A 115,343-nucleotide genomic window follows, 5' to 3' on the forward strand; every position below is an offset into this window, starting at 1 on the left:
GAAGTGTTACCTATCTGGTCGGGCTAATCTGTAACCTATGTGCTCGGTTTGTACCGCTCACTCTGGATCCCCGATCGGGGTCGGGGATGACGTAGTAGTGAGAGGTCGGGGATGACGTAGTGTGGCGCCGCTATCGTCAACCTGCCAACCCTCATCCTAAGACTCACCACCACCACCATTCTAAACGACCCACTACCGCCATTCTAAACGACCCACTACCGCCATACTCAACGACCCACCGTCGTCATCCTCAACTCGATTGAGGATCCAGTCGCCTCGGGCTAGATCTATACATCGAGAGCTTTGCCTTGATGAGAGATCAAACAGAATATGAGTCAGGAATGGCGTAAAGGCTTGTCTCTGAACATCGAATCTCGCGTACCCACAGGGCATGAAGGGCAGGCTCTACGCAATCGGTCATTTATGGGAATAAACTCACTCATTTACCGTTCCCTGTTGGCCACTCGCACAAGTGCGTGATCTACGCTACGCTACGGTTCGTGCGATTTTTCCTTGCCAGAGAACAATATTCCGGCTCGTGAAAAGGCCTTAAATAACATAATAATTAGAACAGGCAGTGAATTCATATGAACCCAAGACAAATCCGTCGCTTCCTTACACCCTTAATTTTGGCGATAGGCCTTGTGTGCATAGCCAGTTGTGGCGGCAGCAGCAGTGGGCCTCGGTCTGGTTCTGGTTCAAACTCCGGTGGCGGTTCAGAAATTGAAAATGACGATCTGCTCGAAACCGGTTTACAGGGTCAGGTGCCGATTGCCGACCAATTAAGTGGCCGTGCGGCGCAGGGCTATCGCAAAGGTTTACGCTTGGTCGGCGAGAATACGATTCTAGATCGCGGCGCCAACTTCTCTATGGCCTGGCTAGATGACTGCGCCTACATCACCACCACCTCGCCGGGGCAAATATTTGGGCCGGCGTCGTCTCCCTATATCGATCCACAGTTCAGTGCCCTAAACGGCATGGCGGTCATCGACGCCTCAGACCCAGAAAATCCAGAGCTAGTCGATATCTTGCAAAGCCCCGCCATGATTGCCCCGCACGAATCTATTCAGGCAAATCAGGCGCGGCGTATTATCGTTGCCACACGGGGTGGCGGCACGGCATTTGATGTCTACGAGGCGATTGATTGCCGCAAGCCTGTACTAAAAGCCTCGGTCAATATCGGCTTGGGTATCACCCTGCCGCCACTGCCAGATTTACCCGGTGGTATTGGCAGTATCGACCAAGGTCTGGCATTTATGGGTCACGCCATGTGTATCACCGACGATGGCTTTACGGCCTATGCCACCAGTTCGGCACAGAGTAATGCGGTTATCGATTTGACCGATCTAGAAGAGCCGAAGTTGATTCAGCTCTATTCTCCCGCCTCGCACGACTGCGGTTTAAATCCAGAGGGCACCCGTCTTTATCAGGCCAATTTTGGTTTTGTGTCTTTGGGTTTGGGTTTGCCTAACGGGCCAGCGGTGGGGCAAAACGGTCTTCTAATTTTAGATGTGAGTGGCTTCCAGGATCGTACCACGCCAGCATCACCGTTCCTGTTTGGCACACAACCGCCAGAGATTGGCTTTGTGGGCTGGAGTAATTTACTGGATGGCGAAGCGCCAACGGCCGGTTCGCACACCGCGCGTTGGTTCAAAAATGGCGGACGCACCTACGTTTACTCCAGCGATGAATGGCCAACCGCCGGAGTTTGTCCCTGGGCCCACAGCCGTATTATTGATATCACCGACGAAGCTAATCCGGTCAGAGTGTCGGATATTATTCTCGACGTGAATAAATTAGAGAACTGCCCACAGACTGAAATAGACGTCGCCAACTACTCTGCCCACTACGTTGGCTTTGACGATGTAAACAACGCCACCACCTTGTTTATGAGTTACTACACCGGTGGTCTGCGGGTGTGGGACATTCACGATCCCGCCAATCCCTTTGAAATTGCTTACTGGCATCCGGCACCAAACCCAAATACCCCCACGGTATTACTGTCGGAAGGCTTCGGCAGTTCAGCCGATCGCTGGGACGCCGTCGCCACCTATATTCGCTACCGACCTGAAACCGGCCATATTTGGATAGCAGGCTACAGTGCGGGTTTTCAAATCTTGGAATTCACCCCCAGTGCTGGGCCCACTGCACCTAAACCCACAGGGCTTTAAGTCGGGTAGTTGCCGCTATGTTGTGTAAGCGCAGCGGCCAAAAGACCGCCAGTACGCGGCGTCTGTATTGGCTGCTAGTAATTAGCCTAGCGGCGTTTGCAGCGCCAGCGTGGTCGCATTCCTTTGGTACGCTTTACACCTTACCTGTGCCGTTTTGGTTATACGCCTGGGGCAGTGCGGCGGCCTTGCTGCTGTCGTTTTTACTGGTGGCGTGGTTCGCCAGCGATCAACGCGCCGCGCAAGACTCGCTCCAGCCTGTGCGCGAAAAAAACCTGTTTGTCATATCTCCCATCGCGATTCTTGTTTTACGAGTAGTGAGTTTATTCGCCTTGCTGCTGTGTATCGCCACCGGTTTGTGGGGCACGGCGAATGCCTTTTTAAATTTTAATATGACCTTTTTCTGGATCATATTTGTTTTAGGCTTCGCCTACTTTAGTGCCTTGGTGGGTGATCTTTACCCGCTAGTAAACCCCTGGCAAACCATGGTGCTTTGTTTGGCGGCGGTGTTTAAAATTGATTTTTCTGGCCGCTTTCGCTGGGGTGAAAAACTAGAATATTGGCCGGCCTTGTTGCTCTATATCGGATTTATTTGGTTTGAATTATTTGGCGAAAGCGGCCCGCGAGGGCTTGCGAGTGTCTTGCTGGCTTATAGCTTGTTGAACGTCGTAGCCGCATGGTTAATCGGCAGCGAGCGCTGGTTTAAACAGGGCGAATTTTTCGCGGTTCTGTTTGCGCTGATCTCCAAAATGGCGCCAATCTCTATTCAAGCAAGGGATGAATCCCAGTCACGCCCAGCGGTGATTTTACGCATGCCGTTCTCGGGTCTTCAAATTGGCAAAGCATCCTCAATGAGTGAGCTGCTGTTTGTTTTGTTTCTATTATCGTCAACCGCATTCGACGGTTTGCACAGCACCAATATCTGGGCAACGTTCTTTTGGCAAGACATCGCCGGAATATACCGGGAATACAACGGCCAAAATATTGTGCAGGCCTATCCGGTATTAAAAGCGGCGCATGGCGTGTTCGAAACCACCGTGCTGGTGTTGTCGCCGCTGTTTTACCTTGGCGTACTGTATTTCTTTCTGGCAATCGTACGTCGGCTAACAAAGTATCACGCATCGCTATCCTCACTCGCCTTACATTTCACCTACTCACTTTTACCCATCGCCTTGGTCTACCACATCACCCATTACTACACTTTGATCAGCACCCAAGGCGTAATGATTTGGCGACTGATATCAGATCCCTTCGGCTGGTCTTGGAACTTATTCGGCAGCGCCCATTGGCGACCCGAATCAGTTATCCCCAATATGGATTGGGTGTGGCATACGCAGGTGGGTTTAATCCTTTTTGGCCACGTGCTCAGCGTGTACTTAGCCCATAAAGAAGCGCTGCCGCTATTTCCGCAGCGTCGGCAGGCAACGCTGAGTCAATTGCCCATGCTGGTGTTGATGATTATTTTTACGTGTTTTGGGCTGTGGATATTGGCGCAGCCGGTGACTGCTACTCGGTTATAGTGGGTTTGTGTCTTTGTTGAGATTAGCGGTTCCCGAGGATTAAACCCTTGTGAACAGTAGAGCCATTCTCATTAACACATTTTAGAATGACTTAACTTATTGAAAAACATAAAAAACAGGATATGATCAGGGGAAAGGAATGTTTGGTAGAAATAAAGGGAACTAGTCTTCGTTTGTCGGGCGCTCGCTAATAGCGAGGTCGATATTTCATTGAATTCCCAACGATTTTCCAATCAACGTAAAAGCCACTTCCGTGATAAGGGGGCCAAAATGATATATGGCCTGAGTCGTTATAACAAAACTGTTATACAAAACATAGAGAATCGTGAAAATGGAATTCCCCACAGAAATAACACTAAACCTCAATCAATCAAATATTCAAAATATTGGTCAGAAGTCCATAACCATTCATGGAGGTGTTACAACTCTATTGGGGCCAAACGGGTCAGGTAAGACACAGATTTTTAGAGGCTTGAAGGCATCGATAAATCAATATGCTTCTAACAAAAAAATTCGATACGTATCGGCTGGACGGCTTGGCCCTATGGAGAACTTTCGGTCCGACTATGACGGCAGACGCGGAAACCCACGATACGAACAGGCTACTTACGGCGCTAAAGATTCAATGCAGTATAGGCATGCCAATGAAACTGTAACTGGCGATTTTGCAACTTTATCAGAGCGCCCAGATATACTAATTAAAGTCCAAGAGAGATTGAGAAAATTATTTAATAGAGATGTTCGTATAGATTGGGACGGTGGAAATCTAAAAGTCTATTTTTCTAGAGTCGATGTTGAAGGAAGTGAGTATTCTTCGGCACGTGAGGCAAGTGGCCTTCTACACTTGGTGTCAATTCTAGCCGGTCTTTATGATGATGAAGTTGGCGTTGTACTAATTGATGAGCCCGAGGTGTCACTACATCCACAATTGCAGTCGTTTTTATATCAAGAAATTTCAAAAGTGGCAGGTGATCCAAGCACATCAGGAAAGAAGCTGGTGTTTTTATCAACTCACTCAACTGAGTTTATTCACCTTCAATCGGTAGACGATTTGGCATCAATTGTTTTTTGTACAGATATATATACTGATGCAGTCCAAATTGACCCAACTATTGAGGAGTTTAGAAATAGAAAGATCAAAGCGCTTTTAGCCCGAATGGGGCAAGAGCATAAGCTTGCACTCTTTTGTAATAGGCCTTTGCTCGTAGAAGGACCAAGCGATCAAATTATCTGCTCAGGGATTAGCCGAGTATTAGATTTAAATACCGAGGCCGCAGGGTCGCAAATACTTCCTGTAACAGGTAAAGGGCAAATGCCAGTTGTTACTAAGTTAATGCGATTAATTGGTAAAACACCATCGATTTTAGCTGATGCAGATGCCTTAACAGACGGTTTAGACTCAATTTCTCCGTTTATCAATCAGCCTCAAGCTGATGATATTGCCATAGCACTTGGCCATAGAAGTGCCGTTCAATTTGCGAGGGATACCTATAGAGATTTTACGCAATGTGTTGATGCAAATTGGAGCGATATTAGTGGGGAAGCGGTGAATCACCCTTATTGGGTAAACCGCGATTTGCAGAGGGACGACTCGATAGCAAAAAGGCGATCAGCTTTTTGTACTTTTATGAATGCGGATGATATATCACAAGTTGTTGTTAGTAATGAAGGCCTATGGAGCGGCTTAAAGATTAGGCTTACTTCGTTACTAGAATTACTCGGGTCATTGGGATGTTTTATATTAAAGAAAGGAACAGTTGAATCCTACTATCAACATGCCGATCAACTAACAAGTGACGAGAAACCAAATGCTGCGGCTCATGAAGTGGCGCATATGAGTGAGATGAACGAGCAGGAGTTACATGATTCATTTGGAGATATTGTAGAGGCTATAAAGTTCGCTTCTCAAGCAAAAAGCATTGATGAAGGAGCTGCTATTAGAGATATGGTTCTAGCTATTGTGGCTCCAGCTTTAGCTTCAATTACCGAAACAACCACAGAAATTGAGCTAAATACAAACTGTAGAAACCTTTTTGATAAGAAGGCGTGCTTGTTTAGGCTTTCAATAGAAAATGATAATGGTCTATTTTTAATCGTTAACTTGGCTACAAATATTTTAGATGTACGAGGGTTTCCATTACGAATAGCTGTGGGCTCAAACCCGATTTCTACTGTAAATGCACAAATGGAGCTTCAGTAAATGTATAACAAACGCATCAAAGGCGACGCTCGTACCTCGCGCGCTTTATGCGGGCGTTATGCCTTTTGGGGGTGCCCATGGATAAGCTGACTATTTCCAATCCGAGAACAGAATGGGTTCGTTCAGAGTTGCTATTGTTTATTAGTGAATGGGAAGAATGGCAGAAGCAGGTAGCGGCAATAAAAGATCATCCCTATGACAGAAATACGCACACAGATGTTTTCGCGGATGGTGAAGAAAATATGGAAAAACACGCCATACTGCAGAGGAAGACGTCTACGTTTCTAGAGAACAACTTGGTCGGGCACTGGTTCGTTGGTGGCGATTCGAGCAAAAGCTGTGATAGAACTGATCTCCGTCTAAATATCCGCGTTAAACACAGACTACGAGAACTAAGAGAAATAGAAGCGTCCCTGCCTTACGCCAAGTTAACGGATTCCTACTGGAAACAGAAAGGTAAAGAGGTCATTGATAAAATAGCCGATAAGTCTCCAGAAGTCGCTTTAGAGATCATGGCAGGCTATCTGCGAAACCCTATAGATGGCGAGTAAATGGCATAACAAGAAAATGCAGGCCGACGCGATAAAGCTGCGCGGCTGCTTTTGGCGTTCAATGATGGAGATAGTATGAAGGATTTGTTTCCTGGGCACTTTAAAGAAAGTGAGAGACGTCTCAGAGAAGTATGGGATACGTCACTGTTCGTATTTGATGCCAATATATTGCTTAATTTGTATCGATACTCAGATACGACTCGTAGTGAGTTTCTACGGATATTAGAAAAAATTAAGAGCAGAGTTTGGCTTCCACATAGAGCAGCAGATGAATATTTCAACAATCGTTTATCTGTAATCGACCAGCAAGAAAAATCATATGATGATACCACCAAATTAATTGCTTCATTAAAAAGCGATTTGGAAAATGCTCGTCAACACCCTTTTGTTAGTTCAGACACAATGAATAAAGTAGGACTAGTTTTTGATGAACTTTGTGAAGAGCTAAAAAATAATAAATCTGTACACACAGAAAGAATATCAAACGATGAAATAAAAGAAGCAATTGCATCGATTTTTGAAGGCAGAGTGGGCGCGCCTTATGAGAAAGAAAAGCTTTTAGAACTGATAACAGACGGCGAAGAAAGGTATAAACAAAAAATACCACCTGGTTTTAAAGATGGATCAAAATCTAGCGATAGTGAGGTGTTTGTTGAAAAATGCAGGAGGTATGGAGACCTTATTGTCTGGTTTCAAGTGATTGATAAAGCGATTGAGTCTGGCAAGGGCATAGTATTAGTAACTGATGACAAAAAAGAAGATTGGTGGGAAAGGTTCAAGGGCAAAACCGTTGGCCCCCGCCCAGAATTGGTTAAAGAGTTTAAAGATAAAGCAAAAAATACATTTCATATGTATCAAGCAGATCGTTTTCTCGAATTGGCTAGAGAAAACCTTGATGAAAAAGTAAGCGATGAGGTAGTTGAAGAGATTAGAGAAGTTAAGCGCCGGGATAAACTCGCTTATAGACGCATGAAAGAAATGGAATATTTAAAAAGGCGAAAACTTGAAATGAGCCATCTGTTTCAAGAATTGGAACACGGTAAGCATAGAATGATGGCTTATGAAGAAGAGCGTCATAAGCTAAATCAGCGCATGCAGGAGTTGGAATCAATGCGCAGTGATATGCGGCAGCATAGGGAACTACTGCTGGGTGGTGATATAGAAAATCCAGAGATTGAGCCGATAATGCATCATTATGCTGCGTTTTCTGAAGAATATGCGCAAGTTAGACATAACCTAGAAAACTCCTCAATGAAACAGAAAGAAATGAAAATGCATATGATGGAGTTAGAGAAGGAAGTCGCTCATCGTATGAAAATCATTGAACAAGAAAATTCAGCGGACTCGTAAACTCGCCGCTGATTTTGGCGTTGAGGCTGTAGAATTACTAGCGGGAATTTTCAAGGCCCGGCTCTGGTCGATTTTTGATTTATAAATAGGCCGATTTCTTGAAATCGGAGGAGATTAAGTTGCGTTATTTTCGGGAATTTCACGTAGGAGCGCGTAAATTTCAAAGAAATGGATTGGCTGGAGTTTTTCTACAGCCTCGTTAGATGCCCTACAGATCAGGAACGACTCATGCACTACTGCGAGTATGAAGAGCAAATTCCTTGCTTAACTAACGATTACGATAAATTTGACAGTATATGCAAGACTGAGCTAGCTACCCCAGTTTCTGCTGATGAAATAATAAACCTAAGCGGTTTTTGCATTTCACTGCATCTCGACTTGATCGAAGAGTTCCAGGACGATTTTCTTTCAATTAATGAACTTCTCATCGGATTGAAGGGTAAGTCAGGCATCTATCACTTATGGGTTGAGAAGGGCCATTGCGAAGATCATAACATCCGCTCAATGATCTGCGTCTATGTAGGAAAAGGTCTTGCCCTTAACAGGGTCAAGAAGCATATAAAAGAGAAATGGCCGGCCGAAGAGACTTTGCATCTTTCGTTCTATGAATGTGAAAACAGGATTTCCAAATACTTGGAGCAGTTATTCCTCGACACATATAACTACCATTTGAACACCTCAGAGAACCTTGGAGAAGGTACTCTATACGGCAGATGGAGTGAAGAGAGATATGATATTGGGACTGAGCTACAAAACAACGCAGATGTATACGCCCAGAAGAATCCAGAACTGGGCATTTGAATATGCAGCTAACAATCACATCAAATGCGACGCTCGTACCTCGCGCGCTTTATGTGGGCGTTATACAACATAAATAAGGATTCAGAATGGCAGGAAATGACGGAGATCAAATGAGCAACCCTGCGATACAGGTAGAAAAACTAATAAGGCAATTTGATAAAATCTTAGGTGATGCAGGAGTGGTGCCAGTTAATCAGTCGATTGCTGCATCGAAGAAAGGAAACCACGAATCAGTGTTAGATTATCTCGCGAAGACACTGGAATCAATGTCATTTGTGAAACTTCAGACAAAGTATCCTCAGGTTTTAGAGCTAATTGCTGAAATAATTGCGAATGTTGAAGAAGAGCCGTACTTTAATCATATCAACTTCCCTCCTTTGCCAAGTGTAGGGCACAGTAATACAGATGATCTCAAGGAGTTTATCAAATATGTGGCTTTTATTAGGGAGGCCATTCAGCCACTAATAGACGATGAGGTTGGTTCAAACAGAAGAAACCAATTCTTGTCTGCTATCGATAATAAGAAAAAAATACTTGATAAAGGTTTTTTCTATGAATTCACTGATGGTGATTTAAAAAGAATTCAAATAATCATTAATGAGTTAAGAGAGCAGATAGGTGAATCAGAACTATTTGAAGAAGATCATCGAAGACGTTTGCTAAGGCGCTTAGAGGCGTTGCAATCGGAAATGCATAAAAAAATGAGTGATGTAGATAGAGTTTGGGGGCTAGTAGGCGATGCAGGTATCGTGATTGGGAAATTTGGAAAAGACGCCAAGCCTTTTGTTGATAGAATCAAAGAACTATCGCAAATAGCCTGGAAGACCCAAGCAAGAGCAGAAGAGCTACCATCAAGCAGCCAGAATCCATTGCTAGAGTCAGATTCGGACTAATGTATACAAGGCGCTGCACTCGGAAAAATTACTCGCTGCGCTCCTAATTTTCCGGTGAGCGCGGCGCCATGAATTTACTAGGAATTAAAATGGGTCGATATTCACTGACAATAATATTTTTTGCGTTGATTGGTTGCGCGTCGCCAGCGATCTATGTTGACGGAACTTTAAATGAGACCAATAGCGGGGCAATATATATTTACAAGCCAAAGTACGAATTTATTGGCTTCGCAGCTGACTTACGGATTCATGTAGACGAAAACTATGTGGGGTCACTCAGAGGTGGGCGCTCTATTAGCACCAGGGTTCCGCCAGGAGAGCATCATATTGATGTTGGCGTATATACATTTGGCTCGCCGGGAGGTAGCACTGCGGAATTGTTGGTCAATATCGCTGCAGGCGAGACTGTCTATGTACGCACTTCTTCAGAGATACCGCCAGGAGGGCTTACAGAAGCAGCAGTAGGCTGGGATAAGAAGCACTTGGATGTTGTGGAGAAGAAATATTGGGAAAGCCGAGAATGATTCATATTCTGGAAAGCAATGGGGTCTTTGATTTATGATTTAAGCCTTGTTCGCTGAGGAGGAAATTCATTCGACTGTTTGTTCAAATTATCAAGGATGAGAAGAGATTGTGATGGTTAGGTCATTGAGACTTGAGCTTGCAGGCTGATACCACGTAACGATAGCTCATAAGCCTACCAAAGAACCATAAATCAAAGACCTGACCCCTTGTATTTCTTGGTTTTCTTTCAACACCAGAGTCGCCTTTGACTGGCGAAAATGCCGATTATCGCCCTAGCCACCGAGCGTGCCCGGATTCAGTGGCAGGGACAAAATCCACAAGCCCAGTGTGGTGAGTACCACCATCAATACCAGTATTGGCAGCTGACTAATAATGGCGGCGCGGCGATCCTGAAACAGTGCCATGGCCTGAACATGCGCAAGATACACACTGGCAATATGTCCCGCTACGATCACCAAAACCTGGCTGTGCCAGACGACCCCCATATCTGGCACGATATTGATGGCCATCTTCGCGGTACCGAACAGGTCCCAGCCAAAGCCAAATGGGTCTGAGGCCAGTCGTAACGTCTGTGGCCCTTGTATCTGCAGTAGGGTGTAGTAATGGGTGAAGTGGTAGGCAATCACAATGGGAAGCAGGCTATAGGCAAACCAGGTGAGCAGAGCCTTTAGCGACAGCGACGGCCGGATCAAGACCTTGGCAATAAACAGAAACAGGGCATAGATGACCAGATAAACCAACGGCGAGAGCAGCAGGGCGCCGCTTTGGTAAATCAAAAATAGTTTTCGTATCGTCGGTAGGGTGACTGGCGGGGCACTGCCATAGATGGGGAACAGTAGCATCTGGTAGAGGTTCTTCCAGAACGCACCGACCCAAAGCGCTGTTTCATGCAAGCCATCAAAGGCCGTGGAAGATAGCATAAACAGCACAAACACCAGCAGGCTCAGCGGAATCGCCTTTTGCTGAAGCAGCCCCGCAAGGGGCATTCGCAGATACGCTTTCTGGAACTTGCCGTCTGGGGCGTCAATCGCCAGCGGCGCCATTTTCGCCACCAGCCGAAGAAATACACTGAAAAATTCGCAGTATTTGAACCAGGGTTCTTTGCCGAGTAAATAAGATCCGAGCAGGCTGATCAAGGTATAGCCCAGCAATACAACGGACAATGACATGGGCGTGGAGCGGCCAAATAACTCCAGCCAGATAAAGCCCATATACAGGATCAGTGCCGGCCAATAGGCCAGTTTCTGCGGATAAGGCCAGCGCCCCTGTAGTTTTCGGCCAGCGAGTTTTTCAATCCATTCCGCTATTACCCGCAGAGGATTCAGCACCGCAAACCAGTTTCCGAACAGGGCGGTGAGGTAGGTAAAGCCCAGTACAAATACCACCCAAAACAGGGTCATGTTCAGGTTTCGGTAGGCGTTTTGCGTGCCGATAAAACCGGCAATGATGGCGAGGGCGAGCAAGAAAACAAACAGGCCGCGAAGACTACTCAGTAAGAATCCGGCTATCGCCGGGCGGGGCGTCCACCGGCGTGAAAGATAGTACTGGCGCCGGTTAATTTCAATTGACTGGGTCGAGACAAAATAGCCCACTAACACAAAGGAAATTACCAGCGCGGCGGCGGCTCCGTAAAGATAGAGCCACACCGGCACCGGCATGGTGTAGGTCTGGCCAAACGAATGGGCATAGGCGCTGTTTGCGCTGGCTAGCCACACAACGCCAAGTAGACCGACTAGATACTTGCCTGAGAACAAGTGCCAGCTTGAAAACAAGCGCTCAGTAAACGCCAGCATAGCGGCAGCGTTACTCAGCTGGTGTCGCCGCACGCCCGTTTGGATAACGAGGGTATTTGGGGTCGCTCGGCTGCGGCAGGCCCATATAGCTGACGATCTGCGGTTGCAGCTCTAGTACCCTTACGCCAGAGGCATCCGGCATATAGAGTAGGCCAGCATCGTGGTCGTAATAGGACGCGCCGGCGTGCTCCAGGCTGCCGCGATTAAAGTAGGCGACCTCTTCCGGCTCCGACGGGTTGCGAATATCGAACACACGTAAACCCGCACCACTGAGCGGATTTGGCGAAGGCAAGATGCCGTCGCCAAAGTTAATCATCGCCAGCTTGGCATTAAAGTGATCGTCAACGCTGTGGTAGGCGATGGAGGTGCCCTGGCCGGAAGCGAGTTTTTCCTGACAGAACTCCGGTTTGTTGATATCCAACTCCAGCATGGAACGGCGGATTAAGGTGTCGTCGGTCACCTCGGTGATAAAAGCCTCGAAGGCCCAGCCCAGTGAGTTGGGGCGAGGGTGCGGGGCGCAGCTTGCCTGCTGAACAAACACAAACTCATTGGAGTGCAGAATATACTCCCGGCCGTCGGCAGAACGGAACCAGTCAACGGCGTGGCCGGGACCGTCTGCCTGATCCAGTACCGTGGGTGGCTCAGTCGTCAGATCCAGAATGCGGATGGTGGTATCGCCGACATCTTCGAAGCTGCCGCCGGCATCCAGAAACCCACTCGCATCGCCGACATCTGCAGGAATCCCTTGATTTCCCGCATAGAGTCGCGTGCCATTGCCATTGTGATCAGGCCCATGAGCGAGCTGTGGAGCAGTATCCTCCGGAAGACCCAGCCCCAGGCTTGACACAATTTCGCAAAGCCCAAGCGGGCCTGCTTCCAGAATCGCGTGTATCGTGGCGAATTGTCCGGCTACCGCGCAAGACCAGTTTTTTGGCGCCCAGCTTTCCGGGTTATCAAGATCGGTAATATCGGCGGTGACGATACCAAGCGAGGCCGACACCCTGTTACCTGCATGACTGATACGAATATCGTGGGAGAGGCCCACCGGCCAGGGAAGCGAAGCCGGCCAGGCAATATCGCCCTTGTGTAACGGGTTGGCGCAGTCGCTTATATCGTAAAGACTGCTGCCCGACGCAAGTAGCGGCGGCACATCAGGGTTGTTGGTGGTAGGCGCGACCCGCAGGGTTTCCGAGGTTCCCCCCAGGCCAGAGGCAGCTGCGGTAAGCAAGGTTTTGATAAAAATCGGCGCAGTCGGATTGCTGACATCGTAGACATCAATCGGCGTGGTTTCGTTTTGCTGCAGCGGGTTGAACCCTGTGGCGGGGCGAATATACACGCAGTGGTCATAGCCCTGCACCGCGCCCGCAACCTCAAATTGATACACTGGCGACAGGCCGCAGTTATACCCTAACAGCGACCGGCCAGAGTCTTGATCCTCACGCGGAATATCCCCCTGCACGCCGGTTTCCGGCGTATCGTTGGCGCCGCAACTCGCCTGAGTCACCGGCGGCGTTTCACCACCGTTATTGCCGCCGGAGCTGCTATTGCTCTTGCAGCTATAAAGCGAGGTGGCGATGACCACCGAAATGACAATTCGGACGGAATGTTGCAACAGGTAGTGAGACAGGTGTCGAAGCGAGCGCACGGTAGCACCTCAGGATGATCAATTTTTATTATTAGTCCCGCCACTCTATGCAGACCGGCACACCGCGTCAATCAATGAGTCGCAGCTCATAGGGAAAGTTGCGAGTACAGATAATACGGAATTCCTTTGCTGAGGGGTGCCGTGTGCAGCCGAAGCAAAACACCATTCCGGCCAGCCATTCATAGCCAATGGCGCGTGTGTAATCTCCGCAAGGGGCGTCTATATGTGTTCTTATGACATTGAGTGTCAGAGCGAATGTCTTTTGGGTGGGGGCGGGCTAATTGCCGACTTACGCTAAAACACCATCCAAGCCGGATTCCGCTCATTGCCCTGTTCGCCTAAATACTGCCGTTCAACAAACTTCCCCTGAGCATCTTTTAGTGGATCGGTCTCAACTTCGGCATATACCGTGAAGGGCACATTGCTGTGCAGACCGGCTTCGCCTAAATGTATGGCCGCCTCGTATTGGCGATGGCCGCTGCTCATCGACGAGCTGCCGTAGGCGTAGTTGTAGAGTCCCCAGTCATTGATGGCGTACTTTTTCCAGCGTTCGTTGTCGTTCTTTGGTGGGTCACCCTGCCAGCGAAAAGTGGTTTGTCGAATGCTGGTGATCCCCGCACCTTTGCCGATGTGGATGCGCTCGTTGACCAGGTTTGGGCTGAGTCCGGCGTGGAAGTACACCCGCAGTTGATCGTAGCCGCCTTGGCTTTTTTCGCTCGGTGCGTCGCAGGCGATGTACAGCCATTCGCCATCGGTTTTGAAATACAGGGTAGTTTGGTTTTCTGCATCAAGGACAATCGCGGTGGCGTCCTGCCATTCTTCGCTATTGATAATGCCGTCCAAACTTATTGGTGCAGCGCTTGTTTCGATCAATGTCAGCGAGCTATTTGTCGGCGGGACGCGTTGCAGAGCGAGCAGGCTGCGGGCGGATTTGATTTTGCGTTCGATGATACTGCTGTCAAAGCGTCTGTTATTGCCTGAGCTTTTTCTATTGATGTAGCTGCTGCTGTTTAGCTTGGCTTGGTAAAGCGAATCGAAGCTATCGTCTGCACTCAGTGATTCGGTATAGCTTGCGGTATCGACATTGCCAGGCAGGGAAATTGATTTGGGGCGGCCTTGGGTTTGGGTTTCAGTCTGCTTATTTTTTTGTTGAGTGATTTGTGCTGCTTGATTGGCGACGTTTGCCGCAGTGTTATTGCCATCGTCACGAAATACAAAATAGTAAACAAGGCCAGCGAATATCAGGGTATCCACCAAGAAGAAGGTCATCAGAAAGGCTTTCTTCTTGCTCGTGGGTTTTACTGGGTCTGGCTCCGCCTGTACGCCGACGTCTTTGAAGTATCGCGGCTTCAGCGATTTTAAGCTGGAGAGCATATTTTCGATTTCGTCCTTAGCCTCAACTAAGGAGCAGCCCGTTGCTTCGCGATACATTTTAATGGCATCAAGTTTTCTGCCAGCCACCAAGGCCTTTTCGATGTCGTAGGTTTGCAAGGAGCTGAGTGGCATTGTTGGGCATCCCTAAAATTTGCACTGTTAGTGTTTTTTACTTAGCGTGCGTCAATCTAAGGCAACTCTGATTAATCAGCGCTGCCATAATGAATACAGTGTATTGTCGACCTTAAGGGCACCTCTATAAATTGATTGTAGCCTCTGCGCAACCTGAGCGGTGTCACGGCAAGGCGCCTTGCGCAGGTTAAGGCTGGTTGTCCTTTACAAGCAAGGCAACGCCGCCGTGGCACCGCTCAGGCCGCGCCCTTCGGGGCTTACGGGCATTTCCCCCAGCGGCGTTGCGCTGCTTCGACGGGCAACCAGCCCGCCTGCATCGCGCGCCTTACTGGAGAAAATGCCCGTAAGCCAGAGGCCGCAAGCAATTTATAGAGATGCCCTTAATACAAAACCAGTTTGGAGTGACTATGGAAAACACCCCGCAAGCGTCGGAACAGCAACTTGAGTATGCCGGATTTTGGGTGCGCGTGTTGGCATCGGTGATCGATACCTTTCTTTTCGGCTTGCTTATATTGCCGATTATTGCCCTTAGCTTTGGCGACGCGCAGTGGTCCAGTGTGAAAGGTGAGGGCATGCATATGTCTACCATGTCTTTCGAGACCCTGCAGGTGCCTGGCAATGTGAATGTAGTGGTGAACTATATTTTGCCCGCCATCGTGGTGCTGGTGTTCTGGATTTATAAATCCGCCACGCCGGGTAAGATGGTTTTGAGGTTGGCCATTGTTGATGCCAAAACAGGTGAAAAGCCCACGCTGAAACAGTGGCTGGTGCGCTATGTGTGCTACTACCTGTCGGCCATGGTGCTGATGCTCGGCTTTATCTGGGTTGGGCTAGATAGGCGCAAGCAGGGCTGGCACGACAAAATTGCGCGTACGGTGGTGATTAGTAATAAAAACAAAGAGCCGGTGCAGTTTGATCATTGAGGTGTGGGGCGGCGGGGCTTCTCGTTTTTGCTTTTTAAAGTCGCTTAAGTGTCATCTGTTTTTCTAGCCGTCATCCTCGACACCGATCGAGGATCCATAGGTCTCGGGCTTTGAGCGTTGGCGTATAGGTTTGGTTTTGTCGGACGTCGGGGGCGGATGCCTGACGTTAAAGGCATTCGCTGTCGCTCACTCTGGATCCCCGATCGGGGTCGGGGATGACGAGGTGTTGTGGGGTGCGTCGGTTTTAGCTGAGTATGACGGAGTGTGGTGGGCGCTTTGTCGATGTGGGCTGATGTTTTAACTTCCGACTTCCGACTCCCAGTTCCCGATCTCTCCCTCCCAACCCTTGCCATTTGGACGACGTGAAAGCCAAAAATCATTGGCTATACTGTTTGCCTACCCCAAATGGCTTAAGACATTAGTAAAATTAAGCACAAATGATGTTTTGCATAATAATTTGGTGTTATATTTACGTATACCGTAATTCCCGTGTGCTGATTACCGCTTTTTAGGGTGATTACACATAAGGCTGTTTTGAAAACCCAAGGAGCGCTCGTGAACAAGCAAATGAGTTTGCAGGAGATTGTTGGTCAGTTACGTGACGGCATGACCATTGGTATAGGTGGATGGGGGCCGCGTCGCAAGCCCATGGCTTTGATCCGCGCGATTCTGAATTCTGACCTAAAGGATTTAACCATCGTCGCCTACGGCGGTGCTGACGTTGGCATGCTGTGCGCAGCCGGCAAGGTACGCAAATTGGTGTTTGCCTTCGTGTCCTTGGATTTTATTCCCCTGGAGCCCTATTTCCGTGCGGCGCGCCAGAGCGGCAACTTAGAAGTAATGGAAATTGATGAGGGCATGATGTTGCTGGGCTTGCGCGCAGCGGCCTGGGGTTGTCCCTTCATTCCGACCAAGGTGGGTTTGGGTACTGACGTAATCAAGTTCAACCCCGATATTAAAGTGATCGACAGCCCCTACGATGACAAAGAGTGGGTCGCGATGCCGGCGCTGAAATTAGACGTGGCCTTGGTGCATGTAAATCGCGCCGATGTGCGCGGTGTGTGTCAAATCACGGCGCCAGATCACCACATGGATGATTGGTTTGTGCGCGCAGCTGACAAGACCTTCGTGACCAGCGAAGAAATTGTTGAAGCTGAGGCCTTTGCCGATCCGGCGCAGGCGCGCTTGGTGTTCTGGGAACGCAACTACACCACAGGTGTTGCACTTGTGCCGGGTGGCGCGCATCCCTCGTCATGCAGCCCAGATTACGGTTTTGATATACCGCATTTTCAGGAATACAACGCCTCTGCCAAAGAGGGTGGTTTTGCCGCTTACTTTGATAAGTACATCAAAGACAGCAGCGAGGATGAGTATCAGGCCAAAGTTGGCGGCCTAGATGCCATTCGTAAATTGCCACAACCCGTTTATTAATCGGCTAACAGGGAAAGGAGAATTGATGATGAGCACACCTGCAAGCGATTACAGTTTGGCAGAGCTAATGATTTGCGCTAACGCGGCGGCTTACGAGCACGACGGCGAAGTGCTGGTGACCGGTATTGGCGTATTGCAGCGTATTGCTGCCAGCCTTGCCATGTTGACCACCAACCCCGGCATTATGATGACCGATTCTGAGGCGTGGATATTGTCGGCGCCAAATCCGGTTGGCAAGCGTCCGGCTGACTTTGTGCAAATGAATGAAAACTGGATGGGTTTTAGTCGGATTTTCGACAACGTCTGGAGTGGCCGTCGTCACCTTACTGGCGGCCCAACTCAAATTGACCGTTTTGGTCAGGCCAATATTTCTGCCATGGGCGGCGATTACCAAAAGCCTAAAGTGCAAATGTTAGGCGTGCGTGGTTTTCCCGGTAACTCTATTTGCCACGCCAATAGTTACATGGTGCCCGCTCACGGTCCCCGCGTATTTATTGAAGGCGAGTGCGATGTTGTCTGCACCATCGGTTTTAATCCAGAGCGTCTGCCAAAAGGCTATAGCTTTGACGAAGTCGATTTGCGCTGCGTGTACACCAACTTAGGTGTGTTCGATTTCAACGGCCCTAATCACCAAATGCAGATTGTGAGCTTGCACCCCGGTGTCACAGTGGACGAGGTGGTTGCCAATACGGGTTTCGAGGTGCATGTGCCAGACACGATAGCGACGACAGCGGCGCCCACTGAAGAGCAATTAGCGGTTATTCGCCAAATCGATCCGCACAATCTGCGCAGCAAGCAGTTGAAGGATAATCCAGCGGGAGTGCGGCTGTGAGTCAGGCGTCGGAAGTCGGGTGTCTGACGATGGTGCTTCGTCCGACGTCTGACGTCAGTCCTCAAACCATGAAGCCATAGGCTGAATATCATGTCGAAGCTACTTAATACTCGAATTACCGAACTTCTCGGCTGCCGCTATCCGGTAATCCAGACCGCGATGGGCTGGGTTGCCGATCCGCAGTTGGTGGCGGGCACAGGCAATGCCGGTGGCTTTGGCTTTTTAGCCGGGGCGACGATTCCGCCTGCGCAAATGGAAGCCGATATTCTCAAAGTGAAGTCATTGACCGAGGCAAATTTTGGCGTCAATTTTCATATGTATCAGCCCAATGCTGCCGAGATTGTCGATCTGGTCATTAAGCACAAGGTGAAGGCGGTTAGTTATTCCCGTTCACCAGGCAAGGACATGGTCGCCAAGCTTAAAGATGCCGGCGTGGTCTGCATGCCGACGATTGGTTTGCCCAAGCACGCTGTTAAAGCGGTGGAAATGGGTGCCGATGCGGTTACGGTTCAGGGCGGCGAGGGTGGTGGACACACCGGCTCGGTGCCAACCACTTTGCTATTACCGCAGGTAGTTGACGCGGTTGGCGCACAGGTTCCCGTGTTGGGCGCCGGTGGTTTTAAAGATGGTCGCGGTCTGATTGCGGCCATGGCCTTTGGTGCCGATGGCATCGCGATGGGAACGCGCTTTTTATTGACCAAGGAAAGTCCCGTTCCGGAGGCGACTAAGCAGCGCTACTTAGATTGTAAAAACCCCGCCGATATTATTGTCTCGCAAGCCCTCGATGGTATTCAGCAGCGCATGATTCTAAATCGCTTTTTAGCGGAGTTAGAGCGCGCGGGAAATCTTAAAAAATTAGTGATTGCACTGCGCAATGGTTTGGCCTTCCGCAAGTTTACCGGTGCCAGTATTTTCGGTTTGCTGAAGTCGGCTATCGCCATGAGCAAAGACGGTGACCTGACGCCAGCGCAAGCCATTATGTCGGCCAACGCGCCTATGATTATTCAGAAAGCCATGGTTGATGGCCGTCCCGACGACGGCGTATTGCCATCTGGTCAAGTCGCTGGCGTGATCGATAAATTATTAAGTTGTGAAGAATTAATTAGCGGTCTGGTTGCCGAGGCCGAAGCCCAATTACAGCGTTTACAGGCGCAGGGGAAATAACCATGTCTCAGCCATTTTCTACTCGTATCGACAGCGGTATTGCCGAAGTAATTTTTAATCACCCGCCGGTGAATGCCTTTAATAGCGCTGGCTGGTTGGCGATTGCTGCCGAGTTAAATGCACTGGGTGAAAACCCCGATGTGCGCGCCATTATTATCGCCGCCGAAGGTCGTGGTTTTTGTGCCGGTGTCGACATCAAAGAACTTGCTGCCAATAGCGCAATGATCACCAAAGTAAACAAAGGCAATTACGACACCTTTAAAGCAATTCACCGCAATCCCAAGCCGGTGATTGTTGCCGTACACGGTTTTGTATTGGGCGGCGGGATTGGCATCAGCGGCGCAGCCGATGTGTTAGTCGCTTCCGAGTGCGCCACTTTTGCCGTGCCAGAAGTAGACCGCGGTGCCATGGGCGGCGGCGCGCATTTACAACGTATGTTCCCAGTCCAAAAAGTGCGTTACATGTATTTTACCGGCGAGCCAATCGATGCGCAGGAAGCCTATCGCCTGGGTGCGGTAGAGAAAGTGGTACCCCGCGAGCAGTTACTCGATACCGCCCGCGATATCGCCCGCAAAATGGCTGCGAAATCGCCACGTATGGTGCAACTGGCTAAAGAGGCATTAAACGGTATTGAAGACGGCAATTTAGAAGATAAATACCGTTGGGAGCAGGGCTTCACCCAAGAGGCCTATGCCGACCCAGATTCGCAGGAAGCCAAAGACGCGTTTGTTGAAAAGCGCGATGCGAAATTTTAAAGGGCAAGTCAGACGTCTGGCGTCAGACGCGCGCCGTAACAAAGTATAAACGCGGTAACTGGATATCAACATGCAACTTGAATATACACCCGAACAAACCGCATTCCGCGCCGAAGTTTGCGCTTGGCTTGCGGCTAACGTGCCTGCTGAACCGCTGAAGTCCTTCGATACCGAAGAAGGTTTTCAACAGCACCGCGAGTGGGAAGCGAAACTCTACGAAGGCCGTTGGGGCATGATCACCTGGCCAGAAGAAATGGGCGGTCGTGGCGCCGATCTGCTGCAGTGGCTTATTTTTGAAGAAGAGTACTACGCTGCGCGCGCTCCACTGCGGGTAAACCAAAACGGGATTTTTCTGCTCGGGCCGACCCTTATGGAATACGGCACCGACGATCAGAAGAAGCGCTTTTTAAACGGCATGGCAACAGGTAAAGATATCTGGTGTCAGGGCTGGTCTGAGCCAAATGCCGGTTCAGATATGGCGGCGATTCGCTCCACCGCAACGCTGAGTGAAGACGGTAGTCACTACGTCATTAACGGCCAAAAAACATGGTCTACCCGCGCCGTCTGGGCGGACTGGTGTTTTGGTATGTTCAGAACCGATCCAGCCTCCGAGCGCCACAAAGGTCTTACCTTTATTTTGGTGCCGCTGGAATCCGAGGGCATTACCGTTCGTCCGATTCCCCAGCTCGATGGCTTGCCCGGTTTTGCAGAAATATTTTTCGACAACGTCAAAGTACCTGTCGATTGCCGCTTAGGTGGTGAAGGCGAAGGTTGGAGTGTGGCCATGGCCACCGCCGGATTTGAGCGCGGCCTCATGCTGCGTTCACCAGCGCGTTTTCAAGAAACCGCCAAACGTCTCGTTAATTTATACAAAGCCAATCAAGAAAGTGCAGATCAAGACCCCGCCGTTCGTGATGCGGTCCTGCGTGCCTACATGGATGCAGAAGCCTATGCACTAACCACCTATCAAACCGCCTGCCGTTTAATGCAGGGCGGCAAGATTGGCGCAGAAGCCTCAACCAATAAAATATTTTGGTCAGAGCTTGATCAGCAAATGCACGGCCTGGGATTGAAAATTTTAGGCGCGCGGGCAGAGCTAGTGCCGCACGCACCCGACGCCGGTGAAGTTGGTAGCTGGTTAGATGGCTGGTTGTTCTCGCAGTCGGGGCCGATTTATGCGGGAACGAATGAGATACAAAGAAACATAATCGCCGAACGTCTATTAGGCATGCCAAGGAAATGATCTTTGAACGCAGCGATCTTTTTGCACGCTGGCTGCGTTAAAAATGTGCTCGGTTGGTCACGTATTAAATATACGCTCCCGCCCTGCGCGCATTTTTGCCTTGCCAGCGCACAAAAATCTGCGCTGCTTGGTTGGGTGGGATTTTTAGGAAATTAAAAATTATTTTAGAGATTTCGTTAGCGAGATGACGAGAGCTTGGAGAAGAACTGATGGATTTTACATTTAGCGAAGACCAGTTGTTGTTTCAGGAATCGGTAAGGGATTTTCTGGTTAATGAGATCACGCCGGAATCAATTCGTGCGGCATGGCAAACCGAGTCTGGTCGCAGTGATGCTTTGTGGCAGCAGTTTGTTGAGATGGGCCTTACTGGCATTACTGTTCCCGAGGCTCATGGTGGCTTGGGTATGAACGAGTTGGATTTTGTTCTGCTAGCGCAGGAGGCGGGCTATGTTGCTTTGGCTGAGCCGCTGGTTCATAGCGCGCTGGTTGCGGTGCCAACCATTATGGAAGTTGGCGATTCTGCCTTTGCTGAGCAGTGGCTTCCTAAAATCGCCAGCGGCGAAGCCAAGGTCGTGGTTGGTTTGGAAGTAAATAATTTAGTTGAAGATGCGCATATCGCTGATCTGTTGATTCTCGAAAAAGCCGGTGCGGTGTATGCGGTGGAAGCGGGTGCAGTTGAGCTTCGCTACAACGAGTCCATTGATTTGGGGCGCAAATTATTTGCCGTCGAATTTGATGCCGCTACTGCGCATAAATTAGCAGACGGCCAAAAGGCAAAAGACTTGCTTGTGTTTGCTCTTAATCGTGGTGCTTTAGCCGCGGCAGCACAGGCGCTTGGTGTTGCTCAGCGCATGATTGATATCTCTGTGCAATACACCACGGATCGTAAACAGTTTGGTGTTGCCATCGGCAGCTTCCAAGCGGTTAAGCATCATATGTCCAATATCGCTTACAAATTGGAATACGCCAAAACTCCGGTTTATCGCGCCGCTTATGCGCTGGCAAATAATTTATCCAGTGCCTCGCACAATGTTAGCCACGCCAAGGTAGTCGCCTGTGAAGTGGCCGATTTAGCCGCTAAAAATAGTATTCAAGTACACGGCGCCATGGGTTACACCTGGGAAGTGGATTTACATATTTTCATGAAACGCGCATGGGCGCTAAACAGCAGTTATGGCACGGCGGGTTTTCATAAGCAGCGCATTGCGGAGTTTGTGTTTAGTGATGAAGCGAAGTTAGGCGCTGGGAACACGTTTGCGGCATAGCTTATTAGTCTGATGTCAGGTGTCTGATGTCGGACGACCAACACAGCCTGAACATTTTTGAAAAAAGCACCAGACATCAGAGCTCCGAGGTCTGACCAAATTACAGAGGATTTAACATGGCAGAAGCATACATCGTAGACGCAGTTCGCAGCCCCACTGGGCGACGCAAAGGCGGTCTTGCTCATGTGCACGGCGCAGACTTGGGCGCACACGTATTGAAGGCCATCGTTGAGCGCAACGGCATTCCCGACAATGAATACGACGATGTTATTTTTGGCTGTGTAGATACGGTTGGTCCGCTAGCGGGCGACATCGCACGCAGTGCGTGGTTGGCGGCGGGGCTGTCTCAGGAAGTGCCTGGCACGACGATTGATCGTCAGTGCGGCTCATCGCAGCAGTCGGTGCATTTTGCGGCGCAGGCGATTATGTCTGGCTGTATGGATGTGGTCGTGGCGGGCGGTGTGCAGACCATGACGCAAATACCCATTTCATCGGCGATGACTCTGGCTGCGCCATTGGGATTTAGTGACCCGTTCTCTGGTTCGACGGGCTGGGTTGAGCGTTACGGTGCCGAGCCACCAACGCAGTTTAAATCTGCTCAGATGATCGCTGAGAAATGGAATTTATCGCGTAAAGACTTAGAACTGTTTTCCTATGAGTCGCATCAACGCGCATTAAAGGCAATTGCCGCGGGCCATTTCGATAAGGAAATTATTCCCTTTGGCGACGTGAAAATGGATGAAACGCCGCGTAATTCCAGCTTGGAAAAAATGGCGGAATTAGATTTTTTGTTTGGCTGCGACAAAGTAACCGCTGCTGTCTCTAGTCAAACCTGCGACGCCTCAAGTGCGGTACTGGTGGTAAGCGAGGATGCGCTCAAACGTTATAACTTAACGCCACGCGCCCGTATTCATCATATGAGTGTGCGCGCAGACGATCCAATTTGGATGCTGACCGCGCCGATTTCAGCCACCGAATATGCGCTGAAAAAAGCGGGCATGTCGCTGCAGGATATTGACCTAGTCGAAATTAACGAGGCCTTTGCCTCGGTGGTATTGGCGTGGCTAAAAGAAACCGGTTACGACCATGCCAAGACCAACGTCAACGGCGGTGCCATCGCACTCGGTCATCCGCTCGGCGCAACCGGCACTAAGTTAATGACAACACTGCTACACGAACTTGAGCGCACCGGCGGTCGCTATGGTTTGCAAACCATGTGCGAAGGCGGTGGTCAGGCGAATGTAACGATAATTGAAAGACTTTAGTCGGACGACGGACGTCTGACATCCGACCAAATCTTTTGACCGTCTGACCAATCAGTTAAACGAGGAATAACAGTAATGGCAATTTGTAATGACAGAGTGGTGATTATCACCGGTGCAGGTGGCGGCCTTGGTGCGGCACATGCAAAAGTATTTGCTGCTGAGGGCGCCTCAGTTGTGGTCAACGATATTAACGAAGCGGCTGCACAAAAAGTGGTAGATGACATTATCGCTGCTGGTGGTAAGGCTGTAGTTAACACCTCAGATATTACCAATTACGACGACAGCTTGAATGCGGTTAAGCAGGCTATCGACACCTTTGGCGATCTCCATATTGTTTTGAATAACGCCGGTGTTAACCGCGACCGTATGTTCGCGTCGATGACTGAAGCCGAGTGGGACACCATTATGGCCGTCCATTTAAAAGGCCATTTTTGCATCACCTCACACGCCGTTCATTACTGGCGTGGCAAGTCCAAAGAGGGCAAGCCGGTTGATGCGCGCATTATCAATACCACCTCGGGTGCTGGTTTGCAGGGCTCAATTGGTCAATCAAATTATGCCGCTGCTAAAGCGGGGATTGCCGCGCTTACCTTGAACCAAGGCGCTGAGCTTGCCCGCTACGGTATTACCGCGAATGCGGTCGCACCGGCAGCCCGCACCAATATGACCACGGCGGTTGAAGCCATGGCCACCCGCATGGCGAAGCCAGACGATGGCAGCTTTGATTTTTGGGCACCGGAAAATGTGTCTTCACTACTGGTGTGGTTAGGCAGCAGTGAATCAGCGCATGTAAACGGTTGCGTGTTTGAGGCAGAGGGCGGAAAAATTTCCCTCGCTGACGGTTGGCGCAAAGGTCCAGAGGTAGATAAGGGCGCGCGCTGGGAGCCTGCCGAGGTTGGTGAAGCGGTAAAAACGCTGTTTGCGGAGGCAGTACCGGCTCAAAAAGTGTATGGTAGCTGATTTTATCCTTTGATATTTAGATCAGGAGAATCACGACCATGAAAGCCCCTTTAATTGCTGCCACCGTGTTAGCCATTGCAAGCAGTTCGGCATTTGCCGGCGGTGTCGCCTTTCGTTTTGGCGATGACAGTTTCGGTATTTCTGTTGCCGGTGATATGAGCCCCGAAAGCAGTGCTCAGCTCGATGTGCTGCACCATGAAGACGGTGCAAATTTAGTGGCTTTGGGACTGTATGCAAATGGTCAGCGCGGCGCATTAAGCGGACGCGTTGGTGCAAAAGCCATTGGCTTAGACGGTGATGACACAACTGATTTGGATGGCGGTGCGGTCGCCTTTGGTGGCGATTTGCGTTTGCCGTTAAATGAAATCGTCAGTCTGCGCGGCGGTTTGTACTACGCCCCGGATGCAACTGGCTTTGGTGATATTGACGGCTATAAAGAGTGGTCGGTGAGTGCGGAGTTCACGATTTTCCAAAACTCCGCCATTCAAGTTGGTTACGGCGATATGGAATTTGACGCTGACACCGGCGGCAAGTTTGAATTTGAAGACGGTGCCTTCATACGTTTACAACTGCGTCTATAAGCGGTTGTTACGCTGCGACGTTGTAGACGTCGCAGCGCGCGTAAGTGTGAAGGTCGCTGTCTGGTTTCGGAGACAGTATGGAATTCGCATTTACGCAAGAACAAGAAATGATCCGCGACACGGCGGCGTCTTTTCTTAAAGACGCTTCCACTAGCGCCGCTATTCGCAGCGCTAGTGGAAGCGATCTCGGTTACTCCCCCGATCTTTGGCAGCGCATCTGCACTGATATGTATTGGCAAGCCCTGCATATTCCAGAAGAATACGGCGGCATGGGCTTAGGCTATGTCGAGCTGGTCGCAGTGCTGGAGCAAATGGGCCGCTATCTGCTGTGCTCTCCCTACCTTGCCACTGTGGCAATGGCTACCAACGCCTTATTGATCGCCGGTACTGACGATCAAAAAACCGAGATTCTTCCGCAGCTTATTGAAGGTAAAACCGCCACCCTCGCTTTTAACGGCGGCAGCAATCTGTGGTGCGCAGATGCGGTGACCGCAAGCTATAAACGTGACGGCGACACCGCCATTCTCAACGGCCAGTATCGCTATGTGCTGGATGGTCACAGTGCTGATTATTTAATTATTGCAGCCCGTGAAGAGGGCAGCGTCGGCGCGGAAGGTATTAGCCTATTTGTCTGTGCGGCAGATACCGATGGCATTAAGCGCAGTTTATTGCCGACCATGGATCAAAGCCGGCGCCAAGCGGCGATTGAATTAACTGATCTACGCTTGCCCGCTGAAAGTGTCATGGGTGACTTCGGTACAGCCGCAAAAGCTTTATCGAAAATACTAGACCTCGCCACTATCGCCTTAGCTGCCGAGCAAGCTGGTGGTATGCAGCAAATTTTAGATATCACGGTGGATTACACCAAGAGCCGCAATCAATTTGGTCGCTCAATCGCTGGTTTCCAAGCCATAAAACACAAGGCTGCAGATATGATGCTGCGCAATGAAGTCGCGCGCTCAGCGGTCTACTACGCCGCCTGCATTGCGGATGATGCACTTAGCGCAGGGCCCTTAGCCGATGAACTGGCCGAGGCTGCGAGCATCGCGAAATCCTATTGTTCAGAAGCCTATTTTAAAAACGCAGGCGAAGCCTTGCAGATGCATGGCGGTGTCGGTTTTACCTGGGAATACGATGTGCATTTATATTTTAAACGCGCAAAAGCGAGTGAACATTTTTTGGGTAATAGCGTTTATCACCGCGAGCGAGTAGCGGGGGTTTTACTTGATTAGTCGGACGGCTGAGTCGGACGTCGGAAGCCGGAAGTCGGGTACGACTGCGAGCAAGGTTTTAACGTCAGACATCAGACTTCCGTCTCGTGATTCAAATTTATTTGAGAACAAACCATGAAACTACAATTTAGCCCTGCAGATGAACAATTCCGCGCCGAAATTGCCGCGTGGCTCGCCGACAATTTGGTGGGTGAATTCGCGCAGTTAAAATTTCGCGGTGGTCCCGGCGATGAGCATATGTTTCCGGAAGAGCGCAAGAAGTGGGAGCGCAAATTAGCGGAAGGCGGCTGGACTTGTGTGGGTTGGCCGAAGGAGCACGGCGGTCGTGGTCTGTCGATTGAACAGCAAGTTATTTTCTTTGAAGAATATGCGCGGGCCGGCGCACCTGGGCGTATGGGGCATATTGGCGACGGCTTGGCGGGGCCAACCTTAATCGCCTTTGGTAGTGAGGAGCAAAAGAAAAAATATTTGCCGGGTATTTTGTCGGGTACTGAGTTTTGGTGCCAAGGCTATTCAGAGCCGGGTGCCGGTTCGGATTTGGCAAATGTAAAGACTAAGGCGCGCCTTGATGAGGCCAGTGGCAAGTGGATTATCAATGGTCAAAAAGTATGGACCTCATTAGCTCACGAATCTGAATACTGCTTTGTGATTGCCCGCACCGACCCTGAGTCGAAGGCGCATAAAGGTTTAGGTTTTTTCCTGATAAAAATGGATCAGCCCGGCGTCACCGTTCGTCCCATCGAACAAATCACCGGCACCTCAGAATTTAACGAAGTCTTTTTTGACGATGCGGAGTGCGATGCTGGCGACATTGTTGGTGAGCCCGGAGAAGGCTGGAAAGTGGCCATGGGTTTACTGGGCTATGAGCGCGGCGTATCCACACTTGGTCAGCAAATGGCCTTTCAAAATGAATTGAATGAAGTGGTGGCATTGGCAAAGAGAAATGGCGCCGCCAAAGATCCTGTCATTCGTCAGCGTATTGCCGACGCCCATATTGGTTTGAAAATTATGCGCTACAACAGCATGCGTATGCTGTCGGGTAATAGCGGTGATGGCAGTCTGCAAAAAGAAGCGCTGATTTATAAATTGTACTGGGCCACATGGCACCGTGATCTTGGCGAGTTGGCCATGGATATCCTGGGCGCTGAGGCAGATATTTTGCTAGACGCACCGTATGAATTAAATCGCCTGCAGTCACTGTTCTTGTTTACCCGTTCAGACACGATTTACGGTGGTACCAATCAGATACAGCGCAATATTATTGCCGAGCGCGGTTTGGGAATGCCGAAGGAATTGAGGCCTTAAAAAGTCAGACGTCGGGTGTCTGACGTCTGGCGAATGGACATCGAAGCAGATTTTGTAATTAAGCGTCCGACGTCAGACATCTGACCTCCGACTCAGAATGGAGAAAACAATGAACATCAAAGTCCCGGAATACGTTCAAGGCCACGGCCTTTTAAAAGGTAAATCAGTTCTAATCACCGCTGCGGCGGGAGCCGGTATTGGATTTTCGGCGGCGCAGCGTGCCATTGAAGAAGGTTGTCGCGGTATTGTGATTAGTGATATTCACGAAGGACGATTGGCCGCGTCGGTAGAGAAGCTAAAGTCAGAAACCGGCTGCGAACAGGTTTATGGTAAGGTCGGCAATGTGGCCGTAGAGGAAGATGTGCAGGCCTTGATTAATACTGCTGAAGAGCTGCTTGGCGGTGTTGATGTGTTAATTAATAACGCGGGCTTGGGTACCACCAAATTGCTTATTGAGATGGAAGATCCCGAGTGGAATAAGGTTATCGATGTGACCTTAAACGGCACCATGCGTATGACCCGTTACATGATGAAAGTGATGAAGCAGCGCGGCCACGGTGTGATTGTGAATAACGCCTCGGTACTGGGTTGGCGCGCGCAAAAAGAGCAGTCGCATTACGCCGCAGCGAAGGCCGGTGTTATGGCGCTGACCCGCTGCGCAGCGATGGAAGCTGCCGATTTTGGTGTGCGTATTAACGCGGTAGCACCGTCTTTGGCAGTACACGCTATGTTGAAAAAATCTGCGCCAGAAGCATTGCTCGCTGAACTCGAAAGCCGCGAGGCCTATGGTCGCGGTGCTGAAGTCTGGGAAGTAGCGAATATCATGATGTTCCTCGCCTCGGATTATTCCAGCTATATGACGGGTGAAATCGTCAGCTGTTCATCGCAGAGGGCGTAAAAAACGTCGGTCGTCGGACGTCTGGCGGTCTCGGTTTGTTCTCATATTTCAGTAGCTAAAATTTACGCACCAATTTTAAAGGATCAACAAAATGAAAGAAGCCGTTATCGTTTCAACCGCACGTACCGGAATGGGTAAATCTTTTCGCGGTGCCTTAAACAATACCGAAGCACCGGCGATGGGCGGTCATGTTGTGCGCGCTGCGGTTGAGCGCGCGGGCATTGATCCTGCTTCAGTCGATGATGTCATTTTTGGCGCCGCAGCGCAGCAGGGAACACAGGCCTACAATCTTGGCCGTTTGTGCGCCGTCGCGGGTGGTTTGCCTGATAGCGTGCCGGGTATGGCGATTGAGCGTCAGTGTTCTTCAGGTTTGATGTCAATTGCCTGGGCGGCAAAATCGATTATGTGTAACGAAATTGATATCGCCGTTGCCGGTGGTTTAGAGTCTATTTCGCTGGTACAGACCAAGCACAAAAATAGCTACCGCAATGTGTCGCAAACCGTTCTGGATATTGATCCCACGGCTTATATTCCGATGATTGAGACTGCCGAAATAGTGTCTGATCGCTACGGTGTTAGCCGCGAAGCGCAGGACATCTATTCATTGCAAAGTCAGCAGCGGGTTGCGGCGGCGCAGCAGGCCGGTTTGTTTAAGGCTGAGATTTCTCCCTTTGCTACCAGCATGTCGGTGTTCAATAAAGAGACTAAAGAAACCACGTTTAAAGATATTATTTTAGAAACCGATGAGTGCAATCGTCCGTCAACCACACTGGAAAGCCTGTCCTCGCTGGAGCCGGTATTCAAAGACGGTCAGTGGGTGAAACAGGGCCGCTTTATTACCGCCGGTAATGCCTCGCAGCTGTCAGATGGTGCGTCGGCTTGTGTGGTTATGGACAGAAAATTGGCCGAGCAAAAAGGTTTGGCGCCACTGGGCATTTATCGCGGCATGGCCGTCGCTGGCTGCAAAGCTGACGAGATGGGTATTGGCCCGGTGTTTGCGATTCCTAAATTGCTAAAACGCGCTGGTTTAAAAGTGGATGACATCGGCTTGTGGGAATTGAACGAAGCCTTTGCCTGTCAGGTTATTTACTGCCGCGATCAACTCGGTATCGACAACGACAAACTGAACGTGAATGGCGGTGCCATCGCGATTGGTCATCCCTTTGGTATGAGCGGTGCGCGTATGGTCGGTCACGCTCTAATCGAAGGTAAACGCCGTGGTGTTAAATACGCGGTAGTTACTATGTGTATTGGCGGTGGTATGGGTGCTGCGGCGTTATTTGAAATCGCATAATTGGTCTAGGTAGGGCGGGGTTATATCTGCCCTACCTCTTTTGCGGTTAAATACACCCGCATATCAAATTCCCGCTGATGGTAGTTCGGTAGCATATAGGTACACAGTTTATAAAACGCCTTGTTGTGATCGTGCTCTTTTAAGTGCGCGAGTTCATGTACCACAATCATTTCTAAAAATTCTGGCGCCGCGTCTTTAAATAGGGAGGCGATGCGAATTTCTTTTTTCGCTTTTAGCTTGCCACCTTGCACCCGCGACACCGCCGTGTGCAAACCCAGTGCGCGGTGGGTGAGATCGAGCCGATTATCAAAAAGCACTTTATCTATTTGCGGCGCACTGCGCAGGTTTTCTTGCTTCAAGCTATTTACGTAGCTGTACAGTGCCTTGTCACTTTGAATACTGTGCTGACCGCCATAGCGATTTGCCAAATACTCCGCCAAGCGATGCTCGTCGATAAGGGTGCGAACCTGGCTTTGTAAGTGCTCAGGATAGCCCTGCAAATATTTCAAAATGCGGTTGCTAGATGAGGGTTTCACTCCTTCACCTCCTGCGCGGAGGCCGGTAGGCCAAAGACTTTGTCGAAGGCCCAGGTAAAGACAATGGCGTAGAGGAAGAAGGTGATTAGCAAGCCGATCTCGGCCAGCAAAGCCTGCCACAAACTGATATCTAGCCAGTATGCGGTAAGTGGCACCAGTACAATAACCAAGCCGCCCTCAAAACCAGCACCGTGAACTAAGCGGCGTTGCAGTGAGCGTCCCTTGGTGACTTGCTTTCTTTCCCAGCGCTCGAATAGGGCGTTAAATGTGTAGTTCCAAATGAGCGCGATGGTTGCCATAAGCACCGATAGGGGCAAGGTCGACGATACCTCGGCATCAAAGGCAAATGTGAGAATAGGCGTAACCATGGCAACAGCACCTATCTCATAGAGAAGGGCTTGGCAGACGCGGCGGTTGGTAGGGCTCATGAAGCTACTTCAGATAAATGGGCAGAGACGTGAATATGCGTTTTCTTGGGTGCTATGGTAAGCGATTTGGGGTGTTCAGTGGAAATCATCGCCAGCGAATGATCAGCGGGCGGTCTTGGTATGCTCTAGGTATAAACATACCATTGCGTATATCCAATAGATATACTAAAGTGTGTAGCTATTGAGTATACGGAGACCCTGCCATGTCTAAAACTGCACCTATCAATATGCGGGTTGAACCGAGTCAGCACGCCTTGTTAACGAAAGCCGCTGCGTTATTACATAAGGACAGAAGTGCCTTTATTTTAGATGTGGCCTGCCGCGAGGCGCAGAATGTGTTGCTGGATCAGCGCTTGTTTCAGCTGAACCAAGAAGAGTTTGCCGCATTTGAGCAGGCGTTGACGGCACCGATTACAGAAAATGCTACATTGAAAGCCTTGCTAAATGAGCTGTCGCCTTGGGAAAAATAGCGGCGCCGACATTGTTAAGTGCAGAACATCTCACCAGTGGCTTTTGCTGTGGCGATGCCTCCTTGGATGATTGGTTAATTAAACGAGCGCTCAAAAATCAATATAGTGGCGCCAGTAAGACCTTTGTAATCTGTGAAGCTAAATCTAGGGTCATAGGATTTTATGCACTGGCTACCGGCAGCGTTGAACGAAATCTAGCGACAAGTAATTTATCTCGTGGAATGCCTGACCCGATACCGGTGATTATTCTTGGGCGTCTGGCAGTCGATGAAAATTTTAAAGGTCGAAAATTGGGAGCGTCATTGCTCAAAGACGCGATACTGCGAACTCTCGCTATTGCAAATAGTGTTGGGGTGCGGGCCTTGTTAGTTCATGCCCTATCTGAAGAGGCGAAGCGCTTCTATTTAAAATACGGGTTTAAAGAATCACCGATAGAGCCCATGACTTTGATGATTTCAATAACATCTTTAAAACAACATTTATCGAGCAATTAAAAACGATATCGTTTTATTGTTGAGTGATTGCATTTTACTATGCGCGCGGCAAGTTATTGCTTTTCTAACTCTTCTCTCAGTTTTTTGCGAACACCCATCAACATCTTGCCAAAGTGGTTGTCACCACGCATATCGCGGCCACTGCCCCAAAAATAGTCATACTGACTAACGTTTCGAATTTCCGCCTCGTCAGAATCTAAAAGGAGCTGAGCTACATCGCTGTGGGTGCGACATTTAATGTAAGTAGCGCGGGTCATAAAGGTTACGCTAGCCTTTTTCCAATCCTTGCGCCGTGAATGCTTCTTGCTCTTGCCGAGTTTAGCTGCATCGGCCGGGTGAGCGGCAGTGCGGATCTGCTCGCGGTATTCGGCGTCGTCAAATTTCATCGCCTGATAATAGTGTTCGACTGACGGCCACTCGAAACCATCCAAGTCGAAGGCATGTTTTGAGTAAGACGCCAGTGGGTGTTTGGCATCTTCCCGCGATAGGGTGAGGAGATCTAGCTCTTTTTTGTCGAAAAACATAGGGCGTTTCCAAATACACCGAGGGTAGATTAGATATTATATAGACTTCTTTAAAGAAATATTTTCTCGATTGCCAGTCATTAATATGTAAGGCTTGGTTCATTCTATGAGATCAGGGGGCAGATTCCTTGAATTTCGTTAATCTTAGTCGTCAGGGAGCGTTCCCCTGATTAAATATGTAACAGCTTGGACAGATTGCCCGTCGCTCAGGCCTTAAAAGAGATATAAAAATGGCTGAATCAATTATTCTTCATCACTACGACAATTCACCCTACGCCGAAAAGATTCGGCTGATGTTTGGCTTGACCAATACACCGTGGTCTTCGCTACTTTCACCGGCATGGCCGCCTCGGCCCAATCTTGACCCCTTGACCGGAGGCTACCGCCGAATTCCGGTCGCACAGATTGGTGCAGATATTTTCTGTGACTCGGCATTAATTGCGCAGGAGGTCGCGAGACTGAGCGGTAGTGCTGCTCTTGATCCTACTGCGGTCGATGGCGATGCGCTTGAGTTGATGAAGCAAGCGGAAGGTCAGGCCTTTTTTGCGGCTATCGGTACTGTGCCGCCGCTCCGCTTGATCACCACTATGCTGAAAGGATTTGGGCCGATAGGCACGTATCGCTTTGTAAAAGACAGAGTTTCTCTATTGAAGGGCGGAACGAGCCGGCCGCCTAAGGGTGACAAGGCAAAGCTGGTGATGGAGTCGCTATTTTACGCCCTAGATGCACGCTTGGATGGGTGCGCGTGGGTAGGGGGGGATAATCCATCAGTGGCGGATTTGGCGGTGTTTCATCCGCTTTGGCTGCATGTGAATTGCAATCGCAAGCCACTTGCCGCCAGCCAACGAATTCAGCAATGGTATCAGCGCGTAGAAAATATTGGTCATGGGTCGCGCACCGAGATCACGCAAGCGGATGCCTTTAAGGCAGCGCGTGAATCGCAGCCGCGGCAGGTGCCGGCTAGTGTGGCCGATTCACCGGTGGCTATTGGCAGCGCAGTAGAGGTTGCTCCTATTGACTATGGCGTGGTGCCGGTAGCAGGTAAGCTAGCCGCAGTCACTGAGACGCGTATTATCGTTGCGCGGGAAACTGCCGATTTCGGAACGCTGCATGTTCATTTCCCACGCGCGGGTTATTCTATTGTCGCTAAATGAGCGAGGCGGGTCTAAACTCCGGCCCGCGTTTTCACCATTTGAGTAGCAAGTATGAACCGTCGTAAAAAAGGCAATGCGGCATCAAAGGCGCGGATTAAAAAGGCCAACGCAAAGTTGGCTAGCAATACCAAGCCTAAATATATTAGCAAGGCCGAGCGGGCGAAATTAGAGCTTGAGTCCGCTGAGCCTGCCGTTTCTGATAACGGTATTCCTGTATCGTAGTGATTTACATCGACTGATTTTTATTCCTAAGACCTGAGCGCTTTGCTCCTTCCAATCACGTTATCGAATACGGACTTCTGTTTATAGCGGGTATTCATTTTGTCGTGTAGCGCAGCGTCGTTACGTCCGCTTCTTCGAATGGTTTGAGCGCCTTCCAGTGCCGGGCTTTGCGAAAGGTTTACACTGTAAACCGTGTCGTGCTAGCATCGATGCTTCAATAATGATGAGCATATCAAAATGCCGAATTTTCTCTTTCACGGTCGCCGGCTTTTGCTGTCTTTTAGTGTTGAAGGACTGCTGCGGTTTGTGCACTGGCGTAAGAAACGAGCCAGCGCCGCTGCGACGAATGTCACCGAATCTGTGGCGGATAGGCCTATTCCTGAACATCCAAAAACGCCGGAGGACTTCAGGCCGCTGGAGAATGCCTGCTTTCAAAATCCCTATCGCTTCTACGCGATGTTGCGTGAACAGTATCCGGTGTACCGGTTGCAGAATGGCATTTACTGTTTGTCGCGCTATGAAGATATTACGGCGGTGTGTCGTGATACCGAGCTGTTTTCCTCAACTCACCAAGGTGCCATCGTCGGTCTAAAGCCCCATCAAGGTATTGTTGAGGAGGGGCGGAAGCAGGATAAGTTGGCGGAAATGGGCCTTACGCCATGCGATGTTTTAGCCGTGGCAGATCAACCCCAGCACAGCAATGATCGCAAGGTCGGTCACAAGGGCTTGAATTCGCGCTTTGTGAAAAGTTTGGAAGGTGAGATAGGCGATTTATGTCGCGCAATGATGGATGAGTTCATCGACAGCGGTGAAGTCGAGTTTATGCAGCAAGTAGGCTGGCGCCTGCCGATGAAAGTAATTATTAAATTGCTGGGTTTTCCCGCCGAGGATTATCAGAAAATAAAGTACTGGTGTATGCACACCATCTCTACCCAAAGTGGCGTCTCAAGCTCTTTAGAGTTGGCAAAAAGTCGCGCCGAAATATTGGTGTTTATCCGCTACTGCTGGCAGCAATTGGCGATAGCTAAAAAGCATCCGCGTGATGATCTCTGTGGTGTTTTTGTGAATGCGGTATTGGACCCAGACAACCCGATGACTGATCAGCAGGCGGTGAGCAGCTTGTTTCAGTTATTGGTGGCGGGCAGCGATTCGTCGGCGACGAGCATGGGTAATGCGCTGAAGCTGTTAATTGAAAACCCGGATATTCAAGCCGAAATCAGGGCGGATATGACGAAGCTCGATAATTTTATTGAGGAGGTTTTTCGACTTGAGGCCGCATTTCAGGGGCATTTTCGCTGGACCAAGACAGATACTGAATTACACGGCGTATCGCTGCCAGCGGGTAGCCGAATATTTTTGATGTGGGCGGCGGCGAACCGCGATGCGACGATGTTTGAAAATCCCGACGCGATCGATTTGAATCGCCCCAATGGTAAAAAGCACCTTACCTTTGGCCACGGCATTCACGCCTGTATCGGGCGGGAGCTGGCGCGGAGTGAAATTAGGATTGTGCTGCGCGAATTTATACTGCGTACAGAAAATCTTAAAATAGTGGGCGATGCGCCGTTTATTGCGTCGATGTTTGCCCATACCTTACAAAAATTACCGGTCCGCTTTGATGTCATCAGCAGCGCCTCTCAGGATTGCGCGGCGTAAATTAGTTAAATCGGGAATAAATACTAGCAATGGCTAAAACTGCCCTTAATAAACAATCCTATATTGATGCCGCGCTAGCGCTAATAAGCGAAGAGGGCTTCGATAAGGTATCGATGCGCAACGTTGCCGCTAAGTTGGGTGTCAGCGCGATGGCGATGTATAAACATTTCCCCAATAAAGAGGCGTTGCTGAGTAGTGCGCTGGATGATTTTATTGGCCGAGCAAATGTACTGCCTGATGCAGATATGGACTGGGATCAGTGGCTTGTTGAGTGTGCTACACGCATGTTTATGGCATTAAGTGATGAAATAGATTGGGTACCTTTGCTGGGCGCTCTGCGGCCCGGAGAGCAAGCGGCGATGGTAAGCGATCAATTTATAGCGAAATTAAGGCGTGCCGGGTTTAGTGCTGGTCAGGCAACGGATGCCTATTTTGCGGTCATTCAATCGGTGATCGGTGCGGCGTGTTTGCAGGTTTCTTTGCGGATTGAAAAGCATGCGACTAAAAATGTCGATGGGGTAAAAGTGCAAAATTCCAGGCTGCAAATAGAGTGCAGCCTGGAATTACTAATTGCTGCGCTGCGGCTGCAGCTTAATGAGTCTAAGAACGAAAAAACCGCTTAAGTGATGTCCTGGTGTGCCACGTAAGCCGTAATAAATGCTGCTTCTTGGAAGCCTTTTAGCTCCGTGTCTGCAAAGGGAATCTGTAGCGGATTGTCTGCGAGCGCGGCCTTAGCTTGCGATGACGTCAGCACCACAACGTCGATGTCAGCGATGAGCTGAATCGCCGCCTCTAGTTTAAAACTGACAGCACCACCGGCAAACTTGCCCTTGGGTAAGCGCCCTTTGATAGCAATTTTATCGACTTTGTAGTCGCGCATTAACTGTGTAAAGGCAGCTTGGAATTGTTTTAAATCTTCTCTGCTGTGCTCTTTGGGTAAGCTGATTTTTCGCGCCCGGCAGTCTGGAATATTAAATTGCTGATTTTCTAAATTAAGCAAGCAGACGACGGCATCGTTGCCGGTGAGTTCCACGCCGCAAATTCTCATTGTGATTCCTTGAATTTAATTGTCGATCTTGGCTGTTGATTTGGTGGTTTGATTGCGTCGCATTTTTAGGTGCCACAAAAAGTTTGTAAAACCCGCTCGTTTGGCTTTGGCGGCAGCGCATAGCGCTGTTTTGCTGGGTCGAAAGTATGAGGGGTTTTCAAAACGTCTACCAGCTGATTAAACACGCTAAGGTCATTATTGCGTTCTGCGGCGGTGATCGCTTCTTGGACAAGGTGATTGCGCGGGATGAAAACCGGGTTGGCCTTAAACATGTGCGCTTGGCGCTCGGCTGCTGTCTGGGTGTCTTCAGTTAAGCGCTGACGCCATTGCTGCAGCCACGGGGTAAAGCTGTCGTTAAACTCAAAGAGTTCGCGAACACTGCTATTGATACAAGCGCCTTCGTCGGCCAGCTCTGCTAAGCGGCGAAAACACAGAGTGAAGTCTGCTTTCTCGGCTTCCATGAGCTTGAGTAGATCTTGGTATAGGGTGTCGTCTTGTTCGGTAAAGCGACTAAGACCGAGCTTATCTTTAATAATATCTTGATAGGCTTTGAGGAATAACTCTGGAAAGGCGTCGAGCGCTTGTTGGGCCAGTGCGACGGCGCTGTCTTCGTTGGCGTCTGGGCTGTTATCTAAGATCGCTAGTAGCGCTTGGGCGAGTTGAGCCAAATTCCAGTGGGCAATGCTGGGTTGATTGCCGTAGGCATAGCGGCCGTTGTGATCGATGGAGCTGAACACGGTTGCGGGATCGTAGCTGTCCATAAAGGCACAGGGACCGTAGTCAATGGTCTCGCCGCAGAGCAGCATATTGTCGGTGTTCATCACGCCGTGAATAAAGCCGATGGACTGCCATTTAGCAATGAGCGTGGCTTGGCGTGCAATGATCTCGTCGAGCATGGCCAAAACGGGATTGCTCGCTTGGGCAGCGTCTGGGAAGTGGCGCTGTATTAAATAATCGCTTAATTCTTGCAGCGCCTCGGTGTCGCGTCGCGATGCAAAAAACTGCATGGTGCCGACGCGAATATGGCTTTGGGCGACGCGACTGAACACCGCGCCGGGCAATGCTTGATCGCGAAAGACCAGCTCGCCGCTGCTGACGGCGCCAAGGGCGCGGGTGGTCGGTACCTTCAATGCCGCCATTGCTTCACAGAGAATATACTCTCGCAGTACAGGTCCTATTGGTGATTTACCATCGCCACCGCGGGAGTAGGGTGTGCGTCCAGAGCCTTTTAACTGCCAGTCGTAGCGGGTGCCGTTTTTGCTGATTAACTCGCCGAGTAATACCGCCCGACCATCTCCTAGCTGTGGATTCCAGCCACCAAATTGATGGCCGGCATACACGGTGGCGATCGGCTCAGCGCCGTCTGGAATGTGGTTGCCGGCCATTGTGGCAATGCCCTCTGGTGAGGCCAGCCATTGTGGGTCGATACCTAACTCAGCAGCCAGAGTGGTGTTAATGCGGATTAGCGCTGGCGCGGGCACGGTGGTGGGTGCTTGCGGACTGAAGAAGCGCTCTGCTTGTTTTGCGTAGCTATTGTCGAAAATTGGGCTTTGGGCGGAAGTCATGACTGAGCCTGCATTAAACGGTAAGACAGTTTGGGTAGTGTTGCGGTATCTGCTGTTTGACAGATTGTACATCAATCGCTGGCGGCTTGTGTTTGCGGGACATCACATGGCGCCAAGCATAGAAATTATTGGGATTTCGATATTTCAGCGAAGGGATCTGCGCTGAAAACCGCGACGTGATGCCACAGACCAAGTAAAATCGCGGCCAGTCGTTCATTTTTATAATCAAAATTCTCACCGGATGATGAATCTGGATAAGCGGCGCCGTTTAATAGGAATATGTGCATTATGCCCTGGTTTACACGTCTCTTTTTTGTCTTGTGTCGGATGCTGTCTGCGCCATTTCTTGCGGGTATTAAGCCGAAGCTGGTGCAATTCGACGAGACCTTGCACACCGAGTTAGACGGCAAGCCAGTTTGCTATGTGTTGCATCAACATAGCTGGACGGATCGGTTTTTATTGGAGCGGGTTTTCAAGGCGAACAAGCTGCCTCTATTGCGAGCCAGTCCGGGTAAGTTGCCTGATAGTGAGCACGCGGCGTGTTTGTATTTGCCGGTGCTGAGCGGTCAGCGCGGTGGCGCTCGTGGCGGCGATACCATGGCTGCCTTGATTGAGCAGGCGGCGGATGGCGATTACCCTCTGCAAATTGTGCCGGTATCGGTGTTTTGGGGCCGAGATCCCGGCAGTGAAACTTCGTTTTTTAAATTGCTTTTGGGTGACGGTGAGCGCGCGGGTGCCTTTCGCAAGCTCATGGTTATTTTGGTTCAACGCCGAAATGTGCTTATCCATATTGCGCAACCTGTGCGATTCAGCACCTTTGTTTCTCGCAAACCGGATCCCGTAGAGGCCGCCGCGGTCATGGCGCGGCTATTGTCGTTTTACTATTCCCGTCGCAAAACAGCGAGCCTTGGCCCCAGCTTGTCGTCACGTCAGCAGATTATTGATGTGGTCTTGCGTCGGCAGGCTGTGCGCGATGCGATTTTAGAAGAACAAAAAGCGTCGATAGGCAAGCCTGAGTTGGTGAAAAAGCAGGCTCGAAAAATGGCGGAAGAGGTCGCCGCTAATTTTGATGGTCGAATGATTCGCGCCCTAGAGCTAATCTTAACGTGGGCGTTTCGAAAGATATTTTCTGGCTTAAAAATTCACCATATTGATCGCCTGCGTGAGGCTGCAAATAGCCGTCAGTTAATATACATGCCTTCGCATCGCAGTCATTTTGATTATTTGCTAATTTCGTACACCCTTTATGTTCAAGGTCTTGTGCCGCCGCATATTGCCGCGGGGGTGAATCTCAATTTCTGGCCAGTGGGCGGCTTATTGCGCCGTGGCGGCGCGTTTTATATACGCCGCAGTTTTGGCGGGCAAAAATTATATACAGCAATTTTTAAATCCTATCTAGATGTGTTGCTGGGCCGCGGCTATCCCGTTGAGTTTTTCCCCGAGGGCGGTCGAAGCCGCACCGGTCGTTTGCTGCCACCGAAAAAAGGCATGCTGAAGATGACGGTTGAGAGCTTTGTTCATCAGCCTGGGCGCAACGTGGCCTTGGTGCCGATATACGTTTGCTACGACAAATTGGTAGAGAGTGCATCCTACGTAAAAGAGTTGCGCGGCGCCGCCAAAAAAGGTGAATCAGCGGGTGGGCTGTTAAAGGCGCGCAAGATTTTTAAATCGTCTTACGGCAGTCCCCATGTCGCATTCGGTCAGCCTCTGAGTTTGGATGAATGCTTTAGCCATATTGAGCCCAACTGGCGTAAACGCAGCCAAGCTGGCGATCTGTCTTTTGTGCCGGCGGTGATAGATTACATCGCCCAAGAAAATATGGAGCGCATCAACGCGGCGGCGGTGGTGAACCCCATCGGTTTGGTCGCAATGATTTTGCTGTCTAGTCCTCAGCGCGCCATGGCAGAAGATGAACTGCTGCTACAGATAGATCACTTTATTGCGATTTTACGGCGCCTTCCTTACAGCCCTGACGTCAGTTTGCCAGAGGGGACGGCACAGGAAATTTTAGAGCAGGCGGCGCGCACAGCGGGTCTTTCAAGAATTGATCATCCCTGGGGTCCGATTATTACCGCCACGGGCAAAGAGGCGGTGATGCTGACGTATTACCGGAATTCGGTCATGCATGTCTTGGCGCTGCCAAGCTTAATCGCGCGGTTCTTTCGCCACAGTCAAACCGTTAACGAAGTGGAGTTGATAGAGGGCTGCGTACTGTTGTACCCCTTTGTAAAAAATGAGTTGTTTTTACGTACTAAAATTGCGGATTGCGCAGAGGCGGTCAAAGAGCAAATTAACAACTTGGTCGCGCTTAATTTGCTGTCGCGACACGGTGACTCCGGCGAGCTCAGTCGCGCTAGCGTTGGCACTGAAGGATATGCGGTGTTAACTGGTTTGGGCCGGATTTTACGCGAGACTTTTGAGCGCTACACCATTACCAGTTTGTTGCTGGTACAAGATATTTCTGCAGTCGCGGCACTGCGCGATGACGTAGAGCAGAACACCATTGAAATGGCTCAGCGCTTGGCGATTTTAAGCGGCCGTGAGGCGCCAGAGTATTTCGATAAAAACCTATTTCGTGGTTATATCGACACTCTTATTCAGCAGGGACTGCTTCTGGCCGATGAGCAAGAAGCCGGCGAATTTTTACGTGTAGATAAGCGTTTAGAGGCATTTTCACAGCGCTGGGTGGCCTTGTTGGGGCCAGACGTTCAGCAAAGCATGCAGCAGCTTATTCGCAAGCCGGTGATGAGGGAGCAATAATCTTCGTTATCTATTGTGCTGGGTCAATTCCTGCTTGAGTGCAGTTGAGTTGCTGTGGCTTGAAACTCCTGTGTGGGAATGTTAGCTTTGTGTTGATTATTAACACAGGTGCGCATTTCTATGGCCAGAACAACCAGCGTTACCATCGGCGCTCAATTAGACGATTTTGTGGGAAAGTTGATTGAATCTGGGCGTTATGGCTCAACCAGTGAAATTGTCCGCTCGGCTTTGCGCTTGCTCGAACGTCAGGAAAATCAAATTGCAGCACTGCGAAATGCGCTAGAAGCGGGAGAGCAAAGCGGGGAAAGCGATTTGTTGCTTCATGATATTGCCGCGCAGGTGAAGCAGAAGCACCGTGTATAAGCTGTCCAACAAGGCAGTCGACGATTTTACAGCTATATATGAATATACCTTGCTTAACTTTGGTGTTGCTCAAGCTGACACATACACAGAACACTTAGAAAGTAGTTTTCGAATGCTTTCTATCTCGCCATTGATGGGGCATGCATACCCAGAAATTGCAGACGACGTGCGTCGTCACGACCACCAAAGTCATGCGGTTTTCTATCGCCAGCGCGAGCATGATATTTTTATTATTCGAATTCTGCATCAGCAGATGGAGCCGATGAAGTATTTTACTGAGCTGTAATCTTGGTGATTGAGTGTATCTAGCTCGGTATTTTGCGGTTCCCCCGCGGGGCCCGCTCGGTTACAATGTTTTGACATTCTAATTACGTGTGACGAGTCCGAAGAAATGGTGCATAACGCCCGCATGACACAGCTGTGTGATTGCCGTCGATGGCGATGGTAGCTCTTGCAATAAGCGAATTACCAAGCCGAACCCCATTTTTAAGGATTTATCATGCAAGTCCAGCGATACAATGAACTGGCGCAGCAAAGCTATAACCGTATTCCGGTTTACCGCGATGTGCTGGCCGACCTCGATACTCCCCTCAGTGCTTATTTAAAACTTGCCGCCGAGCCCTACAGTTTTCTGTTTGAGTCTGTTCATGGCGGCGAGAAATGGGGCCGTTACTCCATTATTGGTCTTGGTGCGCGCACGGTGCTTCGTGCAGAGGGGAAACACGTCACCATTTCGCGTGACGGCAAACTGATTGAAAGCCATGAATGCGATGACCCGTTAGCGTTTGTTGAGGGCTTTCAGGCCCGTTACCAGGTACCTGAAATTGACGAGCTACCGGCATTTTACGGTGGTTTAGTCGGTTATTTTGCCTACGACTGCGTGCGCTATATTGAGCCCAAACTCATGCCGAGTACGCCGCCCGACGTATTGGGTACGCCAGACATTTTATTGATGGTGTCTGAGGAGTTGCTGGTTTTTGACAATCTGTCTGGCATTGTAAAAATCATTACTCATGCTGATCCCGCCGATGACCGAGCCTACAGCAAGGCGCAGGAAAGATTAGATTCCTACGAGCAGATGATGCGCGGACTATCACCCATGCTGCCGGCGCTAAATCTGGATGCCGACGGCGTTGCCGAAACCGACTTTGTGTCGAGCTTTGGCGAAGACAACTTTAAAGATGCGGTGGAAAAAGTACGTGAATACGTACTGGCTGGCGATGCCATGCAGGTGGTCTTATCCCAGCGCTTGAGTATTCCATTTACCGCATCGCCCTTGAATTTTTATCGTGCGCTGCGCCATCTAAATCCCTCGCCTTATATGTATTACCTCAATTTGGAAGACTTCCATATTGTGGGCTCGTCGCCTGAAATTTTGGCGCGCCTAGAGCACGGCGAAGTGACGGTTCGGCCCATCGCGGGCACTCGCCGTCGCGGTCACAACGAGGCGGAAGATCTGGAGTTAGAGAAAGAGTTACTGGCCGACCCCAAGGAAATTGCCGAGCATTTAATGCTGATTGATTTGGGCCGCAACGACGCGGGCCGTGTTGCTAAAACCGGCACCGTAGAATTGAGCGATAAAATGGTGGTGGAGCGTTATTCGCACGTAATGCATATCGTGTCTAACGTCCGCGCCCAAGTGCGCGACGATATTACGGCGATGGATGTCCTGCGAGCGACCTTACCTGCGGGCACCTTGAGCGGTGCACCGAAGGTGCGGGCCATGGAAATCATCGATGAATTAGAGTCGGTCAAGCGCGGCGTGTATGGCGGCGCGGTTGGCTACTTAAGCTGGAACGGCAATATGGACACGGCGATCGCCATTCGCACCGCGGTCATCAAAGACAATCAGCTCCATATCCAAGCTGGCGCGGGAATCGTGGCAGATTCGCAGCCCAGACTAGAATGGAAAGAGACCATGAATAAGGCGCGGGCGGTATTTAAAGCGGCTTCTATGGTTCAGAGCGCAATGCGTGATACAGACAAAAACGGGGAGGCGTCATAATGTTATTAATGATCGATAATTACGACTCCTTCACCTACAACGTTGTGCAGTATTTCGCTGAGCTGGGCGCTGATGTAAAAGTGCTTCGCAACGACGAAGTTACCATTGATGAAATACGCGCCTTGGCGCCGACGCATCTGGTGATCTCCCCTGGACCATGCACGCCAAATGAGGCGGGTATTTCGCTGGCGGCGATTAAAGCCTTTGCCGGTGAAATTCCCATTCTTGGGGTTTGTCTGGGACATCAAAGTATTGGTCAGGCCTTTGGCGGCAAGATCGTGCGCGCCCGCGACGTGATGCACGGTAAAACTTCGCCTATGCACCACCATAATACGGGGGTGTTTACCGGCTTAAATAATCCGGTGGTGGCGACTCGCTATCATTCTTTGATTATCGAAAAAGAGAGCCTGCCCGATTGCCTGGAAGTGACGTCGTGGACGCAAAAACCCGATGGTTCTGTCGATGAAATAATGGGTGTGCGCCATAAAACGCTAGACGTAGAGGGTGTGCAGTTTCATCCGGAGTCGATTTTGTCTGAGCAGGGCCACGAGCTGTTTAAAAACTTTTTGGAGCGCAGCGCATGAGCACCATGAATATTAAAGATGCCTTGGGCTTGCTGGTCCGCAATTTGAGTTTAAGTACCGAGGATATGGCGTCGGTCATGCGCGACATCATGACCGGACAATGCACCGAGGCTCAGATTGCGGCGTTTTTGATTGCCCTGCGCATGAAAAGCGAAAGCCTTGATGAAATTGAAGGGGCCGCTCGCGTTATGCGCGAGCTTGCCACGCCGGTTGATATTTCGGGCTTAGACCATGTGGTCGATATTGTTGGCACCGGCGGTGACGGTGCCAATCTGTTCAACGTCTCGTCGGCGAGTACCTTTGTTATTGCGGCGGCGGGCGCCAAGGTGGCAAAACATGGCAATCGCTCGGTGTCATCTAAGAGCGGCAGCGCAGATGTCTTGGAAAGCGCCGGTATTCAGCTAGATTTGAATCCCAAACAGGTTGAACGCTGCATTCGTGAAGTGGGTGTCGGTTTTATGTTTGCGGTCAACCACCACAGTGCGATGAAGCACGCTATTGGTGTGCGGCGCGACATTGGTCAGCGCACCATTTTTAATATTTTAGGACCGCTGACTAATCCCGCTGGTGTGACTCGCTTGGTTTTGGGCGTGTTCAGTTCGGAACTATGTCGGCCCTTGGCTGAAGTCATGAAGCGCCTAGGCGCCGAGCACGTGATGGTGGTGCACGCTAAAGATGGGTTGGATGAAATTAGCCTGGCGTCGGCAACGGAAGTGGCCGAGCTCAAAGGCGGTGAGATTAAGGAATATCTGCTGACTCCCGAAGATGTGGGAATTGAAAGCCAGAGTTTAGTCGGCCTCGATGTAGCTGATAGCAAAGCGTCCTTGGCCTTAATTCGCGACGCACTCGGCAAGCGTGAAACCGAAGCGGGTAAAAAAGCGGCCGATATGATTGCCCTCAACGCGGGCGCGGCGCTCTATGTGGCCGGCGTCGTCAGTAGTTTGAAACACGGTGTGGCCTTGGCTGAAGACACTATTCACGGTGGTCAAGCACTGGAAAAAATGGGTGAGCTGGCAGCGTTTAGTCAGGGCTTAAACCCAGCAAAAGAGACTGAGTCATGATGAGTGAAAGCGGCACTCCCACCGTCTTGAAAAAGATACTTGATCGCAAGCGAGAAGAAGTAGCAGAGCGCAGTGCAAAGCTATCTATCGCTGCGCTGCAGGAGCAGATTAAAACGGCGTCCGCGCCGCGCGGCTTTGTCAGCTCGATAGAGGCAAAACTTGCCGCCGGTCATTCGGCGGTGATCGCTGAAGTAAAAAAGGCGTCGCCGTCTAAAGGCGTGATCCGCGAGAATTTTATTCCAGCGGAGATTGCCGCGAGCTATGAAGCGGGTGGGGCGGCCTGTTTGTCAGTTCTGACGGACGCCGACTTTTTTCAGGGAGCGGAAGCGTATTTGCAGCAGGCCCGCGCGGCGTGCTCGCTGCCGGTCATCCGCAAAGATTTTATTATTGACCCCTATCAAGTCTATGAGGCCCGCGCCATAGGTGCAGACTGCATCTTATTGATCGCGGCGGCCCTAGACGATACGGCGATGTCGAGTTTGAATACGCTGGCTCAAGGCTTGGGTATGGATGTGTTGATCGAGGTTCATAACGCCGAGGAGTTGGCGCGGACTCTTCCGCTGGGTAATCGCTTGGTGGGTATCAATAATCGCAATCTACACAACTTTGAAACGTCTTTGCAAAACACCTTCGATTTATTGGCGGCGATTAGCGACCAGCATATTGTGGTGACCGAAAGTGGCATTCATAGCGCTGAGGATGTGGCGGCGATGCGCGAGCACGGCGTGAATGCATTTTTGGTTGGCGAAGCCTTTATGCGGGCGGCGGAGCCGGGGGAGAAACTGGCGGAGTTGTTTGCATAGCCTGCTAGATGTCGGAGGTCTGGCGTCGGATGCTAATTTCGACGCTCTGGTCGGGCGTTGGAAGTCAGACGGCTGACGATAAAGTCAAAAGCAGTCCCCAGTATGATTTAATAAAATTCCGGAAAACTTGATTTAGCGTCTGTCGGCTTAGCATGCGGCTTCCGGCTTCCGGCTTCCGACTGGCATTTAGCGCGTCCCGTACACCACCATCGTTTTACCCTTCACTTGCACCAAACCTTGTTCTTCTAAGGTCTTTAATACACGGCCAACCATTTCCCGTGAACAGCCTACAATTCGACCGATTTCCTGACGGGTGATTTTGATCTGCATGCCGTCTGGATGGGTCATGGCATCGGGTTGTTTGCATAAATCTAATAAGGTACGGGCCACGCGGCCGGTGACGTCCAAAAAGGCCAGGTCACCCACTTTGCGGGTGGTCAGTCGCAGGCGCTTTGCCATCTGTTTACCCAGCGCCAGTAAGATATCTGGGTATTGTTCATTTAGTTCGCGAAATTTGTTGTAGCTGATTTCGGCAATTTCACATTCAGTGCGGCTTTTCACCAGGGCACTGCGAGTGGCGGGGATATCTTCGTCAAAGACGCCCATTTCACCGAAAAAGTCGCCTTTATTGAGGTAGGCAACGATCATCTCTCGGCCTTCGTCATCTTCAATAATGACGGTCACTGAACCCTCAATAATGTAATACAGCGCGTCGCTGGCATCGCCGGCGTAGATAAGCGTGCTTTTGCTGGGGTAGCGTCGCCGATGGCAATGCGCGAGAAAGTTCTCTAGATTGGCAATTTCTGGTTTTAAAGAATTCAGCACTGTTTGGGTCTCTCGGTATAGCAGGAAATCCATTTAAAATTATAAGGGCAGCTTTAGGATATCGTTATTCGCCCAAAGTTCCTCTCAGTATGCCGTGCTTTGCCGGCCTTGGCGAGCTTGAATCTGGGTGCTGTGGTAAGCTTAGTGCAATTTTTTAGTATCGCTATGAGGGTCAAATGAAAGCGACGGTTAAATGGGTAGACGGTGCGATGTTTCTTGCTGAGTCCGGTAGCGGGCACTCGGTAGTGATGGATGGCCCAGAAGATCACGGTGGCCGCAATATGGGTGTTAGGCCCATGGAAATGCTGTTGTTAGGCATGGGTGGTTGTGCGTCTTTTGATGTGATGAGTATGTTGAAGAAGTCACGCCAAGACGTGAGTGCCTGCCGCTGTGAACTGGACGCTGAGCGCGCTGATGCGGTGCCAGCAGTATTTACCAAAATACACCTGCGCTTTATTGTAAGTGGAAATGGCCTGAAAGAAGCACATGTAAAGCGTGCGGTGGAATTATCGGCTGAGAAATACTGCTCTGCGTCGATCATGATGGAAGCCGCAGGCGTCGACGTTAGTCACAGCTACGAGATTGTTGACGGTGTCTAAGGTGGTGACTCGTCCTAAGCCACATCGTGGCATGCGTCATATCGCCTTGTTTGTTGAGAAGTTCGACGAAACCCTGCATTTCTATACGGAATTGATGGGAATGGCGGTGGAGTGGCAACCAGATCCAGATAATATTTATTTGTGTTCTGGTAATGACAACCTCGCCTTGCACCGCTATCAGGGGCCACAGCGGCCGGTGGCGGGGCAGCGTTTAGATCATATCGGTTTTATATTAGAAACCCCTGATGACGTGGATGATTGGCATGCCTTCCTGCTAGCCAATCAGGTCAGTATTAAAACGGAGCCGCGTACCCATCGCGATGGTGCCCGCAGTTTTTACTGCCTCGATCCCGATGGCAATCTTGTTCAACTCATTTTCCATCCACCGATTAGCGCTGTGTATTAGCGTCTTAAGAATCGCTGCGGAAGTGATGTCAGATGTCCGACGTTAAAGTCGGGCGTCGGAAGTCTGGTGTCTGACGAAAAATCAAAAGCAGTCCGAGCGAGTTTCTGAATGAATAAAGCGAATGCCCTTACGTCAGACATCCGACACCTGACGTCCGGCGATCGTTCGCTAAACGTAATAGGTGCTGCCGGTCATGACTTTCGCCATTAAGCTCATGGCTTTTTTTACTGGCGTTGGAAATACTTGGCCGCCGGCTTCTATTGCTTTGCTGGCGTGTTCCGCTTCGTCTTCTAGCATCTGTTGCACTATCGCTCGGGATTTCTCGTCTTCTGCCGGGAGGGTTTGCAAATGTTCGCGCAAATGCTCGCAGACCTGATCCTCGGTCGCCGCCACAAAGCCAAGGCTGATCTTATCGCTAATGGCGCCGGCCGCCGCGCCAATGGCAAACGACGCGGCGTAAAAGAGTGGGTTTAAATGGCTGGTATGGCTATCTAATTCTTTTAGGCGCTGTTCACACCACGCTAAGTGATCGATTTCCTCGGTTGCCGAGTGTTCCATGGCGGCCTTAACTTGCGCGTTTTTTGCGGTAAGTGCTTGGCCTTGGTAAAGCGCTTGCGCACAGACTTCGCCGGTGTGATTGATCCGCATTAGGCCTGCTGCATGGCGGCGTTGTTGATCGGCGCTGGGGGCATTGTTAACGCTGCTCGCAGGATTGTGACGCTGGGCGGTGCTGCTGCCCTTGACGAGGGTTTTTAAGCTTCTGTCGGCCCCCATCAGGGCGCGGTCGAGTAGGGTGTATTCTCGTGTCATCGTGGTTTCCTCCGCTCTCTAGTGTAACGGAATTGGCTATTTATGACTTGTCTTGCTGGTAGCCAGTCCAGCGTTTGATCGCTTCGGCCATTTCCCAGAGACGAATGGGTTTTACTAAATGCAGGTCCATGCCGGCTCGGAGATAGCTGTCGCGCTGTTCGTCGAGGGCGTTGGCGGTCAAACCGATGATGGGCGTTCGGTCGCGCTCTTCTTCCTTTTCAAATTGACGAATTTGGCGAGTGGCTTCGGCGCCGTCCATGATCGGCATTTCAATATCCATTATCACCACATCAAAGCGCTTGCGCATAAAGGTATTTACCGCTTGCTGGCCATTTTCAACGTGGTGAACGCTAATGCCGAGACTTTTTAGCATGCGGGTAAGTACCTGCGCATTGGTGGGATTGTCTTCAGCAATTAGGCATTGCAAGGCGTTTAAGGTCAGCGCGTCGGTGCGGTATTGGTCCGGTAAATAATTAACGGCGTTGGCGTCAAAATGACACTCTGCAAGTAATGCGCTACGCAGCGCGACGCCGGTAAGCGGCTTGCTTAAAATGCGGCGTATCCCTGCCGCACGCAGCTCATCGCGATCGAATGTGATATTGGCGTGGGCGAGTAGGAGGCCGATAGGTGTGCAGTTTTGTTCTTTGGTTTCGTCAAATACACGCTCCGCTAATTTTAGTCCGCCACCAGGTAGGGTGTGGTCGATGAGAATTATTTCGATGGGTGCATTGAGTAGAGACTGGTTGCGAATTGTGGCAATTGCGGCGTTGTCGCTATTGGCAACAAATACTGACATGCCCCAATTACTGCACTGTTTGGTAACCACCTTGCAGAAGGTTTGATTGCTGTCTACCACGAGCAATCGCTTATTACGTAACAGACCGGTGCGAATGCGCAGGGTACTGTTGTCGCTGTTAGACGGGACGCCAAGTTGCAGAGAGAGGTGCAGGGTGTGCAGGCCGTTGGGTGCTGTTTTTACCGCGGTGCTGCCGTTCATGAGCGCGATGAGCTGCGAAGCAATAGCAAGGCGGGTATTAATGATGCCGCCTTCGCGCGCCGATGAGCCGTTAATAGCCTGTTTTTCTAAAGCGCTAAATGGCTTACCACGATGACTTACTTCAACATTAATCAAACCCTGATTAATATCCGTCGCATACACCTTGAGTAGAATATAGCCTGATTCATAGTGCTCAAAGGCGTTGTTCATAACATGGGACAGCAATTGACGAATACGAGATGGGTCGCCGATGAGTTTTTCGCTTATCTCATGGTCCACATCACAAATCAGTTCTAATGATTGTTCTGCAGCGATATTGCGGAAGCTCGATACGGATTCATCGATAATTTCCGGCAAATTTAATATCACATTGCGTAATTCAATGTCGCTCTCATTGAAGCGAGTTGCTTGGCTGGCTTCTTGGAGTAGCTGCAGTAGTTCGTGTCCTGAGCGCTGCAGGGTGCGAACGTGATCTTCCTGGGTGGTGGTGAGCCTTGTGTCTTGCAGCAATTCTGATACGCCGAGCATGGCGCTCATCGGCGTTCTTATGTCGTGGGTGATTCTGGCGAGAATATCTGTTTTGGCGCGGTTTACGGCACCTAGAATGGCAATGCGTTGTTCATCTTGGGCTTGTTTTTGCTGGCGCAGATAATGTCTGCCGATCAGTAAGGCGGTATGAAAAATGCCGGTCAATGTGGCGAGTGAAATTAAAATAAAGTTAGTACTTGTGGCGGTGATGACCGACAGGCTATAGCTGGCAAAACTTAAGGCCAAAATCAAAACTAATATGGTGCGGGCGACCATGTAATAAAAAATAAGTCGGCTGTATGTCTGCAAAAAGCAGCTTAGTGAAATAATTAAAAGCGTGAGGCAGTTTAATGTGAATACAATATAGATTGTGGCGGCCGCTACTTGGGTATTGCCGATGATACTGAGTGCGACTGCGAGCAGGTCGACAATAATTAGCAGCTTGATGACAGTGGGCCAGCGACCTGGATTGTTTATTGGATATATGGGGAAGCGCAGCGCGTAAACTAAATCGGTAAGGCTGACGCCCAAAATAACAAGAATTAGGGTGTAGCCATCCCAAGGTGGCAGCAAACCCTGTGGTGAACCGATATAGCCCCACGCGACCATTTGCGCAAAAATAATCAGTAGGGCATAGATTGCAGTAGTAAAAAACAGCGTGTCAGTGCGGAGTGAGGCGCTGATTAGACCGAAAATAAATAACAGCCCGAGGGTGCCAAAAAACAGGGCGTTGAGAAATTCCCGTTTACTAACACTGCCTAGGAAGCTGGCGTAGTCGTGTAATGACAGCAATAACTGGCGGTCGCGGGGGTATTCAAGTGCGAGGTAATACGTCTGGGTACTGTGCGGATTTAAAAAGAGAGCAAATAATGTTTCTGCGCGTATCAGCGCCTCTGTTGGCATGGCAGAAATTTGCTGCCCGGATTTGTCAAATAGTTGCGCGGCACTGAGATCCACCGGCGTAATTTGCAGTAGTTGTCGAGCTACTTCGCTGCTGTTGTTACTCAGTGTGAAACGAAACCAGTAGCGGCCAACTTCGCGGGATAAATTGAAATCACCATTTTCAGTTGGCCGAAATTGGCGTTCGACTTCCGGGGTTAAAATATCCGCAATGCGGTAAAGTTTGCCGTTATCTTCAATAATGTCGCTGAAGTCGTCGAGTGAGATTTCCCCCTGATTTTGACTCACTGTTAAGCTTGGCGCTGCGTGCGCGGCAATCGATAGCAGTAACAAGACCGCGCACAGCAGTTGTTTTACCAAGGGTTTATTCTCGGGCAATCGCGCGGTAAGCAATGTCAGTGCGGTAGAAGGCATCTTTCCACTTTATCTGCTCGGCAATCGAATAGGCAAGCTGTTGTGCTGCACTAACCGTATCGCCCATCGCTGTTGCGCAGAGTACTCGACCGCCATTGGTCACTAAGTTGCCGTCTTCAAGTTGGGTGCCAGCGTGGAATACCTTGCCGTTGGCATCACCGGCTGGAATGCCGCTAATCACATCGCCTTTATTATAGGCGCCAGGATAACCCCCCGCCGCCAGGACAACGCCGACGGCGGGGCGAGGGTCCCAATCAGCGTTTGTGGAATCTAATTTACCGTTTAGGGCTGCCAGGCACAGCGCGACAATATCTGATTGCAGGCGCAACATAATGGGCTGAGTTTCCGGGTCGCCAAAGCGGCAGTTGTATTCAATGACCTTGGGGTCGCCATTGGCGTTAATCATTAGGCCGGCATATAGAAATCCGGTATAGCGATTACCCTCGCTGGCCATACCTTCTACTGTCGGTATGATGACTTCATTCATGATGCGTTGGTGAATAGCGGGCGTCACTACTGGCGCGGGTGAGTATGCACCCATGCCGCCGGTGTTTGGCCCCGTGTCGCCGTCGCCAACCCGCTTGTGATCCTGGCTGGTGGCCATGGCCAGAATGTTTTCGCCGTCGACCATCACGATGAAGCTGGCTTCTTCACCTTCTAAAAACTCTTCAATGACCACGCGGCAGCCGGCATCGCCAAAGGCATTGCCCGATAGCATATCGCGCACGGCGTCTTCGGCCTGCGCAAGGGTTTCGGCCACAATGACGCCTTTGCCCGCGGCTAGGCCGTCAGCTTTCACCACGATGGGCGCGCCCTGCTCGCGAAGATAAGCCAGTGCAGGCTCTAGTTCAGTGAAGTTTTGGTAGCTGCCGGTGGGGATGTTGTGGCGGGCAAGAAAATCCTTCGTGAAGGCTTTTGAGCCTTCTAGTTGTGCCGCGCCTTTGGTCGGACCAAAACAGGGAAGCTTGCGCTCATTGAAGTAGTCCACGATGCCCTCAACCAGTGGAGCCTCGGGGCCAACAATGGTGAGTCCCACATTATTCGTCTCTGCAAACTGTGCCAGAGCTGCAAAATCATTTATGGCGATGGCGACATTTTCGACCCCTGAGTCGAGGGCCGTGCCGGCGTTACCTGGGGCAACGTAGACAGTTTCAACTTGGGGTGATTGGGCTGCTTTCCACGCGAGGGCGTGTTCGCGGCCGCCATTGCCGATGATGAGTACATTCATTACGTTGTTGTTCCGTTGGTGCGGGGTTTTTGGTCCGCACGCTGAGTTTGTTTATTTTGGTCGGGTGTCAGAGGTCGGAAGTCTGATGTAAAAGTAGGGCGGCTTTGCCGCCTGCTTTATTTACTTTTTACGTCCGACGCCAGACGTCCAGCGTAAGCCTTTTAATGCCTAAAGTGTCTCATGCCCGTAAAGGCCATCGCGATGCCGTGCTCGTCGGCTGCGGCGATGACTTCGTCGTCGCGAATGGAACCGCCGGGCTGGATGACGCAGCTAATGCCATTGGCGGCGGCATTGTCTAAACCGTCGCGGAAGGGGAAGAAGGCATCAGACGCCATTACCGCACCTTTCACTGTTAAACCGGCGTGCTCAGCTTTGATCGCCGCGATACGCGCAGAGTTAACGCGGCTCATTTGGCCGGCGCCGACGCCGATAGTCTGGCGATTTTTTGCGTAGACGATGGCGTTTGATTTAACGAACTTGGCCACTTTCCACGCAAAGATCATATCGTGAATTTCGCTTTCTTCGGGCTGGCGTTTGGTGACGATCTTCAGATCTGCTTCAGTGATCATGCCTAGGTCGCGGTCTTGCACTAATAGGCCGCCATTCACGCGCTTGTAGTCAAAGGCGGGGTTGTTGGCGCCCCACTGACCGCAGGCGAGCAAACGCAGGTTTTTCTTTTCAGCGACGATGGCAGCGGCTTCATCGCTAACACTTGGCGCGATGATCACCTCGACAAATTGGCGGTCGCAAATGGCTTTGGCGGTGGCCGCATCCAGTTCGCGGTTAAAGGCGATAATACCGCCAAATGCAGATTCAGGATCGGTGGCAAAGGCTAAATCATAGGCTTCGCTAATACCGTTTAATGACACTGCGACGCCGCAGGGGTTGGCGTGTTTAACAATGACGCAGGCAGGTTTTACAAATGACTTCACGCACTCTAGGGCGGCGTCGGTATCGGCGATATTGTTGTATGACAATGCCTTGCCTTGCAACTGAGTCGCGGTGGCCACCGAGGCTTCGCTGGGGTGGCGCTCTACATAGAATGCCGAGTCTTGGTGTGGGTTTTCACCGTAGCGCATGTCTTGCGCTTTGATGAATTGGCTATTAAAAGTGCGCGGGAATTTTTCGGTGCCGCCGGGAACCAAGCGGCCAAAATAATTCGCGATCATACCGTCGTAAGCGGCGGTGTGCTCATAGGCTTTGATCGCCAAGTCAAAGCGCGTGGCGTGCAAGGTGCAGCCGCTGTTAGTGCTCAGCTCGTCGAGTATGGTTTGATAGTCAGTGGCGTTAACTACAATAGCGACATCACGGTGATTTTTGGCCGCAGCGCGAACCATGGTTGGGCCGCCGATATCGATATTCTCAACGGCATCTTCAAGCGTGCAGCCGGGTTTAGATACCGTGGCTTCAAAGGGGTAGAGATTGACGACAACCATGTCGATGGCGTCAATACCGTGCTCGCTCATTACGCCGTCATCAATGCCGCGGCGCCCTAAGATACCGCCATGTACTTTGGGGTGTAGGGTTTTAACGCGGCCGTCCATCATTTCTGGGAAGCCGGTGTAGTCAGAGACTTCAGTTACCGCGATATCATTTTGATTCAGCAGGGCATAGGTACCGCCGGTAGAGAGCAGTTCGACTCCCATTTGTGTGAGTTCGCGGGCAAAATCGACGATGCCTGATTTATCAGAAACACTGATGAGGGCGCGTTTAACGGGGCGGGCCTGGTTGTCTGTAGTCATGCCTTGTGAGTCACCTTGAGTTTAAAAAAACGTCGAACGGGAGCCGTTCAAAATTGGGGCTTACAGTAAGTCGTATTGCTTGAGCTTTTTACGCAATGTGCCGCGGTTTAGGCCTAGCATTTGCGAGGCGCGGGTTTGGTTGTTGCGGGTATAGCGCATCACTTCTTCGAGCAAAGGCGCTTCCACTTCCGACAGCACCATATTGTAGACGTCGCAGACGTCTTGGCCGTCGAGGGTGGCGAGGTAGTTGTTGAGTGCGATCGCGACACTGTCGCGCAGCGTTTTGGCTTTGCTGATGTCATCGTTGGCAGCAGTCGTCGCGGTGGAGGCTTCGGCGACTGGGGCGGTGTCAATGCTGTTTAGGTTCATGCGGCTGCTTCCTGTAGGTTTTGTTCGTGCTGTTCAAAGTAGCGATGTACAGCATCTTGTTGTGCACTGGCTGACTCTAGGCGGTTAAATAAACCGCGAAAACCAGTGTTGGGGTCGAGCTCCTGCAAATACCATGCACAATGTTTACGCGCGATACGCAGTCCATTTTGTTCACCGTAAAAATGGTGAAGGGCGCTGATGTGACTCAACAATACGGTCTTTATTTCTGTCGTTGTTACCTGTTTCGCTAACTCCCCGGTCGCCAAATACGTGTTGATTTCCCGGAACAGCCACGGTTTTCCCTGTGCGCCCCGGCCAATCATGACACCGTCGGCGCCGGTGTAATCTAAAACCTGTTTTGCCTGCTGTGCTGAACAAATATCACCGTTGGCAAACACAGGAATATCGATGGCCTGTTTAATTGCGGCGATGGTGTCGTATTCCGCACTTCCTAAAAACCGGCACTCGCGGGTTCTGCCATGCACTGCCAAAGAGCTTATGCCGCAATCTTGGGCAAGTTTGGCAATGTCGATGCCATTGCGCTGATCCTGTGACCAGCCCGTGCGAATCTTTAATGTCACCGGGACATCTACGGCGGCGACCACGGTGCTTAAAATATCTTTTACTAAATCTGGCTCACGCAACAAGGCCGAACCAGCAGCCCTTTTACAGACTTTCTTTGCGGGGCAGCCCATATTGATATCAATAATATCGGCACCCATGTCTGCGCAGCGTATCGCTGCATCCGCCATCATCAAAGGGTCAGCCCCGGCGATTTGAACCGCACGTGGGCCATTGTCGTCATGGGCTAAGCGCAGATGGCTTTTACGGCTGTCCCACAGCGAGGTGTCGCTAATCAGCATTTCCGACACGGTTAGGCCAGCGCCGAACTCGCGGCACAGGCGGCGAAACGGCAGATCGCTAATGCCCGCCATTGGCGCCAATACGGCACGGGCAGGAAGCTTGTGAGGACCAATCTGGATCATCGCCATGCCCTGTGAAGGGAAATTAACCGTGGGAAAACAGGGCAGCTATGATACTCGTTCAAAGACTTCATCGGAAGTCTTGCGCTCAGAAAATAACCAGTTTTGAGTGTAAAAAAATAGGCTTTACGGCATCAGCTGTAACTGGTAGTTGACTGCCTGTGGGCCGGGGTCAACTATTTCGAGCGCGATGTGCACCGGTTGCTGGCTCGCCAAGCTAGCGCCGGCGCTCAGCTCCCCTGCAAGATACTCGGCAGGTTTAAACGTGCGGCTGGCGACGGTTTGATTGTTGATGTCGCTAAAGCGCAGCTGTAGTTCGGGGAAGCTTGTGCTGGCAGGGCCGCGGTTGACTAGTATGGTGTCGACCATCAAGGCGTTGCTAGTGGTGGGGTGTTTGCGAACTATTAATTTGGTGCTAATAACGTCGGTGACGGCGGAGCTGCGTTGAGTTGGCTTGTCTTCGCACAGTGTTGGGTGCAATGGACATAGTTTGCGCAGTTCGTCACCTATGGGGCTGTTGAACAAGGCGGCTTTTTGCCAGAGGGCTATTTGTACGACGAGAACCAGCAGTGCGACGGTATTGGCAAGCAGCCAAAACCATTGGATCTTGTTTTGGCGCGCTTGGTGGTGCTCAAAGTCGTGGTTGACGGTGCTCAATCCACTGAGAAGGTCTAATTCGGGAGGGGCGCCCCGCAGTGAGCTGTCATCGTTTTCGTCGTCCTCCGCGCTGAGCTCTGTGTTTGCTTTCGGTGCGGGTGCGTCATCTACCTCGTGCTCAGCACTTGGGGTGTCGTCGTCTAGATCTGTGAGTAGTATTGATGCACTGGTGTTGTCGTCAATGCCGCTAAAGATGCTCATGCATACGCTGCACCTAACTAAGCCGTCGGCGAGGAGTAGTTGCTCGGCTTTTACCCGAAAACGAGTCTCGCATTTCGGGCATTGGATACTTTTTGGCGTGATGTTTTCTGCTGGCATCGACGAATTTCTTCACTCTAACTATTGTTTTTATTGCCCGCTATCCTAACCCATTCTTCTTTCGTGGTCAGGGTCAGCTGGCTAAACCAGTGTTGATAACAGGCCATGAGTTCATCTGCTTGGCTTTGTAAAATACCGGATAAACAAATCGCGGCGCCTGCATCTAAGGTGGCGGCTAAGTTAGGTGCTAGCGAAGTTAGCGGCCCCGCTAAGATATTCGCGACCACCATGTCACCCCGCAAACCCGCTGGAATGTTTTGCGGCAGGAAGCATTCTATACGGGCATCGTCGATATTATTGCGGCGAGCGTTGTCACGGGTCGCGAGCAGTGCTTGCGGGTCGTTGTCTACTGCGATGACTTTATCAGCGCCAAGTAATAACGCGGCGATGCCCAAAATGCCGGAGCCGCAGCCGTAGTCGATGACAGTAAGTCCGCTTAAGTCTTGTTGGTCTAGCCACTGCATGCACAGCCAGGTGGTCGGGTGTGTGCCAGTGCCAAAGGCAAGACCGGGGTCGAGTAGCAGGTTCACCGCATTTGGATCTACCGGCTCTCGCCAGCTCGGGCAAATCCACAAGCGCTCGCCGCATTGAATGGGGTGATAGCTATCCATCCACTCTCGTATCCAGTCGCGGTCTTCCAAAATTTCTATGCGAAGTGGGGGCAAGGCTTGGCCGTACTGCCCCTGCAATTCGGCCAGTGCCGCAGTCATATCGGTGTCGGCGGTGAAGAGGCCGGTAACGCGGGTGTGTTGCCAAACCGGTGTTTCGCCGACGCCCGGCTCATACACAGGTTGATCGGCATTGTCTTCCATGGTGACCGCGGCGGCGCCAATTTCTAAGAGCGCGTCTTCCAGTGTAGAAGCGGTGGCTGGGTCGGCGTCGAGTCGCAGTTGTAACCAAGTCATGGAGTGCTCGTGTCGTTGAGAGAAGGTAAGTCTTATCAATAAAAAAGGGGCCTATCCGAAAACAGGCCCCTGATATGTTACAGACTTAGGCTGCTTAGAGCTTAAGTTTTTTCTCTAAATAGTGAATGCTGACGCCGCCTTCTTTGAATGCCGCATCGCGAACTAGGTCGCGGTGCAGGTCAGTGTTGGTGCGAATACCATCAACAACCAGCTCGTCCAACGCATTGCGCATACGGCTTAAGGCGATTTCACGACTGTCACCCCAGGTGATGATTTTAGCAATCATCGAGTCGTAATGAGGTGGCACGGTGTAGCCGCTGTAGAGGTGTGAATCGACCCGTACACCCAGGCCGCCTGGTGGGTGATAGTGTTTTATCAGGCCAGGGCAGGGCATAAATGTTTTAGGGTCTTCAGCGTTGATGCGGCACTCAAAGGCATGGCCTTTGATTTTGATATCGTCTTGGGTGATCGATAACTTCTCGCCGCCGGCAATAAGTAGCTGCTGCCGTATTAAGTCAACACCGGTCACCATTTCACTGACGGGATGCTCAACCTGAATACGGGTGTTCATCTCGATAAAGAAGAATTGACCGTTCTCATAGAGAAACTCGAAGGTGCCCGCGCCGCGGTAGTTGATGGCAATGCAGGCATCAACGCAGGATTTTGCAACTTGATTGCGAATCTCGTCTGGTATGCCGGGGGCTGGTGCTTCTTCAAGTACTTTTTGATGGCGGCGTTGCAGCGAGCAATCGCGGTCACCAAGGTGGATCGCGTTGCCCTGACCATCGGCTAGTACTTGAATTTCGACGTGGCGTGGGTTTTCAAGAAATTTCTCAATGTACACGGTGTCGTCGCCAAAGGCCGCCTTGGCTTCTGACTGGGTAACGTAGACCGCGTTAAGCAGTGCAGCTTCGCTGTGAACAACGCGCATGCCACGGCCACCGCCACCTGCTGCCGCTTTAATAATAACGGGGTAACCAATACGTTTTGCAACGGCCAAGGTGTGCTCGTTGTCTTCAGTAATGGGGCCGTCGGAGCCGGGTACCGTTGGCACGCCCGCTTTTTTCATGGCTTTGATGGCGGAGACTTTGTCACCCATCATGCGAATAATATCGGGGGTAGGGCCGATAAATACAAAGCCGCTTTTTTCCACTTGCTCTGCAAATGCCGCGTTCTCGGCAAGGAAACCGTAGCCGGGGTGGATGGCTACCGCGTCAGTGACTTCAGCGGCACTGATGATGGCTGGGATGTTCAGGTAGCTGGCTGGCGACGGCGCAGGGCCGATACAAACTGACTCATCGGCTAGACGAACATGCATTAGATCGCGGTCAGCACTGGAGTGGACTGCCACGGTCTTAATACCGAGCTCTTTACAAGCGCGAAGAATACGCAATGCAATTTCGCCACGGTTGGCAATGACTACTTTTTTAAGCATTTGGACTCAATCCCTTTTGGGTGCGTTGATCGGACAATTGGCTGTTCCGGGTATACCCGTTTTACACAATAGTGATCAGGGATTGATCGAACTCAACTGGCTCTGCGTCATCGACAAGAATGGCTTCAATCACGCCGGATTTGTCGGCTTCGATCTGGTTCATCATTTTCATTGCTTCAACGATACAGATAACGTCGCCGACTTTGACGTGCTGACCGACTTCAACAAATGCGGGAGAAGACGGTGATGGCGAGCGGTAGAAAGTACCAACCATAGGCGATTTAATAATGTGGCCGTTTGGTTCAGCTGCTTTAGGTGCTTCAGCAGCGGCAGGTGCGGCAACTGGTGCAGCAGCGGGTGCTTGCATCATGGGCTGGCTAATATACTGGGGAACTTGCATACCTTTGGCGGCACTGTTGCGGCTAATGCGAACTGACTCTTCGCCTTCTTTAATTTCTAATTCATCGATGTTCGACTCTTCGAGTAGCTCGATCAATTTTTTTACTTTTCTAATATCCATAGTTGCTCTCTTGAATGGCTTAAGTTTAAAGATGTTATTGGTTTAACTGATCGATCGCTGCTTGAAGTGCGAACTGGTAGCCCTGTGCGCCCAGCCCACAAATAACGCCACGAGCGATGTCAGAAAAATAGGAGTGATGACGAAAACTGTCCCGCGCGTGCACATTGGAAAGATGCACTTCGATAAACGGGATATCGACGGCCAGCAAGGCATCTCGCAGCGCAATGCTGGTGTGAGTGAACGCTGCCGGATTAAAAATAATGAAATTAATGCCCTCTGGCCTAGCAAGGTGAATGCGGTCAATTAATTCGTATTCGGCATTGCTTTGCATGGACTGCAGGTGGTGGCCGCGCTCTTTGGCGCTGAGCTGCAATTGCGCATCGATATCTGCCAGCGTGTCACTGCCGTAAACGCCGGGTTCACGCGTGCCGAGTAAATTCAGATTTGGGCCGTGTAGAACGAGTATAGATGCCATAAGTTGCTGCTTGAATGTGTCATTCAGGGTATAGCGCGATTGTGCCTTATTTGTTTTTTCGAGTCCAACGCATCTCGTGAATTTTTTAAGATAGCGTCCAGTTGTCTGCAAGTTTACAGAAGTTAGCTGGAATTTTGCCGACGCCAGTGTTTTCGGTGCTAACACTGGTGGCGGCTAATCGTATCTGTTTAGCAGCTCGATAATCATCGCGTTGTTTAGTACTTGTGGCAGCATGATTTCCGCGGCACTCGGGTCGGCGGGGTAGTAAATATATAAGGGGATGCCATTGCGTTTATAGTCCGCCAGGAGTGCAGTGATGCCGGGGTCATAGCTTGTCCAGTCAGCGACTAAATAGTGCACATTATGCTGCTCAAATGCCGCGCGAATTTTATCGGTATGAAGCACCAGCTTTTCATTCGCGGCGCAGGTAATGCACCAATCAGCGGTGACATCGAGAAAGACGTTTTGACCATTTTCCCGCAGCCGCTGGATTTCGCTTCTGTCGAAGTTAGCATTTTTTAAATTCGCCGCGTCAGGTTGCTCGGTCAGCTTGATGAAAACCATGGCAACAGCCGCAATGACGATAAGACCGGCTACTAATTTTAGCCCTTTGCCATGCAGCCACACACCAAACGAGATCAACAACCAAGCGGAAAGCGTCGTGATCATGCCGTCCACACCCGCTTGGCGGCCGCTGACCCATAGTAACCAGATGGCGGTCGCGAGCAAGGGAAATGCTAATAGCTGACGCAGGCTAATCATCCAGCTGCCAGATTTGGGCAGGCGCCGCAATCCGGCTGGGAAGAGGGTGAGTAATAGCACGGGCAGCGCCATGCCGATGCCGATAAAGGCAAAGACCAGCAGCGCGACAACTGGTGGCTGACTGGCGGCAAAGCCGACCGCAGTGCCCATAAAGGGAGCGGTGCATGGGCTGGCTACGATGGTGGCGAGTACCCCAGTAAAGAAGCTGCCGCTATAACCGCTTTTTCGACTGAGATCGCTGCCTATATTAGAGAGGTTAGTGCCGAGTTCAAAAAGCCCCAATAGATTGAGTGACAAAGCGAAGAATAAGCAGGCAAGAAGCGCAACAAACCACGGGGTTTGCAATTGAAATCCCCAGCCAATGGCCTGCCCAGCTTGCTGTAAAAAAATGAGGAGCCCAGCGACGGCGATAAAACTGAGCACCACACCGCCACTGTATACTAGTCCGTGTTTTAAGGGGCTACCGTTGTTGGCGTTGGTAAAGCTTAAGACCTTTAAGCCCAGTACTGGAAACACACAGGGCATGAGGTTAAGGATTGCGCCGCCGAGGGCTGCAAAAACAAGGATGAGCCATAGCGCGCTATCCGTGTCGTCGCTTCCTGACAGGGTGATAAATTTAGCTGGGCTGCCGATCAGTGGTTTTTCTATTTCGGTGACGGTTTGTCGCTGGCTGTCGACCGCGTAGTACTGGGTTTGTGGTGGATAGCAGAGGCCCGCATCTGCGCAGCCTTGTGAAGTGACACTGAGCGTGAAGGGCTCAGTGGGAAAATTGTGCAGTGTGATCGTGGTACTGTAGTAATAGACTTCGGTTTCGCCGAAGTTAGGGTCTTGTTTTAGCTTGCCTGCTTCGAGGTCGGCACCGAGCGGTGCTGGCTCGCCGCCGATTGTTGCTTTTAGGGCAAAACGTTCTTTGTATAAATAGTAGCCTTCGGCTGCTGTCCAGCTGATTAGTAATTGATTTTTATTCCACACTAACTGTGATTGATAGGCCTCTTCCACTGGCAAAAATTGTGGGCTGTCATTATCGAAGCCATCGATCGCAGATGTGGAGAAAAAGTCGTTCGCCGCCTGCGTTGTGCCGGCAAGTAGCAAAATAACCAATAATAAAAACTGCTTCATAAATACAATCACTAGGGTTGTGGCGTTATGATACGTTACGGAAACTGTTATTGAGCAGATATTGCTGAATTTAGCTGCATTAGACGGTGGAGTATAACCTTGCTCCCACGTAAGGTGCAGTTTACGACAGCATTTGTGTGTTTTGGTGCTAAAGAGTGGCGCTTAGGAATATGACGAGGAGGGCTTTGTGCTAAAGATTGGGAGGGTAATGCTGGCGGCAGCGGCGCTGGCGCCATTGCTGGCTCATACCCTGGAAATTAACGATGCCTATGTACGCGGTTTACCGCCTACTCAGCGCAATACAGCCGCATTTTTTACCGCGGTAAATACCAGCGACAAGCCCATTGAATTGATGGCGGGTGAATCTGATGCCGCAGAACGTATTGAGATTCACAGTCACCAGCATCGCGATGGCATGATGTTAATGCAGGAGCAAGCATCGGTGACGATTGGCGCCGGAGAGCGCTTTGTGTTTGCTCCTGGCAAATACCACCTCATGTTTATAAACATAACGCGGCCAGTGCGCGATGGTGAGGAAGTCAGTTTCAGTCTTAAAACCAGCAGTGGTCAGGAAGTTACCGTAGTTGCGCCGGTGGTTAGCGTATTAAAAGAGTCAACGGCTACTAAAGAACACTCAGGGATGCACCCATGATTAAGCAAAAAATAGCAGAACTATTTTCGCGAACGAAAGAGGCCATGCAGGACTGGGTGGGTAACGGTGTGTTGTGGCGGGTTGCGGCAATTGTGCTGCCTCTCTATATCTTGTTGGTAATCGTGTTTGGGGTGTACTGGAGCTTTACTCCAGATATGCCAGAGACTCGTTACTTACAGCAGAACTCAAGCCTTGCCGTAGTGGGCACCGCGACTACCTCAGCATTGATAGATGTCAGTGAGTCGCTATTGGATAAGCCCGGCGGATTTTTGAGCAACGATGTGACCCCGCCCGGCATTTTTATGGACGATATGCCGGCTTGGGAGTACGGCGTATTGATTCAGGTGCGTGATTTGAGCCGCGCTATGCGTGAAAGCTTTAGTCGTTCGCAGTCGCAATCTCAAGAAGACAGCGATCTTGCGAAAGCTGAGCCGCGTTTTAACTTCTCGACCAATAGTTGGGCCGTGCCCGCCTCTGAATCTGAATACCGGCAGGGTATTAAATATTTAAAAGCTTACCGCAAACGTTTGAGTGATGCAGATGATCCGCAGGCGCAGTTTTATGCGCGGGCCGACAATTTGCGTTATTGGTTGGCGGGGGTGGAGTCGCGTTTGGGAAGTTTGTCGCAGCGTTTAAGTGCCAGTGTTGGGCGTCCGCGCTTGAATACTGACTTGGCAAATGACCCCAATGCGCGGCAGTCGACACCTACTGTCAGTGAGCAGCGTGTAAAAACACCGTGGCTGCAAATAGACAATGTATTTTACGAGTCGCGCGGCACGGCTTGGGCCTTAATTTGTTTTTTGAAAGCGGTGGAAGTGGATTTTGCTGACGTGCTTGCCAACAAAAATGCGGCGGTAAGTTTGCGACAAATTATTCGCGAGTTAGAGGGAACCCAGCAGTCAATGTTCAGCCCAATGGTATTGAATGGCAGTGGTTTCGGTTTGCTTGCCAATCATTCGCTCGTTATGGCGTCGTATATTACCCGCGCCAACGCCGCGATTACTGACTTACGTGACTTGTTATCCCAAGGATAAAAGATGAGCTATACAACTGTGATGAAAGGATTTGTTTTGGCCACCGCATTGCTGATAACGGCGTGCGCGCAAAGCCCGCAAGCGATTAAAGTCGCGCCTGAATTTCCGGCGCCGACGCAAGCGAATGGTAGTGATAGCCCAGTTCATATTCGAGTTAGTGATAAACGCGTCAATAAAGTACTGGGTAGCCGCGGCGGCATCTATCGGGACACTTCGGTGATCACCTTGGCAAATGATTTGTCCTTGCCTGTCGAGAAGGCCTTATCGTCTTACATGGCAGCAATGGGTTATGACGTTGATAGCTTAAATCCGAATACCACGGACCTACACGTTATCTTTACGTCACTGGTTTACGATCATCCCAAAGAAGGTGGTGTGGGCCACGATATGGATATGCTGGCGACGGTAGAAGTGGAAGCCCGTCGTGGCAATGAGCACTATGAGGGTCGCTACCGAGTTAAGCGGAATCAAAAGTTTTTTAATGCGCCGAGCAATTCGCACAATAGTAAAATGGTGAATGAGCTGGTCGTGGAAGTGCTCAGCAGTATGTTTTCTGATCCAAGATTAGTGGCGTTTTTGCAAAAAAATTAACATTTGCAAACGTCTAGGTACAAAAAAAGGCAGCGCTGGTTTGGTAGCGCTGCCTTTTTTGTGTCGAGTGTGGTGGTTTACGCCATACGAGCCAATAACTCACGATGAAGCGGGCCTGCCAGCCGTGGGCCGTATTGTGACACGACCTCGGCTGCCGCTAGGCTCGCTAATTCACCTGCTTCCTTAAAAGTGTGGCCGTGGGTGATCGCGTAGAGAAAGGCACCGGCAAACATGTCGCCTGCACCGTTAGTGTCAATCGCATTCACCTTGTGGCCGGCAATGCTGTGAAGCTGTTCACCATCAAACACTAATGCGCCTTTGGCGCCGAGGGTAATGGCAAAGGTTTTACCAATCTTTTTAAGGGCAAGGACCGCGTCATCTAGTGATTCGCTTTGTGCCCACCCTAGCGCTTCGGCTTCATTGCAAAAAATCAGATCAACGCCGTCACCTAGCATGTCGGCAAGGCCGTCGCGGAAGAAGCTCACCATGCCGGGATCTGAAAAGCTAAGCGCGGTTTTAACACCATTGCGCTCGGCAATTTGTCGGCCAGCGATCGCCGCGGCGCGGCCGGTGTCAGATGTCACCAGGTAACCTTCTGCGTAGAAGTACTCAGAGTCACTCAGGGCCGCTTCATTCAGTTCGCTGATCGATAGTGTTTCACTGATCCCAAGGTGAGTGTTCATGCTGCGCTCTGCATCGGGGCTGATCAGTACTAGGCATTTACCCGTGACACCGGCGGATTTTTCGCTGCTGAAGTCAGCGTCAACACCGGCGGTTTTTATATCATTCATGAAAAACTCGCCGTGCTCATCGCGGGCAACTTTACATGAATAATAGTTTTTGGCACCAAAGTAAGCTGCGGCGATGATTGAGTTACATGCCGAGCCGCCACTGGCTAAACTAGCATGAACCATATGGCCGCTTAGCTTGTCCAAGAGTTCCTGTTGGCGGGTGGCGTCAACGAGTGTCATCAGGCCTTTTTCAACGCCTAACTCACTCAGGTCTTGGTCGCTGATTTCAATTTCGGTGTCGACAAGCGCAGCGCCAATGCCGTAGAGGTGGTATTTTTTCATCTTATTTGCCAGTTACTTGCGGTAAAGTGCCGCTATTATCCGGTTTGAATACCGATTTGCAATGCGTTAACTGGCGAATACTGGTCAACAGTGCGGTCGTGTATCTGTAAGCACTATGTATAAAGTGTTATGTGTATCAATGAATTTTATCTGGTTGTGATGAATGGCTAAGAAATCCCCTAAGCGCAGTGGCAGTAAGTTTCGGAATATTCCCTGGTTGAGTTTGGGCTTAAAGGTGTCCTTGGTGGGCATCGTCCTGCTGCTTATTTTGTTTGCCTACAGTGACGCGAAAGTGCGCGGCGCATTTGACGCAAAGCGTTATGAGCAACCCGCCAAGGTTTACGCCCGCCCCCTAGTATTGGCGACGGGGGCAATTTTGACTGCCTATGAGCTTGAGTCTGAGCTGGGCGAGCTGGGCTATCGCTCCAGGAAGCTTGTTACCGAGCCGGGAACCTATAATCGGCAGGGTGATCATTTCTCCATCTATTTACGGCCTTTTGACTTTGCCGACGGTGAACGACCCGCGCGCAAAATAGAATTGGACATGGCGGTGACCACGGTTGGGGTGGTGCGCGATACCTTGGGCGAACGAATTGCCGAAGACCAATTAGACCCGATGGTGATTGGCGGTGTGTATCCTGGCCGTCACGAAGATCGGCTTATGCTAAGTATAGCTGAAGTGCCGCAAATGCTAGTCGAAACCTTGGTGCAGGTTGAAGATCAGCATTTTTACAGCCATATCGGTATTTCGCCCCGCAGCATCGCGAGGGCATTTTTGGCCAATATTAAGGCGGGCCGCACGGTGCAGGGCGGTAGTACCCTCACCCAGCAATTGGTGAAAAATACGATTCTCAGCAATGAGCGGAGTTTGTGGCGTAAAGGTAAGGAAGCGATCATGTCGATTCTTACCGAAATGCATTACAGCAAGGATCGAATTTTAGAGGCGTATATCAATGAGGTCTATCTTGGGCAGGAGGGTAACCGCGCGATTCACGGCTTTGGTCTGGCGGCTCGACATTATTTTAACCGACCCTTGGATGAGCTGAATCTTGCGCAAATCTCGATGCTGGTTGGCTTGGTAAAAGGACCCTCATACTACGACCCTTGGCGGCACCCTGAGCGCGCAAAAAACCGTCGTAATATCGTAATGGGCGAGTTGGCTGAGCAGGGTTGGTTAACGCCAGCGCAGTTGGCCGCTTGGCAAAAAGAGCCCTTAGAGCTCGCTAAGTCATCGGCTTTGGATGGCGTTTACCCCGCCTATGTGGATTTAGTGCGCCGTCAACTCAGCCGTGATTACCAAAGCAAAGACTTGCAAAATAGCGGCCTGAGAATTTTCACACCGTTTGATCCGGTTTTACAGCGCCGGGCCGAAAAAGCCACGGTGAAATCCTTAGCACGTTTGGAAGACCGTCAAAAAGATTTGCAAGTTGCGATGGTGGTCACACGGGTGAATAGCGGCGATGTCGTTGCGGTGATTGGTGGCAAACGCCCGCGCTATGCCGGCTTTAATCGCGCACTCGACGCCTTGCGGCCAATCGGCTCACTGGCAAAGCCCGCGGTATTTTTAGCCGCGTTTAATCAACCGCGCTATTATAGTTTGCTGACCCGTGTATCCGATGAGCCAGTTTCTATTCCCAATGCCAATGGCTCACTTTGGAAGCCATCTAACTACGATCGTAAGTCCCACGGCAATGTGCCTTTACACACGGCATTGGCGCACTCATACAACCTAGCGACGGCGCGTTTGGGAATGGATGTGGGATTAGATAAGGTGATGGATATGTTCCAGCGCTTGGGTATTCAGCGACCCTTGTTACAAGTGCCGTCGATGTTGCTGGGGGCAGCGGAATTAGCCCCTATCGAGGTGGCGGCGATGTACCAGACTATTGCCGCTGACGGCAAATACACGCCGCTGCGTACTATTTATGCGATTACCGATAGCGACGGTAAATTATTAGCGCGCTATCCGCAAAAACCCAAGCAGGTTGTTAACCCCGCTGCCGTGCATGTATTGCAGTATGCGATGCTGGAAACCGTGCGCGAAGGCACCGGTAAAGGTGTCTACAATGTACTGCCCAAGGATTACCGGGTGGCGGGAAAAACGGGCACCAGTAATGATACACGCGACTCATGGTTTGCGGGCTTTGCCGGCGATTATATGGCGGTGGTGTGGATGGGCTTGGACAATAATGCGTCGTCTGGCTTAACGGGCGCCAGTGGCGCATTGACTGTGTGGCGACAATTTATGGCCGAGGCGAGTACCGAGCAAATGCCGTTTTCGCAGGTGGCCGGTGTGGAGTATCAATGGGTCGACGGCGAATCTGGAAAGCTGACTCAGTCCTGGTGTCAGGGCGCGCGCTATATGCCCTTTATGAGCGGCAGCGCGCCAACAGAAAACGGCGGCTGCGCACCAGATGGCGAGAAAATGTGGCAGTGGTTCAAGGGCGTGTTTGATTAGCCCTTGGAACACTTACTGAGTGCGCTCGCGGATTTGGGCGGTGGAACCGCCCTTGTCAGAAGGCACCAAGTCCATAAATTGGTTGATACAATCCGGCACGTCTTCGCTGCGGTGACTGACAAATAAAATCCGGGTTTCACCGTGAGCGGCAATTTGATCGACCGCCCCCAAAAGTTTGGATTTTTGTTCATTGTCTAAGCCAATGCAGGGCTCATCTAAAATTAAAATCCGCGGCGATTTCACCATGGCTCGCGCCAGCAAAACCATGCGCTGCTCGCCAAAGGATAGGCGGTCGAAGCGCTGTTCTTTTAGCGGCAGTAGTTCTAGGGCGTCTAGCCAAGCCACCAGCAACTGCCGCTGCGCTTCGCTGTAATCACTATACAGACCCACCGAATCAAATAACCCTGAGGCCACGACGTCGATAACTTTGGTGCGCTTTAAATTGCTCATTTGCATGCTGGTATTCAGCAAGCCGAATTGGGCTTTTACGTCCCATATGCTTTCACCGCTGCCGCGCTGTCGACCAAATAAAAAAACGTGCTGGCCGTAGGCCTTGTCATTTTCTCCGCACAATAGGCCTAGCAGTGTCGATTTCCCCGCGCCGTTGGGGCCACTAATGCAGCAGTGTTGGTTGGGCATCAAGGTCCAATTAATATCGCTTAACACTTGCTTGCCGCGGAAATTGACGTTGATGTCTCTCAATTCAAGCAGGGCCATGTCTGAGGGGTGTGCTGGCGCCTCGGTGATTGGCAAGGGTTTTGCGTAATGATGTACTGCCGTCGCCTGTTGTTTTGCATCGCTGGCACTGAGTTCACCGAGTATTTTGCCGTGTTCCATTTTAACAACGGTATCTATGCCATCGGGTATGTCATTCGCGTCTTTGGTCAGCAATACCAGTGGGGTACTCGAGGCGACGAGCTCTGCTAATAGACTGTGCATTTCCGCCTGCGCTTTTACATCTAAACCTTCAAAGGGATTGTCGAGTATTAAGGCGGCGGGTTTGGCAAATAGTGCTCGCGCTAATAGGGTTTTTCGGCTTTCACCGGTCGAGATAAAGCGAATGCCTTGTTCAAGAATATGCTTAATGCCTAAGCGCTCGCACAGCTGATGAAAGTCGGCATTGGGTGTGCGCCCCTGCAGTATCACGTTTTGCACTGTGGTACCTACGTCGAAGGCGTCGTCGCGGGTTTCACTGTCGTCGAAGCGTCGGTCGCGTTCCATTAACTCGCGATGTAAGTCGAAGGAAATATGGGCAATATCAGCGGGGCCAATGTTGTCGGCAAAAATGACGTCGCCGCTATTGGGGCGCAGTGTATCGGTAATGAGTTTGGCCAATGTGGTTTTGCCTGCGCCATTACCGCCCAAAATAGCGACATGCTGGCCCTGCGGCCACTGCCAGTTGAAGTTGTCTAAAATTGGGTCGAGTTGGTAGGCAAAACGAATGTGTTCAAAACGTACGATAGGGGCGGACATGCGAAACCATTTTCACTGAAAAATAGCTCCGCATTATATCATAAGCATGGACTCCAAATGCTCGGTTTGTCTATGCCACAAGCTTAGCAGCCTATACATTGTCCCGGGCTGAGTTGGTAGAAGTCGACTATATGCTGCCAAGCTTGCTCCGCAGTATCCACAATAGAAATCATATTGACGTCGTCGGGGCTGATGACGCCCTCGTCGCGCAAAAACTCTAAATTAATTGCCTGACGCCAAAATTCGTGACCAATCAGAATGATCGGTACACGCTTGGATTTACCGGTTTGAATCAGTGTGAGCGCCTCAAACAATTCGTCGAAGGTACCAAAGCCGCCGGGGCAGACAATGACGGCCTTTGCCCGTAGCATAAAATGCATTTTGCGGATGCCAAAATAGTGAAAACGGAAACAGAACTCGGGGCTGATATAGCGGTTAGGTTCCTGTTCATGGGGCAACACAATATTTAATCCGATAGACTTGCCGCCCGCTTCCATGGCGCCACGATTTGCGGCTTCCATAATACCGGGGCCACCTCCGGTTACCACATAGAGTTGTTCGTTTTCCTCGCAATTTGCTGAATGTGATGTTATCAGCTCACCTAAGCGTTTAGCTTGCTGATAGTGGTGACTATTGCGCTGCTCGCGTTTTGCGGCGCGAATCTTGGCTGGTTCGCCGTCAGCTTCGGCGACTTTGAGTGCGGCATCTGCGTCTTCCGGTGATAAAAAGCGTGCGCTACCAAAAATAACGATCGTTGATTCAACGCCGTGCTCTTTCAATACCATTTCGGGCTTTTGTAATTCTAAGTGAAAGCGCAGGCCGCGCAGTTCTTCACGTAATAAAAAATCTTGGTCGGTGTAAGCCAGTCGGTAGGCTGCAGGTATGTCCTGTTGGTTGCTAGGCATTTCCTCGCGGGCAGATGGGAAATTAGCTCCGCGTAATTTTGATTTATCTGGCATCTACTATGTCCTTATTGTGTTTTCGACTCTTATGCTGCGTGATGTCTTGCTCAGGGGCAAGACTTGATTTCGGCAAGATCATTGGTCGGTAGATTTAGCCTATATACCTAATATATAGACGGTAATTCTTGTGCTGGCCTGCTTAGCAGGTATGATCAATCCAGATGTGTGCTGAAATTCAGCGGATATTGTTATTTAGCCGAAGTTCGAAACTGGGGCGATTTACAAGTCATGTTCCGGGAATTTTTGCTTTCAAAGAGGCGGCGGGAGTCGCTTACCTTTTGTTACGCCGGCTTAGCGCGCGAGTATCAAGTGCGACTTAGGCGAGTTTTTGGCAAGGAAAACTAGTCCACAATATGAATTCTGTTATGCGCAGTTTGTTCCCTATTCTTGCTCTGCTTATCTTGGTGGGCGGCATCGCGATGCTGGCTACGTCTGGAATGCCGACCACTTATGGTCTGGCCCTGCCGGTATGGGCTTTGGTGCTCGCGATGATTGCGCAGTGGCTTGGTTTTCTTCATGCCTATGCTTTTCAAACCGAGCGCTACTACGATTTAATTGGTGCGCTAACTAATATTGCCGTGGTTGTATTTGTTGTTGCCTTAGCTGAGCGGGCAGATGCGCGTAGTTATTTACTTGCGGCCTGCATTTTATTTTGGGCTCTGCGCTTAGGCAGTTTTTTATTCCTGCGAATTTTGAAAGATGGTGGTGATGGTCGTTTTGATGATATTAAACCGCATTTTTTCAGATTTTTGCTGACCTGGACGTTGCAGGGCGTGTGGATATTTCTCATTCAATTATGCGCCCTGTTGGCAATTGGCGCCGACAGCACCGAAAACGGCCTTGGTTTATTTGCACTATTGGGTAGTTGTTGTTGGCTGGCGGGGATGCTTATTGAAAGTCTTGCAGATTGGCAAAAGCGACAGTTTCGCGCCAATCCAGCGAACGACGGTCACTTTATTAATGTGGGTTTGTGGGCGTGGTCGCGACACCCGAATTATTTTGGCGAGATTTTGGTGTGGATTGGCGTCGCGGTGATTGCACTACCAGTGTTAAATGGCTGGATGCTATTGGGCTTGCTTTCACCTTGCTTCGTCATCTTTTTACTCACTAAGGTTAGTGGTATTCCCTTGTTAGAAGAGCGCGCAGATAAGCGCTGGGGTGCAGAGCCAGAGTATATAAAGTACAAAAATATGACACCGGTATTGTTGCCAAAAGCGCCGCGCAAGGCGTAATTTTGTAAAAATAGGGAGACCTTTGCACGAGCCGGAATTTTGTTCGCTGGCAAGGAATAGGCGCGCGGAATGAGAGAGTTTATACTCATAAATGACCGATTGAGTACGACTCTGACACAGGCAGAGGGCAAAATAACTATCGTGCAAAGATCTCCGGGATATGGATAAGTATCGATGATAGAACCCATTATAGTGGGATTAGCCTTTGTAGCAGGTTTGGGTTTTAGGCGCGTGGGTATGCCGCCATTACTTGGTTATCTGGTAGCGGGTTTCTTGGCAGGTGGGTTGCAGCTCGGTGACGCCGAAGTTATTCATGCGCTGTCGGAAGTGGGCATTATCCTGCTGCTATTTACCATTGGATTAAAGCTCAATCTGCGCGAATTACTTGCGCCACAAGTTTGGGCCACTGCGTCTTTACACACCGCTATTGTGGTGCCCTTAACCGCTGGGATGCTGTTGAGTTTACCTTGGCTGTTGCCCGGTGTCGCAGAGGTGGAAACCTCGGTCGCGTGGATGTTAGCCTTCGCTTTATCATTTTCAAGCACCGTGTTCGCCGTCAAAATTTTTGATGAGCGCGGGGAAGGCGCAGCCCTGCACGCCAAGATCGCGATCGGTATATTGATTGTGCAGGACATTTTTGCGGTTAGCTATTTGGTTTTATCCGCCGAACATGCACCGTCACCGTGGGCGTTTGCCTTGCTCGGACTACCATTGCTTCGCCCGCTTTTGGCTTATTTTCTCAAGCAAGCGGGCCACGGTGAATTATTAGTTTTGTTTGGTATCGCGGTAGCGCTTGGTAGTGCTGAATTATTTGAAATGCTTCATTTAGAGGGGGGGCTGGGGGCGCTGCTATTCGGCGTATTGCTGTCCAACATTTCAAAGAGTGTCGAGCTCTATAAAAATCTCATCAATTTCAAAGATATTTTCCTGACAGCGTTTTTTCTCAGCATCGGTTACTCGGGCTTGCCCAGCGGTGAGATGTTGCTGGTTGCGGGTGCTATTGGCTTACTTATTTTCCTTCGACCACTGATTTATTTTCTATTGCTATTGACGTTCAGGCTGCGCGCGCGGACTTCATTACTCGTTGGTCTCTCTCTGTTCAATTACAGTGAGTTTGGCTTAATTGTTGCCGCTATGGCGGTTAAAGGTGGGCAGCTGCCGGCGGTCTGGCTTACTACCTTGGCAGTCGCGATGGCGCTGTCCCTATTTGTTGCGGTGCCTTTCAATACTCATGTTCATCTGCTGTACGGGCGACTTGCCAGTCGCCTGCAAAAATTGGAACGCAGCGAATTACTGATTCAGGAGCGGCCCGTTGATCTGGGCGATGCAGAAATCGTTATTTTTGGTATGGGTCGTATCGGCAGCGGCGCTTACGACTATTTGAGTCAGCACTACCCCAATAAAATTGTTGGCGTGGAGGAGAGTGCCGATAAAGCGCTAAAGCTCCGTTTGTCTGGGGTGTCCTGCGTGCCGGGCGATGCGAGTGACCGCGATTTTCTAGAGCGTGCTGATTTGCATAAACGCAAGACGGTATTGGTTAGTCTTACCAATCACTCTGAGAATATCGATGTTGTTAAAATGCTTCAACATCTTGACTATAAAGGAAAAATTGCAGTTGTGTCGCGATTTCCTGACCAGCAAGAGGAGTTAATTAGTTTGGGCTGCATCACCTTCAACCTTTATGCAGAAGCCGGCCACGGTTTCGCCGAGCGAGTAATGGAGGAGATGTCTTAGGCGTTTGTCCAAATTATGCTCTGTACCACATTAATACGATGGCGCCCTCAGTGGCGCCATTTTTTCATTTGCTGGCCGTAATCTATCCCCTGATCCAGCCGTTTTCGAAAATTATAAATTTTTTTGATCTGGCACTGATCCGTTTTCAAGTTGAGCACGTAATCATCCTAATAAAAAAATAATGTGACGATGATTGTCGCGATACTCAGGGAAAGGATTTGCCCAAGATATGACAATGGCTGGCTTTTCTAATAAGGACTTGCTGAGCACTGCGCAACCTGGCGCAGTGCCGGATGGGTTGTGCTCAACTCGTATTCGTCATGGAAAATCAAAGAATATAGATCCCGCATTGCGCCTCGCGATGCCTGTGCCGGTACTGTCTTTTCTTAATTTAAGTCTTCTAACGCGTTTTATTTCAGCGAATTTCTCTCCTTATTCTTTTTCTTTTCTCGCCTATTTGCTTCTTAAACAGGCAGAAATTCATGTAGCTAAGACCCACAAAATGCCTATGGAGGCAAAAAAATGAAAATTAGTGAACAACGATGGCGCCATGTTTTTGGAGATACGCAATCGACCTTTCAGGTGCGAGTGCGTGGGGCATTATTGAGCGCAGTTATTACACTGCCGCTGCTTTTGGGGGGTAATGAAAGCTCTGCATTTGAGTGTACAGATGCCAGTGGAACACTGATAACCGCGCCGGATGATGGTGGCGATCCAAGCAATACGGCCTGTGGTGACGGTGCAGTTACCGTAGACACAGATCCTGGGATTAATGATGGTGCGGTTGCCATTGGTGGTGATGGTCCTGAAGACGCAGACTTACTGGGCGCGCAAGCGTCGGGAATCGACGCGGTGGCCATTGGCGCCGATGCCGTGGCGAGCGGGAATTCCACGACCGCGGTAGGTGGTGAAGCTGAGGCCATTGGTCCTGGCTCAACGGCAATTGGTTGGCGCTCAGAGTCAGGTGAGCGTTCTACGGCTATTGGTCATTTAGCGACGTCGACTGGCGTTCGTTCAGTCGCAATCGGCGAAAACGCGGATGCACAGGGTGACAATGCAACGGCTATCGGCAATGAAAGTATTGCTAATGGTGCCGATGCGTTGGCAATTGGTGATACGGCAGCGGCTACTGGAACATCTTCCACCGCTGTGGGTGGGGAATCTATCGCCAATGGCACTGCAGCAACGGCTTACGGCTGGCAATCGAACGCCACTGGTGAGCGCGCACATGCTGTGGGACATCTTGCCACTGCAACAGGTGAGCGTACATTGGCGGTCGGCGAAGCAGCCAACGCGACGGGGGTGCAGGCCAGTGCAATTGGTAATGAGGCGTCCGCTACCGGTACTGATGCAACCGCGATTGGTACTCAATCGCTTGCCAATGGCAATTCGACCACGGCAGTTGGCGGAGAATCAGTTGCTGATGGTTTAGCAGCAACGGCTTACGGCTGGCAATCGAACGCCACTGGTGAGCGCGCACATGCAATGGGTCACCTTGCCACTGCAACGGGTGATCGCACATTGGCAGTGGGCGAAGCCGCTACTGCAACGGGCGAGCAGGCTAGCGCCATCGGTAACGAAGCGTCGGCTACAGGTATTGATGCAATGGCGATTGGTACGCAATCCGTTGCCAATGGTAATTCGACAACCGCAGTGGGCGGTGAATCAGTTGCAACAGGTCCAGGCGCTAGCACGTTTGGTTGGCGTGCAGAGTCAGGTGAACGTTCTACGGCTGTCGGTCATTTAGCGACGGCGACTGGTATTCGTTCAGTTGCGATCGGCGAAAACGCAGATGCGCAGGGTGACAACGCAACGGCTATCGGTAATGAAAGTATTGCCAATGGTGCCGATGCGTTGGCAATTGGTGATACCGCAATGGCTACTGGACCATCCACTACCGCAGTGGGTGGTGAATCTGTTGCAACAGGTCCAGGCGCTAGCACATTTGGTTGGCGTGCAGAGTCAGGTGAACGTTCTACGGCTGTCGGTCATTTAGCGACGGCGACCGGTGTTCGTTCAGTCGCGATCGGCGAAAACGCAGATGCGCAGGGTGACAACGCAACCGCTATCGGCAATGAAAGTATTGCCAATGGTGCCGATGCGTTGGCAATTGGTGATACGACAATGGCTACTGGAACATCCACCACCGCTGTTGGTGGGGAATCTATTGCCAATGGCACTGCAGCAACGGCCTTCGGTTGGAAATCCAATGCCACTGGCGAGCGTGCACATGCAATGGGCCATCTTGCCACTGCAACCGGCGATCGCACATTGGCAGTGGGCGAAGCCGCTACTGCAGCGGGCGAGCAGGCTAGTGCCATCGGTAACGAGGCGTCGGCTACAGGTATTGATGCAACGGCGATTGGCACGCAATCGATTGCTAACGGTAATTCGACTACCGCAGTAGGCGGTGAATCAGTGGCTGATGGTCTCGCTGCAACGGCTTACGGTTGGAAATCCAATGCCACTGGTGAGCGCGCACATGCAATGGGTCACCTTGCCACTGCAACCGGCGATCGCACATTGGCAGTGGGCGAAGCCGCTACTGCAACGGGCGAGCAGGCTAGCGCCATCGGTAACGAGGCGTCGGCTACAGGTATTGATGCAATGGCGATTGGTACGCAATCGGTTGCCAATGGTAATTCGACCACCGCAGTAGGCGGTGAATCTGTCGCCACTGGTCCAGGTGCGACTGCGTTTGGCTGGCAGTCTGGTGCAAACTCCGAGCGTGCTACTGCCTTGGGCCATTTGGCGCAAGCGGATGGTATTCGTTCAACAGCGGTCGGCGAAGCAGCCACTGCTCAGGGCCTTGAGTCGGTCGCGATTGGTAATCAATCCAGTGCAACGGGCACCGATGCAATGGCTATTGGTACCATGGCGGTAGCGAATGGCAATTCAACGACGACCGTCGGTGGCGAGTCTGTCGCAACGGGTGCGGGTGCAACTGCCTACGGTTGGCAATCAGCTGCGAATGCGGAACGCTCAACGGCCCTGGGTCATCTAGCACAGGCAAATGGTGTTCGCTCGGTAGCGGTGGGTGAAGCCGCGGTAGCCGGTGGCGCTCGTTCTGTTGCGATTGGTGACGGTGCTAGTGCGGGACAAGACAACTCGGTTGCAATCGGTGCTGGTGCGACAACCACGCGGGCTAACCAAGTGGTTTTGGGCACTGCCTCGAGCACGTACACTACACCGGGTATTACCTCCGCAGCGAGCCGCTCGGCGCAGTCTGGTCCCACTGAGTTTGTCACTTCCGACGCAAACGGCAATCTGGCGACAGATGGCGGCGCGACATTTAGTCAGATTCAGGAAAACCGCGATGCGATCGAGGAGAACCGCGGCGGTATCGCGTTAGCGATGGCCATGAGTTCACCTTATGTTCCGGTCGATCAAAGATTTGCCTTGAGCATCGGAGCAGGCTACTTTGAAGGTGAGGAAGCCACCGCCCTGTCAGGTGCAATTCGCGCAAGCGAAACCGTGCAGTTTGAGTTTGGTATCGGCAGCGGTAAAAGTAATTCTACTGTAGGTGGCCGTGTTGGGATGACCGCTTCATGGTAATACGTTTGACGAAAGCCCCCGGAAAATGGGGGCTTTATATGTTTAGATCGACGTTAATGGTGTGCGCTTTTTTGCTAAGCGTGATGAATGCGCACGCTGATAAAAACGTCACGATGTTTGACCCCGGGGAAGCAGCGAAAATCGTGTGGTCAACATTTATCGCGATTGAGCAGGCAAATGACACTTTGAATTATTCGGTGTTTAGAGAAATAGCGGCTCCAGAGTTTCAGCGCAAGAATAGCGCTGAAGATGTTGCCAAGCTATTTGCTGGATTACGCCAGTCGGGTGTCGATTTAAGTCGTGTATTACTGCTCAACCCTGAGTACGAAATCTCACCTCAGATAGCCGAGACCGGCTTATTGCGTATGCGCGGTAAGTTTGCGGTGCCGCCGGAGGTGGTGAACTTTGACCTACTTTACCAAATGATTTACGGCGAATGGAGGTTGCTCGGTGTTGCAGTGGTGACCGGTTTAGAAGAGGCTAAGATCGAGCGTCGTCGATTCTGGTTTAAGAAATAACCGGCTTGTATTTGTTTTTTTGTTCGCGTTGAGCGTTGCGGTGTTGTGGGACGTAATAAACTACGTTTAACAACACCGTTTTTTTATGCCGCAGTTTTGACCCTCAGCGCAAACCACGATTAGTTACATTCCCCATTTCCCTCTTTAATACTGCAAGCCGTTTGCTCATAATGATGCGAGAGAAGCTGGGACGCTTGTCCGGCGAATTATATTCTGCGGGAGCAATATGGATAACAATAACCCTTGGTTACGCGCCGAAATTGCGCAGTGGCTGCGAGAGGGTATTATTACTGATGAACAGGCACGTACCTTATACGCGCGCTATCCAGCATTTGTAGCCTACCGTCCGAAAAGTGATATCGCGTGGGGAAAGGCTATTTTTGCTGTTCTGGGCGCAGGCGTTTTCGGGCTTGGCGTCATTCTGTTGTTTGCCTACAACTGGGAGGGGATGCACCGTTTTGCAAAAATGGCTGCTATCGGACTAGGGATTGTTGGCGCTCACGGTATCGCCTTATTAATGGCGAAAAGTGACAAGTCTAATCCTCGGATAACGGAGAGTTTCCATTTATTAGGTACCATGATTTTTGGCGCCGGCATTTGGTTAATAGCGCAAATCTACCATTTTGATGCTCACTATCCTGATGGCTTTCTGCTTTGGTGTGTGGCGGCATTGGCTTTGGCTTGGGCATTGCCTTCGACAGCACACGCGGCTTTGGCAACTATTTTATTGCTGTTGTGGAGCGGTCTCGAGACCTTCGAATTTGGTCGGCATATTCCTCTTGCGAGCTGTGCCTTACTCCTGTTGATATTGCCGCTGGCTTACTTGCAGCGTTCGGCTTCGCTGCTAGCTGTGGTGTTGTTAGCACTGCCTCTTTCCTATGTTTTCACTGTTTTTGGTATCGGCGAAAAATATTTATTTGCAGTTGGTTTGCTGTTGTTAATTAGCTATTTTGCGCTGGCTAATTTGGCGACGGTGAGCGCGTATCCTGAAAGCGCGTATGTGGTCAAGATTGTTGCTAGCTCGCTTTGGCTGCCATTGATTTTTATTGGTAGCTTCATTGGGCTTTCACCGCTGTTAGGAATGTCGCAGCTAGCAGGGTTTGGTTTGCTGTATGTGCTCCTGCCCTTATTCGCTGCTGTTGTCGCATGGGCGATTGCCATTGCGCGATCGAGAACCCGACCCGAAACGCTAGATGAGTGGTTGGAAAGTGGATTAGTCCTACTGGTGTTATTGGTGGTGGTATTGCCGGCAGTAGTTGGTTTGGACGTGAATGGCTTCAGCAGAGGCATATTTAATATTGTATTTTTGGCTTACGGCTTGTTGTACGTATATCGCGGCACCCAGTTTCTCAAGGGGCGAATTTTGTCTCTGGGTTGCGCGATGTTAGTGCTGCTGGGGGCTGCCCGCTTTACCGATTTATTCCAGAGCTTACTGGCGCGCTCCGCCGTCTTTTTACTATTGGGGGTGTTGCTATTTTTAATCGGCTTGCGCTATTCCAAGCAGAGTACCCGTAAAAAACTGGAGAAGCCCCATGCGTAAAATCCTGGTTGTGCTTCTTGTGTTAGGCCAGGTCGCGGTGCTGGCTTATCTGGGTGGGGAGCGAGAGTGGATTCGGCACAATGGTGAAAGGATATTTTTGCGGACCGCACCTGTGGATCCACGCGATCCCTTCCGAGGCGATTTTGTAAGATTGAGTTATTCGCTTAATAGCATCGATGTCACTCGTTTTAGGTCTTCGGTGTCGGCTGAGTCCTTAAAGCGCGAAACTATCGTTTACGCGGTTTTGAAACCCAGTTCGACAGATGTCTACCAGCTAGATTATCTCAGCGATCGCAAGCCCAGTGGTGGCCTCTTTCTGCGCGGTAGGGTGAGTCGAGACGCTAGCGGCGGTCAGATACAGGTTCGCTACGGGATTGAACAGTATTTTGTGCAGCAGGGTAGCGGGATAGAAATTGAGCGCAAGCGCGGTTCCGGTGATGATCTCCAAATTCCTATGGAGGTAGAGTTAGCAGTAGGTCGCAGCGGTCGTGCGGTGTTAACGAATTATCGTTGGAGCCGAATTGGAATTCGTCTAGAGCAAATTGCTGGTGCAAATGAAGATCGTGGTGAAGGCGCGCCACCGCGCAGTCCGGTGTTGATTGTCACCTTAAAGAACGTCTCGGATTCACTGCTACAGCTGGCCGATAATGAAATGCACTGTGGTTTTTCATTGCAAACTGAAGGCGATACTGGGCGGCGTTATAGTATGGCCAACACCCGTTGTAATCCCTTTGTTTTTAAGCCGGGTGACGTCATTAATTTGGAGCCGGGCGAGGAGTATCGCGTTGAGTTGGACACGGCTTTGCCGCGTTGGTATGTATTGCAGGAAGGCGTAGCTGGCTCGGCGTCGATTGCTGCCGCTGCACCTAATGAGCGCTTTAGAATGGTTTATCGGCCACCGGTTGTGATGTCGGGAATGGATAGTAATGCCACGCTATTGTGGCAGGGCGAGTTAACCTCCCCGGCATTTAATGTGCGTGGTCAAATTGATTGAGCCCCAGATACTGGCGGGAATTTAGGGCTTATTTTGTTCGCTGCGGCCGCGTTTCAGTTGGGGGCCGTTGGGCCTTCAGTGAACGCGGTAATGCCCGGTGGTAAAACTTCCCAGCTGGCTTTTGACCCTACAAATAAGTGGTAGCCAATTTCAATATCTGGGTCTCCGTTGATACAGCCCAGTGTCACCCCGTGTACTTCCCCGTTGTGGGTGCCGCAGAGTGTCGACCCGCATTTGCTGCAAAATTGCAGGCCGAAGTTGGGCATAGATTCATAGCTCGTTAGTAAATCTTGTCCCTGAATCCAACTGAAGTCGTCGACGTCGACCAGAGCGTAAGCTGATGCCTGTGCGCTAAAGGTTTTGCGGCAGCGCGAGCAGTGGCAGGAACGCGCGTCTTTCAGTTTGCCATCTATTTGATACTTAACACTTCCGCAAAAGCACTCACCAGTAATAAGCATTCGTTTTTCCTAAGACAAGGGTTTTAAATGTTTATGAAGGATGATGTTGAGTTGATTAAAAAATGTTGGGATGCGCCATCTGCTTTAAAGCATTGCTCTAGCCTCAGTTGGATTGAGGCTAGAGCGATATTAGACATTTGTTTCCGAAAGGGTGTTAGGCCATTTCCATCGTCAGCATTTGCAGACGCTTGCGTTGCATTTTTAGTGCGTACTCTAATTCTTTTAAGCGGCTGCGCAGAGTCGCATGTTCCCATGCGTCGTGTAGGTTTTGCTGCAGGCTTTCTTTCTTGCCGGCCAGATTAAGCTGTAGTGCATCTTTTTGTGCGGCAAGGTTGTCGCGTTTAGCTTCCATCCAGCGCTGGCTTACTGCGTTCCAGTCATTTAAATGGTCGCAAAACAGCTGGTACTCTTGTTCTAGAAACGCGGTAAATTGGTTGCTATCACTGCCTTTGCGATTGCGCAGCGCTTGCTCCGCCTTTTTGAACTGCATGGTCATGATGGCGCGTTGAATTTTGAAGTCGGGAATCTTGCGCAAATCCCAGGTGAGCCCCATCCACGAAGCTGACTTTATCAGCCACTTGGTAGGATCGTAATGCCACCAGCGGATGCCATTGCGATAGTCATTTTGAAATATGTGGTGGTAGTTGTGGTAACCCTCACCATAGGTAAGAAGTGCTAAGAAGTCGTTGTCACGCGCGGTGTTCTCGTCGGTGTAAGGGCGGCGGCCCCAAAAGTGCGCGAGGGAATTGATAAAGAAGGTAGTGTGGTGACTGACAACCAAACGCAGTACCCCAGCTAGCAGGATGTTTTCCAGCATATGACCGGTGATAAAGCCGAGAGCGACTGCGGGCGCAATGTTCATGAACAACACTAACGGCAGATAGTAGCGATGTTGCCACATAACAATTTTATCGCGTTGCAGGTCTTTGGCGTTAGAGAAGTCCTCGCTGCTTGCGGGGTAGTCACGCAGCATCCAGCCAATATGAGAGTACCACAGGCCTTTTTTTGCTGAGTAGGGGTCTTGCTCAACATGGTCGACATGACGGTGGTGGCGCCGATGTCCAGAGGCCCAAATTAGAATGCTGTTTTGGGTAGCTGCCGCGCCAAATAGGGCAAACATCACTTTTAAAATGGGGTGGGCTTTGTAGCTATTGTGAGCCCACAGGCGATGGTAGCCGGCTGTAATAGACATGCCATTGGCGCCGAGAATAAGGAAAAAGCCCAGCCAGCCAGTCCATGTAAATCCGTGAGTGATTCCGTACCAAGGTACGCCAATCAGTGCAATTAATAAGGTGCTGGAAAACAAAATAGTCTGCATCCACAGCCGTGGCGGCAGTGTTTCAGTCATCTTGTTTTCACGCTGTACGTGCTCGGGCATGGGAGGTAGGCCTCGGATATCTATTATTCGCGTAAGGTCATTTTATAGAAAGCCTCCCAGCAATAACAGTTACCGCTTCATGACAATTTGTCAGCGCAAATGATCTGGTGTTGCTAGGCGCAAATTCTATCTCTTTTGGCGACACTACACATTGAGAGCGCCGGTGGATATCCGCAATTTCCCTGAGGCGCGCTAGGGCAAGTTGAGGTTCCTGTTGGGCGAGCATGTGGTATTGTTATTCCGTCGTGAAAGCGCTGTTATTTAAACGTACACCTCAGAATAACTTCTTAGAATTGGAATGCGATGACATTTAAATGCGCGAATAGATTTCCTCCTTCGGTGAAGCTACTTGGCGTCCACAAACCCCTTTCAGCGCGGCCCTTATTATTGCTTAGTGCATTAGTAGGCTCCCTGTTGAGCCCCAATATTGGCTGGGCGGCGGAAGAGTTGCGGCTCGAAGAGGTGTTGGTGAGTGCCCGCAAGAAGACCGAGTCTCTGCAAGATACGCCTATTTCACTGACCGTTTTTAATGAAGAGCGCCTGACGGTAGAAGGCATTAGTGGCTTAAAGGATATTGCGAGCAAAGTACCCGGTTTGACTATTGAGCCATTCCCTATAAATGGCGGGAGCCTGCGAATATATATTCGCGGCATTGGCATAGGTGATGTTCAGGTCACGCAGGACACGCCGGTGGCCTTATATATCGATGGTGTTTATATCGCTAGATCGAGCGGGACCTCGATGGATGTTGCTGAGCTGGCACGGATAGAAATTTTGCGCGGACCGCAGGGCACTTTATACGGCCGCAATACCACTGGTGGGGCAATTAACCTGGTTACTCGTCGGCCGAATACCGAGGCAATCGAGTTCGCGCAAGTATTGTCTGCGGGCAATCAAGCGCTGTTGCGATCTAAGACAAGTGTTAATTTACCTCTTACTGATACCTTGGCGTTCAAATTTGCTTACCTGACGGAAAGCCGCGATGGCTTTGTAGAAAATACTGGGCCCGGTGGTGATTTTGGTGACCGCGATATTCAAGGGCTGCGTTTTGATTTGGGCTGGGAAGTCAGCGAGCAACTTCGGCTTGATTATAGTTATGATCGCTCAGAGCTTGAATATTACAATTACACCTTTCAGGCTGTAACACCGCCGGATCCCAATGGCAATAAAGGTCAGTCTAACGCCGTCAAGAACAGTGCCCAAGCGCGTAGCCGCTTTGGCAGTGCGAGATTAAGCTCATTAGCGACCACATCGCCGCTTGAAGCGTCAAATAGTGATATTGAAGGGCATGCTCTCATTATTAGTGCGGATACAGGCTTTGGTGAATTTAAGTATATTGGTGCTTATCGGGAGTTGAAAGACGCTGCGTACACCGACCTGGGCGGTGGGCTTGGTGCGCCAGATTACCGCTTGGACACCAATAGTTACGATGGGCCAGCGGCGCAGTTTGCGACGGGTGGTGCGACGCCATTGGTAAGGCCGGAAATTCGTCAGCATCAAAGCTCACATGAATTTCAGTTTAGTGATGCCCTTGATGACTGGGGAATAGAGTATATCCTGGGCGTTTACTATTTTGAGGAGTCGGCGGTTGAGGATAATAGCCCTTTCCACTTGCAGCTGACCTCACCCGTTGATGGTTTTGAAGATGCACATATCGTCAATCTTCTAAGTCAGAAATACGACGTTGATAATCAGGCGATGGCTGCCTTTGGCCAACTTACCTGGACGCCGAATATTTTCAATAAGAGCTTACATATTACCCTTGGCGCTCGCCACTCACGGGATCATCGCTACGCCCTAAAAAACCAGCGTGACGAGGTATTCATCGAGTACTCGCCGGTGAATGGTGTGCCATTGGTGTTGCCGTTGGCTGAGCTTGCGCAAAATCCGGTGCTTGGTCCCGTACTTGGTCCTGTTTTTATGCAGGCGGGTCTGCCGGGTGATCGGCGTTTTGACAATGCTTCTGGCGATCGTCGTTTTAAAGATGACTCCTTCAGTTTATTGACGGAATACGAAATTAATGACGATATCAATATCTACGGCAAGCTAGTTGAGGCGTATAAAAGCGGCGGTTTTAATACTCGGGATCCGCAATTAGACGGTAATCAAGGCCCTGCCTCTGACGGTATCGATTACGGCGTTGGCTTTGCCGATGGTTTTGGAGAAGAAAAGGCGCGCACTGCGGAGCTGGGAATAAAGAGTGAATGGATGGGAGGGCGCTTGCGGGTAAATGCTGATATTTATCGGACCGAGTTCGACGATATGCAAATGAACTTTATCCTCAACGGCACGATAGCCGACACCAAGGTTTTAAATGCGGGTAGGGCCAGCATGTCGGGTTTTGAGTTTGATGTGACCGCACTGGTTAATGACGATCTTGTTGTGACCATGGAGTACGCCTATCTCGATGCCGAAATTACCGAAGTCATCGATAGCTTTGGCAACGATGTAACTCAGCGTTATGCCTTCTCGGCCGCACCGGTAAATAGTTACACCGCATCTGCTAACTGGATTGCGTGGCGCGGTGAATCTGCGCTGTTACAGCTCAATATCAATACTAGCTATATGGATACCCGTTTGGGTGGTGGCGATGTTCAGAAGGCCTATACCATTTTACGTGACTACCAATTATGGAATGCCCGCTTGAGCTTAGATGAAATTCGCTTTGCCAATGGCAGTGTGAGTATCGCCCTTTGGGGTAAAAACTTGCTTGATAAAGAGTATGAAAGCTACGCGATCGATAACCTGCCGCACGCAGATCGGGCGGTGCTGTGGGGTGATCCATTGAGTTATGGAATTGACCTAGCTTATCGGTATTAAGGGATAAATTGCGCGAGCAAATAGTTTGATAGTGTCCACAATAAAAACATATGGAGCCGTTGATGGCATTGCGAGTAGGAATAGTGGGTGCAGGAAGTATCGGTTGCTACGTGGGTGCCGCATTAGTCATGGGTGGTGCAGATGTCAGCTTTTTAGGGCGTGAGCGGATAGCTGAAACGGTTGCCGAACACGGTTTGCGAATTAGTGATTTTCGCGGCTTGGATCACCATATTCCTGCGGCACGCTTGTGTTTTTACACGGATATCGCCGCGATGGGGGATCGAGATTGCGTCATCGTTACGGTTAAATCTGGTGATACTGCTGCTATCGCGGCGGACCTGGCCAAGGTGTTAGCCTCAAAAGCCACCGTGATTAGTTTGCAAAATGGTGTCGGTAATGCGGCGGTCTTGCAGCAAGCGATGCCTAGAAATACGGTATTGCCCGGCATGATTGCATTTAATGTTGTGCAGGGAGAGAAGGGCTGTTTTCACGCGGGTACCGATGGCGAAGTTATTATTCAAGATGCGCCGGTTGCGCGCGAGTTAGCCGGTTTTTTTAAAGCGAGTGGCACGCCCTTTGAAACCCACGATGATATGTTGTCGGTGCTCTGGTCTAAGCTGCTATTAAATTTAAACAACCCTATCAATGCCCTGTCCGGTATTGGCCTAAAAGATCAACTTTCACAGCGAGCTTACCGGCGGTGCTTAGCTGCCTCTCAGCGTGAGGCCTTGGCGGCGATCAGTGCCGCGAAAATTCCAGTACAAAAATTAACGGCGGTACCCGCGCAGTGGCTGCCTGCAGTATTGAGCTTGCCAGATTTGATATTTAAACGACTCGCGCAACCTATGCTCGCCATTGATCCACTGGCGCGGTCTTCTATGTGGGAGGACTTGGAGCGGGGTCGTAAAACGGAAGTTGAGTGGTTAAATGGTGAGGTAATACGGCTTGCTGCAGAACACGGTATTCCGGTGCCGGTTAACGAGCGGATAAGGCATTTGATTCAGTTGGCCGAGCAGGGCGGTCGCCGTGATTATCGCGCGGCGGAGTTGTTAGCGGCTATCCGCACTTAATCTTAAGCCGTCAGCCAAATTCGCCACGCGGCGTTTACCGCCGGGATAGCTCACCACCATGCGTCCTCCCATCAGGCGATAGTTGAATTGCAGGGCCCAATTTTCTTCATTGTCGGCGGTGTATATCTTGCCATCAACGGCTTTCCAGCGACGTGCTTGGGTGTTTAAACACGGATCTTGTTCGACCTGCGGCTTGCGGGTGTCGACCGTATAACTGTCTTCGCATAGGGTGCCATCTTCCATGAAGCGAACGGCCCATTGCTCACCAGAGTAAGGCTTGTCTAAATTGCCTTCAGGCTCGGCGATGGTGAGCCAAGTTCCGATGATGGCGCTATCAATAGGAGCTTGCGCGGCATTAGATGTGAAATCAAATTGCTGGCCAGTTTTACCGCTTTCATCCTTTAGGCTGAGGCGGAGACTGTTTTCAGAGAGACGTTTTATTTCAAACCTTCGCTCGCCGTCAAAGGTCGCTGTTGTGCCGAGTATCGGTTTATAACTACCGGAAATTTGATTACCGCTCAACCCGCCCATGAGCAGGTAGCGATCACGGGTATCGCCCATCTGTAACTTTGCCGTTACCAGGGATTGGAAGGTCTTATTCGGTGCAAGTTGCAGAATCCATGTGCTGCCATCGACCTCAGCAAAATAACGATCTTGGAAGCCGTTTACCTCGGCGCGCGCTCCCTCCGAACCGAGCAGGCTGGCGGCAATACTAACGATAAAGCACGCCGCAAATTGGGCCTTAGTGACCATTCTCATGCTTCCCCTTTGTTTATTTTTGAGTGGGGCGTCGACTCCATAGTGTCACATCATAGAGTATTTATTACACGATATCTAAATTCCGTGGCATTGGTCTAATTGGGCTGGCTGTGTGGTGTGAATTATCTACTGTTGGTTCCCGCTGTTTAGTAGTCGTCTAAACGCCAGCCTTGCTCAGTTTTAATTAGCTGCACGCGATCTTCAACGGTGACTGCGTCACCGGCCTTAAAGTCGCCGTATTGCATGCGCATTGTCATGAGTTTGAAGCCGGCACCGACTGTCTCGAAGGGAGATTCGCTTGGCGTATTTATGACTTGCTCGCTGAGTTCTTCAAAGCTTGTTTTAAATGTGAGCTGGTAACGAATATCGGCGATATAGAGCTGCTCGTTTTTAAGCAGACCGTTGGTCTTTTCAAAATCAGAGATTGTGTAGGTTTCGGCACCGCCGTCGCTTAGCATTCGGTCTGAGACTAGTTGCTCAATCTGGCGGTCGCTCGGTTTTCCTGAACACGCAATTAAGAAAAGGCAGAGGACAAATAGGCTGATTTTTTTCATTGATGATCCAAGCTAAACAATTTTTGGTCTTGGATTCTAGCGCACTATCTTCGCTTGGCAAAAACAAGCTCAACTCTGGACTATCCAGAGGGCTAAAAACGGCACGAAGTTAAAGACCAAAATAAGCACTTTATACAAGGCTAGGAACTGATAGATCGTGGTATTAAAGTCGTCTTGTGAAAGTTTGAACAGCTGGCCGTGCACTCGATAAATGAAGCCTGGCATCAAAGAGAATGCGAGGGAGCTGAACAGAAGTGCGCTGAAATTAATGATGCAGCACCATTTGAGAAAGCTGGTAACTAGAACGATGTCCATCTCGGCTCCTATTCATCAAGTTCACTGTGTGATGTCACCACACAGCATAGTCGAAATAACAAGTGCCGGGGTTCAAATCCTAAATGGCGCGGTGATTAGAAGGGTATTTTGCCGATCAGCATGTCTTTGGCCATTACCCAATCACCAATGAAGCTATAGAGCGGATGTTTAAACGTGGCCGGCTTATTGTGCTCAAAAAAGAAGTGACCAATCCAGGCGAAGCCGTAACCTATCACCGGTATTAGCCAGAGCAAGGCCCACAGCTGGCTTGCAATTACGCTGATTAATAGGGCTAATACCAGCGTACTGCCAATAAAATGTAGGCGTCTGCAGGTAGTATTACGGTGTTCTGCCAAATAGAAGGGGTAGAACTCAGCAAAGCTATTAAAATGCTGTAATTCCTTGTTTGTGGTAGTCATAGTGAGTTCCTTTTATTCTGCGTAGCCGGGGTTTTGGCGGTCTAATTTGCGAAGTAATCCCGGCCAGGCAATCCCGCCGAAAAGTCCGCCGGTAACAATTCTGGCGGCTTCTTTTACGCCATCAACAATGGCGGGATTGATGGGTGTCAAATCGCGATTACCCGCCAGTGCGCGCACTTGGATCATACAGCTGGCTTCAAATATATACATAGAGAGAAAGGCATCCGCGGGATTGTTGCCGACGGTAAGCAGCCCGTGGTTGCGCAGCATCAGAAAGGTATTATCTGCTAGATCTGCTACCAAGCGGGGTTTTTCATCCTCATTCAAGGCAATGCCTTCGTAATCGTGATAACCGAGGCTGGCTAGTACAAGTGTCGACTGCTGCGACAGGGGTAGCACCCCGTCGCGCTGAGCGGACACCGCAACGCCATTTAGAGAATGGGTGTGCATAACGCAGTGGGCATCTTCACGGGCTTGATGAATCGCGCTGTGAATGGTGAATCCCGCCGGGTTCACGGGATAAGGTGACTCTTCAACTTTTTCACCGCGCAAATCTATTTTTACCAGTGACGAAGCGGTAATTTCTTCGAACATCATACCGTAGGGATTAATTAAGAAATGATGCTCTGGACCAGGTACCCGCGCGGAAATATGGGTAAAAACTAAATCATCCCAGCCAAAAAGGGCGACAAGGCGGTATGCCGCTGCCAAGTCTATCCGCAGCTGCCATTCTTCTGCGGAGACACGATCTTTGAGTGAAGTGCTTGTTGCCATGGGTGCTGGTCCCGATTTTATTAGGTGCAATTTTAATCTATAGCTCAGTGTCGACGTTTTGCATCGAAAAATCTGTCAACAAAGTTACACTGTTGGATATCAGCGTAACTGCCAACAGACCCTAGCATAACGGACCTATATAGTGATTGATAAACGTGAAATTCTGGCCGCCAATCCGCTTCTGTCAGGCTTGCCCGCAGATGTAGTGGAAGAGTTAATGGCGGTGAGTGTGCTAAAACAACTTACCGATGGCGAGTGTGTGTATGCCCAAGGTGACGACGGCGATGGCCTGTTTGGGGTGGTGCAAGGGCGCATTCGGCTGAGCAATAGCAGCCGAGACGGTAAAGAGTTGCTGGTCATGTTGGTGGAGCCAGGGGATTGGATTGGCGAAGTATCTCTGTTGGATGGTTTGCCACGAAGCCTCGACGCCTTCGCAATGGGTGACTGTGCGGTATTATTCTTACCCAGTGCGCGATTCGACGCCCTGCTCAAGTCAAAGCCAGAGCTATACCAATATTTTATTCCCATGCTGTGCCGAAAGCTGCGTTTGGCATTGAGTTATGTCGAAGGCGTAGCACTTTTTCCTTTAGCTGCACGGTTAGCGCAGCGGATATTGGAGTTGCTGAGGTTTTACGGCGTGGAAGATGACAAGCCCGGCGTGTTGATTAATGTCCATCTTCCTCAAGAGGATCTGGCAAAAATGCTGGGCGTGTCGCGGCAAGCCATTAGTCGAGAGTTAAAACGCTTAGAGGCAGATGGCACCATCGCGCTTGCATATGGGCAACTTCGCGTTATGAATACCGTCGCTCTGCAAGATGAGTTAGATCGCTATATATAAAGTTTGCTAGCGGTAGCAGGGGGATTTAGGGATGGAAAGGAAAATTCTTATTGGCGCTGCGCGGCCGAGCCGCTTTTTAAATGTAAGAATGACATGAGTAAATGGCTGACTTCGGCGCAACTTGTCATGTCACTCTTAGGCTTAGATTCTCGATCGCTGATTTGGCTTGTTCGCGAAAATAGCGATCGGAAGTGCGTTTAGAAACTGTAAACCACGGTAACCGCAGTTTCGCGATCCATATGCACGGTGTCGTTGGGCACTATTTCGTTGTATTCCATGGTGTAGCTGATCTTTAGTCCTAAGCCACCAACTATTTTAGTTTTTAATGATGTAATCGATCTTGAAACCGTATTCTCGTCACCACTTTCAACGGTTAGCTTTTGCTCAAATGTAGCGGTTTCTGATAGTGCCCAAGCGAAGTCGGTCGACATGCGAAGAATTGCTTCGGTGATTTGGCCGTCGCCGGCGTTACTTTCGGTTTCAAATTCACTCATACGGGCACCGGGGCCCACTTCAGCGTCCCAGGTAATTCGGTCGTTTTTTAATAGTCGGCGACCATAGCCACCAGCCACCGTGGCTTGATAGACGAAGCCGCTGAAGCGATCCTTAACAGCGGACGCGTAACCGAAGGTGTAGTTGAACTCGCTGAAGTCATAAGCCAGGCGATTGTTTAAAAAATAACGCTCGGCAGATCGCACCCCAGTGGTCTCACTATTTTGTGCCTCTGCAGAAATATCGTAAGTCCATTGACCGTTCTTGCGTTTGCCATTGGCTTTGCTGACAACACTGGATTCTTCAGTATTGCCATCTTGCTGGTAATAGCCAAACTCGACGTCGCCTTTCCAGAGTTTAGTTGCCGCGTCTTGGGCGAATGCGGCGTTGGCTGCCACGGTGGCAGCTGCAGCTACCAGAGTGCTAGTAAAATAGTTCATTGTGTACCTTTTGATGAGATAGATGTTGGCCTTGGACTGACAGAGAGCGACTCGCAGGCGCTCTCTGTCAGTGGTTAAAGCGTTTAGTCTTGCTTGTGAACGTGCACATCCATTTGCGGGTAAGGGATGCCCACGCCAGCTGCGTCAAACTCGGTTTTAATGTCTTCGATCATTTTCCAACGCGTTGGCCAATAGTCGGCCGTGGCAACCCAGGGTCGACAAATTAAGTTGACCGAAGAGTCGCCTAGCTCCGATACAGCGACGGTTGACGCTGGGTCTTTAAGGATACGTTCGTCAGCTTGAATTAGTTTTTCTAGAATTTTAATGGCGGTGCGCATGTCAGCGTCGTAGGAGATGCCTACAACTAAATCAATCCGACGGCGGGGCATGACACTGTAATTGGTGATCGGGCCACTCATTACTCTGGCATTGGGAATGACAATGCGTTTGTAGTCGCCGGTAAGTAAAATAGTAGAAAATAAGCTAATGCTTTCCACGGTGCCGGAGCAATCGCCGGCATCGATCCAGTCACCTACGCGGCATGGGCGGAACGCGATAAGCAATACACCGGCGGCGAAATTCGCCAGCGAGCCTTGCAATGCTAAGCCAACTGCTAAACCGGCGGCACCTAAGGCGGCGATAACGGACGCGGTTTGTATACCTGCTTCAGCTAAAGCCGGAATGGCAACCAAAGCAAAGATAATGCAGAACACTAATTTGGAGATGAAATTGGTAAGCGTGGCGTCGATACTGCGTTTTGCCATCGATTTGCGGGTTAGCCCCGAGATAAATTTTGCGCCCCAGTAACCGACGAGCAGCAGGGTAAGCGCAGTGGCTGCTTGTATCCCGATGGCGGTCGCATTGGGTGCATACTGTGCGATCAATTCTTCTAGTGCTTTCGCGTCCATATTTGTTTATACCCTTGCGGATTAAGTAGAGGAGAAGCTGGCCCGCGAAGCTGGATGATTCGCGGCAGCAGATGAAAACAGCGACAATTATACACATGGACGCAGCGGCAATCACAATCGCAACGCAACTAAAAAGCACACGTTGAGCTTCGCGAAAGCGGGGGATTTAGAAAAAACTGAGGTTTAGAACGGCCAAGTGGTCGATTCGGCACCACCATCTACTTCAATAATTTTACCGGTTACCCAGCGCGATGCGTTGCTTGCTAAATATAACGCTGCTGCGGCAATGTCTTGCGGCTCCCCCAGCGCCTTCATTGGGGTAAGCGCCGTCATTTTTTCTTGTACTTCATCGTTTAGATATTGTCCCAGCGCCTCCGTCAATATGGTTCCTGGTGAAACACCATTTACTCGGATCGAGGGTGCAAAATCAGCGGCCAGCAATTTAGTAAGTTGTTCTAGTGCGGCTTTTGCTGTTCCGTAGCTGCTGAATCCGGCCTGGGAATAGCGTGAAGAGGCAGAAATAATATTGATGACTCTGCCATTGTGTTCGAGCAAATACGGGTGGCAAAGTCGAGTGAGATTGAACGCACTGGTGACATTGAAGTTAAAGTCGCGATTGAAGGTTTTGGCGGTGGTTTTCAATGGATCGTTGGGGTAGGCACCGCCGGCGTTGTTCACCAGAATAGTGATTTTGCCAAAGACATCGATACTTTTTGTGACTAGGTTTTCCAGAGCACTTTCGTCGCTGACATCGCAGCTTATGGACACGGCCTTGGCGCCGCTGTTGGGGTGGTATTTACGCAAGGCGGCATTGCAAAGTTCGGCGCTCTCATCGATATCCGCCTGAGTTCGTGCAGCACAAATCACGGAGGCGCCGCTTTCTGCAAAGGCGATGGCGGTAGCGCGGCCAATTCCGCGACCCGCGCCAGTGACAAGGGCGACGTCGCCGTGCAATGAAAATAATTGTTGGATGCTCATAGTCTTGTCCTTTTATTTTATTGCCGTCAGTCTCGCGAAGTGGCTGTGATAGGGCAATGACTAATTCGGTCTTTTAGCTGGTCATTCGCCACTTGTCGCTATAAGCATAAATTATTAAACTCAGGTCTTTAAATGATAATGATTATCATTTAATATTGCTCCCGTATAGAACATGACAGGGGATCACTATGGCGATGCAGTTTTTATGTTCGGCTCACCGGCAGCAGCTAAAGCGCAGCAAAATTGTGGCGGAGCACCGCTGGGATGAGTGGATGGAGGCAGGGCGTGAAGCGTTTGCTCAGAAGGATTGGCAGGCGGCACTTAAATATTTGGGCTGTAGCTTTGAGTTGAGCGAAATGTTGCTTAACAATGACCATTATCCGACCCTTAGCAATATTGATCGTTATATGGTGTCGGGGCATTTTCTGGCAGAGTGTTTTGGCCGTTGTCGCGACAGTTGCCTGCAACGGCATTGCTTGCTGGCGGTCCACCATCATCTTTTAAAAGTGCTGCGCAGCCCGCAGGGCAGAGGCTTGTCGCTGCACCGCAACGTGGAGATATCGCTGCAGATGTTGTCACGTCACTATGAAGCGGCAGGTGAAGAAGAAATGTTGCAAGCCTGCTATCAAGAAAGCATGCGTCTATTGAAGCGAAGTTGTCACTAGTTGAGTAGGCCGAGTGCAACATTGCCATCTTCGACTGTGCGTTGCCGGTGAGACTTGCTATGCTCAAGGTTAACGCAGCGGAGAATAGCAATGGATCCAAAACACTTGCATGAGCAATTAGTTACGCTCCAAAAAGAAATTGACGTGCTCGCAGTAAATGACGCTAATCGAGCGAAATTACACGCTCTGGTCGACGATATTGACCGCGAGTTAGGCACCGGCCCCCAATTTGTGTTGGAAGACAGTAGTTTGCAGGACCGGCTTGAGGAGTTGGTGTCTAGCTTTGAGGTAGAGCACCCGACCACGGCCGGGGTATTAAAGGATATTATGGTGAAGCTCGCCAGTATTGGCGTCTGATCATTGGCGCTGACGACCGTGCTAATGACTATATTGTGCCTCCACCCAGCCGTCGATGCTGGGTACCCATCAGTTTATTTGTAGGCCCTTGGTTTACATTCTGGCGTGCCCTGCTGATTGGCAGGGACTCGCGGTAAAAATGCTATGCAAAACCCCCTAGGGTCTGTTTCCGTTTCATCACCTCCTCTGTTGCGCCTGAAAGCGCGCCAATTTAGACGCGACGAGTGTGGTTTGGTGGTTCCAAATGAGCGAGGAGCAACGACAAGTGGCACGCTTTCAGGCGCAACCCAAAGGGCCGGGCGGCGTTCCGCTGGGGCCATTTTTCCGTCTAGCGGCGTTATCAGTCGCTTATTTGGAACCACCAAACCGCGCTCCTTCTGCCTTGCCAGACGGAAAAATGACCTCCAGCAGGGGTGGTGATGAAACGGCAACAGACCCTAGTAAGCCACTCTAAAGATCTTCTTGGTGTCGGTCGCCTAACCATCGACGCGATTTCCGGTGTCACTAATATTGCCGAAGGTTTACATCACGCGATTCTAAATTTGGGTGGCACTTTAGATTCGGCAGACTCCGCTACTGACTCGATCCCGGGCGCTAATACGAAACCTACGCCGCGCACTCGTGGCATTACCGGTTTGGTGTATCGCAGTATCAGGGGCATAAACGGCCTAGTTGGTTTGGGCTTAGAGGCGTTGATACGACATTTGACGGAGTCCATTGGCGAGCAGGATCGCTCGCCAGGGCACGGTGCGGTAGTGTCGGCTTTAAACGGCGTCTTGGGTGATCACTTAAACGACAAGCGAAATCCCCTCGCCATTACGATGAGTCTACGAAGCAATGGCAAGAAGTTGGCAGTCGAAGATACTGCCGAGTTTATGACTAAAGCCGGTGGTCGAGTTGCTATTTTTATCCACGGCTTATGTATGAATGATTTGCAGTGGCTGCGTCGCGGCCACGATCATGGCGAAGCTCTGGCGCGGGATCTCGGCATTACACCTATTTACCTCCGCTATAACTCTGGCTTGCATGTATCGCAGAACGGGCGTCAGTTAGCGGATCTTTTACAGACTTTGTCATCACACTCTCCAAGTGGTGCGGAGCTCTATATTATTGCTCACAGCATGGGGGGCTTGGTGTCGCGCAGTTCCTACTATTACGGGGAGCAGGGCGGTCACACTTGGCCCGCGCAGCTGCGCAAATTAATTTGTCTAGGTACGCCCCACCATGGCGCTTTGCTTGAGCGCGGTGGCAATTGGATCGACGTGATTTTAGACAGCAACCCCTTCAGTGCACCTTTCGCGCGTTTGGCAAAAATCCGCAGCAGCGGCATTACCGATCTACGCTACGGTAATATTATTGATGAAGATTGGAATAATCGTGATCGATTTGCGATGGCCGGTGATCAGCGCTGCCTGCAGAGCATACCCGAAAAGGTTCCCTGCTATGCGATTGCGGCGGCGACGATTGGCGACGCGGTGAATTTTAGTGACGACGTGCTTGGGGATGGATTGGTGACGGTTGCTAGCGCGCTGGGGCGCCATGAAAAGCCGAACGCTGATATGGGTTTTGCCGCAGAAAATTGTTGGCTTGCACGGGGCATAAATCATATGGATTTATTGAACGATCCGCAGGTTTATCAAACCCTGCTGATGTATATGAAGCGTGATGAATTTATTGAAAGTGCGGTCAGTGACGAAGTTTAAGTTATTCAAAGGGGATATTTGTGGTTTGCGTGTAGACGCTATTGCGAACGCTGCAAAAAATAGCCTGTTGGGCGGCGGTGGTGTCGATGGCGCAATTCACGCCGCGGCGGGTCCGGAGTTATTGAGCTATTGTCGCGGGCTGGGTGGCTGCGACACGGGCGATGCTAAATTTAGTCCGGGTTTTTTGCTTTCTGCCAAGTTTGTAATTCACACGGTCGGGCCTATTTGGCGAGGTGGATTAAAGAATGAGCCCGCGTTATTGGCCTCGTGTTATCAGCGCTGCCTAGACATCGCAAATGAGCTGGGGGTAAAAAGTCTCGCTTTCCCTGCTATTAGCTGCGGAGTGTATGGTTACCCGCACGAAGCGGCTACGCGCGTCGCCGTTGCGGCCATCAATGACAGTGTCATGGGGTGTGAGGATAACGCCACCGTTAACGAAATTATCCTGGTGGCTTACAGCGAGCAAATGATGGCGCATTGGCAGTCAGCCCTGACCGCGTCGGCGCTGACATGGAGTGAATATTAATGGTGGGTAAAACCCAGTGGCACACATAAGCTCAGAACCTCCGGCGGCGGGCTCAGCGCTTGCCCCCGTATTGTTTATTCCTCATGGCGGCGGCCCTTTACCCTTATTAGGGGATCCGGGGCACCGCCAGCTTAGCGCATTTTTAAAAGGAGTCGCGCCGCAATTGGGCGCCCCTTCGGCCATTGTCTTGGTGAGTGCACACTGGGAGGCTGATCAAGCCTCTGTGACAGGGGCAGCGAAGCCTGATTTGATTTTTGATTATTACGGCTTTCCCGAAGAAAGTTATGCGCTGCGCTACCCAGCTGCCGGAAACCCTGCGCTTGCCCAGAGTGTTCGTGACTTATTGGAGGAAGCTGGAATTCCGGTGCGGATTGATCCCTCGCGTGGTTTTGATCACGGTATGTATGTGCCCCTGACCTTGATGTACCCCGCGGCCGACATCCCCTGTATTCAGCTGTCCTTGTTAAAGTCTCTCGACCCCGCCGCGCATATTGCGATGGGCCGCGCTTTGCGCAAGCTCCGGGAACAAAACGTGTTACTTATAGGCTCGGGATTGTCCTTTCACAATCTGCGGGCATTTTCTTACGTAGATGCGGCGGCGCGCGCTGTTGAATTTGATGACTGGCTAGTCGAAACCTGCACGGACAGAGTCATAAGTCCAAGCGACCGTGAGCGTCGTTTAATCAATTGGGCGACGGCGCCACAGGCGAGATTTAGCCATCCTCGCGAAGAGCACTTGCTGCCTTTTTCCTAATATACAAATAATATAAGGAATATGTTGCTATGTTTCGCGGCTGTGGCATTATGAGGTTGGTGCCTTGGCAGTAGACAGCTATGAATCCCTCCGTGATGAAGTTAAAGAACTTTTCTTATAACGACCATGTTTTTGACGAGCTATGGGTTATCTTAGATAAGTTTTCCTCTCCGCCAATCCTCCCGCTTCTCTATACAACACATTTATCAAACTTTGGTGAGGTTTTTGATATTGACGAAATGGGTGTGTTGAGTACCGGGGAGAGGGCGAGAAAATTTAAGGAAAAGGCTGTATCCAGTTCGACGATAAGGAGCTACGTATATTGCCTTTCAAAGTTCTTGCGCTACCTGGATTTTTGTCAAGAAGAATATAAAACCCCGGGTATGCATAGTTCCTCTAGCTGTAGCACCAAATTCATAAATTATTATCTAAATGAAATCATTCCTGAGCGATTAGAATCTGAACAGTCTTTGAATGTGAATCATGCTGCATTGAAATCATATTTTAACTGGCTTTCCTATCTAGGCTATTCGGGATTTAAAGATATACGCATTTATAGAAAAACAAGGCAAAAAGTAGCCGAAAAAAGCACGAGGCAGCATTACATTCAATATCTGACAAAGTCATCTCGAGTTGATCTTTTAAGTGCCTGTGAAACCTTAGCCGACAAACTAGTCGTGAAAATGGGGTTCGAAGTAGGTTTGAGGAGTGGTGAATTACAGGGGATACGTATGACGGGTAAAAATGGTTTGGACTTCCTTTTTACCCAACTGAAAGACCCAAATTTTAAGCATGTAGATTTTTTTCAATACCAATTAAATGCGCGATATACGAAAGGGAAAAAGTCTAGATTCATCTATTTTAGTAGAGATCTATTGGAGGACATGAGGAGATATTTTGAGACTGAACGAAAGCAATTAGTCTCCAATAAGGGGACACCAGAAGATAGCTTTTTCGTGCGTAGAGATCATCGCTTTAAGGGAACCGGGATTACGAAGCAACATGCATCAAATGTCTTCAGGCGAATATCGAAAAAAATCGCTCTTAAGAAAGAGTTTTGTTTCCACGATCTGAGACACACATTTGCAACTGAACTCTATTATTCGATGTTGCTAGATAATGAAGGAAACGAAACTCGATCAGAATCTGCGGCACTGCTGGAAGTAGCTCTCCGACTAGGACATGCGCTGGGACTTGACGGTAGACCAGCTTCCGTGACAGCGAAGTATATTCGCTTATTTGTTCAGATGAAGGAATTAGAAGCGTTGAATCACAAAACTACGAGCGCATTTTAATGGACGAAGGAAAAATCAGTGTTGAAGAGCGAAGTAGGTCTTTTGATGACTTGTTAGTGCAAGACGAGAACCGTCAATTTGTACGCCACGATAAAAATACGATTGTATGTTCTCCAGGTAAGAATATTTCCTATGTAATAAGGGTCGATCGGAGACATCGTGATAGAAGAGCCATATTTTTATCCTTACGGGAAGCTATAATCAGAAGTGAGTGGTTTTCCAGCTTGTTGAGGCAAACTCAGATTGGATATTTTAGACTGGCCCAAACCTTTTGTGAGTGGTTAGCGCTCACAAAATCACCATACCCAAAGAAAAATAACTATAAATATTTGAAAGATTTTGAATCATATCTTCTAGACGAAGAGGGTATGAAGTACAGTAATTTGTCTATTCTTAACTTCATGCTGAAGGAAGGTTTGACGAGTGAAGAGCTAACCGCCGAAGAGGCGCAATACGTAGCTCAACTTGTAAAGCTATCTACGCCGAGAAAAATTGACCATACACCACATCAGAAGACGCTATCCGATTGGTTTAGTTCGCCATGGTTACGGAGGGTAATCGGCGAGGAAATGTACCTCAGTTTGGAAAGCTCCAAAAAAATCGCATTGAGTTTTCGTATTACTGTATCAGTTACGCTGCAGTTTATTCTAAAAGCAAGACAGCAACGACTAGATGAAAGCACTCTAACATTCTCTAAAGTAAGCAAAGAGTGGTTTTACGAGTGGGCCCCCCGGCTATTTGCGCACGCGGCAAAATTTGACAGTAAGGGCTGTCCTGCGAACGAGCTAACAAAGTTGATGTTTGTGGACATGGTGAAGCCGCAATTCCACGAATATCTCATCGAAAAAATTAAATCAAATGATGATGTTATAAAATTCTCGCCGAACGATAACATCGATGGAAGATCTGGAAATATATGGCTTAAACCACTGCTTTTCGACCCAGGTTTTCAAGAAACCTACACCTACTTAGAGCAAATGTTGATGGCATGGCTATGTGCATGTGAAACGATTCAACCAGCAGATATCGCAAAGCTGAAGTCGAGTGATTATGCGCGAGAGTATTCAAATTCCGGCCGATTAATAGCCGCCCAATGTCAATACTACAAAGGGAGGTCTGGGAGACGAAAGGAGCCCGCCATTCTGGTCGCCTCCCAACCTTGGGCAAGGGCCTTAAATAGTTATTTAGACGGATTAAGCGGAACGCATAAATTATTTAATATCGAATTCACCCAAAAGAAATATACGATGATTACGCAGTATGGTGAGGGATATAAAAACAGGATCCTGCGACTCTTGATAAGGATTTGGGCGCAACCAAGCATAAGAAAAATCATAGATCAGGAACATCTAAAAAATGGATCAACAAATATATTCATACGTGCATTTTTCGCGCTGATAGAAAATGGATATTCTTTTAGTGATTATCGCGCTGATAAAGGCATGAGGATGTCGGTTGAAGACTATTACGAAAGTGATCAGAACACTTTTGCAGTGTCTCTTTTTTCATTGGCCCATATAAAAAACACAGCCGTTCATGCTGCTTCAGATAGTTATAGGGAATCAGACCCTATCAATTATAATTCGCATACGTCTACAACAGAAAAACTAAATTATCTGACAGATTCGAATAGAGATTTTATAAACAGAGCTGGAAGAATAACGAGATTAGTCCTCAATGATATGAAGGCGGCGGCATTTAATCCATCCGTCGACTCGATCAGTTCATCTATTACAACCCTAGATGTTAAAACACGCTTGAAGTCCGAAACTGATGACGAAGATATTAACATACGACCGCTGCATAAAATCATTTCGACCGAAGATTATGGTGATGAAATATTAGTAATCGACAGCAAAGAAAATGCATTATTAATCATACATTATCTTACGGAGTTCGAACGAGTTTACAAAGAGCTATGTTCCCGAAGACCAAAGTTGGTTGAAGAAAAGTTGATTGTTCAAATCGAATGGCTCTCTGGACTAATTGGTAAAATGAAGTCTGCAGCTACAGCTAAAAAGTTATATAGAAAAATATATAAAAGTCTCCCCCCAATGTTTGACCATCTTTTGGAATCCCTCGAATGACAATATCGACAAATAAGCAAGGTCAACTAACTCCTTTCAACCATGACTTTCAGGGGGTGTTTAACTTGCTATCGGAACCGGGGGGAAATGTGTTTTCTGAGGATGTATGGATCTTCAGTGCTACAGAGGAAGAAAAGGTTACAATAGATTTTAGCCAATTAACTCAGGCACAGAGTTTATACGTCTCACACGCTAACTGTGATTTAGCTGATCTACAGAAATGTACAAAACAAGTTTGGATCCTGTTGGCTGAAGGCTGCCAGCTGAAAGATTATAAAATTAAATATCGGATCCTTGAGCGATTTTGGGGCGCAATGTCGAATTTAGATATTCAAATTTTGTCCAAGAAGAATATTGCAGATTATATAACCTTCTTGCTTACGCATACTTGGACTAACGGTAATGCCGTGAGATCGCCGAAGCTGAGTTCGGGCGCTAACCTAAACCAAATGTTTCCTTTGGATGAGCTTAGAAATGCTTTCTTTGTAGTAGGGTTAGACGTTATTTCTAGGGACCTTACAGAATCAAATTATAGGAAAATGCTTAAAGGCCTGATCTCTGAATTGACTGATGATGAACTGAGCTATGCCGATTGGATTGCTGGAGGTACTTTAGATAATTTAACTCTGGATTATGGCAAATATTACATCGAGCACTGTATTGATATTTTTGAAAAAAACATCGCTTTAGTCACAGCGATTGAGAGCACCTATCGTTCAGCATCAGAGGTTGCCGAAAAACTGGGATACAAAACAAGTACTGTCACAGATTTGCTCCCTAAGGTTCTTCAAGGTCATTCCCCGGAAGAGATTAATCAATCAAAATCTGCTACAGGGTTATCTACAATAAAGAGTGTATGTGAAGCAGTTTCAGAAACATTCAAACGGCATTATCGGGATGCGCTTGTTGTAGAGAATATCTTTAATTTTGAAAAGATAATTGCATTGGTTAATCAATGTGGATTACAGGCTAGTCAAGACATTATCGACCGTATGCAGGTCATAGCTTGGCATTACACTATTGGAGAAAGCAAAAGAGATATAGAAAAATTAGTCACGGAGTTTGATCCATATGTGCCCCCACAAGTCTTTTTTGACAACTTCAATAAGGTTATTTACGACATACCGGAAGAAAAGCTTAAAGTGCCATGTGAGGATGATTACCTTGCTATCGGCTTAAAAAGGCCCACGTCAAAGAAGGATGCTGCAAATTCATTTCCTAGACAGCTGCCGCTACTGATTAGATCAGCAGGAGTTGTAGTTTTTGTGGCACTCAATGGATGGCGCAAAAGTGAATTCACTTTTCCTATCGGGCAAGTGCAACGAATTCGCAATACGGATAAGTTTGACCAATTTTCCTTTCCCTATCGGTACCAGGTCAACTGGGTCATTCCGAAGACTCATGGAAAGAAAAAAGAAGATAGGGAGATTACCTTCTATGCCTATACCGTATTAAAGCGCATAAGTATGTCACATGCTCCAGAGCCGAATAGTCCGTGCTTATATAAAACCGCTCGAAGAACCGCAACTAGTAAAGATAATGGCCAACAAATACGGAGAGCGCTATGTGAACCTTGGGAGCATTTCGTTGGTAACTATAGGAGATTTAAAGAGTTAGATATCTTCGAACAATGGGAAAAGCTTGAAAAGAAGCGTGGGGGTCTAACGGAGCGAGAAAAACGTCAGTATGCGAAGATCGTGGCAGCAAAACCTATTAGGTTTTGGAGGGAGTTTGTCGTTGATCCATGCCTGAGGCAGGCTAGAGACCGGTTTAGTTTAGAGCTTCCGGCTATCCTATTTAGTGACTATGGGGGAAAAAATCGGGGAAAAATTGACTGGCTTCGTAAATATAGAGACGGCGTACTTAATCCGGAATGGACTTCATTATTAAACAGGGAGCTACCAGCGGATACGAAAAAGTATATTGCAGAATTAAGCGATAGCGATTGCACTGTACCTAGTGTGATCAAGTATGTCAGTTCATTTGTGTTAGAGGGAAAGCTTTACCCGAATCCACATTCCTTCAGGCACATATGGGCAGAAGCAGTATATCGAAGGTTTGATGGTGACGTCGGATGGATGATTCGGAGTGTGTTCAAGCATGTGAGCCGAAGAATGTGGGTGGCTTATGTTGAGAATAAAAGCAACAGGGTTTTACATGAAAAAGCAAAATACAATGTTATAAGTTCGCTAGTACAAGGTTACCTTAATAAGAAGGGGGTTGGTTATGGAGGGCAATTCCATCGGTGGATGCAGCGATTGACTTGGTTAACATCGGTTAGAAGCTATTCTGAAAGCGACCTTATAGCGAAAGAGCTTGTTGAAAATGAGATATTGGATATAACGGCCAACCCCTGGGGCTATTGTCTTCTAAAGAGGCGGACAATGAGTAAAGCTAAGTGCGCTGTTGACGGAGTTCCAAATAGGAAAAATGCATCTCCGCAATTATGTATTGGTTGTCCCAACAACTTGATGGCAAGTGAAAATTTGGACTGGATGCTGCTACATGTGCAGGCACATGCTGTTACATTGAGACATCCCGATGTGCCTATGATGCTTAGGAGAGCTTCATTTGATCTCATCAAGAAAGCGACAGCTCGTGTAAAAGAAATTGAAGAAGGGCATGAGGCCCTGTCAGAACTGGAAGCGTTGTTGGAAGAATTCCAAAGCGAAGAGGCTTAGGTAATATGCTTAGTTATTTTGAAGAAAAATCCAGGGGTGAAAACGATAATGATGAAGGCTTGCCGAGATGGGTGACTAAGGAAAATGGGAGTTATCCCGCATGGCGACTAATTCACGATATGCGTTTGGAAAAAATTGAGTACATAAAAGCGCATAATAGGCCAACTGATTATACGAGAAACGGGACGTACAAGATAAGAGGGTCTGATATCGCCAAGGCTCTGAACATGAATAGAAGCTCTTTGTTCAATAGCTCCAGTTTCTCTAACTCGTTGAAGCAGTATTTAGACGAGATTAATACCGAGCTGGAAGAATTTAAGAATAAAGTTCTTGCAAGGGCCGAAAAATCCAAGTCTAGAGGAACAATTCGTAGTTCTAAAGATGAATTGGTGACGAAAAATGCTGAGTTGAAAAGTCGAGTATCTGAGCTTGAAGAGTTAAAAGTCCAAGAGTTGGTGTCACACGTATTCGATCAGTTGCCGTTAGATATAAAGAGAAAACTCGGGATACTATGAACTGTAATCGTTAGCTTCTAGCACTCCGGTCTACCTCATTGACTCTTGGCAGCAAGTCAGCTGGTTCGCAATCCAACAGCTCTGATATTTGGTACAGTTTTTCCACCGTTATATTCACTTCGCCGCGCTCAATTCTGCCCATATAGCTGCGATCTAGGCCGCATTGAAGCGCCAATCCGTCTTGCGAAAAGCCTTTTCTGTTCCTCATAGCCCTAATTTTGGCACCCAAGGTTATTGATAAAGACGGCATACAGTCCTCAACGATAGTTAAGGTCTGACTATCTTCTGTTGCCGCTTATATGGCCACGGACTATAATCCGCTATTTTATTTGCAGGATTAAGATGGCAAAGCGTAGTTTCGTGATTGATCAGTCGCTGTATAAAGTTCTAAACACCTTTCAGGATGCAAACTTTACGACCGAGGCATTGAGGGATATTTACGCGTCTCAGCTGATTAAGGATGGTATTGAAGGGGTTCTTCTCAAGGACGTACGGCTTTATGTATATGAATATATCCGAAAGATGCTGAAATCAGGTTGGGTCACGCTCTACGGAGAGAGAAAAAAGCGTGGACAGGTTTATCACTTGGGTGACTTGCCGAGTGATCTGGAGATTGAGCTAGTAGTTGGTAAATTTCATCAGAAACTTCCAACCAATACAGCTGATTTGGTGGTAGATCTGCATCAGAGCCCTATTGCTAGCCATGTCGGTGCGCTCCACGGTCAGCTAAAGGAGCTTGAGCTAGATATGCATGCCAGTATGGGTGAGGTTGAACGATATAATCTGTTAATGTCTGAAATTCCCGAGCTACGGCCGAAACTGAAAGACTGTCTCGAGTCAGCTAGAGAGCGGAGCTCAAAGCTGATTGGACACTTCAGGGCTGTAGAAAATACGCTACAAATTCTCCGGGCTACTTAAAAATGTTGAGGCGTTGGCAATCTGAGTGCGTTGGTAAAGCATTGGATCATTTCAACGACGGACAGCGCCATTTTTTTTGCCAAGCAACGCCAGCAGCCGGAAAAACCAGGATGTCTGCCGAGCTATCAAAAAGAATGTTCGAAACAGGGATGATCGACCTTGTTGTCTGTTTTGCACCGTCGAGGGAAGTGGTGCAAGGCTTTAGGGCGACCCTGGAGAGTGTTGTTGGCGGTAAGTTTGATGGACTGTTAGGTGCCTCCGGTACAGCGCTCACATATCAAGCTATGGACTATTTGAGCGATGATTTCTGGTCGCTTTTCTATAATTATCGCGTATTAGCAATCTTTGATGAGATTCACCATTGTGCGGTTCAAGAATCTGGCGTTTCGAATCTATGGGGGCAGTTAATTGTAAAAAGGGTTCAAGAAGGTGCAGCGTATACTGTTGGTCTTTCAGGGACCCCTTGGCGATCCGACGAAATGGGTATCGCTCTGGCTAGGTATTCCACGCCTGAAGGAAGGCTGATTTGTGACTTTCGCTATAGCTTGGCAGATGCTGTTGTTGAGGAAGTATGTCGGTCACCTCGGATAATGCTGGTCGACAATGGCGATGTGCAGCTCACGGTCTCAAACTCTGGTGACTGTCAGGTAAAAACGTTCGAAAGCATATCGAGCTTGCTCAAAGATCCAGTAGTAAGTTACCAAGATTTATTGATTAATGAGCCGGCGCTGCGGCACATGCTGCAATTGGCAAATAACAAGTTAAGTGAACTGCGTGGAGACATAGCGGATGCTGCCGGTCTGGTAGTTGCCAGTACTATTGACCATGCTTACCTGGTGGCAGAGATATTAAATGCGCTCGGTGAAACGGCGATGGTTGTAGCTAGCGATAGCTTAGATGCTCGCAAGCGAATTCAGCACTTCCGAGAAGGCGGCCAGCGATGGATTGTTGCTGTTGGGATGGTGGCCGAAGGCACCGATATTCCGCGCCTACAAGTATGTTGCCATGTAAGTCGCATTCGCACGGAACTTCATTTTAGACAGGTTTTAGGCAGGATTCTGCGTCGTATCGATGGTGTCGACAAATATGCATGGATGTATATCTTTGCAGAATCCTCTTTGTCAGAGTTTGCAAAGAGGGTAGCAGAAGACCTTCCTCACGATCTTGCTGTTTTGCCAGTAGTTGAGCCAGTATCAATGATTAGTGTGGGACCCCCTATAGAAATTAGCGGTAGCGACAGCCCCATCGAGGAGGAAATGGCGCATCCCCTTGTGTCAGGGGAGTCCGAATCTAATGAAACTGAATTCCACTTCCAGAGGGGCGAACGCGAGCTGGCATTTTCAGAGCATTTTCGCCATCAGTTACTTGCTATCTTCTGAGCTTATGTCACTTCCGCGTGAGTGCTTTCGGCCTCCGCCTCCAATTATCAGTTTAATCTTCGTTAAACGACCGTTAGCTATTTTCGAACAGGCATTCGATCGCCGTTAAGCCGAACGTATTGTAAGCCCGCTATAAGCACTAGAGCCCCATAATTCGCGGCACCAGCACCACAAATCTAATCCGGTGTTTGACCTACAGAGCGGTAAAAGCTAATTTAGCTGCCAATAACACATATCACGTTGGACAGGATGTTCACTTCGCACTCTGGTTGCCCACAACCGCAGTCACAGCGAACAAATGTCGCGTCAGCTATTTAACCCAATGAGGCTTATACCTTTGTTGTTCAAGGAACGCACTACATGAGTGAAAACGGCAGTACCCAGACCCCTAATAATCTGGCTGCATTTTGCTGGTCTATCGCCGATCTTCTGCGGGGTGATTTTAAACAGAGCCAATATGGCCGTATTATTCTTCCCTTTACGCTATTGCGTCGCCTCGAAGGGGTATTAGAAGACTCTAAAGAACAGGTGCTGGCTGAACTGGACAGAATTCAAGCCATGAGTCTGCCGGAAGAAGCCCAAGAAAAGCTATTATTACGCGCAACCGGTGGCTTGTCGTTTTTTAATACTTCTAAGATGGACTTGTCTAAGCTGGGTGAGTCGGGCATTAAGGCTAACCTGCAAAGTTACATTCAGTGCTTCTCTAAAGACGCCCGTGAGATCTTTGAGTATTTCAACTTTGCTGAATTTATCGGCCAACTCAATGACGCCAACTTGTTATATAAGGTAGTGCAGCGGGTCAGGCAAACTGACTTAAGCCCTAAGGCCATTTCCAATCATGATATGGGCCTGACCTTTGAAGAGCTGATACGCCGCTTTGCTGAGGGGTCGAATGAAACGGCTGGTGAACACTTTACGCCCCGCGACATCGTGCGCCTTACCACCTCCCTGGTATTTATGGAGGATGATGATGCACTAACCAAACCTGGCATCATTCGCACCATATACGACCCCACAGCGGGCACAGGCGGCTTTTTGTCCTCTGGCATGGAATATGTGCACGAACTTAATCCAGATGCCAAGATGGTTGCTTACGGGCAGGAGTTAAATCCTGAGAGTTATGCCATTTGTAAGGCCGATATGCTGATCAAAGGCCAAGAGGTGAATAACATTAAGCTGGGTAACACCCTGTCTAATGATCAGCTCTACAGCGACAAGTTTGACTACATGTTATCCAACCCGCCGTTTGGGGTGGATTGGAAGAAGATTGAGCAAAGCATCAAGGATGAAAATACCATCAAGGGATTTGAGGGGCGCTTTGGCCCAGGTTTGCCCCGTGTATCCGATGGCTCATTGTTGTTCCTCTTGCACCTCATCAGCAAGTTACGGGATAAGGGTACTGGCGATAGTGCTAATAGTGGCGGTGGCCGTATTGGCATTATCCTCAATGGCTCACCTTTATTCACCGGCGGTGCTGGTTCCGGTGAGTCTGAAATTCGCCGCTATATACTCGAAGCCGATTTACTTGAAGCCATCGTTGCTCTGCCTACTGACATGTTCTACAACACCGGCATTGCTACCTATGTATGGGTGCTATCGAATAAGAAAGCCACTGAGCGTAAGGGTAAGGTACAGCTAATCAACGGGGTTAATCTCTGCGGTAAGATGCGTAAATCCCTTGGCTCTAAACGTAACGAAATGAGCGAGCAGGACATCGCTACCATCACCCGCAGCTTTGGCGCATTTGAAGTGGTAGATGCCCGCGAGTTAGACAAACCAGCCGAGCAAAAAAGCAACCGTGGCCGTCAGGCGGCTAACCCCAAAGCCGAAGTAGCCAAGACCTTTTCCAGTAAAATCTTCGCTACCCATGAATTTGGTTATCGCCGTATTACCATCGAGCGCCCCTTACGAGAGTCGTATCAGTTCAGTGACGAGCGCATAGCCGAGCTGCGTTTTGCCAGCAAACCATTCAATGCCCCCATGAAGTGGGTGTATGAGCAGTTTGGTGCTGCTTGGTCTGATGATGTTGATTGCATGGATTATGGCGTGTTGCAGGAGCAGGCTATTGAGATACGCGCCTATATCAAAAGCCACTTTACAGACTTAAAAGAAAAGCAAATTAAAGACCTGCTAGACAGTAAACTTTGGTTGTCACAAAAGCACATCATGCTTAAAGGCAAACAACTGCAAGCCGCCATCGGCACAGCCCAGTGTGACGATATGAATGGCTATGAGGCTATCTTAAAAGCCGCCTGCAAAGCTCAAGGCCTTTCCCTTGATACTAAGGAGAAAAAGCAGCTAACTGACGCCGTGAGCTGGAAGAACCCAGCAGCAGAGAAGGTGATTAAAAAAGTCCACACAGCCAAAGCCAATCCCCTTTATGGCTTATTTGAAGTAACGCTTAAGGGCAAGAAGCAAGTCGTGGAATACAAAACAGACGGCGACCTGCGCGACAATGAAAACGTTGCGCTAGACCCCAGCCAGTCAGTCAATGCCCTTAACGAAGCCTACTTTATTAAAGAAGTCCAACCCCATGTACCCGATGGCTGGATAGATGCCAGTAAAAAAGATGCCAAGGATCAGGAGGTAGGCATTGTGGGTTACGAGATCCCCTTTAACCGGCACTTTTATCAGTACCAGCCCCCCAGAGACTTAACCGAGATAGATGCCGACCTGGATGCTGTTAGCGCGGAGATCATGGCCCTGCTGCATGAGGTGCATTCCTAATGACTGGAGAAACAGCCATTAGCGGCAAATATGCGGTTTATCCTGAATATAAAGATTCGGGAGTTGAGTGGTTGGGGGAAGTCCCTATCGACTGGGACATTAAAAAACTTAAATATATTTGTAAAGTTCAAACAGGCACAAAAAATACAGAAAATGCAGTTGAAGAAGGTATGTACCCGTTCTTTGTGCGTTCTCAAAAAGTTGAACGTATTAATTCTTTTGGAGCTGATTGTGAGGCAGTATTAACAGCAGGTGATGGAGTAGGCGTTGGGAGAGTGTTCCATTACATTGAGGGTAAATTCGATTACCATCAAAGAGTTTATATGTTAAATAACTTTGGTGGTGTTTTAGGTCGTTTTATATATTACTACCTATCTAATAATTTTTATAAAGTTGCATTAGAAGGTAATGCTAAATCAACAGTCGATTCTTTGCGCTTACCACAATTTTTAAATTTCGAATTTTCATTACCTAAGATCGAAGTACAAAATACAATAAACGACTTCCTCGACCACGAAACCGCCAAAATCGACACCCTGATCGACAAACAACAACAGCTGATCACCCTGCTCAAAGAAAAACGCCAGGCCGTTATCAGTCATGCCGTAACTAAAGGCCTCAACCCCAACGCCCCCATGCGCGACTCAGGTGTTGAGTGGTTAGGGGAAGTACCGGCGCACTGGGAGACAGGGAATTTACGCTGGTTTATCAATATCGCGAGTGGTGAAGGTTTATCTAATACAGAGATTGAAAACTTTAAATATGGAAAGTTCGAATTCCGGGTTATAGGTGGCAATGGCACGATGGGGTTCACTCAAAATGTAAATACAACCAATAAAGCATTTGCAGTTGGGCGTGTTGGAGCATTATGCGGGAATGTACACTTTGTCGATGAGCCTTGCTGGATTACAGATAACGCATTGAAGATTAGCTATTGGGCACAATTTGATACTGAATATCTATACTTTCTTTTAACTGCAGCGCGTCTGAATGATTATGCTAGTAAAAGCGCCCAACCTCTGATTACTGGGGAGCAGGTAAAATCATTGCAAGCCCCCATTCCTCCAAAAAGTCAGCAAGTTGAAATTGGTCGTCATATTCGTTCTGAATTGGATAAGTTTGCTGAGTTAATAAGTAAAAATGAAACAGCTATCAATTTAATAAAAGAACGCCGAACAGCTCTCATCTCCGCCGCCGTTACCGGCAAAATTGATGTACGTAACTGGAAGGCAGCCTAATGTTTGATTACGCTATTACCGGTAAGGCCGCTCCTGTGCTTCCCTGTGTGCGCGGAATTCGTGCAGCCTTGCTCGCTAGCAACTGGAAAGCACCAGCCGCCACAAACAACAAGGAAGTCGCCGAGTGAAAAACCGAAGAAAGCCCGCTAACTTGTCTGCCAAAATGAAAAGCCATTTTCATCATGAGTGAAATATTTTACAAATACAGAAGTTTTAGAAACTTTGAGCATCTTGTCGATATATTGGTAAATTCACGAATTTATACTGCAAATTATGCAGCGATGAATGACCCAATGGAAGGTTGCTACAAATACCCTGACAGTTATGACAAGCAAGAGATTGCAAAACTTGAAAAAAAGATAATACAAACTAAGTTCTGCTCGCTGAGCAAGTTTTCAAACATTGATTTAATGTGGGCACATTATGCAAACGGCAACCGAGGTATTTGTATAGGTGTTGAAATAAAGAAAAATAGTAATTTTGATGAATTATTAGAGGTAAATTATAACGGGCAATTAAACATTGCTGAAGAGCTAAAGCCTAATAACAGTCAACCTAAAGAGATATTGCGCCATAAAAATTTATGCTGGGAATATGAAGCGGAGGTTAGAGTTTTTCCAAAAGAGGGTCGGCTAATCGATGTTAATGTCAAAGAACTAATTTTTGGTAAAAGAGTAGATAGACAACTAGCCCCGTTAGTAAAAGAACTAATGTCAAAATTTCAGCCAAAAGCAAAAATATCAAACCAAATATAAAATGGATACGGCTTTATGAGTACAATGTCTAAGAACGGTAAAGCCAACGAGTTTACCTTTCAAAACGATATGATAGCGCAGCTGATCGCCAACGGATGGCTGCTAGGCAAACCCGAAAACTATAACCGTGAACTGGCCCTATACCCTGAAGACCTACTCGGTTTTGTACAGGAGACACAGGACGAGCAATGGCAGAAGTTTACCGCTCTGTACCCAAATAACGCAGAACAGACCTTTTTAGAGCGGGTAGCTGCCCAGCTAAATAAAGCTGACCCCAATGCCGCCAACAAACAAATGCGTACCTTTGGTACCTTAGGCGCTTTGCGCCATGAATTGCGTGACCGTGGCACACGATTTAACCTTTGCCAGTTTAAGCCAGAGCATGAGCTTAATCCAGATACCTTAGCCGCCTACAAAGCCAACCGTTTACGGGTAGTACCTGAGTTGGTTTACTCCCCCTGGGCCACTGAAGAACATTTAACAGAAACCGGCACCAAGGCCAAACCCTGGCGTATTGACCTGGTGCTATTTGTGAACGGCCTGCCAGTGGTCACCCTGGAGTTAAAGTCAGAATTTAAACAGGCGGTGCACAACGCCATTAAGCAGTATAAAACCACTCGCTTTGCGACCGATCCCACCACCAAAAAGCCAGAGCCACTGCTAACCTTTAAACGTGGTGCTTTGGTGCATTTTGCTGTGAGCCAATACGAGGTGTATATGGCCACTCGTTTGGAGGGTAATGACACCTATTTTTTGCCCTTTAACAAAGGCACAAGTGAGGGCGGAGCCGGTAATGATGTACCCGCAGATATCAACCAATATGCCACCGACTATTTGTGGAATGAGGTATTGCTGCCGGATAACCTGCTGAATATTCTCGCTCGCTTTGTGCACTTACAGATTGAAGAAAAAGAAGACTGGGAGGGGCGTAAGTATAAAAAGGAAACTCTTATCTTCCCTCGTTATCATCAGTGGGACGTGGTCTCTAAACTGGTTAATGCCGCCCGTATTGAAGGGCCGGGGCATAAATACCTTATTCAGCACAGCGCAGGGTCGGGCAAGTCCAACTCTATTGCTTGGGTGGCGCATCAGCTATCAGCCTTACGTGACGAGAACGGCAATAAGAACTTTGACTCGGTGATCATCGTTACCGACAGAACCGTGCTGGACGACCAGCTACAAGATACCATCTATCAGTTTGAACACACTGACGGGGTTGTTGGGCGCATTAACAACAAAGAAGGCGATGGTTCAAAATCTGAAAAACTTGCGAGCGCGCTAGAAAACTCGCAACCCATTATCATTGTTACAATTCAGACTTTCCCCTTTGTATTAAAGGCCATTGAAAATAGCGTCAGCCTTAAAGAGCGTAAGTATGTAGTGATTGCCGATGAGGCCCACAGCTCGCAAACCGGCTCCACGGCAAGGCAGCTAAAAGAAGTGCTGATGGTTGATTCAAGCGACCCGGAAGAAGAACTGGGCACAGAGGATATACTCGATGCTGCGGTAGCGTCTCGCCGCGCCTCAGCCAACCTGAGCTACCTAGCCTTTACTGCAACCCCTAAAACCAAGACCCTTGAATTATTTGGCCGCCTGCCAAAGCCAGAAGAAGCGCCCTCTAAAACCAATAAGCCCGAAGCCTACCATGTGTACAGCATGCGCCAGGCTATTGAAGAAGGCTTTATCCTTGACGTGCTAAAGAACTACACCAACTACAAGGTGGCTTATAACCTGGCCATGAAAATAGCCAGTAGCGACCAAGAAGTAGAGAGTAAAAAGGCCAAGGTAAAGCTTAACCAATGGGTGCGCCTGCACGACTACAACATCAGCCAAAAAGTACAGGTAATCGTTGAGCACTTTAAAGACAATGTAATGGGCTTGTTAGGTGGGCAGGCTAAAGCCATGGTGGTGACCAGCTCCCGTAAAGAGGCGGTGCGCTATAAATTAGCCTTCGATAAGTACATCATTGAAAAAGGTTATCAGAAGATCTTTGCCATGGTCGCCTTCTCCGGTGAGGTAGAGTTTACCGACAAAGATCCGAATTCGTCAGGCCTGATTGGCGACAAGTTTACCGAAAGCAATATGAATCCCAACCTTAAAGGGCGGGATATGCGTAAGGCTTTCGATAGTGACGATTATCAGGTAATGATCGTCGCTAACAAGTTTCAAACGGGGTTCGATCAGCCCAAGTTATGTGCCATGTACGTAGACAAAAAGCTCGGCGGCGTAGAGTGCGTACAAACCTTGTCACGGCTAAACCGTATTTTCCCCAGCAAGGCCCAGACAGGCACCTTTGTACTGGACTTTTTTAACGACTCAGAAGAAATTCTTGCTGCCTTTCAGCCTTACTATCAAACGGCTGAGCTAGACGATGTATCTGACCCCAATCTCATATTTGAGTTATTCGACAAGCTCCGAGAGGCGAAGATATTCAGCTGGTCTGAGGTGGAGCAGTTTTGTGATGCGTTCTTTGTGAAGAACAAGAGTAATGCCGCCATAGCGAATATCTGTAAACCGGCAGTACAAAGATGGTCACAGCGGTATAAGTCAGCCGTAGAGGCCTATAAACAAGCTCGGATGATGTTTGAACGTACCAAGAAGACCAATGACGCGGTATTAATTGCCAACGCTGAGAATAGCTTTAAGGACTGTAAGAGAGAAAAGGACGCGCTAGAAATATTCAAAAAAGATCTAGGCACCTTTGTGCGCTTCTACGAGTTCATGTCGCAGATTGTTGATTATGACAACAAAGACCTTGAGAAGCTGAGCCTATACGCCCGCAACCTTCGCCCCATGCTGCGTGAAGCGGTGCTCGATGAAGACGACATAGATTTGAGTAATGTAGAGCTAAGCCACTACCGCCTCTCCAAGATCAAACAGCAGCACCTGATCATGGAGGCTAGCGCTCCGGCTTATTTAGCCCCGGGAGAAGGCCTAGGTACGGCTACCGCCAAAGACAAGAAGGAAGAATTCTTGTCACAGCTGATAAACCGCTTAAACGAGCTGTTCATTACTGACCAATTAACAGAAAAAGATATGGTGAACTACGCCTATACCATTCGCGACAAGGTGAGCGAAAACGACCGAGTAATGCAGCAAATTAGAAATAATAGCTCAGAACAAGCCATGCTAGGCGACTTTAGCACGGCAATTGACGACGCAATCTTAGGCAGCAGCGAAGCTCACCAAAACCAGATGTTGCAACTCCTGTCGGACGCGACAAGAGCTGCTGGATTTTCTAAGCTGGTGTTTGATCTATTGAAACATCGGAATGAGAATCTGTAGTTGCATAGACAACTACAGATGTATAAATTTTCCGGTCTATACAGAAGCCTAACTCAGGCCGGATTCTAGAGATAACGCAAGATTATATCGAACGAACACTTGGATCTGAACGAGCTTTGCGTCAAGCACCCTGCGGCGACATTCTTTGTGCGTGCCCAGGGCGACTCGATGATAGATGTCGGGATTTACCCCAATAACGCGTTATCCGTAGACCGCTCATTGAAGGCGGTTCATGGCGATATTGTGATTGCTTGTCTTGATTCAGAGATGACGGTAAAAGAGCTTGCCCTTAAACCATCGATGAGGCTCATTCCGAGAAACTCGGCCTATGAGCCCATCGACGTCGGTGACGGTAGTGAGCTGGAAATTTTTGGCGTTGTAGCGAATGTGATTAGGACTATCCGCCCCGCTAATGAGTCAGGATCTTTTTGCATTGGTTAATTGCAATAACTTCTATGCTTCGTGCGAAACATTGTTCCGGTCAAAACTACGCGGACTTCCCATAGTTGTCGGCGAACGTACTTGTATTTATGAGAAAATGGACTTGAGACCATTGATTTGTTAGAAGTCAGGTCTATGATAGGGAGAAGGAAGTTTTTCGCGAGTTAGAGGGAGCGAGTCTTGATATCATCTCAAGCCGAAATGACGCCACATCATCAACCTTCTGAATTTTATGTTATTTCTGGGGAAGCTGAAGGGATTCGATGACAAAAGGAAATTTTAGTGCAGATGAATTCTGTTTCACAAGGCATGACGAAATTGGCGCAGCCGCAGCCGAGGAAGATAGCGAGTTCTTGGCGGCGTGCTACGTAGACACTGGTGATCTTGATGTTGTGCTAGCATCAGATAACCCCAAGCGAGTTATTGTAGGAAGAACTGGTGCTGGTAAAAGCGCCTTGCTAAGCCACATACAAAAAACTGAAGAAAATGTAATTGTTCTTTCGCCGCATTCCTTATCGTTAAATTATATTGCCAACAATAATGTAATTGGATTTTTCGAAGAAGCTGGAGTAAGTCTTTCTGTATTTTATGCACTATTATGGCGCCACATACTTGTGGTGGAGCTACTGAAGTCAAAATTCAATATAACCAACGAAAACGCCCAGAAAGACTACACTCGACACATCAGGAAGATTCTATACAAAAAGGACAAGTTCAAAGAAATGGCGGTGGATTACCTAGAGCAATGGGGGAACAAATTTTGGCTAACCACTGAAGAGCGGATGCAAGAATTAACAAAAAAAATTGAGAGTAATCTATCCGCGTCGATTAAATCAACTTTGCCAGGAATTGATTTAAGTGCCAAAGGCGCGAAAAATCTTACGGCAGAACAAAAAACGCAAGTAATCCATATCGGGAAAAAAGTAGTATCTGAGATTCAAATAAGAGAGCTCGAGAATATTATCTCCGTACTAGGAGAAGATATATTTTCTGACAAACAGCAGCGTTACTTCGTAATAATCGATGGCTTAGATGAAGAATGGGTGGATGAAAGAATAAAGTATAGCCTCATCAAAGCTCTAATCGATGTCTCTAGCGTCACAGAAGCGGTCAGTCGCTGAGAATAGCGCTGAGTTGTCTACATTACTCGGGGAAGTCCAATGGTACAAACGGATTGCTGTCACCAAGGCAGTATGAAGACCGTTTTAAACTGAATGACGGAGTGGTCTAAAGTTTTGGGGCTATTCAGTATTCACTCTGGTCGAGGAGTCTGGGCCTTGGATGCACTCCTCCACCTATTGATTCTCAATGCCAAGGCCACTATTCTGCGAATCGGTAATTTCTACATAAAAATGATTAGCATGTTAAACATAAATAATACTTCGGTTATCGGCTAGTCAATAATTCTGTGTGGATACTTCAATCCTTCTGTCTGTGAGATCGCTATGCCAAGTACCCGCGCTAAACTGTTCAACTCTGTCTCTAAAGTATTAGTAAGGAGTCTCTGGTCAAGTGATACAGATGCTCACGCCATGCGTGATCGAGTCGGCAAAATTGACCGTCTATTTATCGGCGGCATGCGGAACTGTAGCGTCGAGCCCGTGCTCATTGAAGGCGTCGCTGCAGAATGGATTATTCCAAAGAACTCAACGCCAGAGCGAGTGTTGTATTATATTCATGGCGGTGGTTTCACAAGTTTCACTCCTAGGTTGTATCGCCGCTTGTGTAAGGATATTGGCTCCAGGCTCAACGCCCGCGTATTACTCATCGATTATCGGCTAGCGCCGGAACATCCTTTCCCTGCCGCCCCCAATGATTGTTTAACCGTCTATAAATGGCTGCTTCAGTCCTATGGCGTATCACCCGGGAAGCTGTGTATTGCCGGTGATTCAGCGGGAGCAAACCTTGCGCTAGTTACCATGCTTATGGCTAAGGAGGCCGGTCTAGCAATGCCTTCTTCTGCGTGGCTGATGTCGCCTGGTGTGGATTGTGATTGGTCTAACGAGAACTACGAGGCCATGCAAGACTCTGACCCAATGTTCACCACGGATGCCTTGGCCATTATGGACCATTATTTCAATGGGGCTGACCGAAAGGATTACAGAATATCGCCTATAAACGGTCAACTTGATGGTTTACCACCCGTTTTAATTGAAGCTGGGGGGCTGGAAATATTTCGAAATCACCCGGAAAGGTTGGCGAATGTAGCAAATATTAATAGCGCTCAAGTGAC

Annotated in this window: 104 protein-coding genes and 1 pseudogene (1 of these 105 running past the window's edge); 71 read left to right on the forward strand and 34 right to left on the reverse strand. The window is 49.5% G+C overall.

The features are described 5' to 3' along the window. Positions 1-587 precede the first annotated feature (587 nt). The 8 genes from AAC007_RS00005 to AAC007_RS00040 all read left to right on the forward strand — a co-directional run bounded on the left by AAC007_RS00005 (position 588) and on the right by AAC007_RS00040 (position 10,007). The gene (locus tag AAC007_RS00005) at positions 588-2,171 is read left to right on the forward strand and encodes a hypothetical protein (protein WP_296436589.1); all 1,584 of its coding nucleotides are present in this window, start codon (positions 588-590) and stop codon (positions 2,169-2,171) included. A 17-nt stretch (positions 2,172-2,188) separates the two neighbouring features. Continuing rightward, the gene (locus tag AAC007_RS00010; protein WP_339673752.1) at positions 2,189-3,688 is read left to right on the forward strand and encodes a hypothetical protein; all 1,500 of its coding nucleotides are present in this window, start codon (positions 2,189-2,191) and stop codon (positions 3,686-3,688) included. Positions 3,689-4,019: 331 nt separating this feature from the next. Further along, positions 4,020-5,888, forward strand: a complete 1,869-nt coding sequence (locus tag AAC007_RS00015; protein WP_339673754.1) for an AAA family ATPase — start codon at positions 4,020-4,022, stop codon at positions 5,886-5,888. A 77-nt stretch (positions 5,889-5,965) separates the two neighbouring features. Next, the gene (locus AAC007_RS00020; protein WP_339673756.1) at positions 5,966-6,439 is read left to right on the forward strand and encodes a hypothetical protein; all 474 of its coding nucleotides are present in this window, start codon (positions 5,966-5,968) and stop codon (positions 6,437-6,439) included. A 75-nt stretch (positions 6,440-6,514) separates the two neighbouring features. Next, positions 6,515-7,789, forward strand: coding sequence for a PIN-like domain-containing protein (locus AAC007_RS00025; RefSeq protein WP_339673759.1), 1,275 nt, complete (start codon positions 6,515-6,517; stop codon positions 7,787-7,789). A 228-nt stretch (positions 7,790-8,017) separates the two neighbouring features. Then, complete coding sequence (locus AAC007_RS00030) at positions 8,018-8,590, forward strand: hypothetical protein (protein ID WP_339673761.1); 573 nt, start codon at positions 8,018-8,020, stop codon at positions 8,588-8,590. 86 nt (positions 8,591-8,676) lie between these two features. After that, positions 8,677-9,483 carry a hypothetical protein gene (locus AAC007_RS00035; protein WP_339673763.1) on the forward strand — a complete coding sequence of 269 codons (807 nt, stop codon included), beginning with the start codon at positions 8,677-8,679 and terminating at the stop codon, positions 9,481-9,483. Between the two features lie 68 nt (positions 9,484-9,551). Continuing rightward, positions 9,552-10,007 carry a hypothetical protein gene (locus AAC007_RS00040; RefSeq protein WP_339673765.1) on the forward strand — a complete coding sequence of 152 codons (456 nt, stop codon included), beginning with the start codon at positions 9,552-9,554 and terminating at the stop codon, positions 10,005-10,007. A 273-nt stretch (positions 10,008-10,280) separates the two neighbouring features. Here the strand turns inward: AAC007_RS00040 and AAC007_RS00045 are convergent, their stop codons facing one another. From AAC007_RS00045 to AAC007_RS00055, 3 genes are all read right to left on the reverse strand, one after another. Then, positions 10,281-11,801: a hypothetical protein gene (locus AAC007_RS00045; RefSeq protein WP_339673767.1), complete on the reverse strand. Its 1,521-nt coding sequence runs from the start codon at positions 11,799-11,801 to the stop codon at positions 10,281-10,283. 10 nt (positions 11,802-11,811) lie between these two features. Then, a complete protein-coding gene (locus AAC007_RS00050; protein ID WP_339673769.1) occupies positions 11,812-13,446 on the reverse strand; it encodes a hypothetical protein in 1,635 nt (544 codons plus the stop codon). A 294-nt stretch (positions 13,447-13,740) separates the two neighbouring features. After that, complete coding sequence (locus tag AAC007_RS00055; protein WP_339673771.1) at positions 13,741-14,952, reverse strand: hypothetical protein; 1,212 nt, start codon at positions 14,950-14,952, stop codon at positions 13,741-13,743. 407 nt (positions 14,953-15,359) lie between these two features. Between AAC007_RS00055 and AAC007_RS00060 the strand changes: the two genes are divergently transcribed. The 14 genes from AAC007_RS00060 to AAC007_RS00125 all read left to right on the forward strand — a co-directional run bounded on the left by AAC007_RS00060 (position 15,360) and on the right by AAC007_RS00125 (position 30,100). Then, on the forward strand, positions 15,360-15,875 hold the full coding sequence (locus AAC007_RS00060; RefSeq protein ID WP_339673773.1) for an RDD family protein: 516 nt from the start codon (positions 15,360-15,362) through the stop codon (positions 15,873-15,875). Between the two features lie 555 nt (positions 15,876-16,430). Next, positions 16,431-17,306, forward strand: a complete 876-nt coding sequence (locus AAC007_RS00065) for a CoA-transferase (protein ID WP_295875751.1) — start codon at positions 16,431-16,433, stop codon at positions 17,304-17,306. Between the two features lie 28 nt (positions 17,307-17,334). Beyond that, positions 17,335-18,138: a ketoacid CoA transferase gene (locus tag AAC007_RS00070; protein WP_339673780.1), complete on the forward strand. Its 804-nt coding sequence runs from the start codon at positions 17,335-17,337 to the stop codon at positions 18,136-18,138. 90 nt (positions 18,139-18,228) lie between these two features. Further along, complete coding sequence (locus tag AAC007_RS00075) at positions 18,229-19,302, forward strand: nitronate monooxygenase (protein ID WP_219042362.1); 1,074 nt, start codon at positions 18,229-18,231, stop codon at positions 19,300-19,302. A gap of 2 nt (positions 19,303-19,304) precedes the next feature. Then, positions 19,305-20,057 (forward strand): enoyl-CoA hydratase family protein, encoded by a 753-nt coding sequence (locus tag AAC007_RS00080; protein ID WP_295875743.1) that lies wholly within the window; start codon positions 19,305-19,307, stop codon positions 20,055-20,057. A 70-nt stretch (positions 20,058-20,127) separates the two neighbouring features. Then, the gene (locus AAC007_RS00085; protein WP_339673787.1) at positions 20,128-21,300 is read left to right on the forward strand and encodes an acyl-CoA dehydrogenase; all 1,173 of its coding nucleotides are present in this window, start codon (positions 20,128-20,130) and stop codon (positions 21,298-21,300) included. Between the two features lie 209 nt (positions 21,301-21,509). Further along, positions 21,510-22,565, forward strand: a complete 1,056-nt coding sequence (locus tag AAC007_RS00090) for an acyl-CoA dehydrogenase family protein (RefSeq protein ID WP_339673789.1) — start codon at positions 21,510-21,512, stop codon at positions 22,563-22,565. A gap of 116 nt (positions 22,566-22,681) precedes the next feature. After that, complete coding sequence (locus tag AAC007_RS00095) at positions 22,682-23,830, forward strand: acetyl-CoA C-acetyltransferase (RefSeq protein WP_339673791.1); 1,149 nt, start codon at positions 22,682-22,684, stop codon at positions 23,828-23,830. Between the two features lie 75 nt (positions 23,831-23,905). Next, on the forward strand, positions 23,906-24,790 hold the full coding sequence (locus AAC007_RS00100; RefSeq protein ID WP_296434504.1) for an SDR family oxidoreductase: 885 nt from the start codon (positions 23,906-23,908) through the stop codon (positions 24,788-24,790). 38 nt (positions 24,791-24,828) lie between these two features. After that, positions 24,829-25,371: a YfaZ family outer membrane protein gene (locus AAC007_RS00105; protein WP_296434505.1), complete on the forward strand. Its 543-nt coding sequence runs from the start codon at positions 24,829-24,831 to the stop codon at positions 25,369-25,371. A gap of 77 nt (positions 25,372-25,448) precedes the next feature. Continuing rightward, entirely contained in the window at positions 25,449-26,603 is a 1,155-nt protein-coding gene (locus tag AAC007_RS00110) for an acyl-CoA dehydrogenase family protein (protein WP_339673797.1), read from the forward strand. A gap of 114 nt (positions 26,604-26,717) precedes the next feature. Then, entirely contained in the window at positions 26,718-27,908 is a 1,191-nt protein-coding gene (locus AAC007_RS00115) for an acyl-CoA dehydrogenase family protein (RefSeq protein WP_339673800.1), read from the forward strand. Positions 27,909-28,017: 109 nt separating this feature from the next. Beyond that, a complete protein-coding gene (locus tag AAC007_RS00120) occupies positions 28,018-28,806 on the forward strand; it encodes an SDR family oxidoreductase (protein ID WP_339673802.1) in 789 nt (262 codons plus the stop codon). A 91-nt stretch (positions 28,807-28,897) separates the two neighbouring features. Next, positions 28,898-30,100, forward strand: a complete 1,203-nt coding sequence (locus AAC007_RS00125; RefSeq protein ID WP_295875730.1) for an acetyl-CoA C-acyltransferase — start codon at positions 28,898-28,900, stop codon at positions 30,098-30,100. Positions 30,101-30,120: 20 nt separating this feature from the next. Here the strand turns inward: AAC007_RS00125 and AAC007_RS00130 are convergent, their stop codons facing one another. Together AAC007_RS00130 and AAC007_RS00135 are read right to left on the reverse strand one after the other, a co-directional pair. Then, the gene (locus AAC007_RS00130; RefSeq protein ID WP_339673804.1) at positions 30,121-30,636 is read right to left on the reverse strand and encodes a M48 family metallopeptidase; all 516 of its coding nucleotides are present in this window, start codon (positions 30,634-30,636) and stop codon (positions 30,121-30,123) included. Then, positions 30,633-31,064 carry a PACE efflux transporter gene (locus AAC007_RS00135; RefSeq protein ID WP_339673806.1) on the reverse strand — a complete coding sequence of 144 codons (432 nt, stop codon included), beginning with the start codon at positions 31,062-31,064 and terminating at the stop codon, positions 30,633-30,635. Before AAC007_RS00135 ends, AAC007_RS00130 begins: the two co-directional genes overlap by 4 nt. Positions 31,065-31,267: 203 nt before the next feature. Between AAC007_RS00135 and AAC007_RS00140 the strand changes: the two genes are divergently transcribed. Both AAC007_RS00140 and AAC007_RS00145 read left to right on the forward strand, forming a co-directional pair. After that, a complete protein-coding gene (locus AAC007_RS00140; protein ID WP_339673809.1) occupies positions 31,268-31,534 on the forward strand; it encodes a DUF1778 domain-containing protein in 267 nt (88 codons plus the stop codon). Positions 31,535-31,596: 62 nt separating this feature from the next. Beyond that, complete coding sequence (locus tag AAC007_RS00145) at positions 31,597-32,028, forward strand: GNAT family N-acetyltransferase (RefSeq protein ID WP_339673811.1); 432 nt, start codon at positions 31,597-31,599, stop codon at positions 32,026-32,028. A 53-nt stretch (positions 32,029-32,081) separates the two neighbouring features. On the opposite strand, the gene AAC007_RS00150 is transcribed toward AAC007_RS00145, so the two are convergent. After that, a complete protein-coding gene (locus AAC007_RS00150; protein WP_339673813.1) occupies positions 32,082-32,552 on the reverse strand; it encodes an NADAR family protein in 471 nt (156 codons plus the stop codon). 230 nt (positions 32,553-32,782) lie between these two features. Between AAC007_RS00150 and AAC007_RS00155 the strand changes: the two genes are divergently transcribed. The 4 genes from AAC007_RS00155 (at position 32,783) to AAC007_RS00170 (ending at position 36,207) form a co-directional block, all read left to right on the forward strand. Next, the gene (locus tag AAC007_RS00155) at positions 32,783-33,706 is read left to right on the forward strand and encodes a glutathione S-transferase family protein (protein WP_339673816.1); all 924 of its coding nucleotides are present in this window, start codon (positions 32,783-32,785) and stop codon (positions 33,704-33,706) included. A 51-nt stretch (positions 33,707-33,757) separates the two neighbouring features. Next, positions 33,758-33,928, forward strand: a complete 171-nt coding sequence (locus AAC007_RS00160; RefSeq protein WP_339673818.1) for a DUF2986 domain-containing protein — start codon at positions 33,758-33,760, stop codon at positions 33,926-33,928. Between the two features lie 237 nt (positions 33,929-34,165). Next, positions 34,166-35,584 (forward strand): cytochrome P450, encoded by a 1,419-nt coding sequence (locus AAC007_RS00165; RefSeq protein WP_339673820.1) that lies wholly within the window; start codon positions 34,166-34,168, stop codon positions 35,582-35,584. A 29-nt stretch (positions 35,585-35,613) separates the two neighbouring features. Next, entirely contained in the window at positions 35,614-36,207 is a 594-nt protein-coding gene (locus tag AAC007_RS00170) for a TetR family transcriptional regulator (protein WP_339673822.1), read from the forward strand. On the opposite strand, the gene AAC007_RS00175 is transcribed toward AAC007_RS00170, so the two are convergent. After that, on the reverse strand, positions 36,204-36,632 hold the full coding sequence (locus AAC007_RS00175) for a DUF3010 family protein (protein ID WP_339673824.1): 429 nt from the start codon (positions 36,630-36,632) through the stop codon (positions 36,204-36,206). The genes AAC007_RS00170 and AAC007_RS00175 overlap by 4 nt on opposite strands. 65 nt (positions 36,633-36,697) lie before the next feature. Beyond that, positions 36,698-38,197 (reverse strand): YdiU family protein, encoded by a 1,500-nt coding sequence (locus AAC007_RS00180; protein ID WP_339673826.1) that lies wholly within the window; start codon positions 38,195-38,197, stop codon positions 36,698-36,700. A gap of 288 nt (positions 38,198-38,485) precedes the next feature. Here AAC007_RS00180 and plsB point away from each other — a divergent pair, with 288 nt between their 5' ends. From plsB to trpC, 7 genes are all read left to right on the forward strand, one after another. After that, positions 38,486-40,957 (forward strand): glycerol-3-phosphate 1-O-acyltransferase PlsB, encoded by a 2,472-nt coding sequence (gene plsB / locus AAC007_RS00185; RefSeq protein ID WP_339673828.1) that lies wholly within the window; start codon positions 38,486-38,488, stop codon positions 40,955-40,957. Between the two features lie 120 nt (positions 40,958-41,077). Next, positions 41,078-41,320: a type II toxin-antitoxin system ParD family antitoxin gene (locus AAC007_RS00190; protein ID WP_339673830.1), complete on the forward strand. Its 243-nt coding sequence runs from the start codon at positions 41,078-41,080 to the stop codon at positions 41,318-41,320. Continuing rightward, positions 41,313-41,606, forward strand: coding sequence for a type II toxin-antitoxin system RelE/ParE family toxin (locus AAC007_RS00195; protein ID WP_339673832.1), 294 nt, complete (start codon positions 41,313-41,315; stop codon positions 41,604-41,606). Before AAC007_RS00190 ends, AAC007_RS00195 begins: the two co-directional genes overlap by 8 nt. A gap of 213 nt (positions 41,607-41,819) precedes the next feature. Then, a complete protein-coding gene (gene trpE / locus AAC007_RS00200; RefSeq protein ID WP_339673834.1) occupies positions 41,820-43,325 on the forward strand; it encodes an anthranilate synthase component I in 1,506 nt (501 codons plus the stop codon). Then, positions 43,325-43,909 (forward strand): aminodeoxychorismate/anthranilate synthase component II, encoded by a 585-nt coding sequence (locus tag AAC007_RS00205; protein WP_296434521.1) that lies wholly within the window; start codon positions 43,325-43,327, stop codon positions 43,907-43,909. Before trpE ends, AAC007_RS00205 begins: the two co-directional genes overlap by 1 nt. Positions 43,910-43,914: 5 nt before the next feature. Continuing rightward, entirely contained in the window at positions 43,915-44,970 is a 1,056-nt protein-coding gene (gene trpD, locus AAC007_RS00210) for an anthranilate phosphoribosyltransferase (RefSeq protein ID WP_295876161.1), read from the forward strand. Continuing rightward, positions 44,967-45,773 (forward strand): indole-3-glycerol phosphate synthase TrpC, encoded by an 807-nt coding sequence (gene trpC / locus AAC007_RS00215; RefSeq protein ID WP_339673838.1) that lies wholly within the window; start codon positions 44,967-44,969, stop codon positions 45,771-45,773. The genes trpD and trpC overlap by 4 nt, the downstream gene beginning before the upstream one ends. A 186-nt stretch (positions 45,774-45,959) precedes the next feature. Here the strand turns inward: trpC and crp are convergent, their stop codons facing one another. Next, positions 45,960-46,598, reverse strand: a complete 639-nt coding sequence (crp, locus tag AAC007_RS00220) for a cAMP-activated global transcriptional regulator CRP (protein WP_296434525.1) — start codon at positions 46,596-46,598, stop codon at positions 45,960-45,962. 176 nt (positions 46,599-46,774) lie between these two features. On the opposite strand from crp, the gene AAC007_RS00225 reads away from it, so the two are divergent. Together AAC007_RS00225 and AAC007_RS00230 are read left to right on the forward strand one after the other, a co-directional pair. Beyond that, a complete protein-coding gene (locus AAC007_RS00225) occupies positions 46,775-47,197 on the forward strand; it encodes an OsmC family protein (protein ID WP_219042328.1) in 423 nt (140 codons plus the stop codon). A gap of 1 nt (position 47,198) precedes the next feature. Then, complete coding sequence (locus AAC007_RS00230) at positions 47,199-47,603, forward strand: VOC family protein (protein ID WP_339673840.1); 405 nt, start codon at positions 47,199-47,201, stop codon at positions 47,601-47,603. Between the two features lie 168 nt (positions 47,604-47,771). On the opposite strand, the gene coq7 is transcribed toward AAC007_RS00230, so the two are convergent. The 12 genes from coq7 to AAC007_RS00290 form a co-directional block, all read right to left on the reverse strand. Beyond that, complete coding sequence (gene coq7, locus AAC007_RS00235) at positions 47,772-48,413, reverse strand: 2-polyprenyl-3-methyl-6-methoxy-1,4-benzoquinone monooxygenase (RefSeq protein WP_339673841.1); 642 nt, start codon at positions 48,411-48,413, stop codon at positions 47,772-47,774. A 40-nt stretch (positions 48,414-48,453) separates the two neighbouring features. After that, positions 48,454-51,252 carry a response regulator gene (locus AAC007_RS00240; RefSeq protein WP_339673843.1) on the reverse strand — a complete coding sequence of 933 codons (2,799 nt, stop codon included), beginning with the start codon at positions 51,250-51,252 and terminating at the stop codon, positions 48,454-48,456. Further along, the gene (purD, locus tag AAC007_RS00245) at positions 51,203-52,480 is read right to left on the reverse strand and encodes a phosphoribosylamine--glycine ligase (RefSeq protein WP_339673845.1); all 1,278 of its coding nucleotides are present in this window, start codon (positions 52,478-52,480) and stop codon (positions 51,203-51,205) included. Before purD ends, AAC007_RS00240 begins: the two co-directional genes overlap by 50 nt. Before the next feature lie 161 nt (positions 52,481-52,641). After that, complete coding sequence (purH, locus tag AAC007_RS00250) at positions 52,642-54,222, reverse strand: bifunctional phosphoribosylaminoimidazolecarboxamide formyltransferase/IMP cyclohydrolase (protein WP_295875682.1); 1,581 nt, start codon at positions 54,220-54,222, stop codon at positions 52,642-52,644. Positions 54,223-54,282: 60 nt separating this feature from the next. Further along, positions 54,283-54,591 carry a DNA-binding transcriptional regulator Fis gene (gene fis, locus AAC007_RS00255; protein ID WP_219042324.1) on the reverse strand — a complete coding sequence of 103 codons (309 nt, stop codon included), beginning with the start codon at positions 54,589-54,591 and terminating at the stop codon, positions 54,283-54,285. Continuing rightward, positions 54,588-55,583, reverse strand: coding sequence for a tRNA dihydrouridine synthase DusB (gene dusB / locus AAC007_RS00260; protein WP_339673847.1), 996 nt, complete (start codon positions 55,581-55,583; stop codon positions 54,588-54,590). The genes fis and dusB overlap by 4 nt, the downstream gene beginning before the upstream one ends. A 117-nt stretch (positions 55,584-55,700) precedes the next feature. Continuing rightward, positions 55,701-56,549, reverse strand: coding sequence for a zinc-ribbon and DUF3426 domain-containing protein (locus AAC007_RS00265; RefSeq protein ID WP_339673849.1), 849 nt, complete (start codon positions 56,547-56,549; stop codon positions 55,701-55,703). 17 nt (positions 56,550-56,566) lie between these two features. Continuing rightward, positions 56,567-57,454 (reverse strand): 50S ribosomal protein L11 methyltransferase, encoded by an 888-nt coding sequence (gene prmA, locus AAC007_RS00270; RefSeq protein WP_339673851.1) that lies wholly within the window; start codon positions 57,452-57,454, stop codon positions 56,567-56,569. Between the two features lie 94 nt (positions 57,455-57,548). Next, entirely contained in the window at positions 57,549-58,889 is a 1,341-nt protein-coding gene (gene accC / locus AAC007_RS00275; protein ID WP_295875671.1) for an acetyl-CoA carboxylase biotin carboxylase subunit, read from the reverse strand. Positions 58,890-58,950: 61 nt separating this feature from the next. Continuing rightward, positions 58,951-59,409 carry an acetyl-CoA carboxylase biotin carboxyl carrier protein gene (gene accB / locus AAC007_RS00280; protein WP_295875668.1) on the reverse strand — a complete coding sequence of 153 codons (459 nt, stop codon included), beginning with the start codon at positions 59,407-59,409 and terminating at the stop codon, positions 58,951-58,953. Positions 59,410-59,443: 34 nt separating this feature from the next. After that, positions 59,444-59,884, reverse strand: coding sequence for a type II 3-dehydroquinate dehydratase (gene aroQ / locus AAC007_RS00285; RefSeq protein WP_339673853.1), 441 nt, complete (start codon positions 59,882-59,884; stop codon positions 59,444-59,446). 174 nt (positions 59,885-60,058) lie between these two features. Next, the gene (locus AAC007_RS00290) at positions 60,059-61,765 is read right to left on the reverse strand and encodes a protein-disulfide reductase DsbD (RefSeq protein WP_296434537.1); all 1,707 of its coding nucleotides are present in this window, start codon (positions 61,763-61,765) and stop codon (positions 60,059-60,061) included. Between the two features lie 187 nt (positions 61,766-61,952). Between AAC007_RS00290 and AAC007_RS00295 the strand changes: the two genes are divergently transcribed. From AAC007_RS00295 to AAC007_RS00305, 3 genes are read left to right on the forward strand one after another with little or no spacing between them, the layout of a single operon-like run. Further along, complete coding sequence (locus tag AAC007_RS00295) at positions 61,953-62,417, forward strand: copper chaperone PCu(A)C (protein ID WP_339673856.1); 465 nt, start codon at positions 61,953-61,955, stop codon at positions 62,415-62,417. A gap of 44 nt (positions 62,418-62,461) precedes the next feature. Then, positions 62,462-63,451, forward strand: coding sequence for a DUF2333 family protein (locus AAC007_RS00300; protein ID WP_339674446.1), 990 nt, complete (start codon positions 62,462-62,464; stop codon positions 63,449-63,451). Positions 63,452-63,454: 3 nt separating this feature from the next. Next, positions 63,455-64,042, forward strand: a complete 588-nt coding sequence (locus tag AAC007_RS00305) for a YajG family lipoprotein (RefSeq protein WP_296434541.1) — start codon at positions 63,455-63,457, stop codon at positions 64,040-64,042. 77 nt (positions 64,043-64,119) lie between these two features. Here the strand turns inward: AAC007_RS00305 and AAC007_RS00310 are convergent, their stop codons facing one another. After that, positions 64,120-65,115 carry an adenosine kinase gene (locus AAC007_RS00310; RefSeq protein ID WP_295875652.1) on the reverse strand — a complete coding sequence of 332 codons (996 nt, stop codon included), beginning with the start codon at positions 65,113-65,115 and terminating at the stop codon, positions 64,120-64,122. A gap of 163 nt (positions 65,116-65,278) precedes the next feature. Here AAC007_RS00310 and mrcB point away from each other — a divergent pair, with 163 nt between their 5' ends. Continuing rightward, on the forward strand, positions 65,279-67,573 hold the full coding sequence (gene mrcB / locus AAC007_RS00315) for a penicillin-binding protein 1B (protein WP_295875650.1): 2,295 nt from the start codon (positions 65,279-65,281) through the stop codon (positions 67,571-67,573). Between the two features lie 12 nt (positions 67,574-67,585). Here mrcB and AAC007_RS00320 read toward each other — a convergent pair whose 3' ends face one another. Beyond that, positions 67,586-69,046, reverse strand: a complete 1,461-nt coding sequence (locus tag AAC007_RS00320; RefSeq protein ID WP_339673860.1) for an ATP-binding cassette domain-containing protein — start codon at positions 69,044-69,046, stop codon at positions 67,586-67,588. Between the two features lie 83 nt (positions 69,047-69,129). Continuing rightward, complete coding sequence (locus AAC007_RS00325) at positions 69,130-70,005, reverse strand: TIGR00730 family Rossman fold protein (protein WP_339673862.1); 876 nt, start codon at positions 70,003-70,005, stop codon at positions 69,130-69,132. 356 nt (positions 70,006-70,361) lie between these two features. Between AAC007_RS00325 and AAC007_RS00330 the strand changes: the two genes are divergently transcribed. The 7 genes from AAC007_RS00330 (at position 70,362) to AAC007_RS00360 (ending at position 79,581) form a co-directional block, all read left to right on the forward strand. Next, a complete protein-coding gene (locus tag AAC007_RS00330; RefSeq protein WP_339673865.1) occupies positions 70,362-71,240 on the forward strand; it encodes a DUF1295 domain-containing protein in 879 nt (292 codons plus the stop codon). Between the two features lie 174 nt (positions 71,241-71,414). Beyond that, positions 71,415-72,974: a cation:proton antiporter family protein gene (locus AAC007_RS00335; protein WP_339673867.1), complete on the forward strand. Its 1,560-nt coding sequence runs from the start codon at positions 71,415-71,417 to the stop codon at positions 72,972-72,974. Positions 72,975-73,203: 229 nt separating this feature from the next. Beyond that, complete coding sequence (locus AAC007_RS00340) at positions 73,204-73,500, forward strand: hypothetical protein (protein WP_295875642.1); 297 nt, start codon at positions 73,204-73,206, stop codon at positions 73,498-73,500. Further along, positions 73,497-76,529 (forward strand): YadA-like family protein, encoded by a 3,033-nt coding sequence (locus AAC007_RS00345; protein ID WP_339673871.1) that lies wholly within the window; start codon positions 73,497-73,499, stop codon positions 76,527-76,529. The genes AAC007_RS00340 and AAC007_RS00345 overlap by 4 nt, the downstream gene beginning before the upstream one ends. A 38-nt stretch (positions 76,530-76,567) precedes the next feature. Beyond that, entirely contained in the window at positions 76,568-77,047 is a 480-nt protein-coding gene (locus AAC007_RS00350) for a hypothetical protein (protein WP_219042305.1), read from the forward strand. A gap of 226 nt (positions 77,048-77,273) precedes the next feature. Further along, entirely contained in the window at positions 77,274-78,587 is a 1,314-nt protein-coding gene (locus tag AAC007_RS00355) for a DUF2157 domain-containing protein (protein ID WP_339673874.1), read from the forward strand. Then, positions 78,580-79,581 (forward strand): GDYXXLXY domain-containing protein, encoded by a 1,002-nt coding sequence (locus AAC007_RS00360; protein WP_339673877.1) that lies wholly within the window; start codon positions 78,580-78,582, stop codon positions 79,579-79,581. Before AAC007_RS00355 ends, AAC007_RS00360 begins: the two co-directional genes overlap by 8 nt. A gap of 53 nt (positions 79,582-79,634) precedes the next feature. On the opposite strand, the gene AAC007_RS00365 is transcribed toward AAC007_RS00360, so the two are convergent. Both AAC007_RS00365 and AAC007_RS00370 read right to left on the reverse strand, forming a co-directional pair. After that, positions 79,635-80,039 carry a GFA family protein gene (locus AAC007_RS00365; RefSeq protein ID WP_339673879.1) on the reverse strand — a complete coding sequence of 135 codons (405 nt, stop codon included), beginning with the start codon at positions 80,037-80,039 and terminating at the stop codon, positions 79,635-79,637. 154 nt (positions 80,040-80,193) lie between these two features. Next, entirely contained in the window at positions 80,194-81,417 is a 1,224-nt protein-coding gene (locus tag AAC007_RS00370; protein ID WP_339673881.1) for a fatty acid desaturase, read from the reverse strand. A 414-nt stretch (positions 81,418-81,831) separates the two neighbouring features. Here AAC007_RS00370 and AAC007_RS00375 point away from each other — a divergent pair, with 414 nt between their 5' ends. Both AAC007_RS00375 and AAC007_RS00380 read left to right on the forward strand, forming a co-directional pair. Further along, complete coding sequence (locus AAC007_RS00375; RefSeq protein ID WP_339673883.1) at positions 81,832-84,237, forward strand: TonB-dependent receptor plug domain-containing protein; 2,406 nt, start codon at positions 81,832-81,834, stop codon at positions 84,235-84,237. Between the two features lie 62 nt (positions 84,238-84,299). Further along, positions 84,300-85,307 carry a 2-dehydropantoate 2-reductase gene (locus tag AAC007_RS00380; protein ID WP_295875610.1) on the forward strand — a complete coding sequence of 336 codons (1,008 nt, stop codon included), beginning with the start codon at positions 84,300-84,302 and terminating at the stop codon, positions 85,305-85,307. Here the strand turns inward: AAC007_RS00380 and AAC007_RS00385 are convergent. The 4 genes from AAC007_RS00385 to AAC007_RS00400 form a co-directional block, all read right to left on the reverse strand. Beyond that, entirely contained in the window at positions 85,287-86,060 is a 774-nt protein-coding gene (locus AAC007_RS00385; RefSeq protein WP_296433943.1) for a hypothetical protein, read from the reverse strand. The genes AAC007_RS00380 and AAC007_RS00385 overlap by 21 nt on opposite strands. Before the next feature lie 152 nt (positions 86,061-86,212). Then, the gene (locus AAC007_RS00390; RefSeq protein ID WP_339673890.1) at positions 86,213-86,620 is read right to left on the reverse strand and encodes a hypothetical protein; all 408 of its coding nucleotides are present in this window, start codon (positions 86,618-86,620) and stop codon (positions 86,213-86,215) included. A gap of 410 nt (positions 86,621-87,030) precedes the next feature. Continuing rightward, entirely contained in the window at positions 87,031-87,354 is a 324-nt protein-coding gene (locus AAC007_RS00395; RefSeq protein WP_339673892.1) for a DUF962 domain-containing protein, read from the reverse strand. 12 nt (positions 87,355-87,366) lie between these two features. After that, on the reverse strand, positions 87,367-88,128 hold the full coding sequence (locus AAC007_RS00400) for a class II aldolase/adducin family protein (RefSeq protein WP_339673894.1): 762 nt from the start codon (positions 88,126-88,128) through the stop codon (positions 87,367-87,369). Between the two features lie 142 nt (positions 88,129-88,270). Between AAC007_RS00400 and AAC007_RS00405 the strand changes: the two genes are divergently transcribed. After that, the gene (locus AAC007_RS00405; protein ID WP_339673896.1) at positions 88,271-88,966 is read left to right on the forward strand and encodes a Crp/Fnr family transcriptional regulator; all 696 of its coding nucleotides are present in this window, start codon (positions 88,271-88,273) and stop codon (positions 88,964-88,966) included. A 197-nt stretch (positions 88,967-89,163) separates the two neighbouring features. On the opposite strand, the gene AAC007_RS00410 is transcribed toward AAC007_RS00405, so the two are convergent. The 3 genes from AAC007_RS00410 to AAC007_RS00420 form a co-directional block, all read right to left on the reverse strand. Then, on the reverse strand, positions 89,164-89,898 hold the full coding sequence (locus tag AAC007_RS00410; protein WP_339673899.1) for a DUF481 domain-containing protein: 735 nt from the start codon (positions 89,896-89,898) through the stop codon (positions 89,164-89,166). 83 nt (positions 89,899-89,981) lie between these two features. Further along, a complete protein-coding gene (locus AAC007_RS00415; protein WP_295875591.1) occupies positions 89,982-90,806 on the reverse strand; it encodes a mechanosensitive ion channel domain-containing protein in 825 nt (274 codons plus the stop codon). A gap of 183 nt (positions 90,807-90,989) precedes the next feature. Continuing rightward, positions 90,990-91,784, reverse strand: coding sequence for a glucose 1-dehydrogenase (locus AAC007_RS00420; RefSeq protein ID WP_295875589.1), 795 nt, complete (start codon positions 91,782-91,784; stop codon positions 90,990-90,992). Between the two features lie 188 nt (positions 91,785-91,972). Here AAC007_RS00420 and AAC007_RS00425 point away from each other — a divergent pair, with 188 nt between their 5' ends. The 10 genes from AAC007_RS00425 to AAC007_RS00470 all read left to right on the forward strand — a co-directional run bounded on the left by AAC007_RS00425 (position 91,973) and on the right by AAC007_RS00470 (position 102,367). Beyond that, on the forward strand, positions 91,973-92,449 hold the full coding sequence (locus tag AAC007_RS00425; RefSeq protein ID WP_295875586.1) for a hypothetical protein: 477 nt from the start codon (positions 91,973-91,975) through the stop codon (positions 92,447-92,449). 90 nt (positions 92,450-92,539) lie between these two features. After that, positions 92,540-92,806: a DUF4404 family protein gene (locus AAC007_RS00430; RefSeq protein ID WP_295875583.1), complete on the forward strand. Its 267-nt coding sequence runs from the start codon at positions 92,540-92,542 to the stop codon at positions 92,804-92,806. A 244-nt stretch (positions 92,807-93,050) separates the two neighbouring features. Continuing rightward, the gene (locus tag AAC007_RS00435; RefSeq protein ID WP_339673906.1) at positions 93,051-93,260 is read left to right on the forward strand and encodes a hypothetical protein; all 210 of its coding nucleotides are present in this window, start codon (positions 93,051-93,053) and stop codon (positions 93,258-93,260) included. Next, the gene (locus AAC007_RS00440; protein ID WP_339673909.1) at positions 93,226-94,509 is read left to right on the forward strand and encodes a hypothetical protein; all 1,284 of its coding nucleotides are present in this window, start codon (positions 93,226-93,228) and stop codon (positions 94,507-94,509) included. The genes AAC007_RS00435 and AAC007_RS00440 overlap by 35 nt, the downstream gene beginning before the upstream one ends. After that, positions 94,496-95,035, forward strand: a complete 540-nt coding sequence (locus AAC007_RS00445) for an O-acetyl-ADP-ribose deacetylase (RefSeq protein WP_296433938.1) — start codon at positions 94,496-94,498, stop codon at positions 95,033-95,035. The genes AAC007_RS00440 and AAC007_RS00445 overlap by 14 nt, the downstream gene beginning before the upstream one ends. Before the next feature lie 16 nt (positions 95,036-95,051). Beyond that, complete coding sequence (locus AAC007_RS00450) at positions 95,052-95,789, forward strand: class III extradiol ring-cleavage dioxygenase (RefSeq protein ID WP_339673912.1); 738 nt, start codon at positions 95,052-95,054, stop codon at positions 95,787-95,789. An 80-nt stretch (positions 95,790-95,869) separates the two neighbouring features. Next, complete coding sequence (locus AAC007_RS00455; RefSeq protein ID WP_339673915.1) at positions 95,870-97,084, forward strand: site-specific integrase; 1,215 nt, start codon at positions 95,870-95,872, stop codon at positions 97,082-97,084. Then, positions 97,084-99,171: a hypothetical protein gene (locus AAC007_RS00460; protein WP_339673918.1), complete on the forward strand. Its 2,088-nt coding sequence runs from the start codon at positions 97,084-97,086 to the stop codon at positions 99,169-99,171. The genes AAC007_RS00455 and AAC007_RS00460 overlap by 1 nt, the downstream gene beginning before the upstream one ends. Further along, the gene (locus AAC007_RS00465) at positions 99,168-101,852 is read left to right on the forward strand and encodes a hypothetical protein (protein ID WP_339673920.1); all 2,685 of its coding nucleotides are present in this window, start codon (positions 99,168-99,170) and stop codon (positions 101,850-101,852) included. Before AAC007_RS00460 ends, AAC007_RS00465 begins: the two co-directional genes overlap by 4 nt. A 5-nt stretch (positions 101,853-101,857) precedes the next feature. Continuing rightward, positions 101,858-102,367, forward strand: a complete 510-nt coding sequence (locus AAC007_RS00470) for a hypothetical protein (protein WP_339673923.1) — start codon at positions 101,858-101,860, stop codon at positions 102,365-102,367. A 10-nt stretch (positions 102,368-102,377) separates the two neighbouring features. On the opposite strand, the gene AAC007_RS00475 is transcribed toward AAC007_RS00470, so the two are convergent. After that, the gene (locus AAC007_RS00475; protein WP_339673925.1) at positions 102,378-102,617 is read right to left on the reverse strand and encodes a helix-turn-helix transcriptional regulator; all 240 of its coding nucleotides are present in this window, start codon (positions 102,615-102,617) and stop codon (positions 102,378-102,380) included. 92 nt (positions 102,618-102,709) lie between these two features. Here AAC007_RS00475 and AAC007_RS00480 point away from each other — a divergent pair, with 92 nt between their 5' ends. The 10 genes and pseudogenes from AAC007_RS00480 to AAC007_RS00525 form a co-directional block, all read left to right on the forward strand. After that, positions 102,710-103,285 carry a hypothetical protein gene (locus AAC007_RS00480; RefSeq protein ID WP_339673927.1) on the forward strand — a complete coding sequence of 192 codons (576 nt, stop codon included), beginning with the start codon at positions 102,710-102,712 and terminating at the stop codon, positions 103,283-103,285. Between the two features lie 2 nt (positions 103,286-103,287). Next, complete coding sequence (locus AAC007_RS00485; RefSeq protein ID WP_339673929.1) at positions 103,288-104,664, forward strand: DEAD/DEAH box helicase family protein; 1,377 nt, start codon at positions 103,288-103,290, stop codon at positions 104,662-104,664. A 360-nt stretch (positions 104,665-105,024) separates the two neighbouring features. Continuing rightward, on the forward strand, positions 105,025-107,391 hold the full coding sequence (locus tag AAC007_RS00490; protein WP_339673931.1) for a class I SAM-dependent DNA methyltransferase: 2,367 nt from the start codon (positions 105,025-105,027) through the stop codon (positions 107,389-107,391). Further along, a complete protein-coding gene (locus AAC007_RS00495) occupies positions 107,391-108,629 on the forward strand; it encodes a restriction endonuclease subunit S (protein ID WP_339673933.1) in 1,239 nt (412 codons plus the stop codon). Before AAC007_RS00490 ends, AAC007_RS00495 begins: the two co-directional genes overlap by 1 nt. Further along, complete coding sequence (locus tag AAC007_RS00500) at positions 108,629-108,757, forward strand: hypothetical protein (RefSeq protein ID WP_339673935.1); 129 nt, start codon at positions 108,629-108,631, stop codon at positions 108,755-108,757. Before AAC007_RS00495 ends, AAC007_RS00500 begins: the two co-directional genes overlap by 1 nt. A 54-nt stretch (positions 108,758-108,811) precedes the next feature. Beyond that, positions 108,812-109,384, forward strand: coding sequence for a DUF2971 domain-containing protein (locus tag AAC007_RS00505; protein WP_339673937.1), 573 nt, complete (start codon positions 108,812-108,814; stop codon positions 109,382-109,384). A 15-nt stretch (positions 109,385-109,399) separates the two neighbouring features. Continuing rightward, complete coding sequence (locus AAC007_RS00510; RefSeq protein ID WP_339673938.1) at positions 109,400-112,669, forward strand: DEAD/DEAH box helicase family protein; 3,270 nt, start codon at positions 109,400-109,402, stop codon at positions 112,667-112,669. Between the two features lie 93 nt (positions 112,670-112,762). Next, positions 112,763-113,110, forward strand: a pseudogene (gene umuD, locus AAC007_RS00515) (translesion error-prone DNA polymerase V autoproteolytic subunit); the annotation flags it as partial. 263 nt (positions 113,111-113,373) lie between these two features. Then, positions 113,374-114,231 carry a hypothetical protein gene (locus tag AAC007_RS00520; protein WP_339673940.1) on the forward strand — a complete coding sequence of 286 codons (858 nt, stop codon included), beginning with the start codon at positions 113,374-113,376 and terminating at the stop codon, positions 114,229-114,231. 324 nt (positions 114,232-114,555) lie between these two features. Next, on the forward strand, positions 114,556-115,343 hold the 5' portion of the coding sequence (locus AAC007_RS00525) for an alpha/beta hydrolase (RefSeq protein WP_339673942.1). Its footprint extends 112 nt past the window's final position; the window shows 788 of its 900 coding nt (coding positions 1-788); the start codon lies at positions 114,556-114,558; its stop codon lies off the right edge, out of view.

This window comes from uncultured Zhongshania sp. (assembly GCF_963975605.1).
GTDB lineage: Bacteria > Pseudomonadota > Gammaproteobacteria > Pseudomonadales > Spongiibacteraceae > Spongiibacter > Spongiibacter aquimaris.

What these genes read in the sequence shown, in the direction of transcription:
- AAC007_RS00005 (WP_296436589.1), top strand. Translation starts at nt 588, where the DNA reads ATGAACCCAAGACAAATCCGTCGCTTCCTTACACCCTTAATTTTGGCG.
- AAC007_RS00010 (WP_339673752.1), top strand. Translation starts at nt 2,189, where the DNA reads ATGTTGTGTAAGCGCAGCGGCCAAAAGACCGCCAGTACGCGGCGTCTG.
- AAC007_RS00015 (WP_339673754.1), top strand. Translation starts at nt 4,020, where the DNA reads ATGGAATTCCCCACAGAAATAACACTAAACCTCAATCAATCAAATATT.
- AAC007_RS00020 (WP_339673756.1), top strand. Translation starts at nt 5,966, where the DNA reads ATGGATAAGCTGACTATTTCCAATCCGAGAACAGAATGGGTTCGTTCA.
- AAC007_RS00025 (WP_339673759.1), top strand. Translation starts at nt 6,515, where the DNA reads ATGAAGGATTTGTTTCCTGGGCACTTTAAAGAAAGTGAGAGACGTCTC.
- AAC007_RS00030 (WP_339673761.1), top strand. Translation starts at nt 8,018, where the DNA reads ATGCACTACTGCGAGTATGAAGAGCAAATTCCTTGCTTAACTAACGAT.
- AAC007_RS00035 (WP_339673763.1), top strand. Translation starts at nt 8,677, where the DNA reads ATGGCAGGAAATGACGGAGATCAAATGAGCAACCCTGCGATACAGGTA.
- AAC007_RS00040 (WP_339673765.1), top strand. Translation starts at nt 9,552, where the DNA reads ATGAATTTACTAGGAATTAAAATGGGTCGATATTCACTGACAATAATA.
- AAC007_RS00045 (WP_339673767.1), bottom strand. Translation starts at nt 11,801, where the DNA reads ATGCTGGCGTTTACTGAGCGCTTGTTTTCAAGCTGGCACTTGTTCTCA.
- AAC007_RS00055 (WP_339673771.1), bottom strand. Translation starts at nt 14,952, where the DNA reads ATGCCACTCAGCTCCTTGCAAACCTACGACATCGAAAAGGCCTTGGTG.
- AAC007_RS00060 (WP_339673773.1), top strand. Translation starts at nt 15,360, where the DNA reads ATGGAAAACACCCCGCAAGCGTCGGAACAGCAACTTGAGTATGCCGGA.
- AAC007_RS00070 (WP_339673780.1), top strand. Translation starts at nt 17,335, where the DNA reads ATGAGCACACCTGCAAGCGATTACAGTTTGGCAGAGCTAATGATTTGC.
- AAC007_RS00075 (WP_219042362.1), top strand. Translation starts at nt 18,229, where the DNA reads ATGTCGAAGCTACTTAATACTCGAATTACCGAACTTCTCGGCTGCCGC.
- AAC007_RS00080 (WP_295875743.1), top strand. Translation starts at nt 19,305, where the DNA reads ATGTCTCAGCCATTTTCTACTCGTATCGACAGCGGTATTGCCGAAGTA.
- AAC007_RS00085 (WP_339673787.1), top strand. Translation starts at nt 20,128, where the DNA reads ATGCAACTTGAATATACACCCGAACAAACCGCATTCCGCGCCGAAGTT.
- AAC007_RS00090 (WP_339673789.1), top strand. Translation starts at nt 21,510, where the DNA reads ATGGATTTTACATTTAGCGAAGACCAGTTGTTGTTTCAGGAATCGGTA.
- AAC007_RS00095 (WP_339673791.1), top strand. Translation starts at nt 22,682, where the DNA reads ATGGCAGAAGCATACATCGTAGACGCAGTTCGCAGCCCCACTGGGCGA.
- AAC007_RS00100 (WP_296434504.1), top strand. Translation starts at nt 23,906, where the DNA reads ATGGCAATTTGTAATGACAGAGTGGTGATTATCACCGGTGCAGGTGGC.
- AAC007_RS00105 (WP_296434505.1), top strand. Translation starts at nt 24,829, where the DNA reads ATGAAAGCCCCTTTAATTGCTGCCACCGTGTTAGCCATTGCAAGCAGT.
- AAC007_RS00110 (WP_339673797.1), top strand. Translation starts at nt 25,449, where the DNA reads ATGGAATTCGCATTTACGCAAGAACAAGAAATGATCCGCGACACGGCG.
- AAC007_RS00115 (WP_339673800.1), top strand. Translation starts at nt 26,718, where the DNA reads ATGAAACTACAATTTAGCCCTGCAGATGAACAATTCCGCGCCGAAATT.
- AAC007_RS00120 (WP_339673802.1), top strand. Translation starts at nt 28,018, where the DNA reads ATGAACATCAAAGTCCCGGAATACGTTCAAGGCCACGGCCTTTTAAAA.
- AAC007_RS00125 (WP_295875730.1), top strand. Translation starts at nt 28,898, where the DNA reads ATGAAAGAAGCCGTTATCGTTTCAACCGCACGTACCGGAATGGGTAAA.
- AAC007_RS00135 (WP_339673806.1), bottom strand. Translation starts at nt 31,064, where the DNA reads ATGAGCCCTACCAACCGCCGCGTCTGCCAAGCCCTTCTCTATGAGATA.
- AAC007_RS00140 (WP_339673809.1), top strand. Translation starts at nt 31,268, where the DNA reads ATGTCTAAAACTGCACCTATCAATATGCGGGTTGAACCGAGTCAGCAC.
- AAC007_RS00150 (WP_339673813.1), bottom strand. Translation starts at nt 32,552, where the DNA reads ATGTTTTTCGACAAAAAAGAGCTAGATCTCCTCACCCTATCGCGGGAA.
- AAC007_RS00155 (WP_339673816.1), top strand. Translation starts at nt 32,783, where the DNA reads ATGGCTGAATCAATTATTCTTCATCACTACGACAATTCACCCTACGCC.
- AAC007_RS00160 (WP_339673818.1), top strand. Translation starts at nt 33,758, where the DNA reads ATGAACCGTCGTAAAAAAGGCAATGCGGCATCAAAGGCGCGGATTAAA.
- AAC007_RS00165 (WP_339673820.1), top strand. Translation starts at nt 34,166, where the DNA reads ATGCCGAATTTTCTCTTTCACGGTCGCCGGCTTTTGCTGTCTTTTAGT.
- AAC007_RS00170 (WP_339673822.1), top strand. Translation starts at nt 35,614, where the DNA reads ATGGCTAAAACTGCCCTTAATAAACAATCCTATATTGATGCCGCGCTA.
- AAC007_RS00175 (WP_339673824.1), bottom strand. Translation starts at nt 36,632, where the DNA reads ATGAGAATTTGCGGCGTGGAACTCACCGGCAACGATGCCGTCGTCTGC.
- AAC007_RS00180 (WP_339673826.1), bottom strand. Translation starts at nt 38,197, where the DNA reads ATGACTTCCGCCCAAAGCCCAATTTTCGACAATAGCTACGCAAAACAA.
- plsB (WP_339673828.1), top strand. Translation starts at nt 38,486, where the DNA reads ATGCCCTGGTTTACACGTCTCTTTTTTGTCTTGTGTCGGATGCTGTCT.
- AAC007_RS00190 (WP_339673830.1), top strand. Translation starts at nt 41,078, where the DNA reads ATGGCCAGAACAACCAGCGTTACCATCGGCGCTCAATTAGACGATTTT.
- trpE (WP_339673834.1), top strand. Translation starts at nt 41,820, where the DNA reads ATGCAAGTCCAGCGATACAATGAACTGGCGCAGCAAAGCTATAACCGT.
- AAC007_RS00205 (WP_296434521.1), top strand. Translation starts at nt 43,325, where the DNA reads ATGTTATTAATGATCGATAATTACGACTCCTTCACCTACAACGTTGTG.
- trpD (WP_295876161.1), top strand. Translation starts at nt 43,915, where the DNA reads ATGAATATTAAAGATGCCTTGGGCTTGCTGGTCCGCAATTTGAGTTTA.
- trpC (WP_339673838.1), top strand. Translation starts at nt 44,967, where the DNA reads ATGATGAGTGAAAGCGGCACTCCCACCGTCTTGAAAAAGATACTTGAT.
- AAC007_RS00225 (WP_219042328.1), top strand. Translation starts at nt 46,775, where the DNA reads ATGAAAGCGACGGTTAAATGGGTAGACGGTGCGATGTTTCTTGCTGAG.
- coq7 (WP_339673841.1), bottom strand. Translation starts at nt 48,413, where the DNA reads ATGACACGAGAATACACCCTACTCGACCGCGCCCTGATGGGGGCCGAC.
- AAC007_RS00240 (WP_339673843.1), bottom strand. Translation starts at nt 51,252, where the DNA reads ATGCCTTCTACCGCACTGACATTGCTTACCGCGCGATTGCCCGAGAAT.
- purD (WP_339673845.1), bottom strand. Translation starts at nt 52,480, where the DNA reads ATGAATGTACTCATCATCGGCAATGGCGGCCGCGAACACGCCCTCGCG.
- purH (WP_295875682.1), bottom strand. Translation starts at nt 54,222, where the DNA reads ATGACTACAGACAACCAGGCCCGCCCCGTTAAACGCGCCCTCATCAGT.
- fis (WP_219042324.1), bottom strand. Translation starts at nt 54,591, where the DNA reads ATGAACCTAAACAGCATTGACACCGCCCCAGTCGCCGAAGCCTCCACC.
- dusB (WP_339673847.1), bottom strand. Translation starts at nt 55,583, where the DNA reads ATGGCGATGATCCAGATTGGTCCTCACAAGCTTCCTGCCCGTGCCGTA.
- AAC007_RS00265 (WP_339673849.1), bottom strand. Translation starts at nt 56,549, where the DNA reads ATGCCAGCAGAAAACATCACGCCAAAAAGTATCCAATGCCCGAAATGC.
- prmA (WP_339673851.1), bottom strand. Translation starts at nt 57,454, where the DNA reads ATGACTTGGTTACAACTGCGACTCGACGCCGACCCAGCCACCGCTTCT.
- accC (WP_295875671.1), bottom strand. Translation starts at nt 58,889, where the DNA reads ATGCTTAAAAAAGTAGTCATTGCCAACCGTGGCGAAATTGCATTGCGT.
- accB (WP_295875668.1), bottom strand. Translation starts at nt 59,409, where the DNA reads ATGGATATTAGAAAAGTAAAAAAATTGATCGAGCTACTCGAAGAGTCG.
- aroQ (WP_339673853.1), bottom strand. Translation starts at nt 59,884, where the DNA reads ATGGCATCTATACTCGTTCTACACGGCCCAAATCTGAATTTACTCGGC.
- AAC007_RS00290 (WP_296434537.1), bottom strand. Translation starts at nt 61,765, where the DNA reads ATGAAGCAGTTTTTATTATTGGTTATTTTGCTACTTGCCGGCACAACG.
- AAC007_RS00300 (WP_339674446.1), top strand. Translation starts at nt 62,462, where the DNA reads ATGCAGGACTGGGTGGGTAACGGTGTGTTGTGGCGGGTTGCGGCAATT.
- AAC007_RS00305 (WP_296434541.1), top strand. Translation starts at nt 63,455, where the DNA reads ATGAGCTATACAACTGTGATGAAAGGATTTGTTTTGGCCACCGCATTG.
- AAC007_RS00310 (WP_295875652.1), bottom strand. Translation starts at nt 65,115, where the DNA reads ATGAAAAAATACCACCTCTACGGCATTGGCGCTGCGCTTGTCGACACC.
- mrcB (WP_295875650.1), top strand. Translation starts at nt 65,279, where the DNA reads ATGGCTAAGAAATCCCCTAAGCGCAGTGGCAGTAAGTTTCGGAATATT.
- AAC007_RS00320 (WP_339673860.1), bottom strand. Translation starts at nt 69,046, where the DNA reads ATGTCCGCCCCTATCGTACGTTTTGAACACATTCGTTTTGCCTACCAA.
- AAC007_RS00325 (WP_339673862.1), bottom strand. Translation starts at nt 70,005, where the DNA reads ATGCCAGATAAATCAAAATTACGCGGAGCTAATTTCCCATCTGCCCGC.
- AAC007_RS00330 (WP_339673865.1), top strand. Translation starts at nt 70,362, where the DNA reads ATGAATTCTGTTATGCGCAGTTTGTTCCCTATTCTTGCTCTGCTTATC.
- AAC007_RS00335 (WP_339673867.1), top strand. Translation starts at nt 71,415, where the DNA reads ATGATAGAACCCATTATAGTGGGATTAGCCTTTGTAGCAGGTTTGGGT.
- AAC007_RS00340 (WP_295875642.1), top strand. Translation starts at nt 73,204, where the DNA reads ATGACAATGGCTGGCTTTTCTAATAAGGACTTGCTGAGCACTGCGCAA.
- AAC007_RS00345 (WP_339673871.1), top strand. Translation starts at nt 73,497, where the DNA reads ATGAAAATTAGTGAACAACGATGGCGCCATGTTTTTGGAGATACGCAA.
- AAC007_RS00350 (WP_219042305.1), top strand. Translation starts at nt 76,568, where the DNA reads ATGTTTAGATCGACGTTAATGGTGTGCGCTTTTTTGCTAAGCGTGATG.
- AAC007_RS00355 (WP_339673874.1), top strand. Translation starts at nt 77,274, where the DNA reads ATGGATAACAATAACCCTTGGTTACGCGCCGAAATTGCGCAGTGGCTG.
- AAC007_RS00360 (WP_339673877.1), top strand. Translation starts at nt 78,580, where the DNA reads ATGCGTAAAATCCTGGTTGTGCTTCTTGTGTTAGGCCAGGTCGCGGTG.
- AAC007_RS00365 (WP_339673879.1), bottom strand. Translation starts at nt 80,039, where the DNA reads ATGCTTATTACTGGTGAGTGCTTTTGCGGAAGTGTTAAGTATCAAATA.
- AAC007_RS00370 (WP_339673881.1), bottom strand. Translation starts at nt 81,417, where the DNA reads ATGCCCGAGCACGTACAGCGTGAAAACAAGATGACTGAAACACTGCCG.
- AAC007_RS00380 (WP_295875610.1), top strand. Translation starts at nt 84,300, where the DNA reads ATGGCATTGCGAGTAGGAATAGTGGGTGCAGGAAGTATCGGTTGCTAC.
- AAC007_RS00385 (WP_296433943.1), bottom strand. Translation starts at nt 86,060, where the DNA reads ATGGTCACTAAGGCCCAATTTGCGGCGTGCTTTATCGTTAGTATTGCC.
- AAC007_RS00390 (WP_339673890.1), bottom strand. Translation starts at nt 86,620, where the DNA reads ATGAAAAAAATCAGCCTATTTGTCCTCTGCCTTTTCTTAATTGCGTGT.
- AAC007_RS00395 (WP_339673892.1), bottom strand. Translation starts at nt 87,354, where the DNA reads ATGACTACCACAAACAAGGAATTACAGCATTTTAATAGCTTTGCTGAG.
- AAC007_RS00400 (WP_339673894.1), bottom strand. Translation starts at nt 88,128, where the DNA reads ATGGCAACAAGCACTTCACTCAAAGATCGTGTCTCCGCAGAAGAATGG.
- AAC007_RS00410 (WP_339673899.1), bottom strand. Translation starts at nt 89,898, where the DNA reads ATGAACTATTTTACTAGCACTCTGGTAGCTGCAGCTGCCACCGTGGCA.
- AAC007_RS00415 (WP_295875591.1), bottom strand. Translation starts at nt 90,806, where the DNA reads ATGGACGCGAAAGCACTAGAAGAATTGATCGCACAGTATGCACCCAAT.
- AAC007_RS00420 (WP_295875589.1), bottom strand. Translation starts at nt 91,784, where the DNA reads ATGAGCATCCAACAATTATTTTCATTGCACGGCGACGTCGCCCTTGTC.
- AAC007_RS00425 (WP_295875586.1), top strand. Translation starts at nt 91,973, where the DNA reads ATGGCGATGCAGTTTTTATGTTCGGCTCACCGGCAGCAGCTAAAGCGC.
- AAC007_RS00430 (WP_295875583.1), top strand. Translation starts at nt 92,540, where the DNA reads ATGGATCCAAAACACTTGCATGAGCAATTAGTTACGCTCCAAAAAGAA.
- AAC007_RS00435 (WP_339673906.1), top strand. Translation starts at nt 93,051, where the DNA reads ATGAGCGAGGAGCAACGACAAGTGGCACGCTTTCAGGCGCAACCCAAA.
- AAC007_RS00440 (WP_339673909.1), top strand. Translation starts at nt 93,226, where the DNA reads ATGAAACGGCAACAGACCCTAGTAAGCCACTCTAAAGATCTTCTTGGT.
- AAC007_RS00455 (WP_339673915.1), top strand. Translation starts at nt 95,870, where the DNA reads ATGAATCCCTCCGTGATGAAGTTAAAGAACTTTTCTTATAACGACCAT.
- AAC007_RS00460 (WP_339673918.1), top strand. Translation starts at nt 97,084, where the DNA reads ATGGACGAAGGAAAAATCAGTGTTGAAGAGCGAAGTAGGTCTTTTGAT.
- AAC007_RS00465 (WP_339673920.1), top strand. Translation starts at nt 99,168, where the DNA reads ATGACAATATCGACAAATAAGCAAGGTCAACTAACTCCTTTCAACCAT.
- AAC007_RS00470 (WP_339673923.1), top strand. Translation starts at nt 101,858, where the DNA reads ATGCTTAGTTATTTTGAAGAAAAATCCAGGGGTGAAAACGATAATGAT.
- AAC007_RS00475 (WP_339673925.1), bottom strand. Translation starts at nt 102,617, where the DNA reads ATGCCGTCTTTATCAATAACCTTGGGTGCCAAAATTAGGGCTATGAGG.
- AAC007_RS00480 (WP_339673927.1), top strand. Translation starts at nt 102,710, where the DNA reads ATGGCAAAGCGTAGTTTCGTGATTGATCAGTCGCTGTATAAAGTTCTA.
- AAC007_RS00485 (WP_339673929.1), top strand. Translation starts at nt 103,288, where the DNA reads ATGTTGAGGCGTTGGCAATCTGAGTGCGTTGGTAAAGCATTGGATCAT.
- AAC007_RS00490 (WP_339673931.1), top strand. Translation starts at nt 105,025, where the DNA reads ATGAGTGAAAACGGCAGTACCCAGACCCCTAATAATCTGGCTGCATTT.
- AAC007_RS00495 (WP_339673933.1), top strand. Translation starts at nt 107,391, where the DNA reads ATGACTGGAGAAACAGCCATTAGCGGCAAATATGCGGTTTATCCTGAA.
- AAC007_RS00500 (WP_339673935.1), top strand. Translation starts at nt 108,629, where the DNA reads ATGTTTGATTACGCTATTACCGGTAAGGCCGCTCCTGTGCTTCCCTGT.
- AAC007_RS00505 (WP_339673937.1), top strand. Translation starts at nt 108,812, where the DNA reads ATGAGTGAAATATTTTACAAATACAGAAGTTTTAGAAACTTTGAGCAT.
- AAC007_RS00510 (WP_339673938.1), top strand. Translation starts at nt 109,400, where the DNA reads ATGAGTACAATGTCTAAGAACGGTAAAGCCAACGAGTTTACCTTTCAA.
- AAC007_RS00520 (WP_339673940.1), top strand. Translation starts at nt 113,374, where the DNA reads ATGACAAAAGGAAATTTTAGTGCAGATGAATTCTGTTTCACAAGGCAT.